This is a genomic window from Nitrospiria bacterium (assembly GCA_036397255.1).
GTDB lineage: Bacteria > Nitrospirota > Nitrospiria > DASWJH01 > DASWJH01 > DASWJH01.
In genome coordinates, this window is record DASWJH010000053.1 from 1 (window position 1) to 81733 (window position 81733).

Consider the following 81733-nt stretch of genomic DNA (forward strand, 5'->3'; position numbering starts at 1 on the left):
CTCCCCGATAGAGGCATTCGAGGACAGGTTTCGCGGGAATGACGGGAAGGGCCTGGATTTCCGCTTTCCCCTGCCTGCAAGTGCCCGCCGGACAGGCGGGTAATGACAAAATTTACCCACTCACTTCCACGATGAGCCATATTTTTAATGCTCATAAATTTACGTTTTTTCCTTTTCCGCTAACGGAAGGAGACCCTCGTTCGCCCACTCGCGCGGTTTTCCTTCCGAGCCAAATAACATTCTTTCATTTCCCAAACAATATTCATTTTTTAAATGTTTCCCTTCCTTACTATTTTAAAATGGAAAGGGGTATTGGGAATTTTATATGGACTGTATTGGAATTTTTAATTCCTTCCTCTCCGATAATAAAAAGGTGGCTTTTTCCAATGGAAGCGTCGGACTAAATAGATACCCTTGAATTTCATCACACCCCAGTGACCCCAAAATGTGTAATTGTTCCTCGGTTTCAACCCCTTCCGCAATGGCTTTCAAATTCAGGTTGTGGGCCAAAGTGATGGTGGCGCGGACGATGGCTTCATCATCGCGATCTTTGGCCAAATCGTTGACAAAAGACCGGTCGATTTTTAACCGGCTAATCGGAAAACGCTTTAAATAACTGAGGGAGGAATACCCCGTACCAAAATCATCAATGGAGATTTTAATGCCAAGGTCCTTTAGGTGACAAAGGGTCTTCACCGTTTCCTCGGCCTTCTCCATAATACTTTCAGTTAATTCCAGTTCAAGGAATTGGGGTTGCAACCCGGTTTCTTCCAAGACCCGTGCCACCATACGGACTAAGTCCTGTTGATGAAATTGCCTTATTGACAAATTGACCCCCACACGAATAGGGGGATTTCCTGCCCCATGCCATGCTTTGTTCTGGGCACATGCGGTCCGGAGGACCCATTCCCCGATGGGTATTATCAACCCCGTATCTTCGGCAATCGGAATGAAACTGGCTGGAGGAACCATCCCTAAATCAGGATGATTCCAACGAATTAAAGCCTCCATGCAGGTAATCTTCTTTGAATAAAGATCCACTTGGGGTTGGTAATGAAGAAGCAACTGGTTTCGGTTTAATGCATGCCGAAGACTATTTTCCATCACCAACCGTTCAAAAGCTTGAACATTCATGACCGGTGAATAATGAAGGAAATTGTTTCGTCCTTGTTCTTTGGTTCGAAACATAGCCACCTCTGCGCCTTTCAAAAGGGCCTCGGCATCATCACCATCGATCGGATAAAGACTGATTCCGATACTGGCGGTCACAAACAGTTCCCGATCCTCAATCAAGTAGGGTTTTGAAAGCAGATCAATTATTTTTTCCGCCAACCGGGCCACATCCTGAGAACGGGCCACATCCGCCAGAATAATCGTAAATTCATCACTTCCCATCCGGGCCACCGTATCCCCCACACGCAAGCATGAAGTCAAGCGAGCAGAAACAGCTTTCAAAAGAGAATCGCCAATTTTATGTCCCAAGGTATCATTGATCCGCTTGAAGTGATCAAGGTCTAAAAACATGACCGCCACCAAGCGCTTATGCCAGGCCACTCGGGTTATTGCTTGACTGAGTCGATCAACAAATAAAATACGATTGGGAAGGTTGGTCAGACCATCGTAATACACCAATTGAGATAATCGCTTCTCCACCCTTTTTCGCTCGGTGGCATAAAATATGGTTCGGATGAGACTACAGGTATTGAGTTGTTCTTTTAGGATAAAATCCTGGGCCCCAGCCTCAACCGCTTTTGTAGCTAATTCTTCAGATTCCGATGGCACCAGCACAATGAGGGGAACATTGGGGGCTTGGGAATGAACACTCCGAAAGGTTTCAAACCCTTGGGAATCGGGTAAAGCCAGATCAAGTAAAATCACGCTTAAATCATCATCCCTTAGCTGAAGGAGGCCTTTGGAAAGTCGATCCGTACAATGCAGATCAAATAAGGCAACCCCAAACTCATCCGGTACATCTGCCACCAACCGGGGGTTTTGATCTTTATTTTCAATAACCAAGAGCTTTAAGGGACGGTCATTCATGAAATGAAACCCTTGTTTTTCGCAAACAAATCTGTTGAAAAAAGACAATCCAGTCCATCTCATTTATCGGTGGTTTTTATTATAAACTTCAGTGGATTTTACGAAGGTTGCACCACGTGATCAAAAATCGTATTTCAAGTGCACATTCAGGAAAGAAGCAACTTGTTAGAAAAATTGAAATGAGGGAACTCCCCAAAAGAGCAGAATCAATTTATTAAAAAAAATTTCGTTTTTTCCGATAAAGGGGAGAAAAATTCGGAAAAAACTAAGGCACTTTCTCTTTTTTTCCTTTTATTTCCTGGTTTATTCGATGGGAAATCCAATTATCAAGACTATTTTATTCAAACCGCCATTGACCCCCGATCTTAAAAGCGGGAATGGTCCCTTCCTCCACCAACCGGTAAATGGTTTTTACACTAAGAGAAAGATAACCGGCAACTTCCTTCACCGTCATCATTTTTGGGCGGGTTTTCATACGCTGGGTCTGTTCGCTAAAAAAAGTAAAACAGCGGTTTCTATTGGATCAATCCCCTATATAATGATAGAATTTCCTTCTAATCTCAACTGTTACATCCTTTACCAACCGGTCAAGTTTTGGACCAGAATTAGACAGAATGGGCTAAAATTAGGCATTTTGCCTCATCATTACCTTTTGGGTTAAATAAAAATGCTCAAAACCACTGAGCTCCTGGTAAAGGGGAACGTTAATGATACTAAATTCGGGAGCCGCTAATAACCACTCTTAACCCCGAGAACCTTTTAAAAAAAAACCATTAAACAAAAATATAAATGGAAAATTTAAAACCAAAGGATCTTCTGTTATCCCCGGCATTAAAACCCGAACAGGTGCAATCTATTTTGGCCCCTTTCGGTTTTAAGGAAATAAAAAAGGCTGATAACAATCTCCAAATCATCGCCGATGAACCTAGAACCCGATACCTATTGGCAGAAGTCATTGAAGACCTTCTAGATTCCTTTTCAAAATCCGCAGACCCGGACCAGGCCCTAAATTTTTTTGAACGGTTCGTCAGGGCAACCTATAATAAAACCAATTTTTTTTCGTATTTAAAGGCATCCCCTTTTACCCTTTGGCTATTGGCAAAACTCCTATCCAGCAGCCCTTTCCTAACCGAAATTTTAATCCGAAATCCCACCTATCTGTATTGGATCGCAGACCCCAAAACAATGGAAGAGGAAAAATCTAAAACTGCATTGGAAAACGACTTAAATTCTTCTTTAAGGATTTTAAAAACCAGGGAAAAAAAAATAGAAACACTTTGCATTTTTAAGCGGAAGGAGCTTTTACGCATCGGGGTCAGAGACCTTCTCAAAAAAACCTCGGTTCAGAAAACCACCGCGGCTTTATCCATGCTGGCAGAAACCATTCTCCAGAAAATCTATGAAATTTGTGATGAGAAAATGCAAACCCAATTCGGAGAACCCCGTTTTTTAAGAAAAAAACCGAACAAAAGAAAAAGGGGTTTCACCATTCTCGGAATGGGGAAACTGGGTGGCGGGGAATTAAATTTCAGCTCGGATATTGATCTCATCTATATGTATGAATCAGAAGAGGGTTGGACTTCAGGCCAAACTTCAAAGGGCGAAAAATCAAAAATTTCTCACCATGAATATTTCAGAAAACTTTCACAGGAAATCACGTCGATATTGACTGGCGTCACCAATGAGGGCACTCTATACCGGGTTGATTTGAGGCTCCGGCCAGAAGGACGTTCAGGCCCAGTGGCCAATTCACTCAAAGCCTATCTCACCTATTATGAAAACCGTGGAAGCACCTGGGAACGATTGGCCCTTTTAAAAGCTCGGCCCGTTGCAGGAGATTCCATTTTGGGTCTTCAATTTCTAAAAAAGGTATCGCCATTTATATTCCAAAAGTCATTCTCCTTGACTCACCTGCAAGAGGTAAAAACCCTTAAAGATAAAATTGATCATACCATTAAAAAAAGAGGGGAGACGCAAACCAATGTAAAATTGGGGACCGGGGGAATCCGGGAAATTGAATTTATGGTTCAAACGCTTCAAATTTTTTTCGGTTCAAATTTTAAAAAAATTTGCCACCGCAACACCCAAACCTCCCTAAAAAAACTCCTCAGGGAAAAATTCATTTCCAAAGAAACCTATAATGATTTAAACCATGCATACATTTTCTTAAGAAATGCGGAACATCGTTTACAAATGGTTCATGAAAGCCAAACCCATAACCTTCCTCAGGACCTTACTGAATTAAGGATTTGTGCTCTCCGGCTGGATTACCGAGACCAGAAAGGAATTTCCGCATCGGATCAATTCCTCCGCAACTACAAAACCCATACCGAAAGGGTTCATCGGCTGTTTCGTAAGCTATTTGACCCCCCTCATGTTTCCTTAAAAGGCCCTTCCAAAGGAAACCCTCTCCTCTAAACTTTCTCAAATCGGTTTTTGAAAAATTGATGTGCACTTTCCATATGATAATAAATTAGGTCATAGAGTTTTTCCGCTCCCTCTTCCCAATCCCCTTCGGTATATCCCAATCGTCGGGCAAGGAATTTGAATTCGTCCGCTTCCCGGTTGGGCAAAACCAAATCTTGGGCATTTCCCCTGACCATCCGCAGGCTATCAATTAAAGATCTTAGAAAAAGATAGGCTTTTTTCAACTGGTCTTCTTCGGTTTCTGAAATAAGCCCCACCTCGGACAAACCTTTCATCGCTTCTAAAGTTGATGGGGTTCGAATCTCGGGAAAATTTTTTCCGTGGATCACTTGAAGATATTGAACGGAATACTCAATATCAACGACCCCTCCCGGACTGTATTTCATATTTACAGTCCCAGGTTTAACCAATTCCTTCATTTGCCGATACCGCAAATGAAGAGCCTTTGACAAATCCCAGGGTTGACCACTATATACAAAGGAATCCCTGTAGTTTTCAACCTCTTTTCCCAGTTTTTTATCACCAGCCACCCATCTCAATTTGGTTAGGGCTTGACGCTCAAAAGGAGCCGATTCCCCATCGCGGGAATAGTACTTTTTTATCACGTCCAGTGGATTGGCCAGAGACCCGGCCCTTCCATAGGGTCTTAACCTCAAATCCATTCGAAAAATCCCTTCCTGCTTTGCCTCGATAAATTCTAAAAGGCATTGGACCACCTGATCGAAAAAAATTCGATTTTCAACAAAATTTTTCCCATCGGTTTTCCCGGAGGCTTTATAAACGAATAATAGTTCAATATCGGAGGCATATCCCATCTCCTTCCCTCCAAATTTTCCCAAACCAAAAATTGCCAAAGGACAGGGTCCTCCCCCGGGCAACCTTGGAAGGCCATTGATTCGAGTTAACTCTTCCATACACACCTTATGGGTTTTCTCTAAAACCACCTCGGCCAAGTGAGTCAGAGCAATGGAAAAATCCATGAGGTCTTCTGGAGGTTCCAAAAGATGTTTCATATCAATGCGAAACATCTCCTGATCTTTATATTGATTAATAATGGTTTTTCTTTTTTTAGGAGAAAAAACCCGTATTAATTTCTGATCCAATTCCCTCACCATCTCCTTTTTTTCTTTTAATAGAACACCCCTCTGAAATTGTCGAAGAATGGGGAAGAGGGCTTCAAATTGCATCCTCAAAAAATCCTCCCACAAGAATTCACTGGTTCCCAAAAGACGGGCCAACAAATCCATTCCCTCTTTTTTTCCCAGAAAGGCAATGGCTGATTGAGGAGACTTCCATTCCATTACTTTATCCAACATTTGATCAAAAAATTTTAGTGCTTTGGATGGGTCCGGCGCTTGGACTAAAAATTGCGTGAATTGTTTAATCATGGCGGCCGCCACTTTCAGCAAGTCCTGTTCTTTTTTCCCTTCAATTTTTTTCCCCCTAACATCGCAAAGGTAAATCCAATCGTGAGCCTCCCCTCCCTGGATTTCAATCACCACCTTTTGAATATAGAATCCCCTCATGGAAAGCGCATTGGAAAAGGAAAATAAAAAGGCCGGTGTATCCTTTGATTGAATCTCCATTACGGTCCACCGTTTAGAAAGCTGATTGTGAAAATTCACCTGCACCGGGTATAACCTTTCTTCGAATTGCCCTTTATGCTGCGACAAAAATTCAACCACCCGCTGATTGACCCGATTCCGGGCCTTCTGGGTATGTCCTCGACTTAAAAGAAGGATCAAGCCACAAAGTTCCTCCTTAAAATCTTTTTCCTGTTTTTCATTCCACTCCGCGGTCTCCAAGAGACAGACGTGGAAAACATCCACAATCTTTTTCCGGGTGTCAAACCTTTTGACCTTTTTATTCGCTTGATTCTCTGGGACCGAATCCTTTTCCGAAAACGTAAACATATGGCCCGATTGAATGTCACATCCAAAGGAGGCCAACAAACCGCAAATAATGGAAAACTCGGATAAATAATCAAAGGCCACAATGGTAATATCTAATTTTTTATTACCCACTGAAATAATCTTACTTTTTGCAGGATGTTGAGCATTCAGACGGGATGAAAGGTCAACATGGGTTGCAATGTCCTCCGGTGAAAATAGAGAAAAGTAATCGGGGTCCATTCTAGATAAAAAACTGTCCAGAACCGCTGGATCTATCTCTAAACAGTTAGCTTCAATGGATTTTTTGAGTTCTGGGGTTAGCAAATTAATGACCCATCAATTATACTTTTTTAACCCAATCCCGTGATGATAGATGATACAGGAAGGCTCCTTCACCTTATTATTTCCTTTATTACCTTCCGGTAGACGAAACTCACCTTGAGAGACAAAATTAAGGTGATCAACTCCCATAAGAAAAAAGCCAATAAGTTTACCTTGAATTTTACAATCGGAAACGGGTTTTAGAAATCCGAAAAATCCTAACATACCCTTTTTAAGGTTTCAAGGAACCCACCGGGGGAGGAAAGGAAAGGTTTCATCTTTCCTTTAAAAAAAGGTTTATTTATCCCTCTGCTTTGATATACTGATCTTTTTTCCATTTAATTTTCCTATAAAAACATGCCCGCACAAAAAATCACCTCCAGAGACCGTCACCCGATTATTGAATCCCTAACGCGACGTGGTTTTATCGGAAAAATCATTGGTGGCATAGCTACCTTTATTGGACTCGCCTTATTAATCCCTTTTTCAGGGTATACCCTTTTTCCCGCCTTCCAAAGAAAAGCCGGAGAATGGGTTAGCCTTTTCAACCCTAATCAGCTAAAACCAGAATCTCCGGTTAACGTAGACCTGGTAACCACCACTAAGGATGGATGGCGAATATCCACCTCTGTCAAAACCGTTTGGATGGTAAAAAAAAAGAATGGGGATGTGGTGGCTTACTCCCCTCTTTGCACCCACCTCGGATGCGGGTACCGTTGGGAAAATGAAAAAAAAGTATTCTTTTGCCCTTGTCACGCCAGTGTGTTTGATTTTGAGGGAAAGGTCCTTTCCGGTCCCGCCCCACGCCCCCTAGACACCCTCCCAATAAAAATTGAGGACAACCGAATTTGGACGATCTACAAAGAATTTAAAGCAGGAACCTCAAAAAAAATAGAGCTATAAACCTCATGTGGAAATCCATTTACAGATGGTTAGACGAACGGATTAATCTGAAACCCATTCAGGTAAAAATCCTTGAAGAACCCATTCCCGGGGGAGCGAGTTGGATCTTTGTTTTTGGAAGCCTAACGCTCCTTCTTTTTGTGATCCAATTTTTAACTGGAATGTTTTTAGCGATTTATTACAACCCCTCACCGGATCATGCCTACAACAGCATTTTATTTATTGAACAGGAGGTCCTGTTTGGCCCCCTGATCAGGGGCTTGCATCATTGGGGGGCAAGCTTCATGATGATTGCCATTGGTCTTCACATGCTCCAGGTTTTCCTTTATGGCGCCTATAAAAAACCTCGGGAGTTTTTATGGATGGTAGGGGTTGTTTTATTTTTGCTCACTTTGGCTTTTGGGTTTAGCGGGTATTTATTACCCTGGGACCAAAAAGCCTACTGGGCCACCCAGGTCGGAATCAATATGGTGGGAACGCTCCCATGGATTGGTGATTCTCTAATTCGAATTATTCGAGGGGGACAACAACTCGGGGCCCTAACCCTAAACCGTTTTTACGCACTCCACACCTTATTTCTCCCGTGGGCCGTATTCTTTTTAATCGGATTGCACGTCTTTATTCTTCGTCGTGTTGGGCCTGCAGGACCATGGGATTCAGAAAAAGCAAAAAAGAGGAAAGAACCCTTCTACCCAAAACAGGTTTTCATGGATGCGGTAATTTTTCTCTTTACGTTTTGCGTTCTTTTTATTTTGGCATGGAAGGTCAAGGCCCCCTTGGCCGATCCTGCCAACCCATCCGACTTCAATTTTCAACCCCTTCCCGAATGGTACTTTCTATTTTATTATGAACTTTTGAAATACCTTCATGGGCCTTGGGAAATTGTAGGAACCGTGGTGCTTCCACTTCTATTTTTCAGCCTACTTTTCCTTCTCCCTTTCCTTGATCGATCAAAAAAGCGAAATCTTTTATCCCGAAGAGGTGTTTTGCTGAGCGGAGCTTTATTTTTGTTGATTGTATTCGGATTCTTGGGAATCTCATTAAAACAAACATTTTCAATTGAGAGAACGGACCCCAACGTAAAAGAGGGAACAAGACTTTATTCAGAATTGGGCTGTCCAGGCTGCCATCAAATTCACGGAGAAGGGGGAAAGGTGGGACCCGACCTTTCTTATGTTGGGGATCATCGAGACGAAAACTGGTTAAAAGCCCATTTCAAAGACCCCTCATCCCTGGTGCCGGGGTCAATCATGCCTTCTTATCATTTAAAGGAAGAGGAGCTCCAGAAACTCACCGCCTACATGCTAAGCCTTAAGAAAGATAGGTTTTAAAATAGGGTTCACCCAATGTCTTCCCTCTTTTTTTTAATCGTTTTATCCTAAAAACATCCTCCTGCTCTCTCTCCTCAAAATGATTTTTAAATTTGGGAATTAAAAAAAAGGAAAATCCGTTGTTTTAAGGCGTTGATGCGTCCTGTGATTTTTTTAATTTCCCCACCCATTCTTCCATTTTTATTTCAATAGAGACCCCCTCAAGAATTTGTTCAAGGATTTCCCAAACCCGCGAACCGTCATTGACCCTGTTTCGACGCCCCAAGGATCAATTTCTCTACCCTCGCTTCTACCTCTTGTATCCTCTTAAAATATCGGAAGGGTCTGGGTCCTTTTCACTCATTTTTGATCCCTTTTAAGGGGTCGAGTAATATATTCCCATGGGAATATTTCAAACAAAGGAAAAACATGAAATAAAATCCTTTTTTAAAACCAAGATCGGGGCTCGGTTCATATTACCTTTTAGGTTTTCTTCCTTTTCCCTCAGACTTTTTTTTCCTTTTTATCGTTAATACAGGACAGGAGGACATTCGAACCACCCGTTCTGCCACACTTCCCAATACCAGATGCTGAATTCCCGTTCGACCGTGAGAACCTATAACAATCAAATTCACCCTTTTGGTTTCAGAATATTTTACAATCTCCAAAGCGGGATTTCCCTTCAGGACCATGGATTCGACCACGATTCCTTTTCGTTTTAACTGCTTTTTCTTATTTTCCAGCATCTGTTCAGAAATCTCCTTCAAAGTGGTGTAATGATCCATGACTTGAATGGTATCCGAGACACTATAGGTAAACTGTTCAATGACATGAAAGAGAAGGATTTTGGCTTGAAATGTTATTGCCAACAACTCTGCATATGAAATGGCTTCATCAGAATATTCAGTGAAATCCACCGGAACCAAAATTTTCTTAAATTTAGCCATGCCTTTTCTCCTTTAAGTAAAAAACGACTCTTTTTAAAAATGGGTTTTTTAAAAAATTCAATGAAAGAATTTTTCTAAGGGAAGAACCTTTCCTCATTAAGGCTCTTTATTAATTCATGAAATCCCCATGTTACTGAAATAAAATAAGATAAGCGCGTTAAAGATATAGAGGATCATTAACGCAAACCCTTCCCAACTCAAAAACCCCAATTCCTTCTTCGGGGCACGAAATAATACCCCCACAATACAAACACCCGTCATCATGAGCGCAGAAAAAACTGAAATCAAATGGGTGAAGGAAACATGAGAAAGAAGTGGACCCTTGAGATAGGCAAAATCATCGAGGCTTAAAACCGCCATATTAAAAAGGTTACTCCCCAAAAGGTTTGCCACCGCCAAATCTGGAGCTCCAAGCCTCAATGCCGAAAAAGAAGTTACAATCTCAGGAAGAGAGGTTGAAGCAGCCACCAAAAGGGTCCCTACAAAGGTATCTCCCCACCCAGTCACCTCAGAAATACGATTACCTATGTAGGGAAGCCACATTCCCGCAGCAATGATCACACCTGCATTCAAAAAAACCTTGGGGTAAATCAGTAAATTCACTCCAATTTCTTGGTCAAGGCTTTTTGGGTTCAATACCTTCGAAGGGTTTAACCCCTTCATCCGGTTTTTCTCATGCGAGAAAATTTTTCTTACCGCAACCACCCAGAGAATAAAAATAAGGGGGGAATATAGACCCATCCAGCCCATTTCACTAGAAATGTTTTGGCTTCCTAAAAATAACCCAGTTCCCCCGGTTCCAATCAACAATACCCCAAACCCACCGAGAAGAATATGTCCTTGATCTACATGTGAAAGAATGGGGCCGGGCCGGTAAAACCAGTCCATCAAACCAATTAGCATCAGGTTAAACACACAGCTCCCTAAAACATCGCCCACCGCAATTTCAGGAACATCTGCCACGGTGACGGCACTTAATCCAGTTGCCAATTCAGGAAGAGAAGTAACGGTCCCCAATAGGATAAGCCCAATCCATGTTCGACCCATCCCTGTTGTTTCGGAAAGAATATTTCCATATCGGGATAAAAGACTCCCGGAAATGAGTATCAGTGTTGTACAAACGACAAATTCCAGCCAGATCAATTGGAAAAAGCCTCTATTCCAGAGAATTTCAACAGAACCGGAAAAGGGTTAGTTCAAACGGGCACAAGCACTAAGGAAATTTCTTTTTTACCCCGATGGTCGGACGGTTAGAACAGGACACGGGGAATCTCGAACCACTTTTTCTGCAACGCTTCCCAATAGCATATGATTTACCCCAGTGCGCCCATGGGTCCCTAATACTAAAAGATCGGCAGGAATTTCTTCCGCTGTTTTAATAATTTCAAAGGGGGTTTTCCCTTCTCGAAAAAGCGTAAAAACACGGATTCCCTTCTTTTCCAATCTTTTACCCAATTGTTCCAAACGGTCCTTTTCCTGCCCTTTTAAGGTTTGAACGTACCGATGAAGATCGGCTTGGACCCCAGCTGAAACTCCAGCATGGCTGTAAAAAGGAATTTCAAAAACGTGTAAAAGATAAAATTTGGCTTGAAACCCTTGTACCAGGTCAACGGCATAATTTTCAGCCCTTTTTGAATATCTGGAAAAATCCGTCGGGAATAAGATCCGTCTCGGTTTACGCATATTCTTCACAATTCAACTTCCGTCAAAGGGTAAGGGTTTGCTTCATAAAATATTATTTCGAAGAGGTTTTGTATTGACTTATTTCCTGTTAATCTATATAAGCTTGAATCCCTTGTCAACGCCCAAGCAAAAATTCAATGGACTGTTTTTATTTTTAATTGACAGGAATTGCACAGATCGCTATCGTGGAAGAAAAACAAAAAAAAAGAAACCTTTCTTCTATAGAATACGTTTCTCACAAATGTATTCTTTTCGTTGTTAACAAACACGCTATCAATAGATATGAACCTGGATCAAACCAATGGAGTTGGTTGTTTAAAAGACCCCCATACCCTATCGATTGAAGAGGTTCGCAAAAGGCTCGGGGTTCCCCCACGCGGTTTAAGTGTCGCAAAGGCAAGGTCTCGCCTTGGCCAATTTGGGCCCAACGTGCTTCCTCAGCCTAAGGCCCCTGGTATCCTCTTAATTTTTTTCCGCCAATTTCTTAGCCCCCTGATTTATATTCTTCTTGCAGCGGCGGGTGTGTCTTTATTCCTAAAGGAATTTTCCGATTCCCTTTTCATTTTTTTGGTGCTTTTGGTTAACGCGATCATCGGGGCCGTCCAAGAATACAGGGCCCAACGCAGTGCCGAAGCACTTAGAAACCTAGTAGCCACCTATGCACGCGTGGAGCGGGAAGGAGAAGCCTATGAAATCGAAGCCAAGGAAATTGTCCCTGGAGACTTGGTCCTATTAGAATCAGGAAATAAAATTCCAGCCGATCTTCGCTTAATATCTACACAGGGTTTAGAAATTAATGAATCTTTGTTGACCGGAGAATCAAAACCCAACCTCAAAAAAAATCATATCGAACTTTCTCCAGAAACTCTGTTAGCCGACCGGTCCAACATGGCCTTCGCCGGAACGATGGTCACCCGGGGACGGGGCCGAGGATTCGCCACCGCGACAGGGGCTTCTACCGAATTAGGGAAGATTGCTCAAGCCGCTTTGGGTGAAACAAGCGCAAAACCCCCATTGCTTTTGCGAATGGAGAAATTTACCGGCTGGATCGGTTTAACCGTTGTGGTCCTAGTGCTCATCATTGCAGCAGTGGCCTCCACCCAAGGAAGTTCTCTAGGGGAGATTTTTTTCCTTGCAGTTGCCCTCGCGGTATCCGCCATTCCAGAGGGACTTCCCGTTGCCCTCACGGTCGCCCTGGCCATAGGGGCCTCACGTATGGCCAAACGAAATGTTATTGTGCGACGGTTGGTGGCCGTTGAGGCTTTGGGATCCTGTACGTTTATTGCGGCTGACAAAACAGGAACTTTAACCATTAATGAACTTACCGCAAAAAAGCTTGTCTTTCCATATCAAGAACCTTTTGAAGTTACTGGTGAGGGTATGGATCCAGAGGGATCCATCCTCCTTCCCATAGGGTGCCCACCTCAAGTAGAGACAATGGTAACACATCTTTGCCTCGCCGTAGCCCTCTGTAATGAGGGGTTTCTTGGCCGACAGGACTCGGGATGGGTTCACCATGGCGATCCTGTGGATATTGCCTTACTGGTCCTCGCCCATAAAGCCAAAATTACCCAAGTGGATGTCACAGAAAAATTTCCTCAACGTGCTTCCATTCCCTTTGAATCAGAGCGTTTATTTGCCGCAAGTCTCAACCAAACGGGAGGAAAAACCCAAGCATCGGTCAAAGGGGCTTTTGAACGGGTACTGCCTATGTGCACCCAGATGATAACTCCTGAAGGGCCGAAAACCATAGACACCCACCAAATAGAAGACCAAGCAATGGCATTAGCGCGAGAAGGTTACCGTGTTATTGCCGTAGCAACAGGGGACCTTTCATTAAAATCCGATGAGGTATTCTCAGAGGAACATCTCAACCATTTGATGTTAATCGGGCTGGTGGGGATGATTGATCCCCCTCGCGCTGAGGCGAAGGGCGCTTTGGCGACTTGCCGCAGGGCTGGAATTGAGGTCTCAATGATCACGGGAGACCATCCTATCACTGCAATGGCGGTTGCTCGGCAGGTTGGCCTCTCCGATCAAGACAACCAAGTTCGAAGCGGTCCAGAAATCAAACAGGCCAACGAGAAAGGAAAAGAGGCTTTAGACCGCTTAATTGATAAAGGCCGTGTTTTTGCCCGGGTGGAACCCCAGCAAAAATTAGAAATTGTTCAGGGTCTCACCCGTCTGGGTCATTTTGTTGCGATGACCGGGGATGGTGCCAATGACGCTCCTGCCCTCCGGGCAGCCCATGTGGGGGTTTCCATGGGAAAAAAAGGAACCGACGTCGCCCGTGAGGTCTCGGATATGATTATCACCGATGATAACTTCACTTCCATCGTCGCGGGAGTGGAGGAAGGAAGGGTGGCGTACAGCAATGTCCGAAAAGTCATTTTCCTTTTGATTTCAACAGGGGCCGCTGAAATTGTTCTATTCTTTCTTGCCTTGGCAACGGGTTTGCCCCTCCCTCTCTTGGCGGTTCAGCTTCTTTGGTTGAATCTCGTGACTAACGGCATTCAGGACGTTGCATTGGCTTTTGAACCCGCTGAAGGGGGCGAAATGAATCGGCCCCCACGGTCACCGAAAGAACCCGTATTTAATCGTTTAATGATTGAACGGACCCTCCTTTCCGCACTGGTCATGGGGGGACTCGCCTTTGGTGTATTTCAATCATTTTTAAAAGCGGGTTGGGATATTGTAGAAGCGAGAAATGTGACTTTATTACTGATGGTTTTATTTGAGAATGTCCATGTATTTAACAGTCGATCTGAAACACGGTCGGCATTTCGCCACAACCCTTTCCGGAACCCCCTTCTTCTCTTTGGTACAGTTGTTGCCCAATTGGTGCACATCGGGGCCATGTATACACCAGGGCTCAAATATGTGTTAGATCTTCAACCTATTCCCTTTGGACTTTGGCTGGGACTTTTGGGAATTGCCCTCCTTCTCCTTTTGGTTATGGAGGGTCATAAAATCTTTTGGGGTTGGAGATTATCCAAAAAGTTAGATGGAACGAAACCTATGCGGCCTTAACATAATCTTTTCTCCAAGGCTTTTTTTACCGTCTCTTTTAATTCCTGCATTTTAAAAGGTTTGGTCATATACCGAAAGGATCCCCTTTCCATCGCTTCTACGGAAGTTTGCCAATCCCCAAAAGCGGTAATAACAATCACTGGAACATCAGGTGAAGCCTCTTTTACCACCGGAAGGAGTTCCAGCCCTCCCATCTTAGGCATTTTCATATCGGTGATGACCAAATCAAAAGTTCCATGGGCCACCATGAGGGCCGCTTCTGCCCCGTCCTTGGCCTGGATTATTTCATAACCCTCCTCTGAAAGCTCATCCGTCAAAAGAGAACGCATTTCAGAATCATCCTCTACAACTAATATCCGCATCGGGACTTTATGGTTGGTTCCTGAACCCATGAAAAATACACTCCCCTTCAGAGGGATTTAAGAAAATCCATAAAATGAACAAAGGCTTAAATGACCCAAAACCCTTCGGTTATCTAGATCAGCAAAATTCAAGCCCAAAAATCCAAGCCCAATAACAAAAATAATAAACAATAAAATTCAATAAGTTATATAAAATATTGGGACCCTATTGGTATTCATGTTTAACGCCAGAATGAGGCATTTTGCTACGCTTTATTTCCCGTTTTTGGGTCAAAAAGCCTATTGGCTTATGAAAACCCAATAAAAAACGTTTATCTTAGGGGGAATTAATTTTCATTTTCAAACTATTCTTCAGAAGAAAGCGGTTTAAAAATCTGAGGTTTCTCTGAACCACTCACTTCCAGAATTCCTAAGGCCCCTTTATCAAAGGCCCGAAAAATACTATGATCAACCAAAATATAGCTTCCCGGAACGTCCAATTGAATTTCAACAATTGCAGCTCCTCCCGCGGGGACCAATGTGGTCTGAACATTCTCAGCAGGGGGACGTCCCACCGCACCTTCTTGATAGACCCGATCAAAAATCTCTCCGATCACATGAAAGGAAGAAACAAGGTTGGGTCCTCCATTTCCGACATATAATCGGATTTTTTCACCCACCTTTGCCTTTAGAGATTTTTCTCCTGTTAAAGAGCCCTTCCGACCGTTAAATAACACATACTCAGGTTGTTCTCTTTGTCCTTTTTCCAGTGAAAATGCCTGGAGTCCTTTTTCACCGTGTTTTCCCTCTGTGTAAAAATCACCTTGTACGATATAAAACTCCCGATCTACCTTCGCAAGTCCCCCCGGGGGCTCAACAAGAATTAGACCGTACATACCATTTGCAATGTGCATTGGGACATGGGGGGTTGCACAATGGTAAATGTATAACCCCGGGTTTAAGGTTTTCCATTCAAACCGTGTTTGCGAACCTGGCGCGGTTTGGGTCACCTTGGCTCCTCCGCCTGGGCCGTTAACTGCATGAAGGTCAATGGAATGGGGAAAGGTGCTGGTTTTATGGTTCTTCAAAGTTAATTCGATGGTATCTCCTTGCCGCACACGTATAAATGGCCCGGGGACCGTATCTCCGAATGTCCAGAACTCATACTCAACACCATCGGCGATTAAAGATTTAAATTCCTTTGTTTCCAGTTCGACTTGAACACGAGCGGGCTTGTCCCGTTGGGTCATAGGCGGGACATTGGGAGGGTTACTTATGCCGGCTCTTACTACCTCCCCTGCATTGGTTAAGGAATAAAAGAAAACGAAAACAATCCCAAAAATTAAAATGAACCACTTGTTGAATTCAAACATGAAATGCCTCCTTATCACAGGTCAGAAAAAAAATAGGTAGGATGGGTTTATTTCCTATTGGCTTCCCTTTATTAACCCCATCTTATTTAAAGGGACCAAAATCCGAAATCCAAGGGAAAAGCTCATTAAGACACCGCCTCCGAACACCGCATACGCAAAAACAGGGAAACGCTTTGTAAACCACAAGGACCCGATATGGAAAAGCTAGCCTTCAAAGATAGCACTTCGAGCCAATTTATAAGCTTTGTCTGCTAAGTTTTGAATCGCATCTAACTCTTTTTTAAATTCATCCAAATGAAAACGATGCCAAAGTTCTCCTGACTTTTTCAACCGTCCTCGGGAGTCTTCCAGAAGGGCTTTGGCCTCCTTTAATTCTCTTCCCTCTTCCTTTCCTAAATCAATCATAAACTGTGCCAGTTCAATTTTTTTTCGGGCCTTTTCACTCTCAGCAAGGGCTTGTTTTGCGATGTCGGGAACCTCCGGTTTAATCTTCTGATCAATGTTATGGCAAATGGTACATCGTCCTACAATTCGAAGGGGAATGACGGCTTGAATGTCCATTTGAAACCCATGGCAGGTGGTACAGGTGGGTGCAAGTCTATCTTTTTTTAGATTTTGGTAATGAAGGCCTTTTTTAAATTCCTGAAAAACGCCCGAATGACAGGAACCACAGGTTTCTGGAATATTTTTAAAATAAATTGGGCTTTTTAATTTTTTAGAAGACAACACCCCTAGATGGGCTTTGCTTTTTTTAGATTGTTGGGGATCGCCTCCATGGCATTGATCACAGGTTATGCCCTTCTCTCCATGAACCGACCCGTACCAATGAATAAACAGGTCCTGATACCAGGCGGGAAGATCCTGGATGGTCTCCACCTGTCGATGGCACTCCACACAAGAATTTGAAGCCCATGTCCAACTCGCTCCCCCAATTGGCCCCACCACAACCAACAAAAGAAAAATGGGTCTTCGTGTAATCGAGTGGGTAAAAATTGTTAAAAAGTGTTTAAGGTCCATACAGGGCAAGGGTCAAGTCAAAGTCATTCTGTGGTTGAAGCCTTTGAAGTATTAGAGGTTCCCGCAAAATCCAGTTCGTCATTCCCGAATGGTTTTATCGGGCCCGCCTGCCGGCAGGCAGGAATCCAGGATTCAAAAAATCAACATCTTCTGGATTCCCGCTCCCCGATAGAGGCATTCGAGGACAGGCTTCGCGGGAATGACGGGAAGGGCCTGGATTTCCAATTTCCCCTGCCTGCAAGTGCCCGCCGGACAGGCGGGTAATGACAAAATTTACCCACTCACTTCCACGATGAGCCCAAAATAAATAGAGGCATGGAACCCCCTGGTTTGACAAAGGAATGGGGGTAGAATAAAATAAGGTTCCGTTTGGAGGCTCCGATGATCCCATTAGCCGTTTTGATGAGTCGACATATCCAAAAAATTCCGGAAGACGGAAGCCTTTTCGATGCGTCAAAGATCATGAGGGATATGAAAATCGGTTCCCTTTTGGTGGAACGGGATCAGGAATATGTGGGGGTTCTTAGTGAAACCGATTTGGTTCGCCGGGCATTGGCAGAAGGTGTGGATCTCAAAAAAACACGGGTCGATTCCATTATGAGTACGCCCATCATTACCATTGATATCAACAAATCCGGAATGGAGGCAAGTGAACTCATGAGTGACCATCGTATCCGGCATCTTGCGGTGACCGAACATGGTAAAATCGTGGGCGTTATTTCTGTCCGGGATCTTCTGATCTATTTTAAAAACCGCTTTTAGTTTTATCCTCCGGTCTTCTGTGGTGTTCTGCATCCTCTTCTAAGGTAATAATCTTTTTCTCAGGTTTCAAATGAATTTGTTTTAAATGAAGGGCTGTATCTGGAAAGAAAGATTCAATGAAACCGATCAGTCCTTTCAGATACCGGTTGGACAGGATCGGGTTTTCAGAAAAAGTTTTCAAAAATGATGCTTTGGCTTCTATCACATCGGCCAAGGTTTCTTTGGCAGAGGGAGCGTCTTTCAGAAAAACATCCACCTCCTTTTTCATAAATTCTCCAAAATCTGAAAGGTTGGCGCCAGGAACATGAAGTGGGCTTAAGGACCGCCTCACAAATTCTAAACCCAAAAGGAGTTCACTATCTTGGGCGGAAGGGCGATGGTGAAAATAAGCGTAAGCGGTCATGTCCAAAAGGTTAAGAAATGTCACTCCCTGTTTCCCAAACTTGCCTTCGAGGGTTTCCGATAGCTTTAGGCGTTCTTGAGAAAAATACTGTCCAATTTTTCCCCGCTGGTATGTCTCGTGGTTGGACAGGTAGATGCAGTCTTCAGGGCAACGAATAACGGTGATCCGAAATTCACCGCAACAGGGACTGCAGATGTTTCCCCCAAGGGCCGGACAAAAGCGTTTTCCTTTTTTTTGATGACAGTTCACACATTTCTGTGTCATAAAATTCCCGGGTGTGCAATTTAAAAAATTTTTTGAGCGATCAAACTGACGCGAATGGGTTGCTCATCGGGGAGGCCTTCACGGTAGAAGAGGATTCTGAAGTCTACAAAAAGACCTAAGAGTTCGTTATGTTCAAAGCAATACTCTCTATTTTTCGGGATCCCGTGACGGAGATGCTGATCGATTAAAAAAGTTTCATAAACCAAAACCCCCCCCTTTTTTAAGGCTGATTTCATTTGGGGAATCAGATTCCTTTGAAGATAAAAAAAACAGATGACCACATTATAGTCGTTTGAGGGGAGAGTGGTTTTTTCAAGATTGACCTGTTGGGTGTTAACGGATAGGTTTTTCTCCAATGCCAAATGCCGGCACACCTCTATGGCATGGGGGTTTCGCTCCAAACCATCCACCTCAAAACCTTGTGAAGCAAGGAAAAGGGAATTTCTTCCTTCTCCCATAGCAATGTCCAGTGCTTTTCCTTTAGGTAAAAGGGAAAGGAATTCCTTTAAAAGGGATGAGGGAACCGTTTCATGATTATGCACGTATCATCCTGGGATGATGAATTTGGGGCGGAAATGAAATGGTGTTTGGGAGGGATTAGAGATGACAGGGGTTTTTTGCATTGGGCCCTGTCATCTCAAACCTTAATTGCGAACGCCACTCCAAACTTTTGCAGGATCAATTTCCTTGTCTGGGTTCAGCCTTCTTGCTCTTTCCAGAAGTACATCCGTGGTTTCTGGAAAAGCCGGGTCTGAAATACAACAATCGGGGACCGGACAAACGGCGGCACATTGAGGCTCATCAAAGTGTCCCACACATTCTGTACATCGCTCGTGGGTGATGACATAAATATTGTCTCCCACCCCGTCTCCCTCGGTGACGGGATAACCAGCAGCTTCCGCAGCACTACGAGTCTCAAAAATCGCCTCATTTGGACATTCTGGAAGACACGCAGCGCACGCAATACATTCATCTGTAATTTTTACCGACATCGCTTCCTCCTTTTTTACGAAAAAGGCCTTTGGATAAAAAAAAGAAACTTCTTTTAATATACAATGGGATATGTCCCAAGTCAACTTGATTTTTTTTCAAAAAAAAGGAAGAAAAAGAACGGTGGGATTCAAGAGAAAGGCCAATAAAACAATATGTTAGGTATTTTGGTTCAATTTCTCCAGGACCTCTTTTGGGTGGGTTTCAACTTTAATTTTTTCGTAAATTTCTTCAATTATTCCTTTTTTATTAATGACAAAAGTGGACCGGTTTATTCCAAAGAATTTTTTTCCATACATACTTTTTTGGCCATAAACCCCATAGGTTTTGGAGACTTGTGCGTCTTTATCGCTGAGTAAAGGGAAAGATAATTGGTATTTATTTGTGAAATTCTGGTGAGATTCAATGGAGTCCAGACTTATTCCAAAAACCACTGCATCTGTTTTTTTGAATTGATCGTTAAGATCCCGAAAACCGCAGGCCTCTTTCGTGCAACCGGGGGTATTGTCTTTGGGATAGAAGAAAAGAATTACCGATTTTTTATTTTTAAAATCCTTCAGGTGAACGGTTCCACCCTGATTTGAGGGAAGAGAAAAATCTGGAGCGTTTTGTCCTACTTTAATTTTCATAGAATTCCTGGATCCTCCTCGGATTCGAATAGTTGTCTTTTGACTTCCTTTTCGTTTTTTTCGTTATCATCCTTCATTTTAATCAGTTCCAATAAACGGCGACTTTGCTGATTAATATCCTCTGATTCTAATAGAAACTGTTTTTCAAGAGGCGTCAAGGTCAGGCATGCGCAGAGTGCATGGATCAGGGTTTCATCATCCGCCTTTTCAAGCATCGTAACCAATTGAGGGAAAGACCCCCTTGCTTTTAGATGTGTTTGGATTAACCGATCGATTTGATGACGGTTTTTTGGATTCAGAGTGGGGGTCTTTTCTGTAAAGGCCAGGGGTTTTACCCATGCCTGTCGGTAGGGTTTATCGTGAAACTCCTCCTTAATTCTATATCGTGTTAGACCCGAAAGAATAACGTTATATCTTCCATCTTCCAAGGCTTGGTATCCGATAAGTTTGCCGATGCAACCCAACGGATGGATCCCCGGATTTTGATAATACCCTTGTTCCCACCCTTCTTTCAGAAGGGCGATCCCGAGAAGGCGGTCTCCTTTTAGAATATCCTGAACCATTTCCCGATACCTTGGTTCAAAAATATGGAGAGGAAGATGGATTTTTGGGAAAAGAACCACATTGGGAAGGGGAAAAATAGGAATGATTTGGGGAATATAAACACGCATGAACAACTCCTTTTATTTTTATATAGTAGCGATTTCAGAAGGGCGCTGTCAACCCAATGCTTTGAATCCATTAAGGTTGACAGGGGTTGGAAGGGTTGTTATAGTCAGACCATTGTAGGGGTTTTGGGGTTTCAAGAAAAGGAATTTTTGTGCTTCAGGAAACCGAAAAGATATGGATGAATGGGCAATTTGTGGATTGGAAAGAGGCAAAGGTCCATGTTTTGACCCATACGCTCCATTATGGATTGGGGGTTTTCGAAGGTATTCGGTGTTATCAGGGTGAACGAGGTCCTGCCATTTTCCGCCTAAAGGAACATGTGGAGCGGTTATTTGCCTCGGCTCATATCGCCCAAATCTCAATTCCTTTTTCTCCAAAAGAAATAGAAGATGCGATTCGGGAAACGGTCCGAGTGAATCACCTTCAAGAGTGTTATATTCGGCCATTGGTTTATATTGATTACGGGGAGATGGGGCTTTACGTTTCGGAAAACCTTATCCGAGTTGCTATCGCTGCCTGGCCTTGGGGAACTTACCTGGGGGATGAAGGTCTGAAAAAGGGAATCCGGGCTAAGGTTTCCTCTTATACACGGCATCATGTCAATATCAGTATGACACGGGCAAAAATTACCGGTTATTATGCCAACTCGCAACTCGCTAAGAGGGAGATTAAAGCCGCAGGATTTGACGAAGCCATTCTGCTGGATCCCGATGGGTATGTTGCGGAAGGTCCAGGGGAAAATATATTTATTGTTCGTAGGGGTATTTTAAAGGCCACCGCAGTTACCTCAATTTTGGAGGGGATTACACGAGATTCTGTGTTAGAGCTTGCCAAGGAAAAGAAAATCCCTGTCCTTGAGGAACGGATTTCAAGAGATGAGCTTTATGTGGCGGACGAGGCTTTTTTTACCGGGACTGCGGCTGAAATTACCCCAATACGAGAAGTGGATAATAGGACCATCGGTTCCGGCAGACCGGGTCCCATTACACTTGAACTTCAAAAAAGTTTTTTTCAGATTGTTCAAGGAAAAGATCCCTCCCACAACCACTGGCTTTCAGTGATTTGAATTATATTCATCCTGCTTATTTCCCGCCTTTTTTTCAATTTTTTCATATCATGTTGTTTTTCTTTAATTACCCTGAATAAAAGGGTGCCTGGAGTCGTCTAACCTGGTAAAATCATTCGGTATGGAAACACCCGATGAAGAACTGGTCATTCAGGTTCAAAAAGGGGAATCTTCTCTTTTTAATACACTCGTGGAGCGGTATCAACGCAGAATTTATGGGGTGGTATTGGGGATGGTCCATCATCGGGAAGAAGCTCTGGATTTAGCCCAGGAGGTGTTTCTAAAGGCTTATAAATCCTTACCCCAATTTAAGGGTCACTCTCGTTTTTATACCTGGTTGTATCGGATTGCAGTTAATACGGTGATTGATTTTCGCCGGAAATCCAAAGGGATGCAAACCTTTTCTATCGATGATGAAAGCATCAAAGAGATTCCCGGAAATACAGCCTCCCCGGATCGGCAGGCTATTAATCAGGAACTCAAGGGAGAACTTCACGCAGCATTAGATTCTTTACCCGAAGACCAGCGGGCCATTATTATTCTCAGAGAATTGGAAGAGCTTTCCTATCAGGAAATTGCGGATACCTTTGAATGTTCTATCGGTACGGTGATGTCTCGGTTGCATTATGCAAGAAAACGGCTTCGAGAAAGGTTAAAATCGTATCTTTAATATAGGGAGACAGGGCAGGTTTCCTTGAACTTAGGTTTTTTTAGTGAACATGGAAAATAAAAGAGATTGCGAATCATTTGAGATCTTGTTAACAGGTTACCATGATGGGGTTTTGTCCCCCGCTGAACACCGCAAGGTTGAACAACATCTTAAAGACTGCGCGGACTGCTCCCTTGCCCTAAGAGAAATGGTAAGAATCGGGGAGATTATGAGGGAAACCTTGCAAGAGGAGGTTTCCTCTCAGGACTTCAAAGATTTTCCAAAACCCATCCAATCCCAAGTTAAATTAAAGGATTTTCCATTTGATAGCCCCAGAGGTTTTTCCTGGAAACCGTTTTTATTTCCTTCCGCAGTGGCCGCTGGGGCCCTTGGATTGCTGTTGGGCTTTGTTTTATGGTTTGAAACCCAGGATCAAAGAATGGGGCCCTTTACTGTGTCAATTCCTGGGGTGCAGACTGCAGGACCGGAAAGGGAGAAAATCCAGGGTGATTTGGGTTTAGGTATTCGAAATTATGCTTTGCTTCAATTTATATTGGGGGAGAGGGAAAGGGCTTATCAGGAAATGCTCTCTTCCATCCAATCTTCCCCTTCTTTTGGTGAAAACCCTGGAGCCTATCAGGAGGATTTGGGGAGAACCATTCGTGACTTTGCTTTTATCCGCCATATTGGGACTTATCTGGGTGGAACTCAGCAGGAGGTTATTGGAAAGGGTATCCGTGATATGGCAAAAATCCAATATTTATCGGAATCAAAAACATAAAAAGACTCCTTTCTGAATTTCAGATTGAACCCATCCTTTAAGTCCGATAGGACGCATTGATCCTCACATAGTCATAAGAAAAATCACAGGTCCAGATTACCCATTTTCCCTTCCCCGTATGGAGGTCCAGTGTGATGACAATATTTTTCCCTTTTAAATACTGATTGATTTTTTTTTCTGAAATTCTTGGATTAGTGGTTCCGTTTTTTACCAAGGGCATCCCCCCAAAGGAAATATCCACCTGCTTTTCCGATATTTTTAACCCACAATTTCCCACCGCTGACAGGATGCGGCCCCAATTGGCATCCTCTCCAAAAAACGCTGTTTTGACCAGAGGGGACAATGCAACTGCTGTCCCAACCTTTTTCGCCCATTGAGAAGAAGGGGCTCCCTGTACTCTGAGTTCTACAAATTTGGTTGCCCCTTCCCCGTCCCTGACAATTTTTTGCGCCAAGTCTGTACAAACCTTCTGCAAAAGAGCGGAAAATTTTCTGAAAAGAGGTCCTGACCCTTGAAGGGGGCCCACGGATTTTTTCCCGTTTGCCATGCATAGCACCATATCATTTGGACTCATACAACCATCTACGGAAATAGAGTTAAAACTGGTTTCCACCGCCTGATGCAAGGCCTTTTGCAGTATATTATAGGGAATCCGAATATCGGTAGAAAGAAAACACAACATGGTGGCCATATTAGGATGGATCATTCCGCTCCCTTTTGCAATTCCTCCAACAGTAATGACCTTATTGTTGATTTTGGTTTGGTAAGCGGTTTCTTTAATTTGGGTGTCTGTGGTCATGATGGCCTGAGCGGCTGCCCGGCTCCCTTTTGGAGAGAGGTGACGAACGGCATCTGAGATGTTTAGGAGGATTTTTTCCAAGGGAAGGGGGGCACTGATTACACCCGTCGAGGAAACTCCCACACGGTCGTTTTTTAGATGGAGAGACCGAGCCGTTTCTGCTGCCATGGCGTTGGCATCCCTGAGCCCTTTGGTGCCGGTAAAGGCATTGGCATTTCCGCTGTTGATTACCACAGCCTGGAGTTGATGCTTTTTAGACAGATGTCTTTGGGTGACTTTCAAGGGGGCGGATTGAAATTGGTTGGCCGTAAAAACCCCCGCCGCGGTAGATGGAACATCCGAGTAAATTAATGCCAAATCGGGTTGTTTTTTTAATTTAATCCCACAATGGAGGCCGGAGGCGAAGAATCCTGTGACCGCTGTAATTCCACCTTTTACTTTTTTCATTTGGATGACCCTTTTTGCGGAAGGAATGGACTATTTTATGGAAAAAAACCTGGATCCCTCAAACCTAAGGTTTCCGGATAGTTCATCATGAGGTTCATATTTTGAATGGCCTGTCCCGCGGCCCCTTTTCCCAGATTATCAATGGCCGTAAAAATGGTAAAGCAGTTGGCGGATGATGTAGGGGCTAAACCGATCTCGCATCCATTGGTGCCAAGGACATGCCGGGTATTGGGATACTCACCTTCGGGAAGGAGCCAAATAAAAGGCTCGTTTGAATAGGCTTCCCGATACTCAGCAAAGAGATCCTGGGTTGAAATCGACCGGTTCATTTTTACAAATAGTGTGGTAAGTATCCCCCGGCTCATGGGAACTAGATGGGGCACGAAGGTCATGGGGATTTTCTTTTGGGCCAAAGAAGTGATTTCTTGTTCAATTTCCGGGGCATGCCGATGCTTCCCAACTTGATAGGGGCCCAACCCCTCATTCACTTCTACAAAATGTGAGGCCAGGCTGGGAGACCTCCCTGCACCGGAGACCCCCGATTTGGCATCGATGAAAATCTCCTCTGGTTTCAGGTGCTTAAGGTTGAGCAATGGGTATAGACCCAAGAGGGCGCCTGTGGGATAACACCCAGGGTTTCCAATTAAATGGGCTTTGCGAATCTTTTCTCGGTGAAATTCGGGAAGTCCATAAACCGCGTCACCAAGAAGATGGGGATGGCGGTGGGGAAGTTGGTACACCTGCTCATAAACCGCTGGATTGTTAAACCGGTAATCGGCACTTAAATCCACCATTCGCTTTCCTGCCTTGAGAAGATTGGCCACGGGATCCATGGCCGTTTTGTGGGGCAGAGCCAAAAAGATAAAGGAACAAGTGCTTGCAATCTTTTCCGGTTGAAAGGCCTCAAACTTCAAAGAGGAATAGCAGCCCCCCAGGGAAGGGAAAAATTTTTTGATGGGCTGGCCAGCCTTCTGCTCGGAGGTGATGGCGGCAATTTCAACATTGGGGTGGCGATAAAGAAGTCTTAAAAGTTCAACGCCGGTATATCCACTTGCTCCAACTATGGCAACCTTTAAGGGTGAATTGGTTTTTTGAATTGAATTTTTGGTTTCCATTTTATTTTCAAGAAAGGGTTTTCAATAAAAAAGGGAAGGCCAAAAGGGCCTTCCCTCAAAATGGGTTTGGATCCCCCAATTATCTTTTGGAGAATTGAAACCGTTTTCGAGCCCCCTTCTGCCCGTATTTTTTTCTCTCTTTTACTCTGGAGTCTCTTGTGAGTAAACCTTCTTTTTTCAAAGGGTCCCGTAATGCAGGGTCAATTGCCAAAAGGGCTTTTGAGATGGCATGTTGAACCGCACCGGCTTGCCCTGAAGAACCGCCTCCTTTAACCTGAGCCCGTATATCAAATTGTCCGGAAAGGTTTGAGATGTTAATAGGATGTTGAATGATCATCAGTAAGGTTTCACGTCCGAAAAATTGATCGGCAGCTCGATGGTTAACGGTTACATTGCCCGTGCCCCTTTCCAGCCAGATTCTTGCAATGGCGTTTTTCCGCTTTCCGGTAGCATAGTAGGTATTTCCTTTATCTTCCAAAACGGTGTCTCCTTTTATGAATCCACGGCCTGGGGTTGTTGGGGTTCGTGGGGATGCTGAGTGCCTTTATATACCTTTAATTTTTTGATCATGGCCCGCCCTAATTTATTTTTTGGGAGCATGCCTTTGATCGCAAGGGTGATCATCCTTTCAGGTTTTTCTTGGAAGAGTCTTTGGGCCGGAATTTCTTTTAATCCACCGGTGTATCCTGAATGATGGTAGTAAACTTTTGATTGGAGTTTCTCACCCGTTAGTTTAATTTGATCCGCATTAATAACAATCACGTGATCCCCCGTATCCACATGAGGGGTAAAGATCGGTTTATGTTTCCCCCGAAGAAGGCTCGCCACCTTCGAAGCTAAACGACCTAAAACTTTATCTTTTGCATCTACCAACAACCATTTTCGCTCAATGGTTTCTATCTTTGCACTAAAGGTTTTCAATTTCTTCTCCTTTTTTAAACCTACGAAATCTATCAGATTGAAACAGTTTTTGTCAAGGAAAAAGTTTGATTTTGGAGAATAGGTGAAGTCTTTGAAGTTGCCTTCACGGGCCTTTTTGCCAGGGTTTTAATGGGTTTACCTGAACTTTTTTGTTGACTTGTTCCCACCGTTTGCTTTGAATAGAATTTTAATTCATTTTAAGAACCCTTAATCGATGGAAGGAGCGATTTTGAACTTACCAGCAGGTTTGAATATCCATGACCAAAAAAACCTTTTTAAAGTGTGCAGGCAAATTGACTTTTGCTATGGTCACAGGTTGCTTCATTATGATGGAAAATGTAAATTTCCCCATGGACATAATGGTCGTGTTGAAATTGAAATTGTTTCCGAAACCTTGGACCAGCGCGGAATGGTAGTGGATTTTAATGATATCAAACGGGTCATTCAAGCCTGGATAGACCAGGAACTAGATCATCGAATGCTTTTAAACCGACTGGACCCTTTGGTTAAGCCCTTACAGGACCTTGGGGAGCCAATTTTTTTAATGGATGAAAATCCAACGGCCGAAAACATTGCAAAATTAATATATCGTTATGCTGTCTCACAGGGATTTGCGGTAACTCAAGTTAAACTTTGGGAGACTTTAAACTCCTTCGCTGTTTATGAAAGAGCCCGGTAAAGCATGGGGATAATCTAATCAAGGGGTTTTATGTTCCGGTTTTGGGAGAACCCGGTTTTTCTTTCAGTTTAAGGAAGGAGAATTGCGCTGCGTTTTTATGAATGGCGGAGATTTCGTCCACGGATAAACGGTCTAAAAGAAGGTTGGCTTCCCGAATCTGGTCCGTGGCTGAGACGGTTGTATTGTCTGTGCAAATAGCGACTGGGACTCCATGTTCTAGAAAGGTAAAAATAGGGTGGGGCTCATGGGGTTTCACCGCCCCGGTTTGATAATTAGATGTCATGCAACATTCCACTAAAATTTTATCGCGGGCAAGGCGTTTGAGAAGTTCACGATCATGTACGGCGGAACACCCATGCCCAATCCGGGTTGCTCCCAAATCATCGATGGCTTGCCAAATACATTCCGGCCCTTCGTCTTCCCCCGCATGAACCGTTAACCCTAATCCACCTGAATGGGCAATTCGGTAGGCTTCCTGAAACAGAGCAGGAGGGTTTCCCCGTTCGGCCCCTGCAATATCAAACCCGATCACGCCAGTCCGGTCGTGTAATTGCTGGGCTTCTGAAATAGCTTGTCGCGCCAATATTTTAGCGATGTGGGGCCCTTGTTGACGCATGGCAATCACAATGAGACCCGCTTCAAGGGGTGCCTGATCCTTTGCATGGTTGATCCCTGACAATACAGAACTAATGGTTTGCCGAAGGGTTAAGCCCGCAAAGGTGTGCATGACCGGGGAATAACGCAGTTCGATGGTGCGGACGCCCTTCCGATACGCTTCCAGAAGAATTTCCTCAACCACCCGGGATATATTTTCATAAAATTGTGTGATCCATTGGGGGTAGTGGAATTTGTCTAAATAACGCAGAAGGGTTCCTCGCTCCTCCTCCTGCAGGATCAGGAGGTTTTCCATTTCTTCAATACTTTCGACGGGATTCAGCCCATGGTCTTTCATGAGTTCCCAGGTCAGAGCGGGCGGAATGGAGCCATCCATATGTTGGTGAAGTTCAATCTTTTCAATTTGTTGAATCTGATCTAATGGGGTGTTGGCCATTTTTTTTCTAAACCCGTTCATCCATTTCTTTGTTACACATTTGAATCTTCCTTTTTATCCAGGGGCCTTTAACAAAACGGTTTTTCCCTCAATTTTAGTTTCAAAAACCGATACCCCAAACCCTTCCTCAGAAGTTGAATACCCTGTTCTCAGATCAAACGGTATTCCATGCCATGGGCAAATCACCCGGCATCCCTCCACTGTTCCTTCATTCAAGGGACCGCCCTCATGAGGGCAAATATTATGAATGGCGAAAATTTTCCCATCAATGTTAAATAAAGCAATGGATTTTTTCCCCAAACGGATCAACTTAGAGGATCCTTCAGCAATCTCATTCACCTCAGCGACTTTTATATATTCCGCCAAATGCATTTCCTATTCATGAGGTTGGTAAACCCGTTTCTAGTAGAATAATTATAACAGAAACCCTCAGATCCACAAATTTCCAAGAGCCTTAAGATCTGGTAAAAAACCAAAAGAAAAAATAAGGGGGAACCCTATGGAAATGAAGGTTTTCCCAAGAAGTTTCCCTAACTGGCACTGGGCTTGAATTGGATGGCTTTTTTTAAAACGGTGTAGCCTATCACTCCCGATAAAATAGAGGCGATGAGAATTCCCATTTTGGCTTGTTTTAACATTTCTGGATCTAGAAAGGCCAATCCTGCAATAAAAAGGGACATGGTGAAGCCAATTCCTCCCAGAATGCTGACACCGTACAAGTGTGTCCATCCCACACCATTGGGCAGTTTGGCCCAGCCAAGCTTTACCGTTACCCAGGCGAAAAGAAATATGCCAGCCTGTTTCCCCACGAAAAGCCCAAGGATTAAGCCCATTATGATCGGTTCAGAAATTAAAACTCCCAATTCCTGAAATGGGATTTCCGTTCCCGCATTTGCAAAAGCAAAAATGGGTAATATGACAAACGTAACCCAGGGGTGAAGGCCGTGTTCAATTCGCTGAAGGGGGGCTTCCACCCGGTGACAAGAAAATTCGATTTCCTGTATAACGGCTTGTTGCTCTTCCTCCCGTTCAAGAGGATCGTCCACGCGTTCTCGACTCAAAAAACGTTCCAACAAGTTTTGGATTCTTTTGGCAAACTCGTTTCCGGTTAAAACCGCCCGAGTCGGAATGGTCATGGCAAGCAAAATACCGGCAATGGTTGCATGAACACCGGATTTGAGAAACGCTAACCACAAGGCAATTCCAAGAATGACATAGACCATTGGTTTTCGAATACCGCCTTTGTTGCAGAGGAAAGAACCCAGGAGAATGAAAAACCCAGTCACCAAAGGAAGAAGAATAATTTTTTCGCTATAAAAGAGGGCAATCACCAAAACACCCCCCAAATCGTCTACAATGGCAAGAGCTGTTAAAAAGATGATTAGCCCCGGGGGAATCCCAGATCCTAATAAAGCCAGCGCTCCCAACGCAAAGGCGATATCCGTGGCCATGGGAATCGCCCATCCCACCTCGGTGGCATTTCCGAAATTTAGGGTTAAATAGAAAAGAGCGGGAACCACCATTCCCCCCAAAGCACCGGCCATGGGAAGTATCACCCGTTGAAGGGAGGCTAACTCCCCCGCCAGAACCTCTCGCTTGATTTCTAACCCAACCAAAAAGAAAAAGATGGCCATGAGCCCATCATTGATCCAATGATGAAGGGTTTTATCGATAGAGAATTCCCCTATCCCGATTTTAAAGGAGATCTCCCATAAATGGTGATAGCCCGAAGAAAAAGGTGAGTTGGCGCATATCATAGCTATTCCCGTGGCAACCATTAAAAGGATCCCTCCAATGGCCTCGATTTGGAAAAATTCTTGAAGGGGATGAATGATTAAGGTTTTATTCAGGTTTTTAGGGGGGTTGGTAGGTTTTGTCTTTCGGGTTTTCATGCGCCGGTTCTTAAAACGGCCAAATTTTTGGGATCAATATGGTGGCCAGAATCCAAAACAGGATATTTAAAGGGGTTCCCACCCGGAGAAAATCTGAAAATTTGTACTGGCCCGGGCCATAGATGATGGTGTTGGTCTGATATCCCACAGGGGTCATAAAGCTTAAAGATGCGGCAAAGGTGACAGCCATTAAAAATGGGCGTGGATTTAAAGACATGGATTCCGCGATTCCGATAGCAATGGGTGCGAGAAGGGCGGCGGTGGCATTATTAGACATGACGTTGGTAAGGATCATCGTTAGAAAGAAAAGGGCAGACACCAGTGCTGTAGGCCCCAGTTCTCCAATACTGGAAACAAAAGCGTTTGAGATAAACAAGGCGGCCTCTGTTTTTTCCAGGGCAATCCCCAGTGTTAATACCCCAGCCAGGAGAAAAATCACCTGCCATTGAATGGACTGATAGGCCTCCTCTAATGTGATGCAGCGGGTGAGGACCATCAAAATACATCCTAGAATGGCGCTGACCACAATGGGAAAAATATTTAATGAGGCAGTCAATACCACCGCTGTTATAATCATCAGGGCCGGAAGGGTCTTGTGTTTTCGAAACTCGGGTAATCCGGGTGAGGAAACAATAACAAATGCGGGATCTTGTTTTAATTGATTCAGGTCTTCCCGTTTGAGTCTTAACAAGAGGACATCTCCTGCCTTCAGAGGCGCCACCTCAAGGTTTTCATGCATGACCTCCCCGCGATGCCGAATCGCAAGCACGGTTGCCCCAAAGTCGTGCCGAAACTGAGACTCAATTAGAGATTTTCCTTCCAATTTGGAATTGGGAGCGATGACCGCTTCCACAAGAGTGACTTCTTCTGATTTTAGATCTTTATCCCATAATTTGGTGTCCGACTTTAGAAGAATCCCCTCCCTTTCTTGAAGTTTTTGCACCTTTTGAATATCACACCGGACCCGTAAAACATCGTTGGCTTGGAGAACCGTCCATAAGGATAGAGGCTGAAGGGAATTTCCATTCCGGTAAACATTGATAATGTCAATGTCCAGATCCTGGATCAAGGGGGAATCTTTTATCATTTTTCCTGCGGACTGACCTTCAGGGAGCAAAATGATTTCAGTGAGGTAATCGCCCATTTCAAAATTTTTGGTTAAATCTTGAGGTTTTCTCCGCTCCGGAATGAGGGGAACCCCTATGGCCACCATATAAACCAGACCCGCTCCAAACATGACTAATCCTAAGGTGGTAAACTCAAACATACCAAAAGGGGGTTGCCCATGTCGTTCCGCGATGGAATCCACCAGGATGTTGGTGGAGGTTCCGATTAAAGTGCAGACCCCCCCAAACATCGATGCAAATGAAAGAGGAATGAGCCATTTGGAAGGGCTGAGATTGTTGTCCCGAGCCATCCCTAAGACAATGGGTAAAAATATCGCAACAGCGGCGGTATTGTTAATGAAGGCTGAAATGGTTCCCACCCCGATCATCATGGCAATTAAGGCCATAAGGGTGTTTTTCTTTCCCACAGTTCCTAAGGCGGTTCCGATAAAATTAACAGAGCCGGTTTTGAATAACCCCGCACTCAGGATAAACATGGCAGCCACCGTTACGGTGGCTACATTACTAAACCCCGAAATTCCCTCTTCAGGTGAAATGATTCCGGTGATGAGCAAGGCTCCCATCATCATAAGGGCGACCAAGTCAACGGAAATCCACTCCGTGACGAATAAAACAATGGCCAATACAACCAGTCCAATCACCAAAACCATTTCAAAGGTCATGGGCTTCTCCTAATTCAAGGGGATTTTCGTTCCAAGCGTAATGCCCTCATGAACCCCCCACCCCGGAAGCCTGGCCGATATGGATGACTTTCAGGCAAAGGGGATCGTAAAAGGCTTTCAATTTACTATGGTTTTTCCCCCGGTTCAATACCTTTATTTTAAATCCGTTTGAAAATGGAAATTGAGCAGAAGTTTCACACCTTGCAAAAATAAATGACACCGCTTATACTTTGAGCGGTTTGTAAGAAATTAGGGTTTTTGTATTTGAAAACTGGAATCCCAGGTTTAACGGTCATTCCATTCCGAACCAAATGTTTTAGGTTTTCAATCCACTTGCTTTCATTCCATCAAACGGAATCCATCATTTAATTTCTTAAACACTCGGGTCCTTTTGGCCAAAAAATAAAACACAGCTAACGCGCCGTTTGAAGGGATTTTATTCTTTCGGGTTTTATTCAAGTTTTCGGTCATTAGGGAAGGCCATTGGGTTATTAAGAACCCAGGATGTTTTTTATTAATTCCGGGAGGAAAACCATGTCAGATTTTCACCAAACCGGTCCCATCGCAACGCTCCATCGACTCGGAAAACCTAATTTGGAGCGTTTGGAAATGGAATTAACCACTTTTTCAAAACAATGCCCTATCGGTCTGGTCCTTCCCTGTTTATTTTCGGAACTGCAGGGGGAAGCCCTTCCCGGAATTATCCGTGAGTTGAAAAATGTTCCCTACCTCCGGGAAATTGTGGTTTCTCTGGATGGGGCCGATGAAAAAGAGTTTGACCATGGAAAGAACTTTTTTGGCGAACTGCCTCAAAAAGTAACCGTGATTTGGAACAACGGCCCCAGAATGCAAGCGCTATTAGAGCTTCTTAAAAACAACGAGGTTGAGATCGGACAGCCGGGGAAAGGAAGATCATGTTGGTTGTCCTATGGGTATATCCTTGCCCGAGGGGATTGCCAGGTCATTGCGCAACATGACTGTGATATTATCACTTACCAAAGAGAAATCTTGGCCCGTTTATGCTATCCGGCTGTGGCCCCTTCATTTCGATATGAATATTGTAAGGGTTATTATGCCCGGGTGACGGAACGCCTTCATGGCAGAGTGACCCGCCTCTTTATAACCCCCCTCATTCGTACGCTTCAAAAGTTCCTGGGTCAGATTCCTCTCCTAACTTTTTTAGACAGTTTTCGTTATCCTCTGTCAGGGGAATTCTCCATGGTGGTGGACTTGGCGCAAATTAATCGAGTCCCAGGGGACTGGGGTTTAGAAATTGGTACACTGGCAGAAACCTATCGGAATTGTGCCCATCGGCGAATATGCCAAACCGAGTTGTGTGATGCTTATGAACATAAACACCAAATTCTTTCCCCGGAAGATCCCCAAAAGGGCCTCATGAAAATGTCAACGGATATTGCAAAATCCCTTTTCAGGAATTTGGCTATTGAGGGGGTGATCCTGGATGAAGGGCTATTTAAAAACCTTGGCATTGCATACCTCCGATCGGCACAGGACACCATTAAAAAATACGAAGATGATGCGGCCATCAACAGTTTTTATTTTGACCGGCATGAAGAACGTTTGGCGGTGGAGGCTTTTACCCGAGCCATTAAATCGGCGGGGGAAGAGTATCTTGCGGACCCTGTTGGTGTTCCTTTAATTTCAAACTGGGTTCGACCCACCTCGGCAATTCCAAACTTTTTCGAGAGACTCCTAAAGGCTGTCAAAAAAGATAATGGTTAAGGGGCGTCGATAACCATGGCAGATGGAGTTGTCCTCCGGGAGGATCTACAGGCAAAGATAAAAGAAATCGGTTCTGCTGACATTCTCATTGGTGTTCCCAGCTACAATAATTCGAAAACCATTGGACATGTTATTCATGCTGTGAGTGCAGGAGTTGCAAAATATTTTCCGGAAGCCAAAGCGGTATTAATTAATTCTGATGGCGGATCCGTGGATGGAACCCCAAAAATTGCAGCCGATTCCAGTTTTGATCTTCAAAGCATATTTGTTTCGCATCGACTCAATACCCTTCAGAGAATTTCAACCCCTTACCACGGTATACCCGGAAAGGGGAGCGCCTTCCGCTTGATCTTTGAAGTGGCTAAGGCCCTTGGAGTGAAAGCCTGCGCGGTGGTTGATTCTGATTTAAGGAGTATCACACCGGAATGGATTGAGTTATTAATTAGTCCAATTCTACGGAAAGGATATGAATATGTGGCCCCTTATTATCTCAGACATAAATATGACGGAACCATCACCAATAGTATCATTTATCCATTGAGCCGAGCACTGTATGGTAAACGGATTCGACAACCGATCGGAGGAGAATTTGGATTTACGGGGGATTTGGCTGAATATTTTCTCACGAAAGATGTTTGGGGTACAGATGTTGCGAGATTTGGAATCGATATTTGGATGACCACGACTGCCATTACCCGGGGAAGCAAAATCTGTCAGGTTTATTTAGGTGCAAAAATCCATGATCCAAAGGATCCCGGTGCTGACCTCTCCTCCATGTTGGTTCAGGTGATCGGCTCGGCCTTGAGTCTGATGGAGGAGCATGCGTCTCTTTGGAAAGGTGTCCATAGGTCCGAATCCGTACCCCTATTTGGTTTTCAGTATGATGTGGGTTTGGAACCTGTGAATGTGAGTGTGGAGCGAATGTTAAAAGCGTTTCATCTGGGGTTAAATGAATTTTCACCCATGTGGGAGGGGGTTTTGTCTGAGGCGGTTTTGGGTGATTTGAAAAAATTGAAACCGAATGAATCCACTTTTCATATTCCCGATCCCGTTTGGGTCCGTGTGATTTACGATGTTGCTTTGGCTGCCCACCGACAAACCATGCCCAGGGAACATTTACTTAAATCCTTGACCCCCCTTTATTTGGGAAGGGTTGCCTCCTTTATCTTAGAAATTCAAAGGAGTCACCACCGAGAGGTTGAAGAAAAAATTGAAAGTTTGTGCCAGGCGTTTGAAAAAGATAAAGCCTATTTGGTGAACCAATGGGAACCTACCAATGATTTTGGAGAGAAAACATGAAAGACCTTTGGCAAACGGCCTTCCTAGGGCCCATGGAAGAATTTTTTAAACAGGTTGGGGCTTTTATTCCTCATCTATTGGTCATGTTAATCATCATCGCAATCGGTTTCGGGGTTGCTTGGGGAATCCAAACAGTTATTTCCCGGTTATTAGAAGTCATTCGTTTTGACCGGTTTAGTTTCCGATTGGGTTTTTCCCAAGCCCTGAGTAAGGGGGGAATTAAGGAACACCCCTCTCATCTCATCAGCCGCTTAGTGTATTGGGTCATTTTCCTGGCTTTCGTGATGTTGGGTTTGGATGCTTTGAACCTCAATGCCATAAATCAGTTGGTGTCAAAAACCTTGTCCTACCTTCCCCATCTTTTGGTGGCCTTGATTATTTTATCGGTTGGGATCATTTTAGGTAACTTTTTTGGCCAGGCCATTTTAATTGCTGCGGTAAATGCCCAGATTTCTCAGGCGAGGTTTTTGGCCCTTGGGGTCCGGTTAGGGATTATTTTATTTTCCCTGGCAATGGCCTTGGTTCAATTAGGAATTGCAACGACTATCATAGTTGCGGCTTTTTCTATTTCTTTTGGCGGGGTGGTTTTGGCTTTGGCCATTGCCTTTGGACTCGGGGCCAAAGAGACGGCTAAGGCGATCATTGAAAAGCGGATTAAAAAAGAGGAAGAACCCAAAGAAGAAGAACTTTCACATCTTTAACGTTTATCCTCTCCCATAGCATTTGGTCATTTCAGATAGTTTTTGAATTAATGGGCGGTTTAAACTGCCCGGTTTTAGTCTCCATTCCCAATTTCCTTTTGAAGTAGCGGGGCGGTTCATTCGCCCTTCATCCCCTAGGCCTAATATATCCTGCATGGGGAATATGGTTGTATTGGCAACGGACATCATCAATAACCGGATCAATTCCCAGTGGATTTCCTTCCTCGGTGTTCCTCCCCGAAACCCTATATACTGAAGCGTCTTCTGACGTTCCTCTCGAATTTCCTCCGGTTTGCGGGTCGAATAATCTACTTTTCCAAAAAGCCAGCTCATTAAGGTATCATTATCATGGGTTCCTGTATAAGCAACACAATTTTTTACAAAATGGGAAGGTTTGTAAAAATCGGCAAGGGGGTCATTCCCAAACGCAAATTGCAGAATTCTCATTCCCGGAAGTTCAAACCGATCCCTGAGTTCATGAACCTCAGCGGTTATGACTCCCAGATCCTCCGCAATAAAGGGAAGGTATGGGAAATGTTTTAAAAGGGCATTGAAAAAACGCTCTCCCGGTCCTTTCATCCATTGTCCGTTTACCGCCGTTTTTTCCCCCGCAGGCACCTCCCAATAATCAATGAATCCTTTGAAATGGTCTAAACGGACCACTTCAAATAATGAAAAGTTGTGTCTGACCCGCTGAACCCACCAATCATATCCTCTTTTCTCCAAAATATCCCACCGATAAATGGGATTATTCCATAATTGGCCCGTGTCGCTAAAGAAATCAGGAGGGATTCCTGCTACGGCTAGAGGTTTCTTTTGTGAGTCGAGTTTGAACACCTCTGGATGGGACCAAACATCCGCGCTATGGTATTGTACATAAATGGGGAGGTCTCCGATTATCTGAATATTTCTTTTATTGGCGTATTGCCGAAGGGCACTCCATTGCATGAAAAAAAGATATTGGATCCATTTTTCCTTTTCGATTTCATTATGTAGTTTTTCCCGCCAACTTTTTAAAGCGGATACCCGACGGTCCCTCATTTCAGGAGGCCATTGATGCAACACCTTCCTGCCCGTTTGGGAAGCAAAGGCAGCGAAAAACGCAAAAGGTTCCAGCCAAATGCTTTGTTCCTCACAAAATCTTAAAAACTCATAATCGGTTTTCAACCGGCTATAAAATTTCCAGAAGGTTTTTTCCAGTATTTTATTTTTATATTCGGTAACGGAAAAGTAATCCACGGCATGATTTGGAAAATGGGGAATGGGTTGGATATCCGTTTGGGAAATAAACCCATCTTTAACCAATTGTTGTGGGCTGATCATCAGAGGGTTTCCCGCAAACGCCGAGTGGCTGCTGTACGGGGAACTTCCAAAAGCGGTTGATGTTGGGTTTAATGGAAGGATTTGCCAGTAACTCTGCTTGGATTGTGCTAAAAAGTCGATGAATTGGAATGCGCTGGGTCCCAGATCTCCGATTCCAAAAGGGGTGGGGAGGGAGGTAATATGGAGCAGAATACCGCTTGTCCTCCGCATCATTTCTTTTCCTCCCCAACCAAAAGGGAGACTGGAAAATATTTTAGAATATCGCAGACCTTGAGGTGTTTCCCTGTTCGGTGTTGTTGACCTGTCATTGCATCCGCCCATTGAGAAGGAGCTCCGGCAGGAAGCACCAGGGTGGTATTTCCCCAAAGGCTATCTCCATGGGGTAGCTCTCCTTCCTGGATTAATCCCGCCAAAAAACGCGGGACGATGGTTAGGGTCCAAACCGACCCCTGATTTCGGGCAAAAGCGATCACCTGCTCCTTTAAATGGCCCTTTGGCTCAATGGGATGATAGGTCCCAAATGTAAAACACTCCCTGAGAGTTTTTCTCATTTGAAGCGCTTGATAGATGGTATACAATTTTATTCCCCCATCAGACCGTGTGGACCAAAGTTCCTTGAGGCATTTCAGTCGATCTTCTTGGGTAGGGTGAAGCATTTCTGAAAGGCGGTGAGTTCGAGTTTCATAATCAACGGAACGCCGGTTATCTGGATCCACTAGGCTCAAATCCCAAAGTTCTGTTCCCTGGTAAAAATCCGGAATTCCAGGGGAGGTGATTTTAATCAGGGTTTGGGATAAAGAATTGAGCATTCCAAAAAAAGCGACTTTCTTTTGAAACGGTTTAAAATCTTCGAAGAAGGATTTGGACCCCACGATTCTTTCCACAAATTCGGTGAGGGCTTTCTCATAGGTTGTTTGGGGATCGATCCAATTGGTGTAAACCTTCCCCTCCCGCCCTGCCTTGATCATATAGTTTTTAACCCGCTCGGTCCATTGGAGGTCCAAACCTTCCTGGAAAGGGTAGGTACCCATCATCGTTTGATACAGAAAATATTCTTCATTTTTTCCAGGGACCATTTTCCCTTTTACTTTTAATTTTTTGTTCCGATTGAGTTGGTGCCAATAGAAAATCTTTTTATTCCATTCATCTGGGATTTCAGAAAGAACATTAATTCTTGCTCGGACATCTTCTCCTCTTTTGGTATCATGGGTGGCAGAAGCGCTCATGGTATGGGGCCATTGGGTTTCCCGGGACCGGTTAAACTGATGCCATTCCTTCATGGAGGTTCCGAAGTGGGCTGGAACTCCCCCCACTTCATTGAGAGAAAGAAGGCGGTTGTATACATAAAGGGTGGTGTCCTCATGCCCTTTCGCCATTAAAGGGCCCGTATACTGCTGCAAACGCATTCCAAAATTTACCCTTTGTTCTTTGTTTTCCTTTTCAAAGCCTTTTCGTTTTTTTCCATCCAGCACCTGGTGTAAAAGGGTCAGATCCTTTTTAAGTTTCGGGTTTCTCTGTTTGGCTGCCTCAATGGCCTGTTTAATATAAACCCGATCGGTTGGATGAACCCCTTTCTGATCACCATAGGTTCGATAGACCGGAAAGCAGGCAATGAACTCAGTGATGGTTTTTTTCAAGTTTTTGAGGGGAACTGTTTTTTGAAAAGGATGGCCTTTTAAAATATTCTGGAACACCCGTGAGAGGTTTTCCATATCTCCGTTCATGTCAGACCGCATAATGAGGTGCTTGTTTTGATAAAGCAGGTCAACCGGAGTCTTTTTCTGACGGGTGAATTTTTGGTATAAACCTTGAAAAGGTTCTGCATTTTTGCCCATGCAAAAAAGACCATTTAAAACGTTTAAAAATTCATAGCCGGTGGTCCCTTGAATGGGCCAGGTTTTGGGAAGTTTTTCTTTCCGTTCCAAGATTTTTTCAACCACCAAATACCTTTCCCCTATCTTTTTCCTTAATTGCATCAAATAGGCGGCGGGGTCAAAGAGGCCATCAATGTGATCGACCCTGATTCCGGAAAATTTCCCTTCCCGGCAAAGTCTAAAAATTAACCCGTGGCTATAGTTAAAAACCTCTTCATATTCCACCCTCAATGAAATCAACTCATTCACGGCAAAAAACCGTCGGAAATTGATTTTCTGGGTGGCGCGTTTCCAAAAATCCAGTTTGAAGATTTGTTTAGACATCAGCTGATCCAAAAAATGCTTTTGGTTTTTTGCATTGATCCAGTCTACCGTTTTATCTAAGAACTCATGAATCTCTGAATGGGTTTGGTAGAGTTTCCAAAGTTGGGATTTCAAATCTTGGATTTTATCCTTTTGGAGAGGAATATGTTTCATTGCCTCCAGGATTTTCAAAAGATAATGGGGTTCTGGATTTCCTTCCCCCAATTTCTTTTTCATCATGGAGAGTGCTTTTTGTAACACCTGATTATATGAATCAAAATATAAAGGAAAACACAATGAATAGTAATTAATGTTAAATCCATTTTCGCTATAACCGATGCGAATTTCGCCCGCTCTCAGGGCTTCCGGGTAGGGTTTTCCCAAAAAAGGGCAAAGAAGGCGACCGGAGAGATCTTGGTTAGGGTGATCCCAATCAATATCCAGGAATAAAAGATAAGGGGAGTCTTTTCCCGTTTCAAAAAGATCCATGAGGATGGGATTATTTCCATCAAAAGCCATATGATTGGGAACAATGTCTTGGATCCAACCCATTTGATTTTCATGTATGGTTTGAATCAGGCGTTCAAAGTCCTTTTCCGTTCCTAATTCGGGATTGATTTTCCTCGGATCCACCACATCATACCCGTGTTGACTTCCCTTCCGGGCCTCAAAAATGGGGGAGGCATACAGATGGGAAATACCTAAATCTCCTAGATAAGGGACCAATTTTTTTGCGGATTCAAATCCGAATTCAGGGGTGAATTGAATGCGATAGGTGGATATAGGGATTTCCATTGCTCTGTATAAGGGTCCTTTCCCCTAAGTGGGTTGGGTGGTGGGAGGCTTAAATTTTTAAGAGAAAGACGGCAACACTTTCGCCCCGGATGGTTTTGGGAAGGAGGCCCCCAGGCCCGTCCCACCGTTTATCTGCTGAATCTAAATTCTTTTCCCATTCTCCTTCTGGGGCGGGTGGAAGTTCCAAATTACGGTCCAATGGGTCTAAATTAAAGACCAATAAAACGTGGGATCGGTCTGACCACCGGTGGACATATAGTGTTTGTTGAGAGTCGTCTCCCCAAACCTCCATTTGGTCCTTATTCAAATTTCCTAGGGCGGGAACCTGTTTTCTTGAATTCAAAAGAGCTTGGTAGAACTCTAACATAATTTTATGGTGTCCTTTTTCCCGTTTATCCCAATGAATTTTGGATTTTAGAAAAGTTTCCATTCCCTGGGGGTCGGGAGAGTCTTCCTTCCAACCGAAGGCTTGGAATTCCTCTTTTCTTCCTTTTCGAACGGCGGCGATGAGGTCAGTATCCGAATGGCTAACAAAATACAAAAATGGAGAATTTTCTGCGTATTCCTCTCCCATAAAAAGCATGGGTATATAAGGGGACAATAAAACGACTCCCGCGGCCAGTTTGAGGCTTTCAAAGGAAACCAATTCAGATAAACGCTTTCCATCCAGACGGTTTCCAATTTGATCGTGGTTTTGGGAATAAACCACGAACTGATCGGCTGGTCTGTCCTTGGAGGAATTTCCATGTCTGCGTTTTCGATAGGGTGAAAATTGGCCGCTGTATATAAAGCCATTCCGGTAGGCTGTCCTCAACTGCTCACTGGTTCCGAAATCCATATAATAACCTTGGTTTTCGTGGGTGAGGAGGGTATGAAGGGCGTGATGGAAATCATCACACCATTGGGAGTGGATTCCAAATCCACCCAGGTCACGGGGTTTAATAATTTTCACATCGTTGAGATCACTTTCGGCAATTAGAAAATGTCTCCTCCCGGTGTGTTGAACGTAATCATCGGACTTCTCTGACAGCTCCTTCAAAAAAGGGGTGGCCCCCTCATCTACAATGGCGTGAATGGCATCCAGGCGGAGGGCATCTATATGAAAGTCCCGAAACCAATAAAGTGCATTTTCAATGAAGAAATTGTGGACCCCGTCGCTGTAGGCGTCATCAAAATTCAGGGCTGCTCCCCAGGGGGTTTTGTATTTCCCAGTAAAGTAGGGTCCAAATTGACCCAGATAGTTTCCCTCGGGCCCAAGGTGGTTGTAGACCACATCTAAAATTACCGAAATGCCTCGATGGTGGCAAGCATTGACGAGTTTTTTCAGTCCGTCTGGGCCCCCATAAGAATTTTGGACACCAAAGAGATAAACACCGTCGTATCCCCAATTTCGATCACCTGGAAACTGCGCAACGGGCATAATTTCAATGGTGTTGATTCCTATTTTTTGAAGGTCACCCAATCGAGGAATCATAGCCTCAAAGGTTCCTTCCGGGGTAAAGGTTCCCACATGCAGTTCATACATGATCATTTCCGAAAGGGGAATTCCCCTCCACGCATCATCGGACCAGGAAAACGAATGATGGTCTATAACCTGGGAAGGACCATGGACCCCTTGAGGCTGGAAATGGGATGCGGGATCGGGGAGACTTTTTTCCTCCCCCAGTTTAAACAGATAATGGTCTCCAGGGGATATCCCTTCATATTCTAGGTGCCAATATCCCTCCTTTAAGGGGGTAAAGGGAATTACCTTTCCCGGATTGGAAAGGATTTCCAACTGGACCTCTTTCCGCAAAGGTGCCCACACGGTAAATTTGCAACGCCGATTTCCTTTATAATTGGCGCCAATCTCCACCCTTAAACCCCCTTTTCTCTTCTTCCGGTTGTAAGATGGAAAACAGCCAAGGATCTGCCTTGAAGGGAATAGGTTCGCCCACCTCGAGCCATTCCACCCATATCGTGAAGATCTTCAAAGGTGGTATCCAACCTCAAGCTCCACCGGGTTCCTTTTTTGTGTGCGGGCAATACAAAAGGGATGCTTTCATGGTGGGCGTTTAAAAGAATAAGGAGGGTTTCCCCAAATATAGGGTTTCCCTTTTTATCCACCTCTCCCATGGCATCCCCCGCCAGCCGCATACCCAAACACCGGACAAAGCCAGCATTCCATTCCTCATCATTCATTTCCCGCCCCGTTGGGCCAAACCAGGATATGTCTTTAATTTCGGAACCACGAATATGCCGTCCCTGGAAAAATTTTCTGCGCCTTAAAACCGGGTTGGCTTTTAAAAATTGAATGACTTTTTTGGTAAACTGAAAGAAATCTTTCTGTTCTTTGGTTAACTCCCACTGATACCAGCTAATTTCATTATCCTGGCAATAGGCATTATTATTTCCCTGTTGGGTTCGCCCAATTTCATCTCCTCCACTGATCATGGGGGCCCCCTGGCTAAACAGCAAGGTGGCCATCAGGTTTCTTTTTTGTTTTTCCCTGAGGGCTTTAATTTCGGGATCATCCGTGGGTCCCTCCGTACCACAATTCCAGCTAACATTATCATCCGTTCCATCCCGATTTTCTTCGCCGTTGGCCTCATTATGTTTGTGGTTATAACTGACCAAATCATGAAGGGTAAACCCATCATGTGCAGTAATAAAATTAATGCTGGCATGTGGCTTTCGGCCGCTTCCCCCGTATAGATCGGAGCTGCCCGACAACCGCGTAGCCATTTCCGCTACCTGGCGACCATCTCCTTTCCAAAAGCTGCGAACTGCATCACGGTATTTCCCATTCCACTCAGTCCACAGAACGGGAAAGTTTCCTACCTGATAGCCCCCTTCTCCCAGGTCCCAAGGTTCCGCAATGAGTTTAACCTGGGAAATAATCGGATCCTGCTGAATAATATCAAAAAAGGCTCCCAGACGATCGACCTCATGTAATTCCCGGGCCAATGTGCTGGCCAAATCGAATCGAAATCCGTCAACATGCATTTCCAGAACCCAGTACCGCAAACTGTCCATAATGAGTTGAAGCACTTGAGGTGTAGTCATGTTGAGGGTGTTACCACACCCGGTGTAGTCCATATAGAATCTTGAATTGTCATTGACAAGCCGGTAATAGGAGGCATTATCAATTCCCCGAAGAGAAAGAGTGGGCCCCAGGTGATTTCCTTCTGCGGTATGGTTATAGACCACATCCAAAATCACCTCAATTCCCGCGGTATGTAAGGTCCGAACCATCATTTTAAACTCGTCAGCGACTTCCATGGTTCCGGAACCATAACGGTTAACCGGTGCAAGGAAAGCCAGAGAGTTATAACCCCAGTAGTTGCTTAAACCCTGTTTAACCAGGTAGTGATCATTCACGTAGTGATGAACAGGAAGAAGCTCAACCGCAGTGATTCCTAATTGGGTGAGGTGCTGAATAATGGGCTCTGAGGCCAGTCCCGCATAGGTTCCCCGCAATTCTGGGGGAACATCGGGATGTTTCATGGTTAACCCTCTCACATGGGTTTCGTAAATGATGGTCTCATGCCATGGGGTTTTAGGGGGTCGATCGTTCCCCCAGGTAAACGCCGGGTCTACTACGGAACAAAGAGGGGCAAATGGGGCGTTGTCCCGGTCATCTCTTGTGAGATCTTCCTTGGGATCCCCTGTTTTGTAACCAAACATGGATTCATCCCAATGGATTCTTCTTGCGATTGCTTTTGCATAGGGGTCTACCAAAACCTTTGAAGGGTTAAACCGGTGCCCTTGAGAGGGGTCATAGGGGCCGTCTACCCGATACCCATAAATCCATCCAGGGCGTGCTTCAGGAAGGTAGACATGCCACACACGGTTGGTTTGCTCCATCATTTTAATTCGATGGGCTTCCTTTTTGTCTTCAATAGAATTAAAAATACATAGCTCTACCTGGGTCGCATTTTCGGAGAATAGGGCAAAATTCACCCCTCGGCCGTCCCATGTTGCGCCTAAGGGATAAGGGTTTCCCGGTATGGTTCTCATCAAAAGGTTCCTTTCGGTTTTTTGCGTTGCAAAAAGGCTGGTGGGCTCACCCTTTTTGTTCCCCCCTTATTTGGAGGAAACATCGGCTTCATATTTAAAAAAGCCAATGCTCAAGGGAGGTAAAACCAAGGGCAAGGAATAAAAGTGGCCATGAGAGGGAATGGGTGTGGCCTCCAACCCCCCAAAGTTTCCTTGGCCGCTTCCCCAATATTGCTTGGCATCGCTGTTGAGCATTTCTTTCCAAAATCCAGCCATGGGGACACCAATGCGATAGTTGTTCCGGGGTACGGGGGTAAAATTGCACACCACTAGAATCCGATCTTTAGGGTTTTTCCCTTTTCGCAGAAAACTGATGATCGAATTCTCCCAATCCTGGCAGTCTACCCACTCAAACCCTTCGCCCTGAAAATCCATTTCATGGAGGGCTGCCTCGTCTTTGTAGAGGTGGTTTAAATCGCGGACCCACTTTAGAATTCCCTGGTGACTGGAATATTCCAATAGATGCCAGTCCAGGCTGGATTCATGATACCATTCATCCCATTGACCGAATTCTCCCCCCATCATTAAAAGTTTCTTGCCAGGGTGGGCAAACATATAACCAAATAACAATCTTAAATTCGCAAACCGCTGCCAATCGTCCCCGGGCATTTTCCCAAGAATGGACCCTTTGCCATAGACGATTTCGTCATGGGACAAAGGCAGGACAAAATTTTCGGAGAAGGCATAACAGAGACTAAAGGTGAGCTGATTGTGGTGAAATTTACGGAACACTGAATCCTTGGAGAAATAATCCAATGTATCATGCATCCATCCCATGTTCCATTTGATCCCAAATCCCAGCCCCCCCACATAAGTGGGCCGGGAGACCATGGGCCACGCGGTGGACTCTTCGGCAAAGGTTTGAACATCCGGAAATTTCTCATAAATGGCTTCATTCATTTTTCTGAGAAACCCAATGGCTTCAATATTTTCACGTCCACCATATTCATTGGGAATCCAATCCCCGCCTTGGCGGGCGTAATCCAGGTACAGCATGGAAGCCACTGCATCTACTCGAATACCATCAATATGGTATTTTTCCAGCCAAAATAGAGCGCTACTAATTAAAAAGGCCCTCACTTCATTGCGGCCATAGTTAAAAATATAACTTTTCCAATCCGGATGGAACCCTTTACGGGGGTCGGCATGTTCAAAGAGATGGGTCCCATCAAAATAAACCAATCCATGTTCATCCGAGGGAAAATGGGAAGGGACCCAATCCAGGATGAGGCCAATGCCGTTTTGATGCAGGTAATCCACCAAATACATAAAGTCCTGGGGGGTTCCATACCGGCGGGTAGGGGCGAAATAACCAACCGTTTGATAACCCCAGGATCCATAAAAGGGATGTTCGGTGAGGGGTAAAAATTCAACGTGTGTGAAACCCATGTGTTTAACATATTCCGCCAAAGAGGGGGCTATTTCCCGATAGGTCAAATAACGGTTTCCTTCTTCGGGCATTCTTTTCCAGGACCCCAGGTGAACTTCATAGATGGACATGGGCGCACTGAGCTTGTTCACCTCCTGGCGGGAAGACATCCATTGGTGATCTTTCCATTGATACTCAATATCACATACCACGGAACCGGTTTTAGGGGGTTCTTCCCACCCAAATCCATAGGGGTCTCCCTTATCGACCTGATATCCGTTTTGTTTGGAAACAATGTGGTATTTATATATCTCCCCCGGGCCAATGCTTCCAATAAACCCTTCCCAAATTCCGGACCCGTCTTTTCGAACGTTCAAGGGATGGGATTGGGGATTCCAGCCGTTAAAATTCCCAATGATGTAAACTTTTTCCGCATTGGGCGCCCAAACAGAGAAATAAACACCCTCTATTTCGTCCACCACCATGGGGTGTGACCCAAATTGGTCATATAAGTGGTTGTGGGTTCCCTCTTTAAAAAGGTAAATATCATATTCCGTAAACCGGCTGACGGGTTGAATCAGCTCAGGCTTAGGGTTGGATTTTTTTCTTGGTGATGTTGGTTGATCTTTACCCATGTTTCATCCTCTTAATTTAGGAAGGTTTAAGGATTGGGAAGCCCGGTGGGATAAGCCCGCTGAATCTCAACAAATAACGAAGCGTTCCCTTGAATATCCAAGATGGATTTAATACCTTTTAAAGGGGTTAAAACCCAATCCGGGCGGCTGTTCAGTTCATAACTGAGTTCGTAAATGGCTTTATTTAAAAGAAAGGCATTTAAAAGGACATCCATTTCTTGCAGTTCTTTGGGGAGAAACGGCGCTTCCCCTGCAGTTTCCAAATAGGATTGAAGAAAAACACCTCCCACATACCGATGCCAAAGCTCGGTCCAAGGCTCCAGTGTAGATTGATCGTCGGGGCGAAGGGAAGTATGGTTTCTTAAAACCGTAAAGGAGGCATAATGAAATGACCTGAGCATTCCCGCCACATCCCGTAAGGGGGACTGTTTTAACCGTCGATCGTTCAATGGGCGAGCGGGTTCACCCTCAAAATCAATAATGATAAAATCACCTCCGGTATAAAGCACCTGACCCAAATGGTAATCGCCATGGTTACGGATTCTCACACCAGAGCGGTTCTGCTTCAGAACCGCTTTCATCCGCTCCAGAATCTCCGTCTCACGATTTAAAATTTCTTCCGCATCTTCTTTGGCTTCGTTGGCCAGGTTTTTGAGGTTTTTTCTCAATAGCTGAAGACCTCTTCGTGCTTGGCTTTGCATCGATTGATACACCGAGCGCTGATGCAGCATTGTAAACGGCTCCGGATCAAATGCCGGATCTCCCGTTTCGGTAGAAAGGGCCTTATGCATTTCAGCAGTTCTCTTTCCCAACAAAGAAGCCATTTCCAGATAAACCCCTCCGATGAGTTCCTGAAACACCAAAGGAATTTCCTGATAGGCAATCCCCAAAGGGGACAGTTTCGGGTCCAGCGAGGCAGGGGGAGGTTCTCCCTTGGCTAAAACCCGTTCAATATATCGTGTGATTTCATCCAAAGTATATTTCCAGGCATCCCCTTGGTTGGCGACGCATCCTTGGAGTAACCCAAGGGCAATCGGTTCCGCTCCTTTTCGGTGGTATTCCAGGGATCCGGCAAAGGGGGGTGTATTGGAGAAAGAGGTTTTTTCCGTTAAAAACTGAACCGCTTCCATATCCGGATTGAGTCCCTCTTCTAATCTCCGGAAAAGCTTAAAGTATAACGCGGTACCGAATATGATAGAGGTGTTACTTTGTTCAGCGCTAAGGAGGTGGGACCCTTCCGCTGGAAGATGAGTGGTATCCACCAAACGGCGAAAGGCTTTTCCCGGATAACCGGTCATTTCTCCATGTTGTCCTTTATTGCGCAGGCGCTTGGCGATGGTCAAAAACAGGTTTTTTCGGAACCCATCGTCATAGATCCCGTCACGCAAAAATATTTTTCGATCCCCCATTTTGAAGGTAGCGATGGCCCCAGGGGGGTTTCCCTTGACTGTTTCCTGTATTTCTTCTTCGGGAATGAAGGAAAGCGCAAGCAAGTAGGTTTCTGGAAGCCCTTCGGTGTAATGACATTCAATAAAAAGGACCTGTACCAGAGAGGCATCCCGTCCAACCGGAATTTGCTCAACGATTTTCATTTGCTGAATGTTTCGGGCTTTTCCCCCAAACCAACGGCAGGCCCGAATATATTGGGGTAAAATCTCCCTTTCTAATTTCCCTTTAGATTTTCCCGAAAGAATTCCTTCCCACCGTGGAACCAATCCAAGATCCGGAAGGGGTTTTTCTTTCACAATTTTGGAATCTTCGGCTTCCTTATGGAGGTAAAACAGGTAATATCCATACCCTCCCAGGCTCAAAGAATAAGGGGCGTCTTTGATGATCGGGAACCGGCTTCTTCCAAAAACTTCTTCAGGGATGCACCCCGCACAGGGTGAAATATCCAAGTCTACCATTTGGGGATGGCGGGAGAGGTTAACCACCACCAGTATTTTCTCGTCTTCATATTTTCGCACAAAGGCTAAGATTTTTGGATTATCGGGAAGAAGGAAATGTATTTCCCCTCGACCAAACGCCTTGGACTGTTTTCGAATGGCAATCAGTTTTTTCATCCACCATAAAAGAGAAGCCTGATTCCTCTCCTGGTTCTCCACATTGAGGGACTCAAAGTGATATTCGGGATCAATGATCGTGGGAAGGTAAAGCTTTTGAGGGTTGGCCCTAGAAAAACCCGCATTACGGTCTGAACTCCATTGCATAGGGGTTCGGACGCCATTTCGATCCCCCAAGTAATGATTGTCCCCCATTCCAATTTCATCCCCATAATAAATGATCGGGGTACCCGGCATGGTAAAAAGGAGGACATTCAAAAGCTCAATTTTTTTACGATCATTTTCAAGTAAGGGGGCTAGTCTTCGACGAATTCCCATATTAATTCGGGCACTGGGATCTCGAGCGTAGACCCGGTACATAAAATCTCTTTCCTCATCGGTGACCATTTCTAAAGTTAATTCATCGTGGTTTCTGAGAAACATTGCCCACTGGCAGGATTCGTGAATGGATGGGGTTTGATCCAGAATATCAATGATCGGAAACCGGTCTTCCATTTGAAGGGACATAAACATTCTTGGCATCAAGGGGAAATGAAATGACAGGTGACACTCATCCCCTTTTCCAAAATACTCCGCGGCATCTTCAGGCCATTGGTTGGCCTCCGCCAGCAACATCTTGCCTTGAAAGTGGGTATCCACATGTTTTCTTAAGGCTTTTAAAAATTCATGGGTCTCGGGTAAGTTTTCGCAATTGGTTCCTTCTCTTTCAAAAAGATAAGGAATGGCATCTAATCGCATTCCGTCTACCCCCATATTGAACCAATATTCCATAACCTGAAAGACGGCTTTCTGGACCTCAGGGTTTTCAAAATTTAAATCGGGTTGATGGGAGTAAAACCGGTGCCAAAAATTGGCCTTTGCAACATGGTCCCATGTCCAGTTGGAGGTTTCAAAATCCTTGAAAATAATTCTCGCGTCTCTATATTTTTGGGTGGTGTTACTCCACACGTAAAAATTTCTTGCGGATGATCCTGGTTTAGCCCGACGGGCCCGTTGAAACCAAGCATGCTGATCCGAGGTATGATTGATCACCAGTTCGGTGATTACACGAAGACTGCGTCGATGGGCTTCTTTTAAAAATTCCTTAAAATCCCTTAATTCCCCGTAGTTGGGATGAATATTGTAATAATCTGCAATGTCATATCCATCATCTCTCAGGGGAGAAGGGTAAAAGGGGAGGACCCATACCGCCGTGACTCCGAGGCTTTCCAGATAATCCAATTTCTGGGTCAACCCCTTAAAATCGCCCATACCATCCCCATTGGCATCATTGAATGCTTTAATATGGGTTTGATAGATAATGGCGTCTTTAAACCAAAGCGGGTCTTCTTCAAAAAATGAATTTTTTTTAGGTTTCATATCCCTTTCTTACATAAAATAGTCAAAATCGGTTTCTCTTTTTAATTTTGGTTTGAGGCGGAAAATATGGGCGGGGACCACATGGGGATTAAGCTGAACAAAATTAAGTTCCCCTTGCCAAATATATTTCTCATCACTTAAAAGATCGTGGACCATATAGGACTGGGAGGAATCAATGCCCAGTTTCCAGATGGGAACCTTGACCCATCCGGATTGGGTGTGGAAGGGGTCCAGGTTGACAATGACCAATATGATATTGGAAAGGTCCTCGGTGACTTTTTGATAGGATAGGATCTGATCATTGTCCGTTTCACAAAAGGATAGATTCCACGTGGTCTGCAGAGATTTATTCTCCCTCCGGATTTTGTTGACCCGTGCAATAAAATCTTTCAGGTTTCCGGGTTGATCCCAATTCCATGTTTTTATTTCATATTTTTCATTATCCAGATACTCCTCTACTCCAGGCCTGGGTTGGTTTAGACAAAGCTCAAAGGTTGGCCCGTAAATCCCGTAGTTGGAGGAGAGGGTGGCAGCCAGAACAAGCCTCATTAAAAATGCAGGCCTACCGCCATACTGTAAATGCTCTGGGAGGATATCGGGAGTGTTGGGCCAAAAGTTGGGTTTAAAGATTTCCCGGGCTTCCGTTTGGGTGAGTTCCGTTAAATAGGAGGTAAATTCTTTTTTTGAATTCCTCCATGTAAAATAGGTGTAGGATTGGGTAAAACCAACCTTTGCCAAACGATACATGACCTTTGGGCGGGTAAACGCCTCTGATAAAAAAATGACTTCCGGGAAATCTTTTTTGATTTCGGAAATCAACCATTGCCAAAAAGGAAACGGCTTGGTATGGGGGTTGTCCACCCGAAATATCCGGACGCCATGATCAATCCAAAACAAAACCACATTTTTTAACTCTTCCCAAAGTCCTTTCCAATTTTCCGATTCAAAATTCAGGGGAAGGATATCTTGATATTTCTTGGGAGGATTTTCCGCATATTGTACCGTTCCATCGGGACGCCACCGGAACCACTCGGGGTTCGATTTGACATAGGGGTGATCAGGTGCACATTGAAAGGCCAGATCCATTGCAATCTCAATTTGATGGTTTTTGGCCGTTTTAACTAATTGATCAAAGTCTTTCAGTGTCCCTAATTGGGGATGAATCGCCGTATGGCCGCCTTCATCGGAACCGATGGCCCATGGACTTCCTGGATCATCGGGTGTGGATTCCGTGGAATTATTTTTACCCTTTCGGTTTTTCTTCCCAATGGGGTGAATGGGAGGAAGGTAAAAAATATCGAACCCCATTTTAGCGATTTCAGGAAGCAATTTTTCACAGTCTTTGAGGGTTCCATGTTTTCCCGGGTCCGGAGTGCAGGATCTGGGAAATCGTTCGTACCAGGCGCTAAAGAGGGCTTTTGGAGGCTCCACCATTAAAGCCAGTTCCTTTGGATAACGGGTGGCAAGGTGTCGGTCAGGATATTTGTCCGCTAACTCCGATAGTTCCTCCCCGATGGACACGGCAAGGGCTTGGTCGGGATTTCTAATATTTTGAATTTGTCGGGCCAGATGAATCAGTTTTTTTTGGTCATCCCCGGATGCCCGTTTGGAAGCCTTCTCCACCAGGTCACCCCCGATCTGGAGATCAATCTGGACATCCTGCTTAGCATCCACCCTTTTTTTAAGATCTCGCTGCCAGGTTTTAAAATGATCCACCCATCCTTCCAAGGTAAACAGGTAAATGCCTACCTCTTCTGCAACGAACTCCCCCTCCCATCGGTCATTCTCCAGGAACATCATCGGGATTTCGGTCCATGTTCGTTTTCCTTGAGGCCTATAAAGCAGTCGTGCCGTTAGGACATCGTGTCCATCAGCAAAAATGTCTGCCGAAACGCATAGGCTTTCCCCAACCGCTCTTTTACAGGGAAATTCCCCTCCATCGATTTCAGGATGGACATGTTCAATAACCACGCGACCCTTCCCATTTTCTGGTAGTCCCATGATGAATCCTCCATACTTAAAAAAGGAGATTTAGAAAAAAATTTGGGTAGGATTAGAATGAACATTTTAACCCCAAGGCATAAGACAATTCAACTGTTTAAAACGTTTTAAGTTTCAATTTGTTATGAAAAATCATCCTGATCAAAGTTAGACCATGGATGGGTCCTTGGAATCCTTATATCCTAAGGGGCCTGCCCAAGAATTCAATTGGAAAAGAATAAAGGGGCAATATTAAAAGAAAATGAGGGCTACATTAGAAGATTTTTATTTCTCAGGTATTCAAAGGTAGGGGGTCCCATCCATTTTTATTTTTTTTAATGGTGTGGGGGAGGGCCGGTTTGATGGGGTTTAAGTTTTAAGGCGAAATAGGTTGAATCATCAGGCGCTTATTTTTAACTTTCTTGTTGATCGTAAACCCTCTTTGGTGGTTTTGCCTTTCAAAAAATATTTTTCCGGTCCATTTCGGTTGATATATCTGTAAATGGCGTAAAGGCCAATGTCAAAGGCAAGTTTTCCTTGGTGTGAATCCAAAAAATTCTGCTCGAATTCGACCACCGTTTCGCCATCTTCTTTTACCAGTTTCATTTCTATTTTCATTGTGATTCCCCCCGGGTCCTAACCCTTCCTTTAACGTTTTAAGGTCTAATTTTCTTCCTGGGCAAAGGAGGAGTAGCGGGTCTCCTTAAGGTTGAGAAAAATCCCCAGCTCCAGTTGACCAAAAGGTAAGAAATAAAAGAAAGGGTGGCTGAGGAGATTAAACTGCCTATCCACAGGGGTTTTGCAACACGTAAAAAATTTTTGAGGGCTCCGGTTTGACCGAACACCTCCTCCGAAGGTGGCATCCAGTTCAACCACCGGCCCAATTCATATTGCAAAAGATAAATTCCCGGGGCGGTCAATGGGTTGGTAACCCAGCAGGCCGCAAGAGCAATGGGAATATTGACCCGTAATAGGAAAGCTCCCAGGCCTGCTAAAATCATCTGGACTCCCAACGAGGGTGTAAATGCGATGAATAGACCCAATGCCAGCCCCCCCGGAAACGCTCCTTTGGGTAAACCTCCAAAGTTCGGCTTCAAATAGCCTCTCGCCAATGGCCCGGTGAATTAGGGTGCCTTTCAAATGACGCTTCCGTGGAAATTGAAGCAGGAGGTATAAACCCAGTTTTTTAAAACGGTTTTTCAAAAAATCCTTAGAAAGAAAACAAAGGCCATTTTCACTTGTGGGTTTATGCCCTTTCGGGTTAATGTAATAATATTTTTTTAAAAACACCCTTATCATAAAGGTAATTGTTTCAGTATCCAAGTATAAAGGAAAATGTCCAAGGGAGTTTTTTAAAATGAATGTTACCCTTCCCAAAAAGAATTTTGAGGGTTATCGGCATTAGCGGGTTTCCAATTGGATCCCTTTTTGCGAATGATCTTTGTCGGGCGTTCCTCGGATCCCAGATCGTTCCAAAAAACACCCGTAATTGGGAGGACCGAAAGGCAAATGGAGGTTTGGCATGGAATCTCCTCCAGTAAACTTTTTGAAAAATCCACTGATTCTAAACCGCCATAAACTTCATGGATTACCTTTTTCCCTTTTATTGTTCCAATGGCCCATCGAATTTGAAGAAAAGCATTGAACAGATCCGGCTTAACAGAAGCTACCCCATTCAAAAAGGTACTGGTTTTAAAAACCATAATAAATGTATTCCAAAATGCCCCCAATTTAATTAATCCCCGTGCCCTACTGACTCCCGGTTTTTCAATAAAACGCCAAACTTTTTTAATAGTGGGGGCATTTTTTGGGATTTCATCTTGGTTGGGCAATATATAACCAAACTCCGGTTCAGGTTTTGAAGGTAGGGATACTAAAAGGATCCATTGAAAAGGGTTTTGTTCAACTTTTTTGCCAGCCGACTTTATGTGATTCATGAAGACCTCTTCCCCTAAAATGTAATGGTCTGTCGGAAAAATGACTACCGTGGCTTCAGGGTAGGACCCATGGAGGAAAATCAGAGGAAGAAATATTCCAGGCCCGGTTCCTTTATTTTCCGGTTGGGCTATAATGGTATCCTTAATCCGCTGTGAAAGTTGGTCCCTCACCTCCGGCGAGCACGATTCCGCGATAAGGAAGCGTTTTAGAGTCTCGATTCATAGTTTCTTCCGGTAAAATAAAAGAATTTGAGTTGCTGATTTAATAAAAAGGATAGTCTAAAGGTATCGAGTTTAAATTAAATAAAAATTAAAAAGTTATTAAAAAATTTTAAGGGTTTTGGTTGAGAAAACAGGTATTTTCAGTTAAAAAAATACGTTTTTTAAAAATGTTTTTTTGGAAAAAATAAGAAAATTTTAATTTGGGTTTAACCTTTTCCTTAAATCACCTATTTATGATAGAAGGAATAACAAGCCAATCGTGGTTTGTTGTTGGGTGAGGAGGAGGTGAGCATTCTTGAAGACCGACAACATTAAGAAACCCGGGACCGTAAAATCCGGGCAAACTCAAAAACCAGGTAAACCTCAACCAGGAAACTTTCCTAAATAAGAACCCTTTATTTTTTGGGTAGAGAACGTTTGAGGACCTTAATGTAACCCAACCGCCATTCCAGAAAATATCGAGGATGGCGGTTGGGTTTTCCAGCCCCGATACCGAAATAATTAAAAACGTTTAATCTTCCTTTAATACCTTTTTTAATTGGGTTACTTATATTTGGAGTAAGAAGTGAAAAAGGGAAGAGACATGGGATGGAAAAAAATAAGTAATCTCCTCGCCTGTTTGGGTCTTATAATTTTTTTCCTGGTTTGCGGAAATTCTATGTCTGAGGATGAAATGGTTATCCGTGAGCTTCGGCTTTCCAAGGGGGAAATTGCAGCTTTGACCGAAGAGCTTGACCAGGTCAAAAAGGAAAAAAATAGTCTTACCCTTCAGGTCAAGCAACTTAAAGAACAGGTGGTTGAACTCCAAAAGAGCCAAAACCCCCTAACCGGTCAACCCAACTCTGGAAAAACCATTAAAAAGTATGGTTCTTAACCATTAAATTTACCCTTTCTGGAATCGAACTGAAATGATGGCAAATAAGGGGAAACAAGGAAAAGATCGGGGTTTTTAAGGGGGTTAACTTCTCCGAGAGGGGCAGGAGAGGGAAGAGGCTAGCCTGAACCCGAAAGCTGCTTAATCCACATTTCAATCCCTTTTAATATCATCTCAATGGCAAAAGAACCAATAAAAAGGGCGGTTGCTCGTCCGGCGATAATGGTATAGCGCTCGACCCATTTTTCATTTCGTTCCCGGACCAAATCATGGAGCCATTTAAATAAGAGGATGGCCCCAACGGAAACGACCATTGCAAGGCATATGGAGAGTGCGGCCATTGGAAAATCAAGTCGTGTCCCTGCTAAAACACTGGCACTAATGGTCCCTGGGCCAACCATAAAAGGCATTGCAATGGCAGCCGATACATTTTCCGAATTGGGTTGGAGGGGTTCAATGGGGCTGCCCATGGAAAGAAGAAGACGGGTTCCGACAATTAAAAATGTGATGCCGCCAAAGATCAAAAAGGATAAGAACCGTATCTGAAAAACATCTGTAAAAATTTTGTCCCCAGCAAATGCGAATATTAAAAATATAATTAAACTAATGATTCCGGCCCGAATGAGTTGGCGGGAAAATAACCGAAATCCTAAAGCCTTCACCAAATCAATCAGGTAGATGGATAAAATAAACGGATTGAGGAGAACAAAAATAAGGAGAAAAGATTTGGTAAAGGAATCCATGTGAAAAATTTTTTCCTCGCTGGGGTTTCAGAGAGAAATCTAATGGTAAGACCAATTCTTCTTTGATTCAGGGAAATAACAGGCTGAAGCTTTAAAATACTGTAGAAATCATTTTTTTTGTGAGGATGATTAGGTATTTCAAGGAAAGCCTATCACGAAGGGATAGAGAGGGAGGGAGGGTTCAGTCTACATCGGTCAAAAAACTTTTAGGAAACCGCCAAGAAATTAAAGGGCTATTTGGAATTTCTGCCATTGCTAATTAATAAAGCCTTTTTTTTGACCAGCCATCTTTTGATGATTTTTGGTTTTTCAGTCTGGGGAGAGAGATCTTTTATTTCGCAGCCTGAATTTTTTAAAAATATTTTTTTTGGTTTTAGCACCCTTTTGACTATTCATCAACTGCGATTCCTCATTTCTAAATCCCATGGTTCAGTTTACATATCCTCATCCGTTTCCTCTAATTCTTCTTCGTCGGGGCTGATCACATCGATTGAAACGGCATGTTCACCCTCCACTTCCATATCGACCGAGGCGCCCTCCTTTAATTTTCCATTTACTTTTGTTTGGTTATCGTAATGAACTCGAATCATATCTCCGATTTCAAAGTCTTCAACTGTAACGAATTCTTTTTCAAGTTTGACCACGGTTCCACTGACAAGCTCTCCCGCAAAACCGCTCGCTCCGAACCCGAGCCCTAAGGCCACAACCAAAGGGATTATCCAGTTCTTATTCATGAAAAATCCTCCTTTCTCAGTGAGAGAATTTTAAAAGAATATCCAAGAATAATTAAATATCCATTAAAGATTTATTAAAAAATTTTAACCAAGGGTCTGTTGGCAAAGACCCCAATTTTCCCCATGGATGGGGTTTGAAATGAAATCCCATGGAAATAAAAAAAAGCTGACTTTTTTTTCTCCTAAAAGATTGGGGTTTATTTCAAATACCGGGGGAAGCAAGGTTCCGGTTTAAGATTCGGAGAAAGGGGGTTTTGGAAAAGCGAGAATAAAACGACTCCCTTTTCCAGAGGTGCTTTCAACCATAATGACAGCCCTGTGGGCTTCCACAATCCATTTGCATATACATAGGCCTAGACCGCTACCCTGGCCCGAATGGGATTTGTCCACCTTGTAAAACCGATTAAAAATATGGGGAATATCTTTTTCAGGAATTCCACAGCCGGTATCCTCAATCAAAATTCTAATGGTTTCTTTCTCTTTATGTAAGGATAGACTGATTTCTCCCCCGGAAGGAGTCGCATTGATGGCATTTTGGATTAAATTCATCAGGACTTCCCGTAAAAGCAGCTCATCCCCATGGCCGGGGACAGAGCCCTCAGATTTGAAATGTAACGTTAGATTTTTTTCTTCGGCAGGCCTTTGGAACTGGTGATAAACCCTCTCTACCAATGGATGGAAGTCAACAGGGCCACCTTCCAAAGCAATTTCACCCCGATCTGCTTTGGAGAGGAAAAGAAGTTTTCCCACAATTTTTTCCATTCGTAGGGTTTCCTCTAAATTACTTTGGAGGATTTTTTGATAATCATCTGCGGATCTGGCCCGCCGGAGGCTGAGTTCAATTTCACCCCTCAGGATAGTTAGGGGGATTCGAAGTTCGTGGGATACATTCTCACTAAATTCTTGAATTTGCTGAAAAGAGGTTTCCAACCGCTGGATCATTTGGTTAAATGCCTCCGCCAGGTCCTTCACTTCTTTTCCAGTTCCAGAAATTTGAATCCGTTGGTTTCGATTGCCTGAGCTAATTTGATGTGCGGTTTTAATCACCAGGTCTACCGGTTTCAGTGCTTTTTTGGTTAATAACCACACCCCCCCTCCCAACAGTAAGGTGGCTAAAGGAATAAAAATGAGGTTTAGAAGGAAAAAGTTTTCCAGTGCCCGGTCAATATCTTCCATGGAACTGCCCAATAGAATAAAATAGGCTACCCGGTCCTCTTCAAAAACTGGTTTTAATAAAGCTCTGAGGGCACTCCGGTTGCCTCGATAGGATAGGCTAGATAGAAGGGTTTCTCCAAGTTGGGCTTTTCTCCAGCTTTTTGGAGAAATCGGAAGTAAACCCCCTTCAGCAATGGTTGAAGAGAAAATAATGTGTTGTTTGGTGTCGTAAACCTCGATGATGATCCCCTTTAATTCAATTTCAGGATGATTGGAGATCATCTTTACCACTGTCTTTTGAATCCCCTTTTCGGTGGGAACTCCCCGGGGGAGGGAGGCGTCAAGAATGCCTGCGGTAATTTTCAGAGAATAATCTTTCTGGTCCGCTAGTAATTCTTTTTGCCCTGCATAACGAACGGTTGCCAGAAGGACCAGAATAATTGCAACGAGCAGACTCAGCCAAATTGCCAGTTTGGCCCGAATGGTCATGGGGCTATTCCTTTATTGTATAGCCTACCCCCCGAATGGTTTTGATCAGAGGATGGGCTTCCCCTTTATCGATTTTTCCCCGGAGATAGGCCACATAGACATCAATGACATTGGTTCCCGTGTCAAAATCAATATTCCACACATGTTCCACTATCATGCTCCGTGTCAGTACCCTTCCTGGGTTTCGGATCAAATATTCCATTAAGGCATATTCTTTGTTGGTTAAATCGATTTTTCGGCTTCCCCGAAATACCTCCCGAGTGGTAGGGTCCACTTTAAGGTCGGCCACTTGGAGCAGGGGCCCATGCCCCGGTTTCGCCCGCCTTAGCAAAACCCGAACCCTGGCCAAAAACTCTTCAATGGAAAAAGGTTTAGTCAGGTAGTCATCTCCTCCCGAATCCAAGGTGGCCACTTTATCCGGAACGGCATCCTTGGCGGTTAAAACCAGAATGGGAGTGGTATTTCCTTTTCTTCGGAGTTCCTTTAGGATCGTGACCCCTAATTTTTTCGGAAGCATCAAGTCCAAAACAATCAGGTCATAGTCATAGGCTTCTGCCATGTCCTGACCTTCCTCTCCATCCAAGGCATTGTCTACGGCGTACCGTTCCTCTTCAAGGGCCTGGCGGATAAAATTCCCAACTTTTTTTTCATCTTCAATGACTAAAATACGCATTAAAACCCTTTGAGAATTTTTGAGAAGAATAACGGTGAAATCCCTTTTTGCATTGAGGATTGATGGTATCTTTCCCCCGGTTAGAAGTCAACCGATCGGTTTTATTCCCTTTTTAGGGGTTTTTCTCTTTCAATTCTTCGAAAAAGTGGCCACTGATTTGTATTGTGGCGACACTGGGTAAGAAGAGGGTACTATTTATTAGGAAAAATTTTCAGTATTCATTTCTTTCTTTTTCGGTTACCTACGATGAAACCCGTTTGACTTGCTTTTTCGGAATGTTTAAAATATCAGGAATTGCTTGTTTCCCCCCTTAAATCTTTTTAGGTTTTCCTCGGATAGGATTTTCTTTTCTCAGGCCCTTAAGGGGGCCAAGAAAAATTTAAAAAAGTAAAAAAATAAAACCAGAGGGATTTTCTGTAAAAAAACCGGGTGGAATATGTTTTACGGAAATTTTCCTATGGTTGGTTTAAAGAGGTTCCCCAATAAAAAAGAAGAATAATGTTCCGGGAGAGGAAGGATCCCACCCCGGTTTCAATCGAATTGAAAGGTAAAGGTTATTGAGAATCCTCACAATCAATACTGGAAGTTCTTCTCTTAAATTTCGTGTTTCCGATGTCAATTCCGACAGCAATGAAATACCAAACCTTCGTCACTTGACGGATGGACAGATCCGCTCCATTGGAAACCGATCACAATGTCATTTGGTGATCAATGGAAAAACAACGGTGAATGAAACCCGCCCTATAGGGAATCATTCCGAGGCTGTTCGTAACGTTTTGTCTTGGTTGAAAGAAGGGAAGTGTGGTTTTGAAGCGGTCGGTCACCGAATTGTTCATGGGGGAGAACGATACACTCAAGCGACTTTTTTGAATTTGGAAGTGATTCAAAACATCAAGGCTTTAGAAGGGCTGGCTCCTCTTCACAATCCCATTGGGCTGGAGGCCATTCAGGTTTGCCGTGATTGGGTCAAACCGGAAGTTCCTATGGTGGCAGTTTTTGATACGGCTTTTCATCATACCCTCCCCCCTCGGGCCTTCACCTATGCCATACCCTATGATCTGGCACAACTGTATAAAATCCGTCGCTACGGTTTTCACGGAATCGCCCACCGCTATTTAGCAAGGCGGTATATGGAGATTACCGGGAAACCTGTACCGGGAACCCGATTGATTACATTACAGCTTGGGCATGGATGTTCAGCCGCTGCCATTCGTGATGGGATATCCATCGATACCACCATGGGTTTTACGCCCCTGGAGGGACTGGTCATGGCGACCCGATCGGGGGATGTGGACCCCGCCGTTGTAGCTTTTTTGGCTGAAAAACAGAGGAAACCTGTTTCACAGGTTATTCAAAGCCTCAATGATCAATCGGGGGTGCTCGGTATTTCTGGAAAAACCGCAGATATGAAGGAGCTTTTGGTTTTGGAAGGGAAAGATGAACGGGCAAAATTAGCCCTGGATGTTTATTGCTATCGACTCCTTAAATGCATCGGGGCTTATCTAACGGTCCTCTCAGGGGCTGATGGCATTATCTTTAGCGGGGGGGTGGGGGAGCATGCTTCAAGCCTCCGGGAGCGTATTTGTAATGGGTTAGCCTGGTGTGGGATTCAGATCGACCCAGAGCGAAACCGGCTGGCCATTGGGAAAGAGGCCTGTATTAGTAAGGATTCCTCGTCCAGTAAGGTCTACGTGATTCCCGTGGATGAGGAATCCATCATCGCTCAAGAAACGTTTCGATGTTTGATTTAGGACAGGAGGAAAGGTATGAGTCAGACCCTATTGGATCAAGAATTAAAGAGCATTGATGGATACTGGAGGGCTGCAAACTATTTATCCGTAGGCCAAATCTATCTTCTGGATAACCCGTTACTGAAACAACCCCTCAAATTGGAGCATATTAAACCTCGATTGTTGGGTCATTGGGGAACCACCCCAGGGTTAAATTTCATTTACGTTCATCTGAATCGGGTTATCAAAAAATATGATCTGGATATGATCTATATCTGTGGGCCTGGACATGGTGGTCCAGGAATGGTGGCCAATACCTACTTGGAAGGAACCTACAGTGAGGTCTATCCGAACATTTCTCAGGATACCGAAGGGATGAGGAAACTCTTTAAGCAGTTCTCTTTTCCGGGAGGTATTCCCAGCCACGTTGCACCCGAAACCCCGGGGTCCATTCATGAAGGCGGCGAACTCGGTTATGCGGTTTCTCATGCCTATGGGGCCGTTTTTGATAATCCTAATTTGATGGTTGCCTGTGTGGTGGGAGATGGGGAAGCGGAAACAGGTCCCCTGGCAGCGGCCTGGCATTCCAATAAGTTTCTCAACCCTATTTCCGATGGGGCTGTTCTACCCATTCTGCATCTAAACGGGTTTAAAATTGCCAACCCCACAATTTTGGCTCGAATCAGCACCCGGGAGTTGGAAAGCCTGTTCATCGGTTATGGCTACAAACCTTATTTTGTGGAGGGAGCCGATCCGGAGAAAATGCACCGTATGATGGCGGAAACACTTGAACAGGTGATTCAAGAGATCAAAATGATTCAAAAAGAAGCCCGTTCCAAAGGATCCACTAAACGTCCCCTGTGGCCCATGATTGTAATGAGAACCCCGAAGGGTTGGACAGGACCCAAAGAAGTAGACGGAAAAAAGACAGAAGATTACTGGCGTTCCCACCAGGTGCCTCTGTCCGAATTGGCCCAGAAAAAAGACCACATCAAGTTGCTCGAGAAATGGATGAAGAGTTATAAGCCAGAAGAACTATTTAATGAACATGGAACACTGATTCCTGAATTAACGGCCCTTGCCCCTCAAGGGACTCGGCGGATGGGAGCCAACCCCCATGCCAATGGAGGAGTACTTTTAAAAAATCTCAAATTACCTGATTTCCGTGAGTATGCAGTGGATGTCCCTAAACCCGGAACCGTCGTGACGGAGTCTACCCGGGTGATGGGGCAATACCTTCGGGATGTTATGAAGCTTAATCTGGAGGCAAAAAATTTTCGAGTATTTGGCCCCGACGAGACCGCTTCGAACAGGTTGGGAAGCCTGTTTGAGGTGACCAACCGGACGTGGATGGCTGATCTAACCTCCGATGATGATCATCTTTCCCCGGACGGGCGCGTTATGGAAATCCTGAGTGAGCATACCTGTCAGGGATGGTTAGAAGGGTATCTTTTAACGGGAAGACACGGTTTTTTTTCGACCTACGAGGCTTTTGTGCATGTGGTTGATTCCATGTTTAACCAGCATGCCAAATGGCTCAAGGTTACCCGGCAAGAGATTCCATGGCGGCGGCCCATCGCCTCGTTGAACTATTTGTTAACCTCCCATGTGTGGCGGCAAGACCATAACGGGTTTTCCCATCAAGATCCCGGTTTCATTGATCATGTGGTCAATAAAAAAGCCGAGGTGGTTAGGGTCTATCTTCCCCCAGATGCCAATACGCTCCTTTCGGTAACCAATCATTGCCTTCGAAGCCGGAATTATGTCAATGTCATTGTGGCAGGGAAGCAACCGGCCCTTCAGTTTTTGAATATGGAGGCGGCGATAAAACACTGTGCGGCTGGAATCGGGATTTGGGAATGGGCCAGCACAGACCGGGGGTCCGAACCCGATGTGGTGATGGCCTGTTGCGGGGATATTCCTACCTTGGAGACACTTGCCGCTGTGAATTTGCTTCAACAGTATTTCCCAGATCTTAAAATTCGGGTGATCAACGTTGTTAATTTAATGAAACTGCAACCACAGAGTGAACACCCCCACGGCTTATCGGATAAAGAATTTGATACCCTCTTTACGGCGGATAAACCCATCATTTTTGCCTTCCATGGGTATCCGTGGTTGATTCACCGGTTAACCTATCGAAGAACAAACCACAAGAATCTTCATGTTCGGGGGTATAAAGAGGAGGGGACGACCAGTACACCATTCGATATGGTGGTCCGGAATGACCTAGACCGCTTTCACCTGGTGGGGGATGTGATTGACCGGGTTACAAAGCTGGGATCCATGGCTGCCTATGCAAAACAGGAAATTCGCGACAAGCTTATCGATCACAAGGAATATATTGCGAAACACGGAGATGATATGCCCGAAATTCGGGACTGGAAGTGGTCCCGGAGTTCGTCCAAATAAGGAGAGGGAAATGAAATGATTTAAAACAATCTTTTGTTTTTGATGAGAACATGGTTTGCCACGCTCCGTGTGGGCGGTCAAGAAAACCCAAAAAGGGAGATTTAAGCAAATATTAGCGGCCGCCGACACAGTTAATAGTGAAGACCCCGATGGCGCCATCCGAAATTAATTAAACTTGCTATTCTCCGTAGCTCGCTACGGGGTGACCGCTTAGGTTCCCCCTTTGGAAAAGGGGGATAAAGGGGGATTTGAGGATTTAGTTTTTCCACTGAATACCACCCCGCAGTCTTGCTGCGGGGATTTTTATTAACAAAATAATGGATTTGGCTACATCCCTGACCTTTCAAAAAAAAGTCAACTTTATGTTATGCATCTATGGTCCTTCGGTAAGATTCTTTAACCCGTTAATTGTTCGGTATGGGTGGGAAAGCGGGATCGGTTTATCTCTCCGTCCATACTGGAGGATGAGTCATTCGATAGGTTCTTCATAAAAATACCGATCGAAAATATTTAAAATGAATGAAAAAAATTCAATTGAAAAAGAAATCTCTTGGCACGCCCTTGGAGTCGAACTGGTCTACCGGGACATTTCAACCCGACCTGAGGGACTGACACATTCAGATGCCGAATCCCGTTTGGCCAAATATGGTCTGAATTGTCTGAGCCCGCCAAAGAGGCGGGGGCTTTTGGTCCGTTTTCTGGTTCAATTTCATAATGTCCTGATTTATGTGCTTTTGGGGGCAGGGGTGGTGACCTCTTTTCTTCAGCACTGGGTGGATTCTGGGGTCATTTTTGGGGTGGTGTTGATCAATGCTCTCATCGGGTTTATTCAAGAAGGGAAGGCTGAAAGGGCGATGGAAGCCATTCGGACCATGCTTTCTTTAAACGCTTTTGTTCACCGGGAAGGGAAACGTTTCATGGTTCCTGCCGAAACCTTGGTTCCCGGGGATGTGGTGTTTTTGCAATCCGGGGATAAGGTTCCCGCCGATATTCGACTGATCCGTATTCATGAACTGAGAATTGACGAAGCCGCCCTCACAGGAGAATCGGTTCCCGTTGGAAAATCGATCGCTCCGGTAGCAGAAAATTCGGTACTGGGGGATAGAACCTGTATGGCCTATTCTGGAACACTGGTGACCTATGGTCAGGGAACGGGTGTGGTGATTGCCACGGGAGATGCCACAGAGCTGGGCCGGATCAACCAGATGCTTAAAAAAGTTCAACCGTTGACGACCAAACTTTTGGTTCAAATGGCTGAATTTGGCCATCGGTTAACCATTGCCATTATGGCCGTGGCCCTGGCGACATTTGGGTTTGGGGTGCTCATTCGAAATTATCCGGTCAGTGAGATGTTTCTTGCTGGGGTAGCCCTGGCGGTGGCCGCGATTCCCGAGGGTCTCCCTGCCATTATTACTATTACATTGGCCATCGGGGTTCAATGTATGGCCCGCCAAAACGCGATTATCCGCAGGCTTCCGGCGGTGGAAACATTGGGGTCCGTCACGGTGATTTGCTCGGATAAAACCGGGACCCTTACCCGTAATGAAATGATGGTGCAAGGGGTGGTGACTACGGATGGCCTGTTTGATGTTTCCGGGACGGGATATGATCCCCACGGAGAGTTGTTGTTGAATGGAAACCTGATCACTGGGGAAGAATATCCGAGTTTGATTGAGGTTTCCCGTGGGGCTCTCCTCTGTAATGATGCGGAACTTCATGAGGAGAATGGAAAGTGGAAAATCCATGGGGATCCAACGGAGGGTGCTTTAATTCCTCTGGCCATGAAAATGGGATTGAATCCCTCCCTGGAAAAAGAGAATTATCCCCGAATGGATATTATCCCGTTTGAATCGGAACACCGGTTTATGGCCACATTGCACCATGACCATGCAGGCCATGGTTTTATTTATGTGAAGGGGGCCCCGGAACGTTTAATGGAAATGTGCAACCGCCAGTTCCAAAACGGGGATGAGAGGCCATTGGATATTGGGTATTGGCACGGCCGCATGGAGGAAATTGCAGGCGGGGGGCAGCGTTTGCTGGCTTTGGCCCTGCGGGAAACGGGTACAGACCATTACGCATTGAAATTTTCTGATTTGGACGGGGATCTTACTCTCATAGGAATCTTCGGGATTACGGACCCTCCTAGAAATGAAGCCGTGGAGGCGGTGAAATTATGTAAAACCGCAGGAATACGCGTAAAAATGATTACAGGGGACCACGCGGTGACCGCCCGCGCTATCGGGGCCCAAATGGGAATCGGGGACGGAAAAACCGCAATGACCGGAAAAGACCTGGAAACCCTGGGGAAAGAAGATCTGCGCCGAGCGGTTCAACAGGTCGATGTATTTGCCCGGGTTAGCCCGGAGCATAAATTGAAGTTGGTTCAGGCCATTCAGGCCAACGGGGAAATTGTTGCAATGACGGGTGATGGTGTTAACGACGCCCCCGCCTTAAAGCAGGCGGACGTGGGGGTGGCCATGGGCATTAAAGGAACTGAAGTAGCCAAAGAAGCCTCTGAAATGGTTTTGGCCGATGACAATTTTGCATCCATCGCCCGTGCAGTTGAAGGAGGACGAACGGTTTATGATAATATCCAAAAAGCCATTGCCTATATTTTACCCACCAGTGTGGGTGAAGCGGGAATCATTATTGCTGCTATTTTTGCCGGGGGATTGCTGCCCATTACACCGGTTCAAATTCTTTGGGTGAATATGATTACGACGGTGACCCTTGCACTTGCATTGGCTTTTGAACCCGCGGAGGCGGGGGTGATGAAACGCCCTCCCCGGAAACCCCGCGAACCGATCCTGTCATTTTTTTTAGTGTGGCGAATCTTGTTTGTTTCCCTTATTTTTATTGTCGGAACCTTTGGGTTTTTTCTATGGGATCACTTGCATGGAATTCCGATTCAAACCTCCCGTACCCTGGCTGTGAATACGTTGGTGGTTTTTGAAGTGTTTTACCTTTTGAACACACGGCTTTTAAAAGACTCTGTTCTGAACCGTTCGGGAATGTTGGGGAATCCCTATATCTACGTGGCGATCGGCGTGGTAATGTTTGCTCAGATTTTATTCTCCTATGCCCCCTTCATGCAAATCCTTTTCGATACGACTTCCATTACGTTCATGGATTGGGCCAGAATTACTTTGGTGGCGGCAACGGTGTTTGTATTGGTGGAAATTGAAAAATGTTTTATTCGAAAACGTGAATTGAGGAAGAAACCCCTTCCCCATTCGCTTTTGACACAAACCCCTTAGTGTTGTGTCTTAGAAATACGTTGAAAAAATCAAGGCCGTCATTCCCGCGAAAGCGGGAAACCAGAAGTCAAAAAACACTGGATTCCGGCTCGTTCCCACTGGCGCGGTAATGGCCGGAATGACACAGGAAATAATCAATTTATTTGTGGGCTGAGACACTAAGATGGACCCTATATAAAATTTTTTAGGGATATTGTGGTTAGCGGCAGGTTGGGTTAAATTGACTTGGGAAACACAATGGTTTTCAACAAAAAAAAAGGGCTTTTTGAAATCCTTTGGTTTTCTCGGACAATGGTTTAACCTATCCCGATTGTACTTACAAATTGTAAATTACGACTCTTTTCTAAGGATGAAATATGACAAATTCGCTTTATCACCATTTTATTGCTGAAGGTCCAGAGGAACTCCAGGGGCTTTCGGAACTTTCGTTAGACCTACAGTGGACTTGGAGCCATTTCAGCGATCAGCTTTGGGAAATGATCGATCCCGAGGCGTGGGATCGGACACGCAACCCCTATTATATAATGCAAAGTGCCTCCCGAGCCCGTCTTTTAGAAATAGTCCGGGATGATGTGTTAAGGGAAAAAATTCGTGGATGGCTCAATAAACGAAAGGAATATTTGGAAGATAAAGGTTGGTTTGGGAAAACCTATCCCGTGACGGATCTCAAAAAAATCGCCTATTTCAGTATGGAGTTTGGATTGGGTGAAGCCCTTCCCATCTATTCGGGGGGCCTTGGAATACTTGCAGGAGATTTTCTTAAAACAGCCAGCGATTTGGGTGTTCCTGTTGTGGGCATTGGCCTACTTTACCAGCAAGGGTATTTTAGGCAGGTGCTCTCAAGTGACGGGTGGCAACTGGAGGCCTTCCCCTACAATGATCCCACTACTCTTCCAATTGTTCCCGTTCAAAATAAAGAAGGAGGACTTTTACGGGTAAAGGTGGAGCTTCCTGGGAGAACATTGCTGTTAAGAATTTGGGAGGTATTGGTTGGAAAAGTTAAATTATACCTTTTGGACAGTAATGATCCCTTCAATAGTCCTTGGGACCGTGGTTTAACCTCGAATCTGTATCCATCTGGAAAGGAACAACGTTTAATCCAGGAAATTGCTTTAGGTCTAGGGGGTTGGTCTGCTCTGGAACAATTGGGTGAAGAGGTTGACGTTCTTCACCTCAATGAAGGACACGCCGCTTTTGCCGGTATTGCCCGCGCTCACCAGTATATGAGGGAAACCGGCCAATCTTTTTCTGTTGCCCTCAGAGCGGTGAGGGCCGGTAATGTATTTACAACCCATACCCCCGTGAAAGCTGCATTTGACCAATTTGATCCAACTTTGGTTGCGCCGTACCTTAAAAGAATTTCTGAAATGATGGACATTTCAGACAAACAAATTTTGGCATTGGGACGGAAAAAACCAGAAGATACAAGTGAGCCCTTCAACATGGCCTATTTGGCCATGAATGAAAGCCGGTATATCAACGGTGTGAGCCAACTTCACGGAAAAGTCAGCCGCCAATTATTTCAGCCTTTATTCCCCCGATGGCCTGAAGAAGAAGTTCCTGTTCAACATGTGACCAATGGGGTACACATGCCCAGCTGGGACTCTCAAGCCGCTGATGAACTTTGGACCGCAAAATGCGGAAAAGACCGTTGGCTGGTGGCAACAGGTGATTTATGTAAGGTGATGGACGAGACTTCTTTTATTGAGATTTGGAATATGCGGACGGCGGGAAGAAAATCTTTGGTTCATTATATTCGAAACCGGTTGGTTCGCCAATTCAAGGGGGGGGGTAAACCCCCTGAACTGATTGAGCGGGCAAAAAAAGTGCTGGATCCGAATGCGCTTACTTTGGGGTTTGCCAGACGGTTTACCTCCTACAAACGTCCCACTCTTTTACTTCATGATTCCGAGCGAATGGCAAAAATTCTCCTTAATTCTAAGTATCCGGTCCAATTGATTGTTGCGGGTAAATCCCATCCCAATGATCAGGAAGGAAAAAAAATGGTTCAATCCATGGCACGGTTTGCCCATCGATTGGATTTATTTAACCATGTTGTTTTCTTGGAAGATTATGATATTACTCTGGCCCAACAGTTGGCTGCAGGGATTGATATTTGGATGAATACCCCAAGGAGGCCCAATGAGGCCAGTGGAACCAGTGGGATGAAGGTTTTGGTCAACGGGGGTTTGAACCTTTCTGAGTTGGATGGGTGGTGGGCCGAAGCCTATACCCCCGAGGTGGGGTGGGGTCTTGGAGATGGAAGGGAACACAACGAACCGGTATGGGATGCCATTGAAGCAGAGCAAATGTACACCCTTTTAGAGGAACAGATCATTCGGGAATTTTATACCCGTGACCCACAGGGAATCCCCTCCAGGTGGGTAGAGCGCATTCGTAAAAGTATGTCCTCATTAACACCCCATTTTAGTGCTAACCGTATGGTTCGTGAATACACGGAGAAATATTATCTTCCGGCTTCGAAAGCAGTTCAAAAGCGAACCGCTCAACAGGGCAAGGTTGCCCTTGAAATTGAAAATTGGTGTAAAACCCTTTCCGAAAACTGGGAAGAATTACGGTTCGGAGAGGTAAAGGTTGATCAGGAACATGATGAGTGGCATTTCCACGCGCAGGTCTATTGTGGGGAAATAGATCCCTCTTTTATTCAAGTGGAGGGGTATGCGGAGCCCAAAAATCCTGACCACCCACACCGGTTTGTCATGACCCGAAAGGGGACCATTTCAGGTGCGGTCAATGGTCACCTTTATTTTGGAAAAATTCCGATTACACGGCCGGCGGATGACTATACCCTTCGGGTGGTTCCCTTTCACCCTGAAGCTGGCGTTCCAATGGAGGCCAATACCATCCTTTGGCAACGGTAAATATTGAAAAGAGGATTCAGTTGAAACCACACAGCCCCCTCTAATTGGTAGGTTTTCAATCAGGGATGGCTTCCGATTAAAAAGTTTTTGAAAATAACCGGGATTAACTAATGGATTCAAAAAACAAAACACCTCAAAGCCAGAAGATAGAAAAGGCCGATATTTTAATTGGGATTCCAACCTATAACAATGCCGATACCATTGGTCCTTTGGTTGAAACCATCCGTTCAGGTCTAGCCCAAAACTTTCCAAGTCAAAAGTCGGTTTTGGTAATTTCGGATGGGGGTTCTGAAGATGGGACCACCAAAATAATATCCCAATCCAACGGGAATTTACCCAGTATTTTCCTGACCCATTCATTGGATTCCTCACAAACTTTTTCCTTTCCTTACCACGGAATCCCTGGACGGGGAACCGCTTTTCAAAAAATTTTGGAAATGGCCAAAGATCTGGAAGTGAAAGCGTGCGCTGTTTTGGATCCTCATCTTTTTAACCTGACTACCGAGTGGGCTGAAAAGTTATTAGATCCTGTTCTGGAAGAGAATTTTGACCTGGTGGTTCCCTTATTCCACCGCCAACCTTATGATGGAACCATTACAAAAAGCATCATTTACCCTCTGATACGGGCCCTTTATGGGAAAAGGATCCGCCAGCCCATAGGAGGGGAGTTTTGTTTGAGTGGAGAGTTTTCAGGAATGATTGTTGCACAAGATTACTGGGAATCGGAAAACGCTGATTTGGGTGTGGATACCTGGTTGGTGACAACAGCCCTTGCACGGCAAAAAAAAGTGTGTGAGACCTATTGGGGGGTGCGGAACCAGAAAATGAAAAAGACAGGGGTGAACCTTCCCACTTTGGTTAATCAGATTGTAGGGTCGGTTTTTAAGCAAATGGAAGAGAATGTGAATATCTGGGAATCCATTCGGGGTTCAGAAAGGGTTCCCATTTTCGGCGCTCCACCCAAAACACACCTGGATCCCATCAAGGTCAATGTTCAACATATGGTCAATGCATTCCAGCTTGGATTGAGGGAATTCTCTCCTCTTTGGGAGGAAATCTTAAGTCCCGATGTTTTAAAAGGGTTACAAAAATTAAAAATCTCTTCCCAAAATTTGAAAATGCCCGATGACCTGTGGGTTCAAATTATTTATGATTTTGCGCTGGCTTTCTATCGAAGGGCCATTCCCCATGACCACTTATTAAAATCTTTGACACCTCTCTACTTAGGCCAAATTGCGTCTTTCATTTTAGAGACTCAGCATGGGGGCGATTCCGAAAGAGAAAAGAAAATTGAAACCTTATGTTTGGTTTTTGAAAAACAAAAGGAATACCTTGCGATGCAATGGGGTCAATCTAATATTTCTGGAGAACCGTCATGAAAAATTTATGGGACACTGCATTCATCGAACCCATGAGAGAGTTTTTGAGGCAAGTGGGATCTTTTCTTCCTCATCTATTTGTGATGCTGGTGATTATTGCCATAGGGTTTGGGATGGCCTGGGCGATGCTTCACCTGGTTCAACGGCTCCTTGGATTCATGTCGTTTGACCAATTGAGTTCCCGTTTAGGGTTATCCAGGGCCTTAGTGAAAGGGGGAGTTAAAAACCCTCCCTCTGCCATCATCAGTCAATTTCTCTATTGGGTGATTCTGTTGGCTTTCATCCTTCTAGGGCTAGGTGCCTTGAACCTGACAGCCGTTGATCAATTCGTTGCCCAAGCGCTTTGGTATATTCCCAAAGTCTTTATTTCTTTTGTGATCCTGGTGGTGGGTTTTATTTTAGGAAATTTTTTTGGGCAGGCGATTCTCATTGCCGCGGTGAACGCTCAGATTAGGGAAGCCGGACTATTGGGGAAAGGTGTGCGGTTAGGGATCATTCTTTTTTCCGTTGCCATGGCTTTTGAGCAGCTTGGAATTGCAACACAAATCATTGTTGCGGCGTTTTCAATCGCCTTTGGAGGCATCGTGTTGGCCCTTTCGCTCGCTTGTGGATTGGGGGGAAAGGACTTGGCCAAGGAAATCATCGAAAAAAAGGTTAAAAAAGAAGGGGAACCCAAAGAGGAAGAGGTCTCTCATTTTTAAAGGGTTTTCCATTTTATTTTTTTTTAATTAATTTTAGCGTTTTTAGTTTCAAATGAAATAAAGTTCGCTTAAAAATTCTAATCCGGTGTTATTTTATGATTTGGTTTGCAGGTCCTCAAGCATGGATTGCCCTTGCCACACTGACCCTTTTGGAAATAGTCCTTGGAATTGATAATATAATTTTTATTTCCATTCTGGCGGGAAAACTTCCTAAACATCGGCAACAAAAGGCCCGGCGAATCGGCCTGGTTATTGCCATGCTGACCCGGATTGGGCTTTTATTTACACTCTCTTGGTTTATGCACCTCACCAAGCCCCTGTTTACCCTCTTTACCACGGATATTTCCTTGCGAGATGTGGTCCTGATTGTTGGAGGGCTGTTTCTTCTCGGTAAAAGCACCTTAGAAATTCATGAGAAATTAGAGGGGGTGGAGGGGCAAGCTACGTTTTCGACTGGAGCCACTTTTACCGGTGTGATTATTCAAATTGCATTACTGGACATTGTTTTTTCTCTGGATTCTGTGATCACCGCCATTGGGTTGGTGGATCAATTAAGCATTATGGTGATAGCCATTGTGATTGCGGTTTTGTTTATGCTTGCTTTTTCAAAAATGGTTGGGGAATTTGTGGATCGCCATCCCACCATTAAAATGCTGGCTTTGAGCTTTTTGCTTTTGATTGGGCTTGCTCTGATTGCGGAAGGGTTTGATGTTCATATCCCAAAGGGGTACATTTATTTTGCTATGGCTTTTTCGGTTTTTGTGGAAATGTTGAATCTAAAATTAAGGGGTCAGAGGGTGGAACCGATACACCTTCGGAAATCCTATGTTCAGGAAAACCAGGAGGGAGCGGATTATTAAAATGATATAAACACGGATTTACTGATTGGTATTTTCCTTCCTCTGTTTTGGGGAATTCGTTTTTGAATCCAAAGGGATTTTCCATTTTAAATTAAAATCCCATTTCACTTTTGTAATAAAGGTAAAATTTTCATCCTCCCGGGTTAGGGGAATTCTGACTCCTGCTCCCAGACCCCATTTTCCGAAATAGGATTTTGGGATGGTCCAAAAGAGGCCGTTATTCAAAATGACATTATTTTCACTACCCCCACCAATTTCAGTGGTGATATAGGTTAAATCCAATGAGCTTCGTAAATTTTTCGACCAGTAATACACACCGCCGATACTGACTCCCACCGAGTGATCCCGGCGATCCTGTGCCGGGCGTGCGCGAAAGGGGGGATGGGCGGTTAAATCAAAATCAACATAATAAAAGACCTCTAAATTGGGGAGGGACCTTAAAAAGCGGGAAAAAACAAGAAAAGGTCTAATGTGAAGGTATTGGTCGGAAATCTCTTCGGGGGGATTCCCAATGGGGAAAACGGTTTCCAACCCGGTGGATATTCGGAAACCAGGAAGGCGGGACCAGTCGGGGAATCGGTATTTTCCCCATGCAATCAATTCCGACACACCTGATTCTCCTTTGCTCCGAAAGGGATTAACGGAAAAACTTTCCAAGGACAGACTCATTTCTAAACGGTCCGTAAACCCATATTTGGCACGGGTTCGATATCGGATGAATTCTTGATCAATCGCATCTGTAAACCGTGGGTTGAAAGAGATCTCAATTTCTCTCTTTCTTTGAGTTTGAGGTAATTTTCGGTCAAAAGCAGTCTCTTCCGCAGGTTGAAATTCAATGGAAGAATCAGAATAGTTTTTTCCTTCAGAATTTTCTTGTTGTGCGGGTGCGATGGAAATCCAGGAGGCCAGGGCAATCAATGAAATTATGAAGATTTTAAAAAAGGTCATAATTTTTTAAGATTTCTGTGTTTTCATATGGGTAATTGATTATTCCCAATTTTTTTATAGCGTACCAGTGCTATAAGACCATATTTCTATCAAAAAGTAACGGGTTCCTGTTTCTCTTGCAGTTCATGCCACTGGTGTTTTAAAGTGTTTTTAGGTTAAGATTTCCACTCCTTTTCCTTTAAAATTCACTTGCAATTGGGAATTTTCCTTTTCTATTTTTAATTTTGGCCTTTGGGTTGTGAAGGATTTCCTGACCCATATTGAATGCCATTTGAGTGGCGCTGGATTTTTAAAATAAATTTGGAGGGTTCGACATGAATATGAACGAAACGATTTCAGAGATTGGATCATCCATTACCCCGTTGATTCAAGGGATCCTGGAAAAACTTCCTGCTATTTTCAGTTTTTTTGCATTAATCCTCATTGGGTGGATTTTGGCGAGAATTTTACAGGCTTCCACCTCCCGTGTGATTGGTTTAATGGACCAGTTTGTTCGAACCCGGTCCATTAAAAGAGAGGGTGTCCCTACCGAAATCGAACGTTCCGTACCCAGTATGATGGGCAAAATTGTTTTTTGGATCATTTTGGTTTTCTTTTTTGTGGCGGCCACCGAAACCCTTGGGTTATCCATTGTCTCCAACCTCTTGAGCGGGGTAGCGAATTATCTTCCCAATGTTTTGGCGGCAGCACTCATCGGGTTTGCGGGGTATATCGGAGGAAATCTTGCCAGAGATGCTATTATCCGGGCCATGGTTTCGGCGGGGATTGAGTATGGAGAACTCTTAGCCCGGTTGACTCAGATTGCCATTTTTCTAGTGGCCTTTTTGATTGGGATCGATCAAATCGGAATTCAAATCGAATCTCTAGTGGTTTTGATTGCCATGGTTTTTGGAACCGTTCTTGGGGGAATGGCCCTTGGCTTTGGTTTGGGGGCAAAAACGGTCGTGGGTAATTTAATTGCTTCTCATTATCTGACCCAAACTTACCAAATCGGGCAAACCGTTAGGATAGGTGAAATCCAAGGAAGAGTAGAGGAGTTGACCCCTTCCGCTGTGATATTGGAAACACCTGAAGGCCGGGTTTTGATTCCGGCTGGAGAGTTTAGTAAAAAACATTCCACACTGATTGCCGAGAGGGGTTAGGATGAAGACAGAGGATTATCTTTCCCAACAATTTCTTGCATCTCACCCTGGGGATGGCGCGCTTCTCCTCCAACATTTTTCTATTGAGGAATTAAGAGGTTTCTTTCTTGAAATAAAGCCTTCCATTGCTTCCATTGTCTTGGAATACATGCCACCGATGATGGCATCAGAAATAATAATCGGTCTAGATCTGGAATGTGCCGGTTCGATTTTGGAAAAACTGTCTATACCAGTGGCGGCGGGTCTTTTTCGAAGAATCAGCACGAAACATCGTATTTCTCTTCTAGGGGTTCTTCCAAAAAAAATTTCTTTTAAAATTCAAGCCGTTCTTCATTATCCTTCAGGTACCGCAGGGGCTCTGATGGACCCTAACGTTTTTGCGGTGCCGAGCCATTTTAACATCCGTGAGGCCCGATTTCAGATGAAGCGTTTTTCTCAGGATTTACTTTCCTATCTCTATATCGTTGATTCAACCCAGAAACTATTGGGGGTAATGAGTATCCGTGAATTAATGGTGGCCCGGCCCCGGGACAGGGTTTCCTCTGTGATGAATTTTCCTGTATCAACCATTTCAGGCCATGCCAGCGAAGGGGCGATTCTCAACCACCCAGGATGGAGGACCTTTCATAAAATACCGGTCACTGAAAAAGGCGGTCTTTTGGTGGGGATCATTCGCTATAAAACCCTTCGAAAACTGGAAGGGATTTACATCGGGCCTCCCCTGGAAAAAACAGCTCTCGAATTTACCTTTCGGTTGGGTGAGGTTTATTGGGTGGGAATAGCGGCCATGATCCAAAGTCTTAACGGTGCGATGAGAAGGACTGGCAAATCCAAAAATTAAGGGAGAGATGTAATGACCGTCCGTTTAAATGCAGTGGCAGAGGATTTGGCGCAAAATTTTTTCCGACTCTACCCCGAGGAGGCAGCTCAGGCGCTCAGTAATCGTTCCCCTACTAGAGAAGTGCCCCAAATTTTGGATGCCCAAACGGTTTATCAGGCCGCCACCATTATGGAAAGGTTTCCTCTGGATTTTTCCGCAGAGGTTATTTTAAATGCAGGCGGAGATTTTCCTCAAAAAATGCTTTCGGCCCTTGACCCGTTGAAGGCAGCCTTGATTCTTGCTCGCCTGGATCCGGAGTTCCAGGAAAAACAATTCTCTCTTTTAGATCCTAAAAGGGTCCGATTGCTCAAATCTATTATGACCTATCCGAGCGATTCTGCCGGAAACCTTATGGACCCTCAGTTTTTGTCTTTTCCCCCTGAAACATCCGTAAAAAATGCACTGACGAAATTAAGGGCTCTCAAAGGAAAAAGGATTTATGACCTTTTGGTGGTGGATGGTGATGGAAAGCTGTTGGGGGTTATTCCCCTACAAAAATTAGCGGTTAGCCCTGCCAACCAACCTTTGGGGGCTCTCTATCAGGCCCAGCCGGTTTCAGTTCATGATATGGCAAACCGACAAGAAGTTTTAGATTTAATGGAGCAATTCAAAGTAAACACCCTTCCGGTGGTCAACCTTAATCAACGTGTTTTAGGAATTATTCAACAGGATTCTCTGGTGGTGACGGCACAAGAAGAGGTTAGTGCTGATATTCAAACCATGGTGGGAGCCAGTAAGGAAGAGCGTGCTTTGTCCAAGTCGACCTTTGCGGTTCGAAAAAGGCTTCCCTGGCTTCAAATAAATTTATTAACCGCTTTCTTGGCGGCAGCGGTGGTGGGTCTTTTTGAAAGTACCATTGCACAATTTACCGCGCTTGCAGTTTTACTTCCTGTTGTTGCGGGACAATCAGGGAATACGGGGGCCCAGGCTTTGGCAGTGACGATGCGAGGATTGACCCTCAGGGAGATCAGGGTGTATCAATGGTTTCAAGTATTAATCAAAGAAACCCAGGTGGGGTTTATTAATGGGTGTGCCGTTGCGGCAACCACATCATTTGCGGTGTTTATTTGGAGCCAATCTACCGGTCTTGCCATGATTATCGGTTTTTCAATGGTGTTATCCATGATTGCGGCGGGAATCGCAGGTGTTGCCGTTCCCATGATTTTAACCGCAATGGGTCAGGATCCAGCACAATCTTCTTCTATTATTCTGACCACGGTTACCGATGTGGTTGGGTTCTTTAGTTTTCTTGGGATCGCAACCTTGCTGGCCGGGTCCATATAATTAAAAACTTTTTGACTCCCCCTTCCACGGTTTTTTCTAAAAACATTTTAAGGCGGATTTCAAAAAGATTGATCATCCAGAAACAGGACCATATGATGAGCCGGAAACAGACTGGTCCCGCTAATGGGGGGCAGGAGTCTGATAAAGCGGAGGTTTTTTTCTGTTTCGTACTCTCTATAAACCATTTAAAAATTATTTAAGAACGGGAGCAGTTTAGTGGAAAAAATATCGGGTAAAAAAAATGTGTGGTGGGGTCAATTTAAAATTCCCATAGGTCAAATTGGGTTTTGGCGGATCGGAACAATGGCCTTATGGATCCAAAGGTTTGAAAAAGAATGGCGAATAGGCTATCAATCAAAAGGGGACCCAAACGAAGATACGTTAGAGGTTCATGTTTCGGGCCAAGAGAAAGAAATTCCTCAAGAAGCGGAGATCAGCCGATTTAGTTTTCGTCAGACAGATGGGACCCTAAGCATTCTTCCGGTTTTGGCCGACCGGCCGGTCATTACCCGCCCCGAAACCCATTTTTCAATTCCCAGTGGTGAAGAAATCATTTTATTTGTGGGTTCTCCCTTGTGGGTGAAAATTTCGGTGGGATCTACACCCCATGTGTTAAAGGAATTTCCGATCTATAGGCCCTCTGATACCTGGTTTGGTCCTTCCACTCGGGAGGGGGAGTTGTGTTATGCCACCCGGACTCAAGCCCGCCTGAAATGTGAGGAGGTGTCCTTTCGTCCGAATCGGGCGGTAACTCCGGTTCTGATTCGAAACCAGGCCAAAGGGTCCCTTTCGCTGGAGAGGATTAACCTCCCGGTGCTTTATCTTTCGCTATTTGAAGCGGAGAATGGATTCTTATGGACAGAACCGATCACGTTTGTTCGGAAAGAAGACCGGGATCAAGCGGCCATGGAAATCCCGAAAGAAGCCCCTCGAGAAGCCATTGGCGCCCAATTGGTGGTGGGTCCACGTGAAAAACCAGATCAGAATCTTGTGATCCGGGCGTTTAGTGCCCTTTTTGGAGGATAGGAGGAAAAAACGATGCAAGAGTGGTGGTCAGTTTTTGGAGAAGCTTTCAATATTGAGCGGTTCATGTCGTTAGTTCGGGCAGGTATCATTGTCGGTGTGGGCCTTATTTTGGCAAGACTGGCCGCAAATGGAATCCTTCGGGTTATATCCAAATACACCAATCCCCAGCAGGCGATGCTGATTCGTCGAATCAGCCACCATCTCATTGTGGGGTTGGTTTTAATTTCAGCACTTAAAGAATTGGGTTTTCAACTCAATGTTTTGCTCGGTGCCGCGGGGATTTTAACCCTTGCATTGGGATTTGCCTCCCAGACCTCTGCCTCTAACCTGATCAGCGGCCTTTTTTTAATCGGCGAACGGCCTTTTGCAGTGGGTGACTATGTCCGTATGGGGGAAACCACAGGGGAAATCCTTTCGGTGGATTTGTTATCCATCAAAATGAGGACGTTTGATAACCTTTTTGTGCGGGTTCCCAATGAAACCGCTATTAAATCAGAAATTACCAACCTGACCTATTTCCCAATCCGGAGATTTGATTTGATGATCGGGGTTGCTTATAAAGAGGATATTCAGAAGGTCCGCGAGGTTTTATTGGAGGTGGCCAACCAAAATCCTCTGTGTTTGGAGGAACCCAAACCCCTTTTTCTGTTTCTAGGGTTTGGAGATTCTTCCCTGAATATTCAATTCTCGGTTTGGGCCAAACGGGAGAATTTTATTGAATTGAGAAATCGTATTCAGGAAGGGATTAAACAAGCATTTGATTCATCGGGTATTGAAATTCCCTTTCCCCATCGGACAATTTACACGGGCAGTATCACCGAACCCTTTCCCGTACGAGTCGTAGATCCGAAAAATCTCAGTGAAAAAAAGTAGAAAGGAGGTTCTTGGATAGTTTTTCTCTGATCCGTGATTTTGCCATTATCATGACGGTGGCGGGGTTGTCGATTATCCTTTTCTGAAAACTTCGGCAACCCCCCATTCTGGGGTATTTGATTGCAGGGCTTTTAATCAGCCCTTTTAATCTTCCCATATTGACCATGGAAGATATCGAAGTGGTTCGGATTTTAGCCGATTTAGGGCTGGTGGTGTTGCTATTTTCACTGGGTCTTGAATTCGGGTGGGAAAAGATACGACAAATAGGGTTTACGGTGATCATTATCGGAACCATTGAAATCAGTATTATGATGGCCTTGGGATATGAGATAGGGATTCTGATGGGTTGGACCTTCAAGGAGGCGATTTTTTTGGGAGCCGCGCTGTGTATCAGCAGTTCGGCCGTTTTGGTCAAGGTTCTCCGGGACGAAGGAAAATTGAGCCACACCTTTGGAAGATTAATCGTGGGTATTTTAGTGGTTGAAGATTTTGCCGCCGTGATCCTTCTAAGTATTCTCTCTGCCATTGCATCGATGGGGGTGACCAGCCTCATGAGCGTGGGTTGGTTAGTGACCAAACTCATCCTGTTTTCAATCTGTGCGTTGGTTATAGGGGGGATTTTGGCCCCGAGGGTGGTTGGGTATGTTTCCCGTTATCAATCCAAAGAAATGACCCTGATTACTAGCCTTGCCTTTTGTTTTGGCCTTGCGTTGATTGGGCATGAGTTAGGGATTTCCGAAGCGGCAGGGGCTTTTTTGATCGGGACGGTTTTGAGTGATTCACGGGAATCTGAGGAAATCATTGAAATCATGATTCCCATTCGGAATATGTTTGCAGCCCTCTTTTTTGTTTCCATTGGAATGTTAATTGATTTGTCCGTTGTCACTCAATATTTTGTTCCTGCTTTAATTATTTCTCTGGTTTTTATATTGGGTAAAATTGTGGCTGATACCATGGGAACCTTTTTGGCGGGACAAGATGGTCGCACAGCCATCAAGGTGGGGATGGGAATGCCTCAGTTGGGGGAGTTTTCCCTGGCCATGATCAAGGTGGGGGTGGACCGGGGGGCGATCGGTGCTTTTTTGTATCCTGTCATCGGGGTCGTCACAGGAATTACTTCTTTTCTGTATCCTTTTATCTTCCGAGGAGCGGAGGGATTTGCGAATTTTCTTGAACGGAGGTCTCCTGCTTTATTGAAAGAGTATATCAGAAACCTGGTCCTGTGGCTGAGTGCTTTTAAGGATAATTCTTCCATTTTGGGAGAAGGGGGAAATCAAATCCTCCAGGTCAGCCGAATGATCTTAATTAATGCAGGGGTGATCATGATATGTATTGCCACCGGGACCTTGGTCCTTCAATACTCTTTAGAGATCTCCCACCAGTTGGGAATAACGGAAAGCCTCATGGGTTTAATCCTGGGGTGTATCGTGACTGTTTTGTGTCTTCCCTCCTCCGTTGGGATATGGAAAGAACCTCGGACGCTGATGGATTTATTGTATCAGGGTATGGTAAAAAAACTGGCTCCCTCTTCGCTTCGAATACGTGAAATGAAGAATTTAAATTTCATTATTCGGGAAAGTATATTGATTGGGATGTTGGTGATTTTAGGGATATGGAGCCTTCCTTTTCTTTCAAAATTATTTTTGTTTGGAAAATTGGCTGCCCCTTTGCCCATTCTCCTTCTTTTGGGGATGTTTATAATTTTAGGAAGCACCGCCTATAAAATCCATGGGGTTTTAGAGAGCACTTTTATGCGCACTTTTTTGGGTGATGAGAATTCGAAGACCCCAGAGAATAAAAATCCCGACAGTTAAAAGCTCCTGGGGATAGGGCAGGTTTTTTTCTAGCGAACCGGGTTCGGCCCTATGTCTTCGGGAATCATCAAATGATGTTTTAAAAATTCCCGGATGACGGTTTCCGTCATTTCAGTTGCAAAAAGAAATTCATACCGGATATCCAACACATAGGCCTTTAAACGCATTTTCAACAGGGATTTTCCTTCGTGAATTTCATTTATATGAATAATGGAAATCGGTTTATTTGAATAAATGTACCGAGAAACAGCCGCGGCTTTAAAGGCAATTTTTTTTGCCTTCAATAAATCAATATGAGCCGGTAGGTAAAACTCCGCCACCACCTGACAATGGGATTCTCCGGAATTTGCGTTAGACACGGATTGGTTAACAATTTCACTGTTTGGAATTGAAACCAGGGAATCATCGGGTGTAATGATCCGCACGGTTCTTAACCCAATACTGATGACCTCCCCATAGTATTTTCCGATTTGAATTTTATCTCCCACTTGAAAAGGCCGGTCAAATAAAATCATGATTCCCCCAAAAATGTTCTTTAATATATCCTGCGATGCAATACCGACCGCAATTCCCGCGGAAGCGGTTAGTGCAACCAGTGTGGCGATGGGGGGCTCTAATATGTCTGCAACGATAATATAGATGACGATAGTCTAGGAGCCAATCCGGATAATGGGGATCAAGCGTTTTATGACCAAACGAAAATTGGTCCAATGTTCTGCCAAAGCCTCCACAAGCCGTGTGATATATTTAATGGCCAGAAAACCAAAAAGAAATGCAACAATGGCCCAAAACACCTTTCCCAATGTTAAGGACCATTTTGCCTGGGTTTCCTGAAGGGTCCCGGTCAAGGATGTTACAACGGATTTCGCGCTTTGATTTCCGCTCTGGGGTGGGGTTTTCAGCGGTTGACCCTGTGAAACGGCGGCCCCTGGGGGAAAGACCAAATAGTTCAGGATGAGTATCATGATGTAAAATGTGAATAAACCTTTTTGAAATTTCATTGAGTTCTCTAATGAAGGATGTTTTTCATTTTTAATGTTTTGACGGTAAATCCATTAAGAAGGGGGTTTAATGTGTAAGTGTCCGTTTTGGTTTCCAGTAAAATCCCTTTGTTGGCCATTCTCTTCAAAAGTAATAAACTTTGCTGAATTTCCTGATGAAAAACCAAAGCATGTTCATGGCCCATGACAATTTCCCGTTGAAGAAACAGCGCAAGGGTAAAAACCTCTTCGGGAGGCAAACAGAAAGGTAGGGTTTCATCCAATTTAATAGTTGGAGAGAGGATGAGCGTGTCTTCTTCGATTTTATGTATGGCGCTCAGCCAAAACATCAGGGTCATCATGATATTTCCTGTAGACAGTTCCCGAATTTCCCTGAATAGGCTATCCGTTGGGTACCCCTGACGTTCTTCTTCTGAAGGCAAATTCATAAAGCGTTTTGACTTTCTTATTTCTTCCGTTGGTTCAAACCGTAGTTTAAACCCGCTCACTTTATGACGTTTTAAAATAATTTGTTCAATATTTTCTTTGGTAAATCCTCCTAAGTAAACCACGCCTTGGAAAAACCTGGAAATATCGATTACACGGTCCAGGTATTTCCAACTATATAAAGAGCAGGTGGTCAGCCAGTAAATGTTTTTTTGGGTCCTTGAAATCAAAAGAAGAAACCGTTCAAGGGTGTCAAATCCATCCACCGTTTTTAAATAGAGGTTTTGAAGATCTTCCACCACCACCATAATCCGGTGTTCTAAATTTAATAGTTTATCTTCCAGCTCCTCCATATTTTTAACCTGGTCTTGATTAACCACCTTTTTTAAGCCTTCCATCAGTTGTTCTTCTGTTGAATGGGATGGGGCTTTTAAATCAATTTTAAAAAAAGGAACTTTATTATGGGTCTTCGTGAAATCGAGTGGGTAAAAATTGTTAAAAAGTGTTTAAGGTCCATACAGGGCAAGGGTCAAGTCAAAGTCATTCTGTGGTTGAAGCCTTTGAAGTATTAGAGGTTCCTGCAAAATCCAGTTCGTAATTCCCGAATGGTTTTATC

At 44.4% G+C, this 81733-nt stretch carries 66 protein-coding genes and 2 pseudogenes; 28 read left to right on the top strand and 40 right to left on the bottom strand.

Annotated features, from left to right (window positions below; all coding sequences use genetic code 11):
* Nucleotides 1-321 precede the first annotated feature (321 nt).
* Together VGB26_06930 and VGB26_06935 are read right to left on the bottom strand one after the other, a co-directional pair.
* Complete coding sequence (locus VGB26_06930; GenBank protein HEX9757521.1) at nucleotides 322-2040, bottom strand: EAL domain-containing protein; 1719 nt, start codon at nucleotides 2038-2040, stop codon at nucleotides 322-324.
* Nucleotides 2041-2377: 337 nt separating this feature from the next.
* On the bottom strand, nucleotides 2378-2515 hold the full coding sequence (locus VGB26_06935) for a helix-turn-helix domain-containing protein (protein ID HEX9757522.1): 138 nt from the start codon (nucleotides 2513-2515) through the stop codon (nucleotides 2378-2380).
* A 314-nt stretch (nucleotides 2516-2829) separates the two neighbouring features.
* On the opposite strand from VGB26_06935, the gene VGB26_06940 reads away from it, so the two are divergent.
* On the top strand, nucleotides 2830-4458 hold the full coding sequence (locus VGB26_06940) for a hypothetical protein (GenBank protein ID HEX9757523.1): 1629 nt from the start codon (nucleotides 2830-2832) through the stop codon (nucleotides 4456-4458).
* On the opposite strand, the gene VGB26_06945 is transcribed toward VGB26_06940, so the two are convergent.
* The gene (locus tag VGB26_06945) at nucleotides 4455-6683 is read right to left on the bottom strand and encodes a hypothetical protein (GenBank protein ID HEX9757524.1); all 2229 of its coding nucleotides are present in this window, start codon (nucleotides 6681-6683) and stop codon (nucleotides 4455-4457) included. The genes VGB26_06940 and VGB26_06945 overlap by 4 nt on opposite strands.
* 354 nt (nucleotides 6684-7037) lie before the next feature.
* Between VGB26_06945 and VGB26_06950 the strand changes: the two genes are divergently transcribed.
* Both VGB26_06950 and VGB26_06955 read left to right on the top strand, forming a co-directional pair.
* Nucleotides 7038-7583: a Rieske (2Fe-2S) protein gene (locus VGB26_06950; protein HEX9757525.1), complete on the top strand. Its 546-nt coding sequence runs from the start codon at nucleotides 7038-7040 to the stop codon at nucleotides 7581-7583.
* A 5-nt stretch (nucleotides 7584-7588) separates the two neighbouring features.
* Nucleotides 7589-8914, top strand: a complete 1326-nt coding sequence (locus VGB26_06955) for a cytochrome b N-terminal domain-containing protein (GenBank protein HEX9757526.1) — start codon at nucleotides 7589-7591, stop codon at nucleotides 8912-8914.
* Between the two features lie 455 nt (nucleotides 8915-9369).
* Here VGB26_06955 and VGB26_06960 read toward each other — a convergent pair whose 3' ends face one another.
* From VGB26_06960 to VGB26_06970, 3 genes are all read right to left on the bottom strand, one after another.
* On the bottom strand, nucleotides 9370-9840 hold the full coding sequence (locus VGB26_06960) for a universal stress protein (GenBank protein HEX9757527.1): 471 nt from the start codon (nucleotides 9838-9840) through the stop codon (nucleotides 9370-9372).
* Nucleotides 9841-9954: 114 nt separating this feature from the next.
* A complete protein-coding gene (locus VGB26_06965) occupies nucleotides 9955-10983 on the bottom strand; it encodes a sodium:calcium antiporter (protein HEX9757528.1) in 1029 nt (342 codons plus the stop codon).
* Between the two features lie 87 nt (nucleotides 10984-11070).
* Nucleotides 11071-11523 (bottom strand): universal stress protein, encoded by a 453-nt coding sequence (locus tag VGB26_06970; protein HEX9757529.1) that lies wholly within the window; start codon nucleotides 11521-11523, stop codon nucleotides 11071-11073.
* A 282-nt stretch (nucleotides 11524-11805) separates the two neighbouring features.
* Between VGB26_06970 and VGB26_06975 the strand changes: the two genes are divergently transcribed.
* Complete coding sequence (locus VGB26_06975; protein HEX9757530.1) at nucleotides 11806-14553, top strand: HAD-IC family P-type ATPase; 2748 nt, start codon at nucleotides 11806-11808, stop codon at nucleotides 14551-14553.
* Here VGB26_06975 and VGB26_06980 read toward each other — a convergent pair.
* From VGB26_06980 to VGB26_06990, 3 genes and pseudogenes are all read right to left on the bottom strand, one after another.
* Nucleotides 14550-14945, bottom strand: a complete 396-nt coding sequence (locus tag VGB26_06980) for a response regulator (GenBank protein ID HEX9757531.1) — start codon at nucleotides 14943-14945, stop codon at nucleotides 14550-14552. The two genes, VGB26_06975 and VGB26_06980, sit on opposite strands and share 4 nt — an antisense overlap.
* A 338-nt stretch (nucleotides 14946-15283) precedes the next feature.
* Nucleotides 15284-16267 (bottom strand): annotated as a pseudogene (nirK, locus tag VGB26_06985) (copper-containing nitrite reductase).
* 204 nt (nucleotides 16268-16471) lie between these two features.
* Nucleotides 16472-17143: an ammonia-forming cytochrome c nitrite reductase subunit c552 gene (locus VGB26_06990; GenBank protein HEX9757532.1), complete on the bottom strand. Its 672-nt coding sequence runs from the start codon at nucleotides 17141-17143 to the stop codon at nucleotides 16472-16474.
* A 126-nt stretch (nucleotides 17144-17269) separates the two neighbouring features.
* On the opposite strand from VGB26_06990, the gene VGB26_06995 reads away from it, so the two are divergent.
* A complete protein-coding gene (locus tag VGB26_06995; protein ID HEX9757533.1) occupies nucleotides 17270-17548 on the top strand; it encodes a hypothetical protein in 279 nt (92 codons plus the stop codon).
* A 117-nt stretch (nucleotides 17549-17665) separates the two neighbouring features.
* Nucleotides 17666-18046, top strand: coding sequence for a CBS domain-containing protein (locus VGB26_07000; GenBank protein HEX9757534.1), 381 nt, complete (start codon nucleotides 17666-17668; stop codon nucleotides 18044-18046).
* Here the strand turns inward: VGB26_07000 and VGB26_07005 are convergent.
* The 5 genes from VGB26_07005 to VGB26_07025 form a co-directional block, all read right to left on the bottom strand.
* On the bottom strand, nucleotides 18030-18713 hold the full coding sequence (locus VGB26_07005) for a hypothetical protein (protein ID HEX9757535.1): 684 nt from the start codon (nucleotides 18711-18713) through the stop codon (nucleotides 18030-18032). The two genes, VGB26_07000 and VGB26_07005, sit on opposite strands and share 17 nt — an antisense overlap.
* A 20-nt stretch (nucleotides 18714-18733) precedes the next feature.
* Nucleotides 18734-19255 carry a methyltransferase domain-containing protein gene (locus tag VGB26_07010; protein HEX9757536.1) on the bottom strand — a complete coding sequence of 174 codons (522 nt, stop codon included), beginning with the start codon at nucleotides 19253-19255 and terminating at the stop codon, nucleotides 18734-18736.
* A gap of 102 nt (nucleotides 19256-19357) precedes the next feature.
* Entirely contained in the window at nucleotides 19358-19705 is a 348-nt protein-coding gene (locus VGB26_07015; GenBank protein HEX9757537.1) for a YfhL family 4Fe-4S dicluster ferredoxin, read from the bottom strand.
* A gap of 156 nt (nucleotides 19706-19861) precedes the next feature.
* Nucleotides 19862-20332, bottom strand: a complete 471-nt coding sequence (gene bcp / locus VGB26_07020) for a thioredoxin-dependent thiol peroxidase (GenBank protein HEX9757538.1) — start codon at nucleotides 20330-20332, stop codon at nucleotides 19862-19864.
* Nucleotides 20329-21003 carry an LON peptidase substrate-binding domain-containing protein gene (locus VGB26_07025; GenBank protein ID HEX9757539.1) on the bottom strand — a complete coding sequence of 225 codons (675 nt, stop codon included), beginning with the start codon at nucleotides 21001-21003 and terminating at the stop codon, nucleotides 20329-20331. The genes bcp and VGB26_07025 overlap by 4 nt, the downstream gene beginning before the upstream one ends.
* Nucleotides 21004-21152: 149 nt before the next feature.
* Here VGB26_07025 and VGB26_07030 point away from each other — a divergent pair, with 149 nt between their 5' ends.
* The 3 genes from VGB26_07030 (at nucleotide 21153) to VGB26_07040 (ending at nucleotide 23497) form a co-directional block, all read left to right on the top strand.
* Nucleotides 21153-22067 (top strand): branched-chain amino acid transaminase, encoded by a 915-nt coding sequence (locus tag VGB26_07030; GenBank protein HEX9757540.1) that lies wholly within the window; start codon nucleotides 21153-21155, stop codon nucleotides 22065-22067.
* Between the two features lie 121 nt (nucleotides 22068-22188).
* Entirely contained in the window at nucleotides 22189-22737 is a 549-nt protein-coding gene (locus tag VGB26_07035) for a sigma-70 family RNA polymerase sigma factor (GenBank protein ID HEX9757541.1), read from the top strand.
* A 49-nt stretch (nucleotides 22738-22786) separates the two neighbouring features.
* Nucleotides 22787-23497 (top strand): zf-HC2 domain-containing protein, encoded by a 711-nt coding sequence (locus VGB26_07040; protein HEX9757542.1) that lies wholly within the window; start codon nucleotides 22787-22789, stop codon nucleotides 23495-23497.
* Nucleotides 23498-23534: 37 nt separating this feature from the next.
* Here the strand turns inward: VGB26_07040 and argJ are convergent, their stop codons facing one another.
* The 4 genes from argJ to rplM form a co-directional block, all read right to left on the bottom strand.
* A complete protein-coding gene (gene argJ, locus VGB26_07045) occupies nucleotides 23535-24743 on the bottom strand; it encodes a bifunctional glutamate N-acetyltransferase/amino-acid acetyltransferase ArgJ (protein ID HEX9757543.1) in 1209 nt (402 codons plus the stop codon).
* Nucleotides 24744-24778: 35 nt separating this feature from the next.
* Nucleotides 24779-25858, bottom strand: coding sequence for an N-acetyl-gamma-glutamyl-phosphate reductase (gene argC / locus VGB26_07050; protein ID HEX9757544.1), 1080 nt, complete (start codon nucleotides 25856-25858; stop codon nucleotides 24779-24781).
* A gap of 79 nt (nucleotides 25859-25937) precedes the next feature.
* A complete protein-coding gene (gene rpsI / locus VGB26_07055) occupies nucleotides 25938-26336 on the bottom strand; it encodes a 30S ribosomal protein S9 (protein ID HEX9757545.1) in 399 nt (132 codons plus the stop codon).
* A gap of 14 nt (nucleotides 26337-26350) precedes the next feature.
* Entirely contained in the window at nucleotides 26351-26779 is a 429-nt protein-coding gene (gene rplM / locus VGB26_07060; protein ID HEX9757546.1) for a 50S ribosomal protein L13, read from the bottom strand.
* 229 nt (nucleotides 26780-27008) lie between these two features.
* Here rplM and VGB26_07065 point away from each other — a divergent pair, with 229 nt between their 5' ends.
* Nucleotides 27009-27458 (top strand): 6-carboxytetrahydropterin synthase, encoded by a 450-nt coding sequence (locus tag VGB26_07065; GenBank protein HEX9757547.1) that lies wholly within the window; start codon nucleotides 27009-27011, stop codon nucleotides 27456-27458.
* A gap of 28 nt (nucleotides 27459-27486) precedes the next feature.
* On the opposite strand, the gene add is transcribed toward VGB26_07065, so the two are convergent.
* The 4 genes from add to VGB26_07085 all read right to left on the bottom strand — a co-directional run bounded on the left by add (nucleotide 27487) and on the right by VGB26_07085 (nucleotide 32190).
* Nucleotides 27487-28530 carry an adenosine deaminase gene (gene add / locus VGB26_07070; GenBank protein HEX9757548.1) on the bottom strand — a complete coding sequence of 348 codons (1044 nt, stop codon included), beginning with the start codon at nucleotides 28528-28530 and terminating at the stop codon, nucleotides 27487-27489.
* Nucleotides 28531-28563: 33 nt separating this feature from the next.
* On the bottom strand, nucleotides 28564-28875 hold the full coding sequence (locus tag VGB26_07075; protein HEX9757549.1) for a Rieske 2Fe-2S domain-containing protein: 312 nt from the start codon (nucleotides 28873-28875) through the stop codon (nucleotides 28564-28566).
* Between the two features lie 164 nt (nucleotides 28876-29039).
* The gene (gene nhaA / locus VGB26_07080; GenBank protein HEX9757550.1) at nucleotides 29040-30401 is read right to left on the bottom strand and encodes a Na+/H+ antiporter NhaA; all 1362 of its coding nucleotides are present in this window, start codon (nucleotides 30399-30401) and stop codon (nucleotides 29040-29042) included.
* Nucleotides 30402-30411: 10 nt separating this feature from the next.
* A complete protein-coding gene (locus VGB26_07085; protein ID HEX9757551.1) occupies nucleotides 30412-32190 on the bottom strand; it encodes an SLC13 family permease in 1779 nt (592 codons plus the stop codon).
* A gap of 534 nt (nucleotides 32191-32724) precedes the next feature.
* On the opposite strand from VGB26_07085, the gene VGB26_07090 reads away from it, so the two are divergent.
* Genes VGB26_07090 through VGB26_07100 form a run of 3 tightly spaced genes read left to right on the top strand, consistent with a single transcriptional unit; the run spans nucleotide 32725 to nucleotide 35933 of the window.
* Complete coding sequence (locus tag VGB26_07090) at nucleotides 32725-33933, top strand: glycosyl transferase (GenBank protein HEX9757552.1); 1209 nt, start codon at nucleotides 32725-32727, stop codon at nucleotides 33931-33933.
* 15 nt (nucleotides 33934-33948) lie between these two features.
* Entirely contained in the window at nucleotides 33949-35232 is a 1284-nt protein-coding gene (locus VGB26_07095) for a glycosyl transferase family 2 (protein ID HEX9757553.1), read from the top strand.
* Nucleotides 35229-35933: a hypothetical protein gene (locus VGB26_07100; GenBank protein HEX9757554.1), complete on the top strand. Its 705-nt coding sequence runs from the start codon at nucleotides 35229-35231 to the stop codon at nucleotides 35931-35933. The genes VGB26_07095 and VGB26_07100 overlap by 4 nt, the downstream gene beginning before the upstream one ends.
* A gap of 3 nt (nucleotides 35934-35936) precedes the next feature.
* On the opposite strand, the gene malQ is transcribed toward VGB26_07100, so the two are convergent.
* The 10 genes from malQ to VGB26_07150 all read right to left on the bottom strand — a co-directional run bounded on the left by malQ (nucleotide 35937) and on the right by VGB26_07150 (nucleotide 53780).
* Nucleotides 35937-37469 (bottom strand): 4-alpha-glucanotransferase, encoded by a 1533-nt coding sequence (malQ, locus tag VGB26_07105; protein ID HEX9757555.1) that lies wholly within the window; start codon nucleotides 37467-37469, stop codon nucleotides 35937-35939.
* Nucleotides 37466-40228 (bottom strand): malto-oligosyltrehalose synthase, encoded by a 2763-nt coding sequence (treY, locus tag VGB26_07110; GenBank protein HEX9757556.1) that lies wholly within the window; start codon nucleotides 40226-40228, stop codon nucleotides 37466-37468. Before treY ends, malQ begins: the two co-directional genes overlap by 4 nt.
* Nucleotides 40229-40277: 49 nt before the next feature.
* Nucleotides 40278-42083, bottom strand: a complete 1806-nt coding sequence (gene treZ, locus VGB26_07115) for a malto-oligosyltrehalose trehalohydrolase (protein ID HEX9757557.1) — start codon at nucleotides 42081-42083, stop codon at nucleotides 40278-40280.
* A 2-nt stretch (nucleotides 42084-42085) separates the two neighbouring features.
* Nucleotides 42086-44227: a glycogen debranching protein GlgX gene (glgX, locus tag VGB26_07120; GenBank protein ID HEX9757558.1), complete on the bottom strand. Its 2142-nt coding sequence runs from the start codon at nucleotides 44225-44227 to the stop codon at nucleotides 42086-42088.
* 66 nt (nucleotides 44228-44293) lie between these two features.
* Nucleotides 44294-46270 (bottom strand): 1,4-alpha-glucan branching protein GlgB, encoded by a 1977-nt coding sequence (gene glgB, locus VGB26_07125; GenBank protein HEX9757559.1) that lies wholly within the window; start codon nucleotides 46268-46270, stop codon nucleotides 44294-44296.
* A 26-nt stretch (nucleotides 46271-46296) separates the two neighbouring features.
* Nucleotides 46297-49692, bottom strand: a complete 3396-nt coding sequence (gene treS, locus VGB26_07130; protein ID HEX9757560.1) for a maltose alpha-D-glucosyltransferase — start codon at nucleotides 49690-49692, stop codon at nucleotides 46297-46299.
* A 9-nt stretch (nucleotides 49693-49701) separates the two neighbouring features.
* Nucleotides 49702-51693 (bottom strand): alpha-1,4-glucan--maltose-1-phosphate maltosyltransferase, encoded by a 1992-nt coding sequence (locus tag VGB26_07135; protein ID HEX9757561.1) that lies wholly within the window; start codon nucleotides 51691-51693, stop codon nucleotides 49702-49704.
* Between the two features lie 378 nt (nucleotides 51694-52071).
* Nucleotides 52072-52290 (bottom strand): hypothetical protein, encoded by a 219-nt coding sequence (locus VGB26_07140; GenBank protein HEX9757562.1) that lies wholly within the window; start codon nucleotides 52288-52290, stop codon nucleotides 52072-52074.
* Nucleotides 52291-52328: 38 nt separating this feature from the next.
* Nucleotides 52329-52769: a DUF2062 domain-containing protein gene (locus VGB26_07145; protein ID HEX9757563.1), complete on the bottom strand. Its 441-nt coding sequence runs from the start codon at nucleotides 52767-52769 to the stop codon at nucleotides 52329-52331.
* A 267-nt stretch (nucleotides 52770-53036) separates the two neighbouring features.
* Nucleotides 53037-53780: a sugar phosphate nucleotidyltransferase gene (locus tag VGB26_07150; GenBank protein ID HEX9757564.1), complete on the bottom strand. Its 744-nt coding sequence runs from the start codon at nucleotides 53778-53780 to the stop codon at nucleotides 53037-53039.
* 616 nt (nucleotides 53781-54396) lie between these two features.
* On the opposite strand from VGB26_07150, the gene VGB26_07155 reads away from it, so the two are divergent.
* Entirely contained in the window at nucleotides 54397-54705 is a 309-nt protein-coding gene (locus tag VGB26_07155; GenBank protein ID HEX9757565.1) for a hypothetical protein, read from the top strand.
* A gap of 119 nt (nucleotides 54706-54824) precedes the next feature.
* Here VGB26_07155 and VGB26_07160 read toward each other — a convergent pair whose 3' ends face one another.
* From VGB26_07160 to VGB26_07175, 4 genes are all read right to left on the bottom strand, one after another.
* Complete coding sequence (locus VGB26_07160; GenBank protein HEX9757566.1) at nucleotides 54825-55448, bottom strand: MarC family protein; 624 nt, start codon at nucleotides 55446-55448, stop codon at nucleotides 54825-54827.
* 434 nt (nucleotides 55449-55882) lie between these two features.
* Nucleotides 55883-56182, bottom strand: a complete 300-nt coding sequence (locus tag VGB26_07165) for a hypothetical protein (protein HEX9757567.1) — start codon at nucleotides 56180-56182, stop codon at nucleotides 55883-55885.
* Between the two features lie 231 nt (nucleotides 56183-56413).
* Nucleotides 56414-57826 carry an ATP-binding protein gene (locus VGB26_07170; protein ID HEX9757568.1) on the bottom strand — a complete coding sequence of 471 codons (1413 nt, stop codon included), beginning with the start codon at nucleotides 57824-57826 and terminating at the stop codon, nucleotides 56414-56416.
* A gap of 4 nt (nucleotides 57827-57830) precedes the next feature.
* Nucleotides 57831-58499 (bottom strand): response regulator transcription factor, encoded by a 669-nt coding sequence (locus VGB26_07175; protein HEX9757569.1) that lies wholly within the window; start codon nucleotides 58497-58499, stop codon nucleotides 57831-57833.
* Between the two features lie 34 nt (nucleotides 58500-58533).
* Here VGB26_07175 and VGB26_07180 point away from each other — a divergent pair, with 34 nt between their 5' ends.
* From VGB26_07180 to VGB26_07215, 8 genes are all read left to right on the top strand, one after another.
* Nucleotides 58534-58680, top strand: a complete 147-nt coding sequence (locus tag VGB26_07180) for a hypothetical protein (GenBank protein ID HEX9757570.1) — start codon at nucleotides 58534-58536, stop codon at nucleotides 58678-58680.
* A 376-nt stretch (nucleotides 58681-59056) separates the two neighbouring features.
* Nucleotides 59057-60250, top strand: a complete 1194-nt coding sequence (locus VGB26_07185; protein HEX9757571.1) for an acetate kinase — start codon at nucleotides 59057-59059, stop codon at nucleotides 60248-60250.
* A 15-nt stretch (nucleotides 60251-60265) separates the two neighbouring features.
* On the top strand, nucleotides 60266-62641 hold the full coding sequence (locus VGB26_07190) for a phosphoketolase family protein (GenBank protein HEX9757572.1): 2376 nt from the start codon (nucleotides 60266-60268) through the stop codon (nucleotides 62639-62641).
* A gap of 515 nt (nucleotides 62642-63156) precedes the next feature.
* Nucleotides 63157-65901, top strand: a complete 2745-nt coding sequence (locus VGB26_07195) for a cation-transporting P-type ATPase (protein HEX9757573.1) — start codon at nucleotides 63157-63159, stop codon at nucleotides 65899-65901.
* A 356-nt stretch (nucleotides 65902-66257) separates the two neighbouring features.
* A complete protein-coding gene (gene glgP / locus VGB26_07200) occupies nucleotides 66258-68783 on the top strand; it encodes an alpha-glucan family phosphorylase (GenBank protein ID HEX9757574.1) in 2526 nt (841 codons plus the stop codon).
* A 110-nt stretch (nucleotides 68784-68893) separates the two neighbouring features.
* On the top strand, nucleotides 68894-70162 hold the full coding sequence (locus VGB26_07205) for a glycosyltransferase (GenBank protein ID HEX9757575.1): 1269 nt from the start codon (nucleotides 68894-68896) through the stop codon (nucleotides 70160-70162).
* Entirely contained in the window at nucleotides 70159-70863 is a 705-nt protein-coding gene (locus VGB26_07210; protein ID HEX9757576.1) for a hypothetical protein, read from the top strand. The genes VGB26_07205 and VGB26_07210 overlap by 4 nt, the downstream gene beginning before the upstream one ends.
* Before the next feature lie 95 nt (nucleotides 70864-70958).
* The gene (locus VGB26_07215) at nucleotides 70959-71723 is read left to right on the top strand and encodes a TerC family protein (GenBank protein HEX9757577.1); all 765 of its coding nucleotides are present in this window, start codon (nucleotides 70959-70961) and stop codon (nucleotides 71721-71723) included.
* An 18-nt stretch (nucleotides 71724-71741) separates the two neighbouring features.
* Here the strand turns inward: VGB26_07215 and VGB26_07220 are convergent, their stop codons facing one another.
* Nucleotides 71742-72671, bottom strand: coding sequence for a hypothetical protein (locus VGB26_07220; GenBank protein ID HEX9757578.1), 930 nt, complete (start codon nucleotides 72669-72671; stop codon nucleotides 71742-71744).
* Between the two features lie 314 nt (nucleotides 72672-72985).
* Here VGB26_07220 and VGB26_07225 point away from each other — a divergent pair, with 314 nt between their 5' ends.
* From VGB26_07225 to VGB26_07250, 6 genes and pseudogenes are all read left to right on the top strand, one after another.
* The gene (locus tag VGB26_07225; GenBank protein ID HEX9757579.1) at nucleotides 72986-73813 is read left to right on the top strand and encodes a mechanosensitive ion channel domain-containing protein; all 828 of its coding nucleotides are present in this window, start codon (nucleotides 72986-72988) and stop codon (nucleotides 73811-73813) included.
* A gap of 1 nt (nucleotide 73814) precedes the next feature.
* Entirely contained in the window at nucleotides 73815-74654 is an 840-nt protein-coding gene (locus VGB26_07230) for a CBS domain-containing protein (GenBank protein ID HEX9757580.1), read from the top strand.
* A 12-nt stretch (nucleotides 74655-74666) separates the two neighbouring features.
* On the top strand, nucleotides 74667-75977 hold the full coding sequence (locus VGB26_07235) for a magnesium transporter (protein ID HEX9757581.1): 1311 nt from the start codon (nucleotides 74667-74669) through the stop codon (nucleotides 75975-75977).
* Nucleotides 75978-76193: 216 nt separating this feature from the next.
* Complete coding sequence (locus VGB26_07240; protein HEX9757582.1) at nucleotides 76194-77003, top strand: hypothetical protein; 810 nt, start codon at nucleotides 76194-76196, stop codon at nucleotides 77001-77003.
* A 12-nt stretch (nucleotides 77004-77015) separates the two neighbouring features.
* The gene (locus VGB26_07245) at nucleotides 77016-77876 is read left to right on the top strand and encodes a mechanosensitive ion channel family protein (protein ID HEX9757583.1); all 861 of its coding nucleotides are present in this window, start codon (nucleotides 77016-77018) and stop codon (nucleotides 77874-77876) included.
* Between the two features lie 98 nt (nucleotides 77877-77974).
* A pseudogene (locus VGB26_07250) lies at nucleotides 77975-79690 on the top strand (cation:proton antiporter).
* Between the two features lie 29 nt (nucleotides 79691-79719).
* Here VGB26_07250 and VGB26_07255 read toward each other — a convergent pair.
* Genes VGB26_07255 through VGB26_07265 form a run of 3 tightly spaced genes read right to left on the bottom strand, consistent with a single transcriptional unit; the run spans nucleotide 79720 to nucleotide 81515 of the window.
* On the bottom strand, nucleotides 79720-80337 hold the full coding sequence (locus VGB26_07255) for a mechanosensitive ion channel domain-containing protein (GenBank protein ID HEX9757584.1): 618 nt from the start codon (nucleotides 80335-80337) through the stop codon (nucleotides 79720-79722).
* 3 nt (nucleotides 80338-80340) lie between these two features.
* Nucleotides 80341-80691: a hypothetical protein gene (locus VGB26_07260; GenBank protein HEX9757585.1), complete on the bottom strand. Its 351-nt coding sequence runs from the start codon at nucleotides 80689-80691 to the stop codon at nucleotides 80341-80343.
* An 8-nt stretch (nucleotides 80692-80699) separates the two neighbouring features.
* The gene (locus VGB26_07265; protein HEX9757586.1) at nucleotides 80700-81515 is read right to left on the bottom strand and encodes a hypothetical protein; all 816 of its coding nucleotides are present in this window, start codon (nucleotides 81513-81515) and stop codon (nucleotides 80700-80702) included.
* Nucleotides 81516-81733 lie beyond the last annotated feature (218 nt).

Coding starts and splice junctions, on each gene's coding strand:
- VGB26_07160 (HEX9757566.1), bottom strand. CDS start 55,448: ATGGATTCCTTTACCAAATCTTTTCTCCTTATTTTTGTTCTCCTCAAT.
- VGB26_07230 (HEX9757580.1), top strand. CDS start 73,815: ATGAAGACAGAGGATTATCTTTCCCAACAATTTCTTGCATCTCACCCT.
- VGB26_07025 (HEX9757539.1), bottom strand. CDS start 21,003: ATGCGTGTTTATATTCCCCAAATCATTCCTATTTTTCCCCTTCCCAAT.
- VGB26_07095 (HEX9757553.1), top strand. CDS start 33,949: ATGGCAGATGGAGTTGTCCTCCGGGAGGATCTACAGGCAAAGATAAAA.
- VGB26_07260 (HEX9757585.1), bottom strand. CDS start 80,691: ATGAAATTTCAAAAAGGTTTATTCACATTTTACATCATGATACTCATC.
- VGB26_06950 (HEX9757525.1), top strand. CDS start 7,038: ATGCCCGCACAAAAAATCACCTCCAGAGACCGTCACCCGATTATTGAA.
- VGB26_07005 (HEX9757535.1), bottom strand. CDS start 18,713: ATGACACAGAAATGTGTGAACTGTCATCAAAAAAAAGGAAAACGCTTT.
- argC (HEX9757544.1), bottom strand. CDS start 25,858: ATGGAAACCAAAAATTCAATTCAAAAAACCAATTCACCCTTAAAGGTT.
- VGB26_07220 (HEX9757578.1), bottom strand. CDS start 72,671: ATGACCTTTTTTAAAATCTTCATAATTTCATTGATTGCCCTGGCCTCC.
- glgP (HEX9757574.1), top strand. CDS start 66,258: ATGACAAATTCGCTTTATCACCATTTTATTGCTGAAGGTCCAGAGGAA.
- glgB (HEX9757559.1), bottom strand. CDS start 46,270: ATGGGTAAAGATCAACCAACATCACCAAGAAAAAAATCCAACCCTAAG.
- VGB26_07175 (HEX9757569.1), bottom strand. CDS start 58,499: ATGCGTATTTTAGTCATTGAAGATGAAAAAAAAGTTGGGAATTTTATC.
- bcp (HEX9757538.1), bottom strand. CDS start 20,332: ATGAAAATTAAAGTAGGACAAAACGCTCCAGATTTTTCTCTTCCCTCA.
- glgX (HEX9757558.1), bottom strand. CDS start 44,227: ATGAGAACCATACCGGGAAACCCTTATCCCTTAGGCGCAACATGGGAC.
- VGB26_06940 (HEX9757523.1), top strand. CDS start 2,830: ATGGAAAATTTAAAACCAAAGGATCTTCTGTTATCCCCGGCATTAAAA.
- nhaA (HEX9757550.1), bottom strand. CDS start 30,401: ATGAAAACCCGAAAGACAAAACCTACCAACCCCCCTAAAAACCTGAAT.
- VGB26_06980 (HEX9757531.1), bottom strand. CDS start 14,945: ATGGGTTCAGGAACCAACCATAAAGTCCCGATGCGGATATTAGTTGTA.
- VGB26_07090 (HEX9757552.1), top strand. CDS start 32,725: ATGTCAGATTTTCACCAAACCGGTCCCATCGCAACGCTCCATCGACTC.
- VGB26_07015 (HEX9757537.1), bottom strand. CDS start 19,705: ATGTCGGTAAAAATTACAGATGAATGTATTGCGTGCGCTGCGTGTCTT.
- VGB26_07190 (HEX9757572.1), top strand. CDS start 60,266: ATGAGTCAGACCCTATTGGATCAAGAATTAAAGAGCATTGATGGATAC.
- add (HEX9757548.1), bottom strand. CDS start 28,530: ATGAACGGGTTTAGAAAAAAAATGGCCAACACCCCATTAGATCAGATT.
- VGB26_06960 (HEX9757527.1), bottom strand. CDS start 9,840: ATGGCTAAATTTAAGAAAATTTTGGTTCCGGTGGATTTCACTGAATAT.
- treS (HEX9757560.1), bottom strand. CDS start 49,692: ATGAAACCTAAAAAAAATTCATTTTTTGAAGAAGACCCGCTTTGGTTT.
- VGB26_07265 (HEX9757586.1), bottom strand. CDS start 81,515: ATGGAAGGCTTAAAAAAGGTGGTTAATCAAGACCAGGTTAAAAATATG.
- treY (HEX9757556.1), bottom strand. CDS start 40,228: ATGGAAATCCCTATATCCACCTATCGCATTCAATTCACCCCTGAATTC.
- VGB26_06955 (HEX9757526.1), top strand. CDS start 7,589: ATGTGGAAATCCATTTACAGATGGTTAGACGAACGGATTAATCTGAAA.
- VGB26_06975 (HEX9757530.1), top strand. CDS start 11,806: ATGAACCTGGATCAAACCAATGGAGTTGGTTGTTTAAAAGACCCCCAT.
- VGB26_07205 (HEX9757575.1), top strand. CDS start 68,894: ATGGATTCAAAAAACAAAACACCTCAAAGCCAGAAGATAGAAAAGGCC.
- VGB26_07000 (HEX9757534.1), top strand. CDS start 17,666: ATGATCCCATTAGCCGTTTTGATGAGTCGACATATCCAAAAAATTCCG.
- VGB26_07100 (HEX9757554.1), top strand. CDS start 35,229: ATGAAAGACCTTTGGCAAACGGCCTTCCTAGGGCCCATGGAAGAATTT.
- VGB26_07210 (HEX9757576.1), top strand. CDS start 70,159: ATGAAAAATTTATGGGACACTGCATTCATCGAACCCATGAGAGAGTTT.
- VGB26_07135 (HEX9757561.1), bottom strand. CDS start 51,693: ATGGGACTACCAGAAAATGGGAAGGGTCGCGTGGTTATTGAACATGTC.
- argJ (HEX9757543.1), bottom strand. CDS start 24,743: ATGAAAAAAGTAAAAGGTGGAATTACAGCGGTCACAGGATTCTTCGCC.
- VGB26_06935 (HEX9757522.1), bottom strand. CDS start 2,515: ATGAAAACCCGCCCAAAAATGATGACGGTGAAGGAAGTTGCCGGTTAT.
- malQ (HEX9757555.1), bottom strand. CDS start 37,469: ATGATGCGGAGGACAAGCGGTATTCTGCTCCATATTACCTCCCTCCCC.
- VGB26_07245 (HEX9757583.1), top strand. CDS start 77,016: ATGCAAGAGTGGTGGTCAGTTTTTGGAGAAGCTTTCAATATTGAGCGG.
- VGB26_06970 (HEX9757529.1), bottom strand. CDS start 11,523: ATGCGTAAACCGAGACGGATCTTATTCCCGACGGATTTTTCCAGATAT.
- VGB26_07085 (HEX9757551.1), bottom strand. CDS start 32,190: ATGACCTTTGAAATGGTTTTGGTGATTGGACTGGTTGTATTGGCCATT.
- VGB26_07035 (HEX9757541.1), top strand. CDS start 22,189: ATGGAAACACCCGATGAAGAACTGGTCATTCAGGTTCAAAAAGGGGAA.
- VGB26_07040 (HEX9757542.1), top strand. CDS start 22,787: ATGGAAAATAAAAGAGATTGCGAATCATTTGAGATCTTGTTAACAGGT.
- VGB26_07235 (HEX9757581.1), top strand. CDS start 74,667: ATGACCGTCCGTTTAAATGCAGTGGCAGAGGATTTGGCGCAAAATTTT.
- VGB26_07165 (HEX9757567.1), bottom strand. CDS start 56,182: ATGAATAAGAACTGGATAATCCCTTTGGTTGTGGCCTTAGGGCTCGGG.
- VGB26_07195 (HEX9757573.1), top strand. CDS start 63,157: ATGAATGAAAAAAATTCAATTGAAAAAGAAATCTCTTGGCACGCCCTT.
- VGB26_07170 (HEX9757568.1), bottom strand. CDS start 57,826: ATGACCATTCGGGCCAAACTGGCAATTTGGCTGAGTCTGCTCGTTGCA.
- VGB26_06930 (HEX9757521.1), bottom strand. CDS start 2,040: ATGAATGACCGTCCCTTAAAGCTCTTGGTTATTGAAAATAAAGATCAA.
- VGB26_07140 (HEX9757562.1), bottom strand. CDS start 52,290: ATGAAAATAGAAATGAAACTGGTAAAAGAAGATGGCGAAACGGTGGTC.
- VGB26_07225 (HEX9757579.1), top strand. CDS start 72,986: ATGAATATGAACGAAACGATTTCAGAGATTGGATCATCCATTACCCCG.
- VGB26_07215 (HEX9757577.1), top strand. CDS start 70,959: ATGATTTGGTTTGCAGGTCCTCAAGCATGGATTGCCCTTGCCACACTG.